Source organism: Burkholderia ubonensis subsp. mesacidophila, from assembly GCF_002097715.1.
Classification (GTDB): Bacteria; Pseudomonadota; Gammaproteobacteria; order Burkholderiales; family Burkholderiaceae; genus Burkholderia; species Burkholderia mesacidophila.
Genome location: NZ_CP020738.1, coordinates 57,672 through 173,014, shown reverse-complemented (window position 1 = coordinate 173,014; position 115,343 = coordinate 57,672). Strand labels below are relative to the sequence as shown.

Sequence of the window (115,343 nt, the reverse complement as noted above, 5' to 3'; positions counted from 1 at the left end):
GGCCGCCGCTGATGCGCATCACGCTGCTGCGCCGCGACGGCGCGCCGTGGCGACTCGTGTGGACCCATCATCACGCGCTGCTCGACGGCTGGTCGATGGCGATCCTGCTCGGCGAAGTCGCGCACTGCTATGCAGCGGACGCGGCCGGCCGCGCGCCTTCGCTGCCCGCCGCGCCGTCCTACGGACGCTTCGTCGCCGCACGGTTGCGCGCGCAGCAGGACCTGCGCGACGCCGAGGCATTCTGGCGCGCGACGCTCGGCCCGCGCCACGTGCCGCTCGATCTCGGCCTGACACCTGCCGCCGGCGCGGGCGCGCACGCGGCGGCGCCGGGCACGGTGCGCCGCCGTCTGCCGCCCGAGCTGACGGCCGCGCTGAACGCCGTCGCCGCGCGCGAGCGCGTGACGCTCAACACCGTCATCGAAGGTGCGTATGCGCTGCTGCTGTCGCGCGTCGCGCGCACCCGCGACGTCACGTTCGGCGTCACGTTCGCCGGGCGCGGGGCCGAGATTGCCGACGTCGAGCGCATGGTCGGCGCGCTGATCTCGACGCTGCCCGTGCGCGTCGACTGCCGGCCCGCGCTGCCCGTCGGCACGTTCCTGCGCCAGCTGTTCGCCGCGCAGTCGGCCATCGCGCGGCACGAGCATTGCAGCCTCGTCGACGTGCAGCGGTGGAGCGGCGCGAGCGCGCAGCAGCCGCTGTTCGACAGCGTGTTCGTCTACGAGAACTATCCGCTCGACCGAGACGCGGGCGCGCACGCGGACGGCCTGCGGATCGGCGCGATCGAAGCGAACGAGGCGCCGAACTATCCGCTGATGCTGTACGTGAAGCCGAACGCGGACGGCCTCGTCATCGACGCGGTGCACGACGCGGCGCGGCTGCCGGCAGCGCGCGCGAACGCGCTGGTCGACGCGCTCGTCGAGCTTGCGGCCGGCATCGCGCATGAGCGCGGCGACACGATCGGAGCGCTCGCGTCTTGCGCCGCGCCTGAAGTCGCGCCGTCCGCGCCGCTCGCGAATGCAGGCGCCGACACGCTGATCGACCTGTTCGCCCGCGCGCTCGACGCCACGCCGACCAGCGAGATTCGCGGCCCGGACCGCACGATCACGCGAGCCGCGCTGTTCGCCGAAGCGGGCGAGCTCGCCGACCGGCTCGCGGCGGCCGGCGCGGGCCCCGGCGCGACGGTCGCCGTCTGCCTGCCGCGCGGCGTCGATCTGCTCGCCGCGCTCGCCGGCGCGCTGCTCGCGGGCGCCGCCTACGTGCCGATCGACCCGCTGCTGCCCGCCGAGCGCCGCGCGATGATGCTCGCCGACGCGAAGCCGGTCGCGATCGTCGCGCATCCCGACGTCGAGGTCGGCGATGCGGGCGTGCCGGTCATCACGCCGGCGCGTACCGGCGCGTCCGCCTGCGGCGAAACCCTGGACGCCGCGCAAACCGCGCTCGCCCGCGCCCGACGCCTGCACCCGGACGCGCTCGCGTACACGATCTTCACGTCGGGCAGCACGGGCCGCCCGAAGGGCGTCGACGTGCGCCGCGGCGGCCTCGCCAACCTGCTGCGCAGCTTCGCCGCGCGCTTCCCGCTCGGCGCGGACGACGTGCTGACGAGCGTGACGACGGTGTCGTTCGACATCGCCGCGCTGGAACTCTTCCTGCCGCTCGTGACCCGCGCGCACCTCGCGATCGCGTCCGCCGAGACGGCCGCGAACGGCGTCGCGCTCGCGCGCGCGCTCGCCGACCAGCGGACCACCGTGCTGCAGGCGACGCCGCTCACGTGGCGCCTGCTGCTGTCGGCCGACTGGCGTCCGCAGCCGGGCTTCCATGCGTGGTGCGGCGGCGAGGCGCTGCCGGCCGACCTGGCCGGCGCGCTGCTCGCGCGCGGCGTCGCGCTGCTGAACGTCTACGGGCCGACCGAGACGACGATCTGGTCGGCCGCGCAGCCCGTCGCCGACGCGGCCGTCGCCGGCCGGATCGGCGGCGCGCTCGACGCGACGCGCCTGCGCGTCGTCGATGCGGACGGCCACGAGACGCCGCCCGGCGTCGTCGGCGAACTGACGATCGCCGGCGCGGGTCTCGCGCAAGGCTATACGCGCGCGCCCGGCCGCACCGCGCGCAGCTTCCGCCCCGATCCGCTGTCGCCCGAGCCGGGCGCGCGCCTGTATGCGACCGGCGACCTCGCGGTGCGCAACGAGGACGGCACGCTGCTGCTGCTCGGCCGCGCGGACGATCAGGTAAAGATCAACGGCTACCGGATCGAGCTCGGCGACGTCGAAGCCCACCTGCGCGCGCTCGACAACATCGCCGACGCGGCCGCGACGGTGCGGCGCGGGCTCGACGGCCGCGCGTGGGGGCTCGAGGCGCACCTGGTGCTGCGCGACCCGGCGCGGCCGTTCGACGACGCGCCGCTGCGCGACGCGCTCGCGCGCCAGCTGCCCGCGTACATGGTGCCGCAGATGTTCGCGCTGCACGACGCGCTGCCGCGCACCGCGAACGGCAAGCTCGACCGCCGCGCGCTCGCGGCGGCAGCGGCGCCCGCGCGCCCGCGCGCCGCCACACCGGCGCGCACGGCCGCGAACGCGCTCGAGGACATGGTGTGCGCGCTGTGGCGCCGCGTGTTCGACGACGCGTCGATCGCGCCCGACAGCGACTTCTTCGAGCTCGGCGGCAATTCGCTGCTGCTCACGCGGATTCACGCGCGCGTGATCCAGCTGTTCGGCGTCGAGCCGCCGCTCGGCGAGATGCTCGCGAGCCGCACGCCGGCCGACATGGCCGCGCTGATCGAGCGCCACGAAACGTCGCCGGGCGCGGCGGCGAAAGTCGCGGCCGCGTGGCTGCGGCTGCGCGACATGACGCCCGCCGAACGCGACGCGCTGCGCCGGCAGCAGGCGGCGCAAACCGCAGCAAAATCGGCAACACAACCGGCGGCGCAATCGGAAACCGACGTCGTCAACGAGGAGATCGGCGATGCGAATTGAAGGAACCACGGCGCTCGTGACGGGCGCGGCAAGCGGCATCGGCAAGCGCTTCTGCGAGGCGCTGCTCGCGGCGGGCGCGGCGCGCGTGATCGCGCTCGACCACCACGCGGCCGGCCTGCGCGCGCTCGCCGACGCGCTCGCCACACCCGCGCGGCTGCGCACGATGGCGGTCGACGTGAGCCAGGAGCGCGCGGTCGCGGCCGCGATGGCCGAGCTGGTCGACGACGACGCGGTGCCCGACCTGCTCGTCAACAACGCGGGCGTGCTGCGCGACGGCCGGCTCGCGACGCTCGACGCGCACCGCTACGCGCGCAAGCTGCCCACCGCGCAATGGGGCAGCGTGATCGGCATCAACCTGACGGGGCCGTTCCTGCTCGCGCGCGAGTTCGTCGCGGCGCGGCTCGAAGCCGGCGCGACGCATGACGGCCTGATCGTCAACATCTCGTCGGTCAGCAGCGCCGGCAACGCGGGGCAGTCGAACTACGCGGCCGCGAAGGCGGGCCTCGACGCGCTGACCCGCACCTGGGCGCTCGAGCTCGCCGAGCACCGCGTGCGCGTCGCGGGCCTCGCGCCCGGCCTCACCGACACGCCGATGGCGGCCACGCTCGACGCCGCGACCCGCGCGCGGCTGATCGACGAGATGCCGCTCAAGCGAATGGTGTCGACCGACGAGATCTGGCTCGGGCTGCGCTTCATCATCGAATGCGACGCGTATGTCGGCCGCACGCTCGCGATCGACGGCGGCGCCGCGTTCGGTTGAGCGCCGCGCTTTTTTGATTCGGATGACGGATTTTTCGATTTACAGCACTTTCACCAGGAGAACGCTCATGGCAGACATCGATCACGACACCGTCTACACGGTCGTCATCAACGACGAAGAACAGTATTCGATCTGGCCGACCTACCGGCCCGTGCCCGCCGGCTGGCGCGAAGCCGGCAAGACCGGCACCGAGGACGAATGCATCGCGTACGTCGACGAGGTGTGGACCGACATGCGCCCGCTCAGCCTGCGGCGCTTCCTCGAACAAGCGCAGCCGCAGTCGTAAGCACGGCTCTGCCGATCCCGATGCCGAACCGACGGAGCCGTACATGACCCACGATACCGGTCTTGATCTCGATTTCGATCTCGATCTCGCGTTGCTGAAATCCCTTGCAGGCGACGACGTCGCCGCGCTCGCCCCCGACCGCGCGATTCCGCGCAGGCCGCCCGGCGCGGCCGCGCCGCTGTCGTTCGCGCAGCAGCGCCTGTGGTTCCTGCACGAGCTGAACGAAAGCGGCAGCGGCTACACGATCGGCAGCGCGTTCCGGCTGCGCGGCGCGCTCGACGAGACGCTGTTCGTCGACTGCGTCGACGAACTGGTGCGCCGCCACGACGCGCTGCGCACCGCGATCCGCGTGCGCGACGGCGTGCCCGAGCAGCAGGTGGGCGCGCCCGGCGGCGCCGACATCGCGGTCGAGGACTGGACCGGCCGCCCCGACGCCGCGCAGCACGCGACGCTCGTCGACGCCGCGCGCGCGCTGTTCGCGACGCCGTTCGATCTCGCGGCCGGACGCCCGTTCCGGCTGCGCATCGTGCGGCTGTCGGCCGCAGAGCATGCGGTGCTGATGCATCTCGATCACCTGTTCGGCGACGCGACGTCGATGAGCATCCTGCTGCGCGAGCTGATCGGCCTGTACGACGCGCGGCGCGCGGGCCGGCCGCACGCGCTGCCGCCGCTCGGCATCACCTATGGCGATTTCGCCGCGTGGCAGCGCGCGGGCGGCGAGGACTGGGCGCGCGAGCGCGCGTACTGGCGCACCCAGCTCGCGGGCGCGACGCCGCTGGAGCTGCCGCTCGACGGCGTGCGCGGCATCCGCAACAACAAGCGGCGCCACGCGGCGCCGGCCGAGCGCCTGCTGTCGGCCGCGATTCCCTCCGGCACCGTGACGGCGCTCGAACGCATCGCGCGCGACGAGCGCACGACGCTGTTTACCGTGCTCGTCGCCGGCCTGATGGCGCTGCTCGCGCGCCACGCGCGACAGGACGACGTCGTGATCGGCACGTCGGTGTCCGGCCGCGATCGCGTCGAGACGCAGGCGCTGGTCGGCTTCTTCGCGAACATGGTGGTGCTGCGCGGCGACCTGTCCGGCGACCCGGGCCTGCGCGAGCTGACGCGCCGGCAAACCACCGTGATCCGCGACGCGATGAGCCACGCGGCGCTGCCGTACGACAAGCTCGTCGACGAGCTGCGCGTGCCGCGCGAAGCGGGCCGCAATCCGCTGTTCCAGGTCGCGGTCACGATGCTCGACCAGGCGCCCGACGCGACGTTCGCGCTCGGCGGCCTGACGGTCGAGCCGATCGTCGCGCAGGAGGCGTCGCGCTTCGATCTCGAACTGTTCTTCGCGCGCGACGGCGACGGGCTTGCGCTCGCGTTGTCGTTCGACGCGGACCTGTTCGAGCGCGCGTCGGTCGAGCGGCTTGCCGCGCAGTTCGGCGCGCTGCTCGAACACGCGGCGCGCGCGCCGGACCTGCCGGTGTCAAAGCTCGCCTTATCGAACGATTCCGCGATCGACGCCACGGCGCCCGGTGCCGCATCGCCCGACACGCGCTTCGCGCCCGTCTGCGAGCGCGTGCGCGCACACGCGCGCGCCCGGCCCGACGCGGTCGCGCTGCGTTTCGGCGATGCGACGCTCCATTACGGCGCGCTCGACGCGCGCGCCGATGCGCTCGCGCACCGGCTCGTCGCCGCCGGCCTCGGCCCGGGCGCGCGCGTCGGCCTGTGGTTCCGGCCCGGCTTCGACACGATCGTCGCGATGCTCGCCGTGCTGCGCGCGGGCGCCGCGTACATTCCGCTCGACCCCGGCTATCCGGAAGCGCGCGTGCTGACGGTGCTGGAAGACGCGCGGCCCGCCGTCGTGCTCACCGAGCGCGCGCTCGCGGCGACGCTGCCCGCCGCCGCGCACGCGACGTCGGCGGTCTGGTCGGTCGACGACGACGCGCCGCCCGTCGCGCCGCAGCCGCTCCCCGCGCCCGACCCCGGCGCGCTCGCGTACGTGATCTTCACGTCGGGCTCGACGGGCCGCCCGAAGGGCGTGTGCGTGACGGCCGGCAACCTCGCGCGGCTGTTCACGTCGACGGAGCCGCTGTTCGGCTTCGACGAGACCGACGTGTGGACGCTGTTCCACTCGAGCGCGTTCGACTTCTCGGTGTGGGAAATCTGGGGCGCGCTCGCGCACGGCGGCGAGCTCGTGATCGTGCCCGAGGCGGTGCGCCGCACGGCCGACGCGTTCTACGACCTGCTCTGCGACGCGCGCGTGACCGTGCTGAACCAGACGCCGTCGGCGTTCCGCCAGCTGATCGCCGAGGAGGAGCGCAACGGCCGCGAGGCGGAGCTCGCGCTGCGCCACGTGATCTTCGGCGGCGAGGCGCTGGAGCTGTCGAGCCTGCGCGGCTGGATCGACCGCCACGGCGACGACGCGCCGGTGCTCGTCAACATGTACGGCATCACCGAGACGACCGTGCACGTCACCTACCGGCGCATCACGCTCGCCGACGTGCGCGGCCGCAACGGCAGCCTGATCGGCGAGCCGCTGCCCGACATGACGATCCGGCTCGTCGACCCGCACCTGCAGCCGGTGCCGCCCGGCATGGTCGGCGAGATCCTGGTCGGCGGCGCGGGCGTCGCGCGCGGCTACCTTGGCCGCGACGCGCTGACGGCCGAGCGCTTCATCGTCGACGCCGCCGGCAGCCGGCTCTACCGCAGCGGCGACCTCGGCCGCCTCGACGCGCACGGCCGGCTCGAATACCGGGGCCGCGCGGATCAGCAGGTCAAGCTGCGCGGGTTCCGGATCGAGCTCGGCGACATCGAGGCGGCGCTGCGCGAGCATCCGGCCGTCGCCGACTGCGCGATCGTCGTGACGGGCGCGGGCGACGCCGCGCAACTCGCCGCGTATGCGGTGCCGCGCACCGACGACGCCGGCGCACCTGCGGCGTCGGCCGGGTCCGACGCCGGGTCCGACGCCGCGCCCGGCTGGCGCGACAGCTTCGACATGATCTACAGCGCCGACGCGGCCGACGACGAGCTGCTCGACATCGTCGGCTGGACCGACAGCTACGACGGCGAGCCGATCCCGCGCGACGAGATGCGGATGTGGCGCGACGAAATGCTCGCGCGCATCCGCGAGCGGCCGACGCGCCGCGTGCTCGAGATCGGCTGCGGCAGCGGCATGCTGCTGCTGCCGCTCGCCGCGTCGTGCGAACGCTACGTCGGGCTCGACTTCTCCGCGCAGGCGATCGCGCGGCTCGGCAGCGTCGTCGAGCGGCGCGGGCTGCGCACGGTGACGCTCGTCGAGCGTGAAGCCGCCGCGCTCGACGGTCTCGATCGCGATTTCGACACGATCGTCGTCAACTCGGTCGCGCAGTACTTTCCCGACGCCGCGTATGCGCTGCGCGTCATCGAACGCGCGCTCGACCATCTCGCGCCGGGTGGCCGGCTGATCGTCGGCGACCTGCGCAGCCTGCCGCTGCTGCGCCAGTTCCACGCGACGAAGCTGCTGCGCCGGCCCGACAGCGCGCGCGACCGCGCGACGCTGCGCGCGCAATTGCAGCGGCTCGTCGCGCACGAGCCCGAGCTGCTGTTCGATCCGGCGTTCTTCGATGCGCTCGCCAGCCGGCGCGACGATGTGGCCGACGTCGACGTGCGGCTGAAGCACTTCGCGTGCGGCAACGAGCTTGCGGCGTACCGCTACGACGCGGTCATCACGAAGACAGGCGGCGACGCAAGCGCGGGCGCTGCGCCGCGCGATGTCGAGACAGCAGCCACGGCCGACCTCCGCGCGCTGTGCGACGACGCGCTGCGCGCGGAAGCGGGCATCGTCGTCCGGCGGATTCCGAATGCCCGCGTCGCGCAGGCGAATGCGTTCCTCGCGTGGCTCGACGCCGATGACGACGGCGCGCTGCTGCCCGAGGGGTTCGCGACGACCGCGCACGACGATGCGGTCGATCCTGCCGCCGTCGATGCGGCTGCGTCGGCGGCGGGTGCTGCGTGCCGGCTGCGCTGGTCGGAGGGCGACGCACGCGGCGCGTTCGATGCGTTCGTCGGACCCACTGAGGCTGCGCACGCCGCGCTGCACGTGACGACGGCGAATGCGCCCGGTGTATCGCGTGTGTCCGGCCCCCATACCGTCCCGCTGTCCGCCGACGCCGACCTGCTGCGCTTCTTCAACGTGCCGTTCCGCCAGACCGACGACCTGCCGCGCACGTTGCGCGCGCATCTGCAAAAGCGCCTGCCCGCGCACATGGTGCCGTCGACCGTGCTGCTGCTCGACCGCCTGCCGCTCACGCCGAACGGCAAGCTCGACCGTGCCGCGCTGCCGTCCGCGCAGCAGGCGGCCGCCGTCGCGGAGCCGGCAGGCGGCGACACGCGCGACGCGGTGAGCGCGACCGAGCACCTGGTCGCATCGGTCTATGCGGAAGTGCTCGGTATCGCGCGCGTGGGCCGCGCCGGCCACTTCTTCGAGCTCGGCGGCCATTCGCTGCTCGCGACGCAGGTGGCTGCGCGGCTGCGCGACGAACACGGGATCGACCTGCGGCTGCGGACGATCTTCGACCATCCGACCGTGCAGGGCCTCGCGGCGGAAATCGACGCGGCCGCCCCGATCGGCGAGCCGGCCGGCGAACAGCCGAGCGCGCAACCGCCGGGCGATCGCGACGACGCACACGCCGCCCCGGCCTCGCAGACGCACGCGACTGCGCAAACGCCCGCCATCGGCCCCGCCGCCCCGCTGTCGTTCGCGCAGCAACGCTTCTGGTTCCTCGACCGCCTCGCGGGCGGCGACAGCGCGCTCTATCACATCGCGTCCGCGCTGCGCCTGCGCGGGCCGCTCGACGTCGCCGCCGCGCGGCGCGCGATCGACGCGATCGTCGCGCGGCACGACAGCCTGCGCACGACGTTCGCGCTCGAAGGCGACGCGCCGCGCCAGCGCGTGCACGCCGGCTGGCGCCCCGAACTGCGCATCGTCGATCTCGCGGGCGCGGACGACGCGGCCGTGCGCGACGCCGCCCGCCGCTTCGCGCTCGAGCGCTTCGATCTCGCCGCCGAGCCGCCGCTGCGCGTCGGCCTGCTGACGCTCGGCGCGCACGACGCGCTGCTGGTCGTCGCGATGCATCACATCGTCTGCGACGGCTGGTCGCTCGGCCTGTTCGCGCGCGAGTTCGCGCATGGCTATGCGAACGGCGCGCCGCTCGAACCGCTGCCGTTCGGCTATGCCGACTACGCGTCGCGCCAGCGCGCGGCGGCGTCCGGCGCGCGCCTCGACGCGGCGCTCGAGCGCTGGCGGCAGCGGCTCGCGGGCGCGCCCGACGCCCTCGCGCTCGCGACCGATCGGCCGCGGCGCGCACAGCGCAGCCATGCGGGCGGCAAGGTGTCGTTCACGCTGGACGCCGCCGAAACGGCCGCGCTGCGCGCGCTCGCGCGGCAGGCCGACACGACGCTGTTCGTCGTGCTGCTCGCGGGCTACGCATGGCTCCTCGCGCGCGACGCCGCCCAGGACGAAGTCGTGATCGGCAGCCCGATCGCGCAGCGGCCGTCGCGCGACGCCGAGCGCATGATCGGCTGCTTCCTGAACACGCTGCCGCTGCGCTGCGACTTCCGCGGCGAGCCGAGCGCGCGCGACGCGCTCGCCCGCCTGCGCGACGTCGTGCTCGACGCGTTCGAATGGCAGGACGTGCCGTTCGAGACGATCGTCGCCGCGTCGGGCCACGCGCGCACGCTCGACCGCACGCCGCTGTTCCAGGCGATGCTCGTGCTGCAGAGCGCGCCGCAGCATGCGCTGCGGCTGCCGGGGCTCGAGATCGACGCGTTCGACGACGACGAGACGGCCGCGCAGTTCGAGCTGACGCTGTTCGCGCACGAGGACACGGCGTCCGGCCGGCTGCGGCTCGACTGGCAATACGATGCGGACCTGTTCGACCGCGAGACGATCGACGCGCTGAGCGGGCGGCTGCGGCGGCTGTACGCCGACATCGCGCGCCTGCCGGACGCGCCGCTCGCCCGGCTCGACGGCCTCGACGACGCGGCGCGCACGCAGCTGCTCGCGTTCGGCGACCGTCGCGCGGCGCGGCTCGATGCGCCGCTCGTGCACGACGCGATCGCACGACACGCGCTCGCCGCGCCCGAGCATCCGGCGCTCGTCGCCGCCGATCGCACGCTCGGCTACGCCGAACTCGACGCCGCCGCGAACCGGCTCGCGCGCCAGTTGCGCGCGCTGGGCGTCGGCCCCGAGACCGTCGTCGCCGTCGCGCTCGAACGCTCGATCGACGCCGTGGTCGCGCTCGTCGCGATCCTGCGCGCGGGCGGCGTGTACGTGCCGGTCGATCCGGAGCAGCCGCCCGCGCGCGCGGCGACGATCCTCGCCGAGGCGCAGCCCGCGCTCGTGATCTCGCGCACCGGGCTCGCGCCGCGCTTCGCCGACGCGGCCCGCGCCATGCTGCTCGTCGATCGCGACGCAGCCGACATCGCCGCGCGCGACGCGTCGCCGGTCGATTCGCCCGTGCATCCGGACGCGCTGGCATACGCGATCTTCACGTCCGGCTCGACCGGCGTGCCGAAGGGCGTCGCGATCAGCCATCGCAGCCTCGCCGCGTCGACCGCCGCGCGCGTCGCCGCGTACCCGCCGGTCCCGAGCATGCTGCTCGTGCCGTCGCTCGCGTTCGACAGCTCGATCGCGACGCTGTTCTGGATGCTCGCGAGCGGCGGCACGCTGCACATCCCCGATGCGCAAGGCGCGCGCGACCCGCGTGCGCTCGCCGCCGTGGTCGAGCGCGGCCGCGTCGCGGGCTGGCTCGGCGTGCCGTCGCTGTACAAGCTCGCGGTGGACCTGTGCGCGGCGTCGCTCGCGCCGCTCGAAGTCGTCGTGCTCGCGGGCGAGACGCTGACCGCGAACGTCGTCGATGCGCACTACCGGCACGGCCCCGCGTGCACGCTCGCGAACGAATACGGCCCGACCGAGGCGACCGTCTGGGCCAGCCTGCAGTTCGTCGGCCGCGCGCCGGCCGCCGCCATGCCCGCATCTGCGCCCGCATCTGTCCCCGCCTCTGTCCCGATCGGCGCGCCGATCGCGGGCAGCCGCCTCGTCGTGCTCGACGCCCGTGGCGCGCTCGCGCCCGTCGGCGTCGAAGGCGAGCTGTACATCGGCGGCGCCGGCGTCGCGCGCGGCTACCTGGGCCGCGCCGGGCTCACCGCCGCGCGCTTCGTGCCGGACCCGTTCGCACACGGCGAACGGCTGTACCGAACCGGCGACCGGGTCCGCTGGCGACGCGACGGCACGCTCGACTTCCTCGGCCGGCGCGACGCGCAGGTCAAGCTGCGCGGCATCCGGATCGAGCTGACCGAGATCGACGCGTGCCTCGCGGCGCATCCGTGGGTTCGACAGGCGGCCGCGCGCGTCGTCACGCATGGGGACGACCGGCAGGAGCTGATCGCCTACGCGGTGCTGACCGACGACGTCGGCGCGCATGACGCGAGCGACGTACTGCGCGCGCATCTCGCCGCGCACCTGCCCGCCGCCGTCGTGCCGGCACGCGTGCTCGCGATCGACGCGCTGCCCGTCAACGCGAACGGCAAGCTCGACCGCGACCGCCTGCCCGCGCCCGAGCAGGCCCGCGCCGTCGCGCGCGACGCCGCGGGCAGCCCGACCGAAGCCGCGATGCGCGCGCTGTGGGAGGACCTGCTCGGCCATCCGGTCGACTCGCTGCACGCGGACTTCTTCACGCTCGGCGGCGATTCGCTGCTCGCAGTCAAGCTGGTCGCGCAGATCGAGCGCCGCTTCGGCGTCGCGCTGCCGCTCGCCACGCTGTTCTCGCACGCGGGCATCGCAGCGCTCGCCGCGGCCGTCGATCGCGCCGCAACCGCGGCGAGCACGCCCGACGCGACGCCCGTGCGCGCGGACATCGCGTCCGGCGCCGCGGTGATCCCGCTCGGCGGCGACGCGCATGCGCACCGCGCGACGATCGCGCTGCTGCCCGACATCTCCGGGCTCGTCGTGTCGCTCGTGCCGCTCGCCACGGCCCTCGGCGCGCGCTATCGCGTGCTCGGGCTGCAGGCGGCCGGGCTCGACGAACACGCGACGCCGCTCACCGACGTCGAGGCGATCGCCGCCGCGCATGCGCGCGCGCTCGCCGACGCGGGCGCGGCGGGTGCAACCAACGCGCCGCTCATTCTCGTCGGGTATTCGTGGGGCGCGAGCGTCGCGGCGTGGGTCGCGCGCGCGCTCGAACGCGACGGCGCGACGCCGCGCCTCGTCGTCGCGCTCGACGCGCCGCCGGTCAGCGATGCCGGGTTCGCCGCGCAACTGCCCGCCGACGAGCCGGGCCTGCTCGAATACATGACGACCGCGCTCGCCGAATCGCTCGGCCGCGACCTGCGGATCGACGCGGCGACACTCGCGCCGCTCACGCACGCGCAGCGGATCGACGCGTTCGCCGCGCGGCTCAGGGCAAGCGGCGTCGTGCCGCCCGACGTGCCCGCGAGCCGGATCGCGCGGATGGTCGACGTGTACCGCGCGAACCTCGCGGCCGACAAGACGCTCGCCGGCCGGCCGGCGCCCGCGCCGATCGGCACGCCCGTCGCCGTCTGGATCAGCGACGCCGGCGCGCATCCGGCCGGCGGCGGCGCGGATCTCGGCTGGTCGGCGCACACGTCGGCGGGCGTCTCGCTCCATCGCGCGGCGGGCGACCACCTGAGCATGGCGCGCGGCGCGCACCTGGCCCCGCTCGCCAACGCGATCGCCGCACGCATCGACGCGGTGCTCGATGCCGCGCCGCGCGCCGATGCAAGCTGATCCTTTCATGCATTTTTTCAACGCCGAGGAGCAACGCCCATGTTCTTTCCGCCCGAGCAGTTCCCTGCGCTCCACGCTGTCGCGCAGGGCTGGGAAACCATCCTGCGCGAGCTCGACGAGCTCGCGCAGGCCGCCTTCGTCAAGTGGCCCGAGACGAACATCTACGACGGCAACTGGACGGTCTTTCCGCTCATCAAGGCCGAACAGCGCGTCGAGCAGAACTGCCTGCTGTGCCCGGAGACGACGCGCCTGCTGGAGACGGTGCCGGGCCTCGTGAACGCCGGCTTCTCGTCGCTCGCGCCGGGCACCTACATCGGCCCGCACTACGGCTACACGAACGAAGTGCTGCGCTGCCATATCGGCCTGAAGCCGTCCGAGAACTGCGCGATCCGCGTCGGCCCGGACGTGCGCAGCTGGAGCGCCGGCTCGTGCCTCGTGTTCGACGACACCACCGAGCACGAAGCATGGAATCGCGGCACGAAGACGCGGGTCGTGCTGCTGTTCGATTTCAAGCGCGATCCGTCGCGCGCCGTCACGTTCCCCGCCGAGTTCTATACCTACTGAGCGAGCCGGCGCCCGCGGGCGCCGGCTTCACAGGCCGCGCCCGCGCGTTCAGCGGCGCGCGCCGCGCATCCTGGCCTGCGCCGCGAACACCGCGCGCGTGAACCGCGACAGCAGCCGCACGTGCGGCGGCTGCCAGTTCAGATCCATGTCGTGACGGCCGTACGCGCCCGCGTCGGCCGCCGCCTGCGCGGATGCAGCCTCCGGCTCGAAATAGTCGCCGGGGCAGCACAGCGTCGTCGGCCACGCGGCCACGCCGCTGCGTTCGATGCACATCGTGAAGAAGCGCGGCCCCGTCGTCGCCGCGATCTGCACCGCCGCGCTCGCGCGCATGCGCGCCGGCAGGTCGTCGAGCTGCGCGGTCGCGCCGTCGCGCAGCGCGTCGTGCACGGCATGCCACAGCGGATGGCCGGGTGCGCTGCCGATCAGCGCATTGTTGTAGCCGCGCGTGGCCGACAGCACGAGCTCGCGGCCGTCGAGCAGCGCGTCGACCGGCCGCAGGCTTTCGATGTCCATGTCGGCATACAGGCCGCCTAACGTATCGAGCACGCAGTAGCGCGCGCTGTCGATGCGCTGGATGTCGTGCGCGAACGCGTCGTAGCGCGGCAGGAACCAGCGCTGGTGCGTGGCCACGTGCTCGCGCAGCGTGTGCGCATCCCACACGCGCAGCGTCCAGTCGGGATGATGGCGCCGCCACGACGCGTGGTAGCGCCGGTACTTGTCGGGCAGCGCATGCTCGCCCTGATACCAGATCTGATGAAGCGTCTTCGGGATGGGCCGGTTCACGATGTCCTCGCGGATGGGTTCGATCCGATCCATCGTAGAGCGCGCGCCGGCGCGCGTCTGCCACCGAATGACGGGACATGCGCGACACCGGCCGCGACCGCGCCTAGCGATTCATCCCGATATCGGCCACGTAATTTGCAATGCTGAAAAAGCGATAGTCGCTCAGCAAATCCGGCCCCGGGAACCCCTCCGGATGAATCCGCCCGTAGATCGGGCTGTCGGGACGCAGGCCGGCCAGCGTCAGCGCGAGCATGAATTCATTGAACGGCGCCATGAACTGGCGCGACACGAAATGCATGCCCCAGTTGAACACCGACGGCAGCTGCTCGGTGCGCAACCACGTGTCCGGTCCGCCCTGCGCGTTCGCGCAGAGGTTTTCCGCCCACGGGCTATGGCCTTCGACGATGAGAAAGCCGTGCTTCGCATGGCGCTTCCAGCGGGTCAGGAAATCGATCAGGTCCGCCGCCGCCACGTAGCCGGGCACGAGCCCTTCCGCATCGCTGTACGCGACCTTGAACGCACGCTTGATCTCGTCGGGCGCAATCGGGTATTCGGCCTGGTCCGACACCGTCAGGCGGCCCGGATAGTACTGGTCGACGACCATGCGCAGGCGGGACCGATCGACGGTGCGCAGGTGGCGCTCGAGTATCGCTTCGGCGGCGTCCTCGCGCCGGATGCTCAGCCGGCGGTTGTGGACCAGGAACATGAAGGTATGCAACAGGTCGCTCAGCCGCACCGGGCGCACGCTGCCGTCCGGCTGCCGGACGGTCAGGCCGCTTTCGGCCACCGCTTCGTCGTAGCGGTCGGGCTGGGAAATGTCGGCGGCGATCACGCGCACCTGGACGCCGGGTATGTCCTTCAGCGCGGACAGGGTGGCGGCGGCCCGGCCTCGCGCGGATTCGTTGTAGTCCGCGCCGATCACGAGCAGCGGATAGTCCGCGAGGTGCCGGCCGCGCCGCGTCGAGTGGATGACGTACTCGGCCAGGCGCTTCACCGCGCTGCCGTCGCCGCAGCCCATGTCGGCGATGCCGGCCGGCTGGCGATCGAGCGGCGTGTCGTCGAACAGCTTGTGCAGGATTTTCGTCGTGATTTCCTGCGACGCCGGCCCCGACCCGGCGCCGCTCGACGCATACACGTTCATCACGCGATCGATGTGGCCGTCGCTGTCGATGTCGAGCGGATCGGGATTGCCGAACAGGAGTTCGTCGAGGAGCGCGTACGAACGCAGGTAGGACGCGGGCAGCCCCGCGTAAGGGGCGGCGATCGGCCGGTGAATCCGGCCCGACTCGGTGAGGCGCACCTTTTCCCGATCGATTTCCGCCATGCCGAACTTGCACATCAGCGACCACGCCGCGTGCAGGACGACCGGGTCCGCATGCGACCACGCGCCGACCGCGACCCCGCCGGGCTGCTCGTCGAGCTTCTCGAAGATGCCGGGCGCCGACTGCGAATACTGGCCATCCGGCTGCTTGTCGAACACCGGCATATCGAGCGCGACCCAGGTCGGACCGAGCAGCAGGCCGTCCATCGCCGTGCGCAGCTGTCCATTCACCTGGCGCTCCAGATCGCTCGCCGGGGCCGGCAGCTCCGGCCACCCCGCGACGCAGATCCGCGCGAGCTGCGCATACAGCACGCTGTCGTCGGCCGCCGCGCGTTTTCGATGGCACAGCGCGTGCAGATGCTGGAGCACCGACGTGGCATTCGCCAGCTGCTCGAACAGCGGCCGGGTGCGCTCGACGCACGCGACGACATATTCGCCGGCCGGGGTGAGCGCATATTCGGCGTCTTCGTCGCCGCGATCGAGGGTCAGCCAGCCGGCCAGGCTCAACAGGTTGAAGGCGCCCCACAGCACCCCCAGGTTGCGGGTCGGGTCGGACCGGCGGGACATCGCGAACGCGCGCATCGCACGCGGCGTCCCGGCCCGCAGGCCGCGGAACGCGCCGGCAAATACCAGACGCGCCAGCGTCGGCACCAGCACGATGCCGTTCGCCCAGTTGCAGCTGCGCGTATAGGCCATCACGCGCTGCGCGTCGCGGCGGCCGATGCGCAGCGTTGCCGCATGCGTGTGCTGCTCGAGCTTGACCGGCAACTCCTTGTCGAGCACCTCGACGCCGATCGCGGTGCCGGCCGACAGGCCGAGCAACGAGCGCGTTTCGTTGGGATACGCGTCGAGATAATGTTCGAGCTGCCTGGCCAGCGCGGTGGGGGATTCACCAAAGTCGAAGCGGGTGTGCATGTTGGACGGTCTCACAAGGTCGAAGGTTGGGCTGCAATGGGCGAAGGGGCATCCGAATCGGCGTGCGCAACGGCCGCCGCCGGCGCAGCGCCGCGAATGCGGGGCGCGACATGGGCGGCCAACGTGCAGATGGACGGGTAATCCCAGACCGCCGACGGATCGACGGTCACGCTGAACGTTTCACTGACCACCATCGTCATTTCGACGGCGAGGATCGAGTCGAGGCCGATCTCGGCGAACGTCGTCTCACGCGTCAAACGAAGCTTGCGCTGCTTGAGGCGCTCGCCCAGCCACGCGATGAGCCATTGTTCGACGGAGTCGGCCCGCTCGCGATCGATCCGGCTCGCCGGCTCGGTCACGATCGGTTCCGCCACTGGACCGGCGTCTTCGCCGGCGGGTTCGTCAGGCGCGCCGGCCTCGGCGCCCAGCAGCGGATCGACGGGTTGGCTTGCAGCCGGGACTGTCTGGTCGATCGAGCCGATCTCGAAGCCGTTGCGCTCGGCCCAGTCGTTCAATTCCGCCGTCGTGGACAGCGCGGCGCGCAGGCCGACCTGCCGCTGGGCCGCCTCGATCGCGCGTTCGTACTGGCTCTGCACCCAGCGCAGCGCCCCGTCGTCGATGCGCTGCTGCGCAGCCGCGCGCTCGATCACCGCCAGCAGCAATCCCCATTGCGCGACCGAGCCGAGCCAGTAATTGACCCAGACGGCGGCGTGCGCGGCGCCGTCGAGTTTCGACGCATTGGCGAGCCCGTCTTCCGCCAGCTGCTCGCCCAGCTGGCGCAGCTCCCTGGCCAGCACGCCGGCGCCCAGCGCACGCTCCAGATAGCGCGGCAAGTCGTCGCTGCCGTTGAGCAGACGGCTGCCCAGGTGCACCAGCAGCGTTTCGGTCGGCCCCTCGAAGATGCGGGTCAGGCGCGCGTCCCGGAAGATCTGCGGCGCCAGGTTGGTTTCGATATAGCCCCGGCCGCCGAGAAACTGCATCATCTCGTCGGCCGATTGCGACAGCAGCTCGGAGCCGAGAATCTTCGAAACCAGCAGGCAGTCCTCCGGCACCTCGACGCCGAGGTCCAGCTCGGCGGCCAGGTGCTCGACCAGCGCGTTGAGTCCGTCGATGCGGTGCCGCAGCTCGCCCAGGCGCAGGCGGCTCAGCGGATTGTCCAGCAGCAGGCCGGTGCCGATCTGGCGCCGCGCCCCGTAGCGATGCATCAGCTGCGCACAGCGTTTCATTCCGCCCAGGCAGACGGCCGCGATCGCGAGGCGCGCAATGTTCATGGCCTGCTGCGCGACGGGCATGCCCTGTCCGATGCCGCCGAGCCGGTACGCGTCGCTGATCCGTGCGCGGTCCAGGTGCAGCGAATTCTGGATCATGCCGCGCACGCCCATCGTCAGCTCCTCGGCGCCGATCCGCACGCCCGGCGTGCCGGGGCGCACCGCCAGTCCGACCATCCCGGTGCCGTCGGCCTGCTTGGCGAACACGTTGATGATCCCCGCCCACGCGGATGAGCCGCTCCAGCGCTTGTTTCCGGAGACCAGCCAGTCACCGGTGTCGATGCGCTGCGCGCGCGAGGTGATCGCGCGCGGATGGGAGCCCGCTGCCGATTCGCTCATCGCGAAGGCGGCGAGCATCCGGCCGCTCGCGAGGCTCGGCAACAATTCGTCGCGCAGCGGCGCCTGCGCATGCTGCATGATCGGCAGGATCCCGAGCGTGTTGTTCAGGCCGACGAAGAAAGCCAGTGTCGAATCGATCGCGGCCAGTTGCGAGATCACGCGCAACGTGTCGCGATGCGTGAGGCCAAGGCCGCCATACGAACGGTCGATCGGCATGCCGAGGAGGCCCTGGTTGCCGAAATCGAGCACGACGTGCGGCGGAATGGTCCGACGCTCGTCGATGGTGCGCGAATCGATCCGTGTGCGTGCGTAGTGCCTGAGCCAGTCGTTCAGTTCGTCGACGGTGGCAGCGTCATGCCGCCGGTGACCGCCGGCCGGCGACACGTCGATGGCGGCGGCCGGGCGCGCGGGTTGCCGGCGCTCCGGCTCCGGCGTTTGCGCGCCCGCATCGACGTCCCACTGCGCGAGGATCGTCAGCTCGCCGTCGCGCAGCTGCGTGCGGCACGTGCTGCGGCGCACCTTGCCGCTCGACGTTTTCGGCACGCTGCCGGGCGACACCAGCACGATCGCGCTCGGGCCGATGTCGAGGCGATTCCAGATCGCCTTGCGAATCGCGTCGATGAAGCCGTCGAGATTGCCCTTGCGCTGCGTGCGCTCGACTTCCGCCACGACGATCAGGCGCTCCGCACCGACCTGGTCGTCCATGAAGGCCGCGCAGCCGTTCGGCACCAGTTCCGGCACGCCGACGATCAGCGCGTACTCGATGTCTTCCGAGTAGTAGTTGCGGCCGGCCAGGATGACCATGTCCTTGAGCCGGCCGGTGACGTAGAGCTCGCCGCCCAGCATGAAGCCGAGATCGCCGGTCCGCATGAACGCCTGATCCGGATTGCCCGCCAGCGTGTGCCGGAAGGTCGATTGCGTCTGCTCGTCCAGCTGCCAGTATCCGGCGGCGACGCTTGGGCCGGCCACGCAGATTTCGCCGATGGCCCCGTCGACGCAATGCGCGTTCGCCTGCAGATCGCGCACGACCACGCGCTGGTCGCCCGCGGGACGGCCCACGCTGACCAGCACACGTTCGCCCGGGCGATCCAGGGACGCCGGCGAGACCCCCGCGAACTCGCCGCAGATCACCACGGATTGCCGCTGGAGCGCGGCCTGGTCGACGCACACCGTCCGGATCGGCTGCTGCGCCGTGCGGCCGGCGACGAACAGCGTCCCCTCCGCCAGCCCGTAACACGGTCGAAAACTCCCGGCGGAGAAGCCCGCGGCGGCGAAGCGTTTTGCAAAATCCGACAAGGTACTGGCGCGTACGGATTCGGCACCGTTATAGGCGGTCCGGATACACGACAGGTCGAGCGTCGCCAGTTGTTCGTCGGAGACTCGCCGGCAGGCCATCCGGTAAGCAAAATCCGGCGCGCCCGTCAGATCCGCGCGATATTGGCTGATGGCGCGCAACCACAGGTACGGATGCTGGATGAAACGCTCCGGGGCCATCAGGACGCACCGGAAGCCACCGTAGAGCGACGTCAGGATCACGCCGATCAGGCCCATGTCGTGGTACGGCGGCAGCCAGCTGACCATCGTGCTCCGCTCGTCATAGCCGAACCATTCGCGCAGCATCCCCAGGTTATGCATCAGGTTGCCGTGCGACACCATCACGCCCTTGGGCGTGCCGGTGGTCCCCGACGTGTATTGCAGGAAGGCGACGTGGGACGGCGGCACGCTGGCGGGCGCGGGCAGGAACGCAATCGCCTCGGCGGCCCCGACATCGAGCAGCGTGCTGCCGGATGCTTCGGTATCGGCGATCCATGTCGTGCAACGCTCCAGGTCTTCGGGCGAGCACAGAATCGTGTTCGCGCCTGCGTTCCTGACGATGCCGGCGATCCGCACCATATGTTGCTTGTTGCGCGGCGGGTATGCCGGCACCGCGACGGCGCCCGCATACAGGCACCCCATGAAGGCGCTGACGTAGTCGAGCCCCGGCCGGCACAGCAGCAGGACCCGGTCGCCGATGTCGACCGCATTCTGCTGCAGCAGCGCGGCGACCCGGCGGGCGCGGGCGTCGAGCTCCGCGAAGGTCATCGAGTCGGCCTGTTCCTGTTCGGGCGGGCCGCTCAGGAACACGTAGGCGGTTTGGTCGCCGAGCGTGGCGGCTCGGGTCTGGAGCAATTCGCTCAGCGTGGTCGGCAAGGTCGCAGTGGTCATGATGTCGTCGGAAGAGGAATGAAAACAGCGAGCAGCGGCCCGGCGCCGGCCGGCGCCCATGCCTTGCTGCGGCGGGAATCCCGATACGGCTATTCGGCGCGATGGAACAGATCGATCATGCGCATCATGCTTTTGAGATGCAGCGCGCGCGGCACCACGCGTTCACTCCTTGCCGCGTATCGCGCAGTCCATTCATGGGCCAGCTCATGCGCGGCGGTGGCATTGCCGCGCACGGCGCGCGCGTCGGTCTCGCGCGCATCGAGACAAGCGCGCGCCTGCCGCACGGCCGACCGCGCGAGCTCGCCCGTGAGGATGCCGTGGTGGCCCAACGCGAGCCGCGGCGCCTCCAGTTGCTCGATGACGTCCAGCGAGTGCCGATACGCGAACAGATCCTGAAAGACCAGCGGCAACCAGGTGGTGGGGCCGTGAAACTCGCCGAGGGCATCCGACACGAAGCCGATGTCCAGTTGCGGGCAGTAGTAGCCGAACTGGCAGCGGCTGTGGCCCGGGAGCGCGATCGCCCGAATCTCCATGCCGTCGCCGATGTCGAGCCGCGTGCCCGGATTGACGGGGTAGAACAGCAGCTCGGGCAACTCGGTGAGATCGATGCCGACGGGCGGGTCCCAGGACTGCGATGCGTGCGCGTCGAGCTGGCGGATGGTCCGGCAGGCCGACGGACTCTGGAACGCATCGTAGGTGTCGGGAGACCCGGATACATGAACCCACGGCATGCGCGACTTGAGCGTCGTCAGCAAGCTGCAGTGGTCATAGTGCGAGTGGGTGACGAACCAGTAGCGCAAATGCCGGATGCCGCCGAAGTCCCGCAGCAGGTCGTGAAGCTGCCGCCATACGAGCTCCGTCATCCCGCTCAGGCCGCCCTCGATCAGCGTCGCGGCCTCGTCGTTGACGATCACGTACAGCGGCACGTCCGCCGTGCCGATGAGCGCCAGCCGCGAATCGATCCACCCCGGGGAATCGTTCAGCATGTCGTTCAGCTCCGATAGAGGGCACAGGCCCAGGTCGCGCCCGCGCCGTAGGTCACCAGGAGATTGAGCTGTCCGGCCGGCATGCGGCCTTGCTCGCGCGCGAGGGCCAGCGCGACCGGAAACGCCGCGCTCGCCATGTTGCCCAGCTGGTCGACGGAAATCATGCAGCGCTCGCGGGGCAGCCCGAGTTGCCCGATGACCGCGTCGAGGATGCGCAGGTTCGGCTGGTGCGGCACGACCAGGCCTATATCCCCGGTCGTCAGCCGGTGCTTGTCGAGCATCTGCCGGCACGCGTCGACGATCCGCCGCGTCGCGTCCTCGAACATCGGCCCGCCCTTCATCCGGAAATGATGCCGGCCGGCCGCGATGTCGTCGCCGTCGATGAAGCGCGGGCGGCGCGCGCCGGGCGCCTCGGTGATGAGCAGGTCGAACTGGGTGCCGTCGGCGCCGAGCGACAGGTCGATCAGGCCGCGCGCCGGGTCGTCCGTCGCCTGCAGCAGCAGCGCGGCGGCGCCGTCGCTCAGCAGGATCGACAGGTTGCGGCCGGCGTTGCTGGTGTCGATCCGACGCGACAACGCCTCGGCGCAAATCAGCAGCACGTTGCGATACAGGCCGCTCGCGAGGAAATGGCGCGCGATCTCGATCCCGTAGAGCCCGCCGCTGCATTGCGCGCGGATGTCGAAGCACGGCACCTCGCGCAAGCCGAGCCGGGGCTGGATGTAGCACGCTTGCGACGGGTCGTGATGATCCGGCGACAGCGTATTGACGATCAGCAGGTCGACGTCGTGCGGCGTCACGCCGGCGTCGGCCATCGCCCGTTCGGCGGCCGGGCACGCGAGATCCGCCAGATGCTGGTCGGGGGCGAGATAGCGTCGCGCCACGACGCCGGTGCGTTCGCGAATGAACGCGTCGCTGGTGTCGATCATGCCGGCGACCTCGTCGTTGCTGACGATCCGTTCCGGCAGCGCGTGGCCCATCCCGGCGATGACGAGTCTGGCGCTCATGCCCGGACCTCCTGTTCGGTCACGGCGGCGACGGCGTCGTCCGCATCGGTCACGACGGTTTCGCCCCAGCGCCACAATTGCGCGCCGAAGCCCCAGCCGGCGCCCGCACCGGCAAGCACCACCAGCGATCCCGGCCGGATCACGCCCTGCCGGATCGACTCATACAGCGCGAACGGCACGGCGGCCGACACGAGGCACGCGCAATCGGCCACGCGTATCACGAATTGATCCGGCTTGAGCCCGAGCCGCTGCGCCCATGAACGCACGAGCAGCGCCGACGGCTGGTGGAACACCATCGCGTCGATGTCGGCGATGGCGATCCCGCTCCGGTGCAACAGCCGCTCGACGATATCGGGAATGGCCAGGGGCATGAAACGCGAGATCGCCTCCTGCGCTTCGGGCTTGAGCGTGAAATACGCACCGAACGGGTTGTCGGCGTCGCTCGCCGCATCGTCGTCTGCCGGGGCCCGGGCGTTGCGCCACTGTATCGTCGCAAGGTCGTAGCGCGTTCCATCGCTGTGATACGCGGCATCCAGCCAATTCGCACCTTGGGGATTGGCCGGCTCGGCGACGAGCACGGCCGCGGCCGCGCCGTCGCCGAAGTTCGTCGACGACTTGGTGGTGTAGTCGACCACCGCCGACATGCGCTCCGACGAGCACACCAGCGCCCGCTTCACCCGTCCCTGCTTGATGAGGTTGGTGGCGATCTGCAGTTGCAGCACGAAGCTCGCGCATTCCATCTCGACGTCGGCGTCGAGCGCGCGCGTGGCGCCGAGCCGGTCGCGCAGCGCACGGGCCAGCCGCGGCGCGAAACGGCGCCGGCCGTCGGCGTGCGTGACGAACGGCGACGTCATGTTGAACAGCACCAGATCGAGTTCGGCGGGCTCCACGCCGGCGCGGGCGAGCGCGTCGCGCGCCGTGCGCTCGGCCAGCGCAAGCTCGGATTCGCCGGCATCGGGATCGATCATGTAGCGCGATTCGATGCCCCAGAATTGCCACCACTCCGCCGGAATGGGCTCGACGCCCGCGAACACGGGATCGTCGTTGGGGACCTGGCGTGCCGGCAAGCGGCACGCGAGACTTGCGATTCGGACGTTGTGCACCATCAGACCTCCATCGTGCTGCAGGCGATGCGCGGCCTGAACGGATCCAGCGTCATGGCGACCACCGTATGTTCATCGTCACGCAACGACATCGAAGCTGCGACGCGGGACGCGAGCCACGCGGGCAGCTGGAACGGGTTCGGGATGTCAGCCGACCCGGCGACGACCTCGACGCGGCAATCGCCCCCCGCGCCGGCGGCGATCGACGGCCATCCGCTCATCCACGATTCGCAAAACAGCCTGGCGACGGGCCGGTCGATGCGGCTTTGCACGTCGTCGACCATCGCGCGCACCGCGGCGGCCGCATTGACCGGTTCAACGTCGAATCGGCCGGTGGCGTGATCGAACCGGCTCTCGAACCGGGCCAGCGACAGGGCGCCGTTCACGCGCCGCGCGGGAATCGCGTCGAGCGTCGCGAACGGGGGCGACTCGAGGTCCGCGTAGCTGCTGGCATGGCCGCGGTCATGGGCGGAAGGCGTCAGGACGATCGCCCCCGCGCCGTCGGCGAAGCCGCTCGTGGCGACCTGCTCGACATCCGCGAGCGCTTCCGCGCGAACCACGAGCGCGCGTCGATAGCCGAGCTGCCGGCAATGGCTCTGCGCGAGATCGAGCGCGAGCGTCCAGTCCGCGTCGAGCAGGTCGAACACGGCCGCATGGCGCGCACGCAGGTCGCGCTGCACGGGGTGCGCCAGCCGCGGCCCGGCGATCGCCGGCGCGTCCGCCATCCGGCTGGGCGAAATCGACAGGCTGACGATCAGATCCAGTTCCGACGGCAGGCAACCGGCTTGCAGCAGCGCCTGCCGGGCTGCCTTGACGGCGTAATCGTTGGCATAGGGTTGCGCAGCGGTCGCTGCACCCGGCAGGGCCACCGCGGCTCCAAGAATTTTCATAGGGTGACGAGCTCGTTTCGGACGGAGTGATTCGGAGAACGCATCGCGCCATTGGCCTCCTGCCTGAGCGCGGCGCGGCGCAACTTGCCCGATTCGTTGCGCGGCAAACCGCCGGTGTGGTACGCGACCCGATGCGGACATTTGTACGACGCGATCACGCCCTTGACGTGCTGCTGCAGCTGCGTCGTCAACGCCTCCGAGCCGTCGATTCCCGGCTGCAGCACGACGTGCGCGCAGATGAGCGTGCCGCCCCATTCGTCGATCTGTCCGACGACCGCGCATTCGGCGACATCGGGATGGCGCAGCAGCGCTTGCTCCACTTCGCCGGGCGACACCGTGTAGCCGGACGTGATGATCATGTCGTCCGCGCGCGCCTGATAGAACAGATAGCCTTCGTCGTCCAGGTAGGCGGCGTCCCCCGTCAGGTTCCAGCCGTGCTTGACGTAGTCGCGTTGCCGCGCGTCGTTCAGGTAGCGGCACCCGGTCGGCCCCTGCACGGCCAGAAAGCCGATCTGATTGGGCGGCAGGCATCGGCCCTGCTCGTCCAGGATGGCCAGGCGGTAGCCGGGCACCGCCTTGCCGAGCGTGCCTGCCCTGGATTCGGTGTCGCCCGTCGACGCAAAGATATGCAGCATCTCGGTCGCCCCGATCCCGTCGATCAGGTGCATCCCGGTCCGCTCGCGCCAAGCCTCGCGCGTCCAGGGCGGCAGCGCTTCACCGGCCGCCACGCATTTGCGCAGCGACGAGAGGTCGTGATCGTCGAGATGGTCGAGCATGACCCGATAGGCCGCCGGCGCCGTAAACAGGATGCTGACCCGATGCCGGGCGACGGCCGCCAGCAGACGTTCCGGGTTGGCTTTCGGCAACAGCACGACGCTCGCGCCGACGCTGACCGGAAACAGCAGCAGCGCGCCGAGGCCGAACGTGAACGCGAGCGGCGGCGATCCGCAGAAGACGTCGTCGGCGGTGGGCTTGAGCACGTGCTGCGGAAAGCAGTGGCAGGCCGCCATCACGTCGCGATGAAAATGGACGGTCGCCTTCGGTTCCCCGGTCGTCCCCGACGTGAACGCGATGAGGCAAGGATCGTCCGCGCGCGTCTCGGCGGCCGTGAATGCAGCGGAATAGTCGTTGAGCCAGCCCGCGTGCGGACCGGCGTCCTCCGTCTCGTAGCGCCGGACATCGCCGCGCCATTGCATGCGCGTCATCGCCGCGTCGAGTTCGGCCGACAGCGCGCCTTCGCAGATCGCGTGCGTGACCTTGGCCCGGTCGATGACGGTCGACAGTTCGCCCGCGCGCAGCTTCGGCATCGTCGTGACGACCACGCCGCCCGCCTTGACCACGCCGAACCACGCCGCGGCGAGGAACGGGTGGTTGGTGCCGTGCAACAGCACCCGGTTGCCGGCCACCAGGCCGGCATCGTGGACCAGCATGCTGGCGATCCGGTTGCTCGTATCGCGCAATTCGCGATACGACCACGTCACGCCCGACTCGGTCCTGATCGCAACGCGATCCGCCCAGCCCCGGTCCTCGACTGCGGCATCCAGCAGCGCGGCGGCGCAATTGAGAAATTGCGGAAACTGCAGCCCCGGCAAATCAAGGACGAATTTCGGCCAATCCTCGATCGGGGGCAAGTTCGCGCGGCAAAAGTCGTCCATTGTCAGCGCTCGCAAGAGTGTGAGTTCAAAGTCCGCGATAACGGCATGGCACCGGCCGGGCACGATGCGCGCGCCCGTCCCGTGCAGCCTGAATCGCGATGGCAAAAAGGTGTTGTCGAAGCGGCAGGCGTGTGTCATCGCCGAGCGACGCAGTGCGCGCCCGGTCGATCACATGACAACCCGTTGATTCACTTGCAGGTATTCCGTCGCACTTTTCTTGAAAAACAAACGAGCACGACGAAAGCAATTCAATCAATTCATTTCAACGCAACAAACTCAGGATTCCGAATTCTAAAGTAAACAATTTCGAATTCGAAGTAATGATCTTGCAAGCTTAGCGGCATTTTAAATGCATGGCGCATGTGAAGCTAGATGGATCATTCAAATCTTTGCGCGGAACCGATATCATTAAAATCAAAAAAATTACGGATCGCACTACTGAATTAAATTATTTCTCAAAGCCGGAACAATGATTGATCGATCGGCCGTTTCGCAGGATTTTTCTCATCTACTGCACGTGGTCTTGTGACACGGCAAGACCACGTGCGCGCTCGCCGTGAGCGTCGCGATCGTCCAGATGATCCGCGCCTTCACGAACCCCGCCATGCGCCGCTTCGCCAGCACGCGACGCGAGCCGCCTCGCGAGCCCCGCCTGCAACGCGTCGAGCAGCACGAACGCAACGGGCACGAGCAGCAGGCTCAGCGCGGTCGACGTGACGAGGCCGCCGATCACGGTGATCGCCATCGCCGAGCGGAACACGTCGCCCTGCGCATCGAACGCGAGCGGCAGCAGCCCACCCATCATCGCGAACGTCGTCATCGCGATCGGCCGCGCGCGCTTGCGGCACGCGTCGACGATCGCGTCGACGCGCGACAGCCGCTGCCGCTCGCGCGCGACGAGCACGTACTGCACCAGCAGGATCGAGTTCTTCGTGCACAGGCCCATCAGCATCAGCAGGCCGACGAGCGACGCGAGCGACAGGCTGAGCCCGCACAGCGCGAGCATCGCGGCCGCGCCGCCGAGCGACAGCGGCAGCGCGACCAGCACCGTCGCCGGCAGCACGAAGCCGCCGAACAGCAGCACGAGGATCGCGTACACGCTGGCGAGACCGAACAGCATCGCGTAATAGAAGCCGCCGAACAGCTCGTCGAGCGATTCCGCGTCGCCGCTCGCGCTGCGGCGCACGCCGGCCGGCAGGTCGCGCAGCGCCGGCAGCCGGTCGACCTGCGCGATCACGTCGCCGAGCGGGCGGCCCGCGAGCCCGACGTCGAGCGTCACGTAGCGCTCGCCTTCGCGACGGTCGATCTGCGCGGGCTCGCTGTCTTCGACGAGCCGCGCGACGCTCGACAGCGGCACGCTGCCGTCGCGCCCCGGCACGGGCAGCCGGGACAGCCAGTCGCCGGCGTCGAGCCCCCCGTTCGCCCTGTCCGCCACATGCACGCGCACCGGCACCTGCCTGCCGCCGACGTCGAGCCGCGGCAGGCGTTCGGGCGCGTCGCCCGCGGTCGCGACCCGCAGCGCGTCGGCCGCCGCTTCGCGCGTGACGCCGAGCGCGGCGGCGCGCGGCCCGTCGAGCACGACGCCAAGCGCCGGCCGGCGCGCGGCCGCCGTCGACGCGACCGCGCCGAGCCCGGGCGCCGCGCGCAGCGCCCGCTCGACGCGGCGCGCGGTCTCGTCGAGCAGGCCGCCGTCGCGGCTCGACAGCACGATCGACATCACCTTGTCCGTCTGCTTGTCGCCGACCGTGAAGCGCACGCCCGGCACCGCGGCGAAGCGGCCCGCGAGCGCCGCCTCGACCTGCGCCTGCGAGCGCGCGCGCGAGCCGGCCGGCGTCAGCGCGAACGTCAGCACGGCCGAATCGGTCGCGTCGCCCGCCGCGCCGCGCTCGCCGATCGTCGCGTACACCGACGCGATCTCGGTCATGCCCGCCGCCGCGCGCCGCGCCGCATCGACCGCCGCGCGCGTCGCGTCGAGATCGCTGCCGGGCGGCGCCTGCACGCCGACGACGATTTCCGCACGATCCTGCGCAGGCAGGAACGCCTTCGGCAGCGCCGCGAGCGCCACGACCGACGCGCAGACGAACGCCGCGCCGACCAGCAGGCAGCGCCACGGCCGCGCGACGCACCAGCGCACGCAGGCGAGATAGCCGCGCATCGCCCGGCTGTCGTCGTGTGGCGGCGGCGCGCGGCGCAGCCCGTACGCGGCCATCATCGGCGTGAGCATCCGCGCGACCGCGAGCGACGCGAGCACGGCGGCCGCCGCGGTCCAGCCGAACTGCTTGAAGTAGCGTCCGATCGCGCCGTTCATGAACGCGGTCGGCAGGAACACCGCGACGAGCGTGAGCGACGTCGCGATCACCGCGACGCCGATCTCGCGCGCGCCGTCGAGCGCGGCAACGCGCGGCGGCTTGCCGTCGCCGAGGTGGCGCGCGATGTTCTCGACTTCGACGATCGCGTCGTCGACGAGCACGCCGATCACGAGAATCAGCGAGAGCATCGTCAACTGGTTGAGCGAGAAGCCGAGCCACGCCATCGCGAGAAACGCCGGCAGGATCGACAGCGGCAGCGCCGACGCCGACACGAGCGTCGCGCGCCAGTCTCGCAGGAACAGCCACACGATCACGACGGCGAGCACGCAGCCTTCGTACAGCGCGGACATCGCGCCGTCGAACACGCGCTGGATCGGCTCGACGTAGTCCGCGACGCCGCGCACGTCGACGCCCGGGTGCGCGCGCCGCAGCCGCTCGATCGCGTCGCGCACGCCCTGCGCGACGCGCACCTCGTCCGCGCCCGGCGCCTGCATCACCTGCACGCCGACCACCGGCCGGCCGTCGAGAAGCGTGATCTGCGTCGGGTTCGCGATCGCGTCGCGGATCGTCGCGAGGTCGGCGAGCGTCGCGCGCCGGCTGTCGCCCAGCGGCAGGTCGAGCGCGCCGAGCGCCGCGACGCCGCCGCCCGCCTGCGCCATCCGCACCGATTGCGCGCGGCCGTCGATGTCGACGCGCGCGGCGGGCGTATCCGCGAGCCGCGCGCGCACCTGCTTCGCGACGTCGCCCGCATCGATGCGCAGCCCCTGCAGCGCGACGGGATTCAACGCGACGTCGATCTGCCGGTCCACGCCGCCCTGCCGCACGACCCGCGCGACGCCCGGCACCGCGAGCAGCGCCTTGCTGAGCGTCGAGTCGACGAACCACGACAGGTCCACCGGATCGAGCCGCGCCGACGACACCGCGTAGACGAGCAGCACGCGCTCGATGCGCTCCTGCGCGACGACGGGCTCCGGCATGTCCGGCGGCAGGCGGCCGCGCATGCGGCCGACCGCGGCGCGCACGCGCTCGAGCGCGTCGCGCGGGTCGGCTTCGAGCGCGAACTGGACCGTCGTGTGCGACCGGCCGTCCGTTACGCGCGACAGCACGCGCTTGACCGCGCCGAGCCCCGCGACGCCCTGCTCGATCGGCCGCGTCACGTCGCGCTCGAGCTGCGACGGCGTCGCGCCGGGCAGGCTCGCGTCGATCGCGATGACGGGCGCATCGACGCTCGGCAGCTCGGCGACCGGCAGCGCGCGAAAGCCGAGCGCGCCGCCGATGCACAGCAGCGCGAACAGCAGGATCGTCGGCAGCGGCCGGCGCACCGACCATTCGAGAAAGTTCACGGCGCGCTCCCGTTCCCGGCGACGCGCACGGGTGCGGACGCAGGCGCGCTTGCGGCGATGGGCGCGCCGTGCGCGACGATCGTCACCACGTCGCCTTCGTCGAGCAGGCCCGCGCCCGACGCGACGACGCGCTCGTCCGGCCGCAAGCCCGCGAGCACCTCGACGCGCCCACCCTGCGCGCGGCCGCGCACGAGCTTGACCGCGTGCACGCGATGGCGCGCGTCGACCGTCCATGCGTAATGAAAGCCGTCGCGCGCGACCACCGCCGAATCGGGCAGCGTGAGCGCTTGCGTGCGCCCCGTCACGATCGCGCCGGACACGAAGCCGCCCGCCTGCAAGCCGGCGTCCGCCGGCAGGTCGACGTAGACGATGCCCGCGAGCGTCGCCTTGTCGAGCACGGGCGACACCTGGCGGACGATGCCGCGCGCGGCGCCGCCGTCCGCGCGCGCGAGTTCGGCGGGCTGCCCCGGGCGCACCGCGGCGAGCGCGTTCGCGCCCAGCTGCGCGCGCCATTCGAGCCGGCCGCCGCGGATCAGCTTGAACAGCGTCGCGCCGGCGGCGGGCACCGCGCCTTCGATCGCCTTGCTGGCCGCGACCACGCCGTCGTCGGGCGCCCGCACCGTCGCGCGGCGCAACTGCAGCTCGATGCCCGCGAGACGCGCCCGCGCGCCCGCCAGCTGGGCGATGCTCACCTTCTCCTGCGTTTGCGCCTTGATCAGCTCCTGCCGGCTGATCGAGCCGGTTGCGTCGAGCGCCCTGGCGCCTTCGAGCTGCGCGCTCGCCTGCGCGAGCCGCGCATTCGCCTCGGCGACGGCCGCATCGGCATCGGCGCGCTTCACCGCGAGGCCGGCCGTGTCGAAGCGCGCGAGCGCCTGCCCTTTGCGGACCCGGTCGCCGACGCGCGCGTCGACGGCCGCGAGCGGCAAGTCGCCGGGCGCCGTCAACTCGATCTCGTCGTACGCGGCGACGGCGCCGCTCGCCTGCTCGCGCGTCTCCCAGTCCCGCACGTCGGGCGCGACGACGGTCACGCCAAGCGCGGCGTGGACGGCGGTTGCGGAATCGGTCGGATCGCCGGTTCGGGCAGCGGCCTGGTTTGCTGCCGGGTTCGCGGTTTGCTTCGCGGCCGGATCGGCACGCGGCGCGGACGGCTGCGACGGTCCGCACCCGCCCGCGAGCACCGCGGCGACAACGGCGAGCGCTGCCGCGCACCGGAGAACACACGTAAAGTGCCCGCCGCTCATCGCACCGCCTCGCTCACGATCCGCGCGCCACTCGCCGCATGCGCATCGCCCGCCGCATGCGCGTCGCCCGCAGCGTGCGCATCCCGCGTCGCATGCACATCCCGCGCCGCGGGCGCACCCTTTGCCGTATCCGCATCCGTCGCCGCCTGCCCATCGCCCGTCGCATCCCCCGCCTGCCAGCCGCCGCCGACCGCGCGATACAGCGCGACCCACGCCTGCGCGCGCTCGAGCCGCGCGGACGCGACCGACTGCCGGCTCGTCACGTACTGCCGGCGCGCGGTCTCGACTTCGAGCACGTCGCTCGTACCCACGCGAAACCGCCGCTCGACGGTCTGCGCGTAGCGCTTGTAGTTCTCCTGCGCGACGAGCGCGGCGCGTTCCCGCCCGACCGACGCATCGACCCGCACCAACGCGTTTTCGACTTCCATCACTGCCTGCCTGACCTTTCGTTTGTAGTTCGCGAGCGCCTCGTCATAACGCCCGCGCGCACCTTCGACGCGGGCCGCGCCGCTGCCGCCGTCGAACACCGGCACGGTGAGCGTCGGGCCGAACATCCACGGCCGCAGCGTCAAGCCCTGCCCGCTCACCTGGTAGCGGTCGATCTCGATCGATCCGGACAGCGACACCGACGGCAAGCGCGCCGCAATCGCCGCGCCGATTTCCGCATTGGCCGCGGCGAGCGCGCGCTCCGACGCGCGCACGTCGGGGCGCTGCTCGATCGTGCGCGCCGGCAGCGCGGCGAGCACGCCGCCGCGCGGCTCGGGCACCGTTGCGTAGCCCGCTGCGAGCCGCGCGTCGAGCGCGTCGCGCGACAGGCCGGTCAATGCGACGAGCTCGTTGCGATCGACTTCGCACTCGGCGCGCTGGCGCGCGAGCAGGTCTTCGCCTTCCGCGATCGACGCCTTCGGCAGCGCCGCATCCGACGGCGACAGGAACCCGGCCGTGACGCGCTGGCGCGTCACCTCATCCGTCGCGATCCGCGAGCGCTGCTCGTCCTCCTGCGCGGTGACGAGCGATTCGCACGCACGGGTGCGGAAGTACGCATCGGCCACGTCGGATGCGACGCTCACGCGCGCGTCATGCCACTCGTCGATGCGCGATTCGACGCGCGCGGTGTCGGCCTGCAGCCCGCGCCGCGCCTTGCCGAACAGATCGAGTTCCCACGACGCCTGCAGGCCGGCGCGCGACGTATCCAGCTCGCCGCTCTGCACCGATGTCGACTGGCTCACGTCGTTCGACGTCACCGCCTGCGTGTTCGCGTTCGACCGGTTGAACGACGCGATGCCGTCGAGTTTCGGCAGCAGGCCGGCCACGCTGGTCGCGCGGCTTGCCCGCGCCTGCCGCATCCGCGCGACCGCCGCGTCGATCGTCGGGCTGTCCGCCTGCGCCGCGTCGATCAGCGCCGACAGCGCCGGATCGTCGAACTGTTGCCACCAGTGCGCGAGCGCGACGACGCTGCCGTCGTGCGGCAGCGTCGCGTGCCACGCGGCGGGGATCTTCAGCGACGCCGCGTCGGGCGGCCGGTAGGTCGGCCCGAGCATGCAGCCGGACAGCACGGCGAGCAGCGCGCACGACACCGCGCGCGCGTGACGGCGGCGGCGCGTCGCGCGCGCATCCGTCAGCAAGCCTGAACCGGCGCATCGACGCGCCGCGACCGGATGAAGCCCGCGAGCGCCGCCGCCGTCGCGCCGCTCGCGAGCGCGCCGAGTTCGAACTCGACGCGATAGCGCGATTTCAGTTCGACGAACGAACGAATCAGCGCGAGCGACGTGCCGCCGAACGCGAAGAAATCGTCGTCCGGCCCGATGCCCTTGAGCCCGAGCCGCTCGCGCCACACCTGCAGCACGGCGGCGAGCTCGTCGGAGCGCGCCGCGCCCTCGTCCGCTTCCGCGGCGGGCGCCCACGCGGCCGTTTCCGGCGCGGGCAACGCGCGCTTGTCGATCTTGCCGTGCGCGGTCAGCGGCAGCGCGGCGAGCACGATGTAGGCCGACGGCCGCATGTGATCCGACAGATGCGCGGCCGCGCGCGCCTTCAGGCCGGCGATCGCCGCGTCGGTCGGGCGCTGCGCGTCGTGCGCCGGCACCACGTACGCGACGAGCCGGCAATCGCCTTCGCCATAGTCGTGGCCGCGCACGTGACACGCGTCCAGCCCGCCGCCCTGCATCAGCGCCGCCTCGATCTCGCCGGGCTCGATCCGGAAGCCGCGGATCTTCAGCTGCTCGTCGGCGCGGCCGACGTACACGTATTCGCCGTTCTCGCCGCGCGTCGCGAGATCGCCGGTCCGGTACGCGCGCACCGGCTCGCCCGTCTGCGGGCAGCGCAGCCGCACGAAGCGTTCCGCGGTGAGCTCGGGCCGGTTCAGGTAACCGCGTGCGACGCCCTTGCCCTCGACGTAGATCTCGCCCGTCGCGCCGTCGGCCACGTGCCGCCCATGCTCGTCGAGCAGGTGCAGCCGCAGGTGCGGCAGCGGCACGCCGATCGGGCTCGCCGCCGCCTGCGCGTCGCGCCGCGTGATCCGCCTGAACGACACGTGCACGGTCGTCTCGGTGATGCCATACATGTTGATGAGGCGCGTGCGCTCGTCGCCGTGGCGCGCGATCCACGGCGCGACCAGCGACGGCGGCAGCGCTTCGCCGCCGAAGATCACGTAGCGCAGCGCGAGCGGCTGCGACGCGCCGCGATCGGCCGCGTCGAGTTGCCGAAATGCGGAAGGCGTCTGGTTGACGATCGTCACGCGGTGGCGCGCGAGCCAGCGGTGGAACGCGGCCGGCTCCCGCGACACCGGATACGGCACGACCGCGACCTGCGCACCGGTCAGCCATGCGCCCCACACTTCCCACACCGAGAAGTCGAAGCCGATCGAATGGAACAGCGACCACACGTCGGATGCGTCGAATTCGAACCACGCGCGCGATTGCTCGATCAGGTGCAGCACGTTGCGATGCTCGACCATCACGCCCTTCGGCTTGCCGGTCGAACCCGATGTGTAGATCACATAGGCGAGATCGTCCGGACTCGATGCCGGTTCGACGTAGCCGTCCTCGACCGCCGTCTCCGCGAGCGCGGGCAGCAGCGCATCGGCCGCGAGCACGCGCACGTTCGCGTCGTCCACGTCGGGCAGCCGCTCGATCGTATCGGACGTGCAGACGATGACCCCGACGCCGCTGTCCGCGACGACGTGCGCGATGCGTTCGCGCGGATAGGTCGGATCGATCGGCAAATAGGCGCCGCCCGCCTTCAGGATGCCGAGCAGCGCGACGAGCATGTCGACGCCGCGCGTCATGTAGAGGCCGACGAGCGCGCCGCGCACGACGCCCCGGTCGCGCAGCTCGCGCGCGAACGCCGACGACAGGCGGTCCAGCTCCGCGTAGGTCAGCCGCCGCGTTTCGTCGGACGCCGCGATGCGATCCGGGAATTCGCGCGCGCGCATGCCGAACGCGTGATGCAGCGAGCGCACGTCAGGACGATGACGCTCCGGAACGCGATGGTCATCTCGGGTCGATTCGGAAACTTGCACTGCGATCCCCCAGGGTCTGTTTACATATGGAACGCACATGCGTTGCCACGAGAACGGCCGCTCGCGAGGCGTGCGACGCCGCGAATACTGGACTATCGCCAAGGAGCACAACGCGGCGAGCGGCCGTTCTCGTGGCAACCCCAAACTTGAAATTCATTCCACGGGAATGCCCGAAATCGCCCGTATGGCGGCGTCGCGCGTCGCTTGTTTGGCTCGGCCAAACGGCGCTCCTCACTTCTTGCCCTACGCGCGATTTCGGGCATTCGCATGTGCGTTCCATATGTAAACAGACCCTTGGCACCGGATGCATCGATTGGAACATCGAAGCATCGCGCTGTCTGTCGCAGAAAAGTGGGACAGTCGCTCGCGCGCCGGAATCGTCGCCGCCGCGCCGGCGCACCGGTGATTCACCGGCTGTCCCGGCTATCCGTTACAGACGCGTCCGCGGGCGGGTGTTTAAATCATGCCGGCAGCCCGCGTGCGAGCGCGGGTTCAACGTCACCAGGAATGCTTTCATGGAGTTCAGCAGACTGTTCGCACATGTCGGCGAAGCGATCTCGAGCAGCGGCAGCCGACGTTTTCCCCGGATGATGTACAGCTTGATCTTCGCGGCGGTCCCCGTGGACGAGGTCCGCATTTCGGAGCTCGCGGTCGACGGCATGCACGACGGCGACCTCAAGGTGCGCAGCATCGGCGCCGTCGGCGAGGCGCTCGCGCGATCCGGCCAGGCGGGCGACGCCGGCTATCGGCCGCCGGTTCCGCCGGCGGCTTCCGGCGAAAGCCATCTGCATGTCGACGACACGCTCAGCGGTCACGGCCAGACCCACGCGCTGCTCGACCGCTTCTTCGACACCCATGCGGCAAGCGCGCCGCCGCGCTGCGCGCAATTCCATCTCGCGACCCGCAAGCAGGGCCACTGCTACCTGATCTCGCTATATCGCGCGAATGCGTTCGACGATTTCTCGCCGCAGGAGCGCACCTTCCTGAAGGATTTCGCACACGTGCTGTTCCCGATCGTCACGAGCCATGTCGCGGCGCTCGATTCGGACGCGCCCACCGGCCGTCCCGCCGCAGCCGCATCCGCGGCGACGCAATCCGGCAGGGAGCGCCTCGCGCGACGGTTCGCCGAGCGCCTGCGGCAAGCCGGCGTCAAGCTGTCGACGCGAGAGATCGAGGCATGCACGGCGCTGCTCGCCGGCGACACGGTGCCCGCCATCGCCGGGCGCTTCGCGCTGCGCGAAAGCACCGTCGAGACCTATCTGAAGCGGGCGGCGGTCAAGCTCGGCTTCGGCGGACGTCACGGGCTCACCCGCTGGATGCTCGACGAAACCGGCGACGGCGCGGCGCCCCTTGTCGGAACCTGAGGAACCCGAACGCTCGCGCCCGGCCGCGCTCCGCGCGTCACGCGTGGCCCGCCAGGAACTGCAGCGCGCGCGCCGCCGACACGGGCGACGCGCGAAACAGCTTCGGATGACTGCCGCCCACCTCCACTTCGAGCCGCGCGCCGGGAATCCGCCCGGCGACGAACACCGACCCGCCGCAATGCGCGACCTCGTCGTCGTCGCCCGCGACGACGAGCGTCGGCACGCTGACGCGCGGCAGCAGCGCAAGCGCATCGACCTTGTTGAGCGCATCGCTCAGCTTCGCATACCGGTACATCAGTTCCGCATTCGCATACGGGTAGAGCGCCGCGTGCGCGATCTCGGCGGGCACGGTCACGAGCGTCGACGGATCGGCGAACATGCGCTGCAGATCCTGCGCGACGTCGCGCCCTTGCGCCGCGGCTTCCATCAGCCACGCGTAGTTGCGCTGGTGCTTCGTCCGCAGCGCGTCGTCCGACAGGTTGTAGTCGCCGTACCACAGGTTCAGCGACGCCGCCCGCGCCGGCTGCGCGAGCGCCGCCTGCAGCGCGACGACGGCGCCGCCGCAGATGCCCATCAGGTGCGCGCGATCGACGCCGAAGCGGTCCATCACGGCGAACAGGTCGTCGACTTGCGCGTCGATGTCGGTCCGCGCCGCGTCGAACGCGTCGCACGTGCCGAACAGCGCGCGCGTCTCCCAGGTCAGCACGAAGTGGCGCTCGGCGAGCGCGTCGAACCAGCGCTGGCACAGGTCGAGCGGCATCCCGCACGGCAGCGCGAGCACGACCGCCGGCAGATCGCGCCGCGAGCCCGCATACGCGGACAGCGCAATGCCCGCTTCGCGCGCGATCCGTACCCGCTCGACGCCGTCGCTCAGCGCATCGAAATCGAAGTCTTCCGCCTCGCGCTGCGCGCAGGCCAGGCGCTGCGGCGTGTCGAAGTGATCGTAGCGGTAGTCGAACGCCGCGCTGATGCGCCGGCTCATCAACAGTTCGAACGACGACAGGCCTGCCGCGCCGTCCGGCTCGAACCGCACGTCGCGCGCGCCGATGCGCGCGAACGCGGTCGCGACGACGCGCTGCGCGTCGCGCGCGCCGGACGCCGGGCGATCGGAGGCATCGTCGAACAGGCAAAGGCGAACCGGGCCCGGCAGGCTCGCGGCGAGATGCCGGAACGCGCGGATCGTGCTCGGCACGCGCAAGTCGAGGGTCGAGTCGGATTCGTCCAGTACGGCGGCGGTCGATTCGTGCATGAAGGGATTCCAGGCGATCGATGACGGAAGAGACGCGCCGGGCGCTCCGCCCGGCACGTCGATTGAAGCACCCGTGCGCCGGAATGTCTGCAACGGAAAGCCGGGACAAATGCGGCCGTCGCGATCGGCCGCGCCCGCGTCACGGCGCCGGCAGGCGCGCGTGCGCGCCGCCGCCGTCCGTCACGCGGCCGACGCGCATGGCGCGCAGTCGTCGATCATCCATTTCGTGAGCCCGTGCCGCCCGCTGATGCCGAGCTTGACCGCCGCGCGCTTGATGTAGGTCTCGACCGTGCTCTCCTTCAGGCCGAGCTCGCCCGCCATCTCGCGCAGCATCTTGCCCGCGAGCAGGCCGAGGCACACTTCGCGTTCGCGCGCCGACAGCACGACCGCCGCGCGCGCGAGCCGCGATTCGAAGTCGCGGCGCAGCGCCTCGACACCCGGCGCGCCGGCCGCCGGATCGCGCGGCGCCACGCTTGCGAGCGCGCCGTGCCGCCACGTCGACGCGTGCCACTCGACGAGCGGCAGCAGCGTATCGGCGAAGTTCTTCAGGAACGACATCTCCTGCAACGAGAAGTCGCAATGCGACGACGTGCGATGCAGCGAGATCACGTAGCGGCGATTCGCCTTGCGCGACACGAGATGACACTGGAATCCCGCGCCCGTCCCGCGCAGCGGCATCACGTCGCCGCCGTCGCCGCGCCGCGCGGGCGGGTTGATGTGAATCAGTTGCCGGTCGCTGGCGCTCACGATCCAGTTCACCAGCGGATGCCCGGCCGGGTCCCGCTCGGCCTGCGCCGCGGGCGGCACCATCCGCGGATCGTCGCGGGGTGCGCCGGACGCGCCGAGCGATTGCACGTCGACGACCTTGCCGGCCGGTTCGTTGAGCGTCCATTCGCTGATCCCGGTGATCGCGAGCGGAATCGACTCGGCCAGCAGCGCGTGCATGTCGGATGCGAACCGCTCGCTGCCCGCGCTCGAAATCACCTTTCCGAGCTTCGCGAAGATCTCGACCATCTGACTCTCCTTGTATTGCGTGCCTGAAGGCAGCGGCGCGACGCCGGCGCAATCGCGCCCGGCGCGGATCGCGATGCGCCACCGCTGCCATCGCGCGCCGTCCGGCTTGCACCGGGCCGCGCGCCCTTTCTTCGTGTCAGTTCAGTTCGATGCCTGCCCGAGCGCGGGCCCGGCGGCGACGGCAAGCTCGCCGTCGCCGCGCACCGCCTGCTGCCACCATTGCGCGAAGCGCGCGACGTGCGGCGGCCGGATCATCGTGTAGTGATTGCCGGGACAGCGCCACATGGCCATCCGCGGCGCGAAGCGCCGCCAGCCGGACAGCACGTCGTCCGGCACGAAGCCGCGCGCTGCGTCGTCGCCGTCGGCGGCGACCACGAGCGTCGCGCGCCCCGCATAGACATCGGCCGGCCGGTACGCGGTGCGCAGCGCCGTCCCGTAGGTACGCACGATGCCCTGCACGTCGCGCGGCCCGGAGCCGCCGCGGATGATGCGGGCGTCGACCATCCCGCGATGGAGCATCGCCCATTGCCCGCGCCGGTCCGCGCGAAACAGCGCGTCGCGCTCGATGCCGAGCGCGCGGCCCGTCGCCTGTTCGAGCGCGCGGACGAGATTCCACACGACGCTCGCGAACGTGTACTGGCGACCCAGCCGGCCCGCCGACGCCGGCGCCTCGGTGTCGACGATCGTCAGCGACGCGGGCGGGCGGCCGCTCGCCTGCAGCCGGCACGCGATTTCCATCGCGACCCAGCCGCCGAACGAATGGCCGATCAGATGCACCGGCTCGCGCGCGTCGGCCGCCAGCCGTTCGACGACGCTCAGGTATGCCGTCGCCGCCGCGTCGACGCTCACATGCGGCGCGAGCACGCCGTCGAGGCCGCGCGGCTGCAGGCCGTGCATCGGCCAGCCCGGCTCCGCCGCGATCGTGAACGGCAGGAACGTCGCGACGTTGTCGCCCGCGCCCGGAATCAGCACGACGGGCTGGCGGCCCGGCGCACCGCGCTGGATCGGCAGGTGCGACGGATAGCCCGCCTCCGGCGGGGGCGCCTTCCGCTCGCCGCCGCCGGCGGCCGCGCGGCGCTCGTCCTGCAGCGCATGCGCGATCGCGCGGCCGAGCGCCGGCGCGGCGCCGCCCGACGACGCGTGCCGCGCCGGCACGTCGACGACGCAAATCTCGCCGGGCTCGAGCCGCGCCGCCCAGCCGTCCGCGCGATCCGGCAGCGCGGCGGCGTCCGCGCCGGCACTGCGCAGCTCGAACCAGTGAACGGGCATCGACAGCGAAAACGGCTCGTAGTGCGCGAACGCGTGATCGAGCGCCGCCCAGCGGTCGAGCCATCGCTGCAGCTGCGCGTCGCTCAGGCCGCGCAACCCGGGCGGCAGCAGCCCCGCGTCGCGACACCGGGACGCGATCTCGGCGAAATCCGGCGTTGCCGCGTCCGCGAACAGGTCGCGCGGATCGATCGCGCGCGCGCCGCCGCCATTCGCTTCGCCGCCGTCCGCTTCACCGTCGAACAGCCGCAGCCATTCGGCCCGCCGCATGTCGTGCGAACGGGCGGCCACGCCGCCATTCGCGACCATCGCGACCAGTTCGACGAGACGCTCTCCGGCCGGCGCATCGGCGGCATGCCCGGGCCGGGCGGCCGCGTGGGCCGTCGACAGCAACGCATCCGCGATGCCGAGAAACGCGACGGTCTCGTCCCGCCCGGCCAGCTGGGTCGCCACTTCGTAGGCGAGCACGCCGCCGGACGCCCAGCCCGCGAGCCGGTACGGCCCGCGCGGCTGGAGCGCGACGATGCGTTCGAGCAGGCGTGCGGCGAGCCATTCGACGGTCGGCGGCCCATCGCACGACGGATCGGCGTCCAGTTCGCATACGCGCCAGCCCGCGCCGAGATGCTCGGACACGCGCCGCGCGCCGTCGCTCAAGCGCGCATAGCCCGCGATCCAGAAGACGCAGTGCTCGTGGGATCGATCTTCAGGCGCGGCGACCGCGGCCCCGTCATCGACGATCGACAAGCCCGATGACAAGCGTGAAGCAGGCACGATGTTTCCTCCGTGTTCGACGGCGCCATGCCGGCGGCGTCGCATTGATCGACGATCGTTACTGGCAAATGCTGCGAAAAACCGACGAGGTGACTTCCGTCATTGAGCTTTGCTGATTGGCCGCCTGCCCGGAAGGCCAGGCGGAAAATCGTTTCCGCAAAACGAAACGATTATTCCGATTGAATTTTTACTCGGGCAGACGCTCAGGTATACCCTAGGCGAACATGATAGCGACGAATTTAAGATTTTGCATTTAGCAAATCATTTATTTTTATTTAACTAAACAACTCGCCCGCCGGATCCCGAGAATCCACAAGCGATTCACGCATTCAACCGAGGCCGCACCGGGCAAACTTTCTTCTGCACGTGATGAATATCGGTAGAAAACGCTCGTGCAATCGTAAAAACATCCATTTCAGAGACGTCTTATTCGACAAGATAACAATCGGATGTGATCCACATAAGACACGCATCGGCACGCACCAGGCCGTCTCTTTCCGGCCGACAGTTTCGACTCACTCAATGATCGATTCAATCTGCCATGCAATCCGACATGAATATTCGCCCGCCGCCCGCCGCCGGCACGATTGCTCCACGAGCCCCAAGGGACGCCCCGGATAGAATTTCCGATGAATATGACATTGACGTTGCAGAACACGCATAAATCAGGTGATCGTTTCTTGACACAAAACGCCGAACGGAAACGGTCGTTTTGAGCGTTCTCCAAACCGCAACAATCATGGCGAAAATCGACAGGATTTACCAACGGCAACCCGATTTCACTCGATCACGCCGTGACTTGCCGCAACGAATACAAGTTGCTAACCTTGACCAACTGAAAAAATCGAATTATTGAATGATCTAAAACTGCCAAGGATTTTATTTAAAAACCCGAAAACATGAAAACAGGCATTCGCGGACCATCATTATTCGACGACCGCCGGAAATAGGTCTGCGAGATATTCCAGAGCACATCGTTTTTTCAAATCCTGGCCAGCCATCGCGCGAATCTGCGCGCGCATCCGTTCCGCTGAAACAGCACCATCCGCGGTCTCTACGCGTTGTCTTTTGCCTTTCCATCCGCAAAACAATTCCAGGAGCTGGAGTACTCATGAATCACGACTTCCAAGACGAATCCAAGCCGCGTCGCGCGTTCCTCGCCGACATGGCCAAGCTCGCGGCCGCCGGTGTCGTTGCCGGCTGGACGCCGATCTATCAGGTTGCCGCGAACGCTGCGACGGCCGGCGCGACGCCGCCCGGCTTCCCGGCCGACATCCCGCTCTACAAGCAGGCGTTCCAGAACTGGAGCGGCGAGATCGTCGTGCAGGACGTGTGGACCGCCGCGCCGCGCTCCGCCGACGACGTCGTCGCGACGGTCAACTGGGCGCGCGCGAACGGCTACCGGGTGCGCCCGCGCGGCTACATGCACAACTGGTCGCCGCTGACGCTCGAACCCGGCGCCGCTCCCGCGAACATCGTGCTGCTCGACACGACGAAGTCGCTGACCGCGGTGTCCGTCGACACGTCGACGCGGCCGGCGCGCGTCACCGCGCAAACGGGCGTCTCGCTGGAGACGTTGCTCGCGAAGCTCGAGGATTACGGCCTCGGCGTCGTCGCCGCGCCCGCGCCGGGCGACATTACGCTCGGCGGCGCGCTCGCGATCGACGCGCACGGCACCGCCGTGCCCGCGGTCGGCGAAGCCTTGCAACCGGGCCACACCTACGGTTCATTGAGCAACCTGGTGATCGCGCTGACCGCGGTCGTGTTCGATCCCGCCAGCCGGCAATACGCGCTGCGCACGTTCCAGCGCAACGATCCCGATATCGGCGCGTTCCTCGCGCACATCGGCCGGGCGCTCGTCGTCGAAGTCACGCTCGCGGCAGGGCCGAACCAGCGGCTGCGCTGCCAGAGCTTCATCGACATTCCGGCCTCCGAACTGTTCTCGGCCAACGCCGCGCAGGGCCGCACCGTCGCGTCGTTTCTCGATCAGTCGGGCCGGCTGGAAGCGATCTGGTTCCCGTTCACGACCTGCCCGTGGCTCAAGGTCTGGTCCCTGAAGCCCAGCAAGCCGCTGCTGTCGCGCCCCGTCACGCAGCCGTACAACTACCCGTTCTCCGATTCGATCCCGCAATCGCTGTCGGATCTCGTCAAGCGGATCATCATCGGCGGCGAGGGCGCGCTCACGCCGCTGTTCGGCCAGACGCAATACGCGATCACGACCGCCGGTCTCGCGCTCACGCTCAGCGCGGACATCTGGGGCTGGTCGCGCACCGTGCTGCAGTACATTCGCCCGACGACGCTGCGCGTCACCGCGAACGGCTACGCGGTGCTCGCGCGGCGCGCGGACGTGCAGCGCGTGGTCAGCGAGTTCGTCCAGTACTATCAGAACCGCGTCGACGCGTACAAGGCGCGCGGCGAATACCCGATGAACGGCCCCGTCGAAATCCGCATCACCGGCCTCGACAAGCCCGCCGAGGCCGGCGCCGGCGCGGTGGTCCCCACGCTGTCCGCGCTCAAGCCGCGGCCTGATCATCCGGAATGGGACGTCGCCGTCTGGTTCGACATCCTGACGCTGCCGGGCACGCCGGCCGCCGATCGCTTCTATCGCGAGATCGAGCAGTGGATGCTCTCGAACTACAGCGGCGCGTACGCGACGGTGCGTCCCGAATGGTCGAAGGGCTGGGCCTACACCGACACGGCCGCATGGCAGGACGACACGATGCTCGCCACCACGATCCCGAATCTGCAGAGCGCGGGCCAGCCCGCCGCGAGCAACTGGGAGGCGGCGCGTGCGACCCTCGAGCGCTACGACCCGCAGCGGATCTTCCGCTCGCCGCTGCTGGACCGGCTGATGCCGTAGCGGTATCGGCGGGTGTCGGCGCTGCGCATTGGCTTGCGCGCAGCGCCGACGACGTCAGGCCGGATATTTGCGATCGAACGCATCGTTGTTCGCCTCGATCGTGTGCAGCGCATCCTCCGCCCAGGCCTTCAGCGCGACGACGAGCGGCACGAGCGTGAGCGCCAGCTCGCTCAGCATGTACTCGACGCGCAACGGCAGTTCGTCATAGACGTTCCGCTCGATCAGGCCGTCGCGCTCCATCGCGCGCAGCGTCTGGGTCAGCATCTTTTGCGACACGCCCTCGAGGCGGCGCCGGATATCGCCGAAACGCATCGGCCCGTTCTGCAGCGCGACCATGGTCAGCACGGTCCATTTCTGCCCGATGCGCGACAGCACCGCGCGGGACGGGCAAACCTTCAGGAACGCATCCGGCGGCAATTCGATCTTCTTCGACATGGTTACCTTCAGGTACCTAATTGATTGCGGAAGCCGTCATTGAAAGAATGATGCCACTGACGTAATCGTGAGGAACATGACCATGAAGATCGCATTTCTCGGTGGCGGAAATTTCGGCGGGAATCTGGCCGAGCTGCTCGTCGCGGCCGGACATGACGTGGTGGTCGGGCTGCGCGACCCCGGACGGGCGCGGCCTCGGGCGCGTTACCGTGTTGCGTCGCTGGAGGAAGCGGCGGTGCACGGAGACGTCGTCGTCATCGCGGTCCTCTATCAGGCATGCGCCGAGGTGCTGCCGCCGCTGGCCCGGCAGTTGGCCGGCAAGATCGTTGTCGACGCAACGAATGCGCTACGCGACGACTGGTCGCCTCTCCCGCTGGGCGCGAACGGCTCCGCCGCGCAGCAGATCGGCCGCTGGTTGCCGGGCGCTCGCCTGGTGAAGTGTTTCAACACGGTGTTCGCCGACATCATGACGCCGGAGCGCATCGATCGAGACGGACATGCGGTGACCGCTTTCATCGCGGGCGACGATGCCGAGGCCAATGCGGCGGTCGCGGAGATCGCCGCGAGCGCGGGGTTTGCGCCGCTCGTTACCGGAGCGTTGAACAACGCCCGTTATCTCGAGGCGATGGCGCATCTCAACATTCAGATCGCGGTGGTTCGGGGTGGCGGAACGAATGCGGGCTTCGTGTATCACCGGGTCGGCGGCTAGGGGATCCAGTCAAAACCAAAAGGGCTGAGTCCCGTGCAACACTGAACTCAGCCCCGGCCGTCAGCGGAATCGGATCAGACCGCCGGGGCTTGCTCCATCTACGGTCGTCAGCCGATGTTCACGCCATGGGCTTCGGCCAGCGGCTTCAGACCGCCGGCGAAACCCTGGCCGATCGCCTTGAACTTGAACTCGTCGTTGTGACGATACAGCTCGCCGAAGATCATCGCGGTCTCGGTCGACGCATCTTCGGACAGGTCGTAGCGCGCGATTTCCTTGCCGTCGGCCTTGTTCACCACGCGGATGTAGGCATTGGAGACCTGGCCGAAGGACTGCTTGCGGCTTTCGGCGTCGTGGATGGTCACGGCGAAGACCAGCTTCTTCACGTCGGCCGCCAGGCCGGTCAGCTTGACGACGACTTGTTCGTCATCGCCTTCGCCCTGGCCGGAACGGTTGTCGCCGAGGTGCTCGACGGAGCCGTCGGCGGACTTCTTGTTGTTGTAGAAGATGAAGCCGGCGTCGCTCAGGACCTTGCCGCTCTCCCCGGTGACGAAGACGGACGCGTCGAGGTCGAACTCGGTGCCGTCGGTGACGCGCGGGTCCCAGCCCAGGCCGACCAGCACTTCGCTCAGGCCCGGGGCCTCTTTCGACAGGGAGACGTTACCGCCTTTGGACAGACTCACAGCCATGGTGCAATTCCTTGTTCAGTTCAGTTGAGTCGAGCGATCAGAAGCTCATGCCATAGCCGTTGGCCACGGCGCGCAGGCCGCCGGCGTAGCCTTGGCCCACGGCGCGGAACTTCCACTCGTTGTTGTGGCGGTACAGCTCGGCGAAGATCATCGCGGTTTCGACCGACGCGTCTTCGGCGAGGTCGTAGCGGACGATCTCGGCGCTGTTGGTCTCGTTGACGATGCGGATGAACGAGTTGCTGACCTGGCCGAAGTTCTGCTTGCGCGCGTCGGCGTCGTGGATGGTGACGGTGAAGGCCACTTTTTCGACGTCGGCCGGAACGCGGCTCAGGTCGACCTTGATCACCTCGTCGTCGCCGTCGCCGGCGCCGGTGCGGTTGTCGCCGGTGTGCTCGACGGAGCCGTCCGCGCTCTTCAGCTGGTTGTAGAAGATGAAGTCGGCGTCGCCGCGGACCTTGCCGTTGGCGCCCAGCAGGAAGGCGCTGGCGTCCAGGTCGAACTCGGTGCCGTCGGTGGCGCGCGGGTCCCAGCCGAGGCCGACCAGGATTTTGGTCAAGCCAGGGGCCTCTTTGGACAGGGAGAGGTTGCCGCCTTTTTGAAGAGTCAGTGCCATGAGTACAGCTCCTTGTGGTTGCTACGGGTTACGTGCGGGTTGTCGGCCGATGCTTCCGCATGGCCAGGTGGACAGTGCGTCAGAGTTCGAAGTCCGCCGGGTTCAGGCCCAGCTCCTGGCAGATCAGGCGACAGGCGGCCTTCTCCTTGTCGTCGAAGTTGCCGTCCGAGCCGCCGATGGCGATGCACACCCGCACCAGCAGGCGCGCTTCGCCGTCCTTGCCCTTGATCTTGCTGATGGCCTTCAGCGCCTCGGCCTGACCGATCTGGAAGTCGAACTCGAACTTCGCGCAGGCGTCGGTGAAGACCTTGATCACATCGGTCAGGTTGAAGACCTTGAGCTCCGGGGAGTGGTTGATGAAGCCGACCATCTTCATCTTCTCCTCGGACTGGATCACGCCGTCGGCCGCGGCGATGAGCGCGCAGCCGTTGGCCACCGCTTCCATGAAGGTCCGGTTCTTGAACTTGGCGACTTCCGTCGTCAAGGTTTCGCGCGCTTTCGCCGCGTTGGTTTTCAGCCACTCGAGCATGGTTTCCTCGTCGTTGGGAACGGGTCGTTACTTGGAGCCGGCGCGCCAGTTCATCCCCCATCCGTAGGCACGGTCCATGTCGTCATGCCCACGGTGGAAGTCGACTCGGCGGGTGACCTTGACGGCGCCGCCCACGTTTTCAAGCATCGCGATCGCGCACATGCCGTAGCGGCCGCCCTCCTCGTTCAGCCGCACCTCGATCTCGGGCTGGCCGGGAACGAACACGGTCACCACGCCGTCGGTCGCCTTCCAGTTGGGGGCGCCTTCGTAGATGAACGCGAAGACCAGGATCCGCTTGATCTCGCTCCACTGCTTGCCGTTGATGTGCAGCCATTCGCCGCCCGCGACGGAGCCGGTGCGGTCGTCGCCCATGAGCTGGATGTAGGGCTCGTCATTCAGGTCGCCGAAGCAGTTGCCGAGCGCCTGGACGACGCCCTTGTAGCCGTCCTGCAGCTCGAACAGGCAGCCGACGTCGAGGTCGACGGCGTTGCTCTTGCCGAAGAGGCCGCCCAGCAGCCCGCCGCCGCCGCCACTGCCGCGGTTCCAGTTCAGGTTCACCTTGATCTCGCCGAAGCCGGCTGCAGGCTTGTCCAGGCTGATGCTGGCGCGCGTCTTGTCCAGCGTGACCTTGCTCAGGCTGACCGTCGATTTCGGCGGTGCCGGCGGAACAGGCGCCGGGGCCGGCGCAGCGGCAGGGGCCGGCGTCGGCGCGGCAATGTCGACACCGAAGTGCTTCGCCAGCGGCTCCAGGCCACCTGCGAAGCCTTGACCGACGCAGCGGAACTTCCAGGCGCCCTGGCGGAGGTAGAACTCGCCGAGGATCAGCGCCGTCTCGTTCATGCCGCCGGTCGGGATCTGGGCCTCGATGCCGCCGGTGACGCCCAGCGCCAGGGTCGACACGCGGTCGAACGACGCCTTGTTCTCGTAGATGGTTGCGGTCAACGCAACCTTCTCGACCGCAGGGTCGAGACGACCGAGGTCCAGCGTGAACTCGGCACGACCTGCGGCGCTGGCGGTCAGCTGGACAGCACCACCGAGGATGCTGGTCTGGCCGTAGAAGCACATGTCGCCGTCACCACGGACCTTGCCCGTGGTGGTCAGCGCGAATGCGGAGATGTCGATATCGGCGCCCGGGATCGGCGCGTAGTTGATGTCGACGCGAAGTGGGCCGGTGGCGACCGGCGCATTGCCGCCAGGAAGCAGCGTGGTCATGCACGCACCGCCTGAATGGCCAGGTTGACGAGGTCTTCGGCGGTGCGGCCGTGGGTGGACTGTCCGATCGCCTTGAACTCCCAGCCGCCGCTCCCACGGCTCAGGCTGGCCATCACCACGCCGGTGTGGCGGCCTTTCTCGGCCAGATTGAAGCGCGCGAGCTCGCTGTCGTTGGCTTCGTTCAGGATGCGGCAGTACGCGTTCTCGACCTGATCGAAGGTCTGGCCGCGGAAGCTGTTCACGGTGAAGACCAGATGCGTCGCGTTGGCCGGCAGGCGCTGCAGGTCCACGTAGATGGTTTCGTCATCGCCGTCGCCTTCGCCGGTCAGGTTGTCGCCGGAGTGTTCGATCGAGCCGTCCTTCGATTCCAGCTGGCGGAACCAGACGACATCGATGGGCGCGTAGTCGCCATCCAGGACGATGCACGAAGCATCGAGGTCGATCGAGTCGTTGCCGCTGCCCATCAGCCTGGAGAGGAAGCCGCTGGGCTTCACCGGGTCCCAGCCCAGACCCAGGCTGACGTTGCTCAGGCCGGTGCCGGCCGTTTTCTCCAGCGAGATGCTCTGATTCTTGCTCAGGGTGAGTGCCATGATTACGCTCCTTGTTGATCTTCGGTGTTCGGTTGGAATTCAGAGGCAAAGGCGCTCCCCTGGCGCCCGCTTTTTTGAGCCGTGGGTGGGCTCGCCGCCCCCCGGGATGACAACGTCGCCGGCATCAGTTGGCCTCCGCCAGGCGGATGTTGGGTTCGCCGCCGCCGGCCTCGACAGGCTTGACCCCAAGCCATTTGGCGCGCTCGAGGATGTGGGTCGCCCACTTGTGATGGGTGGCCGGTTCGCACATCGCGTTGTTGTGCTTGAACACGGCCTGCGCCCCCTGATCGACGATCAGCCTGGCGGCGTTGAGATCCTCCAGGCTGACGCGCAGCGTGTCCTGGATGAGACTGACCTGGCGGGGATGAATGGCCGTCTTGCCCACCAGGCCGTGACAGATATCCAGCTCCAGTTCCGCTTTCAGGAGTTCCGGCGTGGCCAGTTGTTCGAACACCGGCGCGGTCAGCGAAAAACCTTGAGCGCCCATGACGCCGGCCAGCATCGGGATGACGTAACTCATCGGGGTGTCGTAGAGCGTCCGGGTCGGGTTGCGGCGCAGCCCGAGGCATCCCATCAGGTCGTTGCCGCCGATCCGCAGCGCGATGATGCGTTCGTTCAGGCTGGCTTTCAGCGCCTGGCCCAGCTCCACCATGGCGCCCGGGTTGTAGACGTCGGCAGTCTCGAGCGTGGGCATGAGGAGAAGGTCCGGGTTGCTGACCGCGCTCTCCCAGAAACGCAAGCGCTTCAAGGTCAGCTTCGGCACCACGAAACCGTCCACGTGCCTCATCAACGGCCAGTCGTTCAGCACGGCTGCCATTCCCGCGTCGCGGGGCCGGACGAACAGGAGCGGGCCTTCCGCGGGACGTCCGCCGCGCGTGTCGATCTGCGTGAGCAGCGCCTGCAGGTTCGCCAGCGCGCGCTCGACGTCGATCTGGGCCACGGCATCTTCCAGGCAAACCACGAGCGAGCGGAGCTCGGGAAGCTTGCTGCCGAAGACCACTTCCAGGATGTCGCTGCGGGTGGCCGGCATGTACAGGGTCGCCCCGAGGGCGAACGGCGAAATGGCTTTCATCCGTGCACACCCCGGATCAGGGTCACGGCACGGTACGGGCCCAGGGCCGCCCCCGCCTCGTCGACGGTCACGCCGGCGCGCTCGGCAAGGTGCAACAGCAACTGCACGTCGCTGTCGCCGCGATCGCGGACCAGCACATGGTCGGGCACGCGGCGCAGGACGGCGCGCGTCGCCTCGGCGATGCCGGGCTTCACGCGGTTCAGGTTGGCGATCTCGAAGCGCGCCGCGAGCGCATGCACCACGCGGTCCGCTTCCGCTTGAAGCTTCAGGCGCTGGTCGGCCGTCCACGGAGCGGCCTGCGGCACCTCGCCCAATGCGCGGCGCGCGGTCTCGATCTGCTCGATGAAGTCGCGGGTGACGTCGTGCTCATGCAGGTGGTCGTAGACCACGCAGCCATGCAGACCGCCTTGTGCCGGCCAGATGGAACGCGATACCAGGCCGGATACGGTGGCGCCCAGAATGCCGGACGGAATCACCCAGTCCTCGGCCGAGGCCGCCAGCCAGGCGCGGCCGCACGGGTCGGCCAGCACGACGAGGCGCGGATCGTCCGGGAAGCGCTTGTCGGCGCTGAGCGTGCGCGCGAGTTCGCCGGAAATCGCGCCCTTGCCGGTCCAGCCATCCACGAAAACGATGTGCGCCGCACCGTGGAGTCGGATGATCGCGTCGAGGGCAACCGTGTCGATGCCGCGGTCGCGGATGATGCTGACGCCGTAGTGGTGCGCGTCGCGCCCCATCGCAACCAGAGCGCGGCGCAGCAGGACGCCCAGCGGCAGTCCGGCGCGCACGAACGAGACGAGCGCAATGCTCGCGCCGGTGCAGGCGGCATTCAAAGCCAGCGCAAGCGACTGCACGTCGGTGGCCATGCGCTTGCCGTTCTGCGCCAGCGCACGCGCGTAGAGGCGCTGGTGCAGCTCGGTCGGCGCATGCTCCGTGCCGATCATCTCGGAGTAGTGCTTGCGGCTCGTCTGGATCAGGCGTTCCTTCTCCCGAACGTCCGTCACCTGCATCTGCATGCGCTGCAGGAGGACATGCACGTCGTCCGGGGCGTAGCTGCCGCTGCCGACGGTCTGGAGGGAGGCGAACGGATCACGCATGGATCAGGCCCTCCGCTGCCTTCGCCAGCTGGCTCCGGGCCGGCGTGGCCCACATGTGGCAGAGATCCATGAAACCGAGGTCGGTGATGCTGTCGCCAAAGCCCAGCACCGGGCGTTCGCCGTTGAGCGCGCGGTCGCGGCGCAGCCATTCCCGAGCGGCCAGGCGCTTGGCCAGCCCGTCGGGCAGGAAGGCCAGATTGTTGCCGTTGGCGTGGATGTGCATGCCGTCCAGCAGCCCACGGGCCTGAACTTCGGCAAGCACCCGGGCGAGCACCGCGTCGTCCGATTCGTTGTGCTTGGTCACCACGTAGTGGCGCAGCCCCGCCTCCTCCACGACCCAACCGCGCAGGGCATAGCCGAGCTCCCGACCGATCTGCAGCGTGGTTTCGCTCAGCGCCGGCAGACGATCCTGGAAGTTCCGGAGGGCTTCCGCCATCCGGCCGTGCCAATCCTGGTCGAGCGTGCCGTCGGCGTGCAGGATCACGCCCCCGTGGGAGCAGATTGCGCCATGCGTGAACGGCAGCTTCACGCGGCTGTACGCCTCGACGCTGCGCGCGGTGACCGGCACGACGTCGGCCGATGCCAGCAGCCAGCTGATGAAGGCCTGTTGCACCGGGGTCATGTAGCCGTTGGGCTGGCCGTGCACATCCACGGTTGCCGGGGTGCGCGGTGCGCCTTCCGGCATCTTGCGTGCGGTCTGGAACAGGGTGTCGTCGAGATCGACGAGCACCAGCGGACGATTACTGCTCATCGACAATGACCTCCGCGCCCAGGGCCTCGACCAGCTCTGCGGGCAGCGCCTGCGCGGGGGTTTCGGTGCAGATCAGCACCCGGTCGAACTGGCCGGGTTTCACGTTGTAGAGGAAGTTCGGGATGCCGAGGCCATAGTTGTCCGGGAACGCGAGCGCGTGCTCGATGGCGTGGCCCACGGCGATGGGGGAACGGGTGGTGGAGCTGAAGTGGACGTCGGCGCCAGCGCGCTTCAGGCGTTCCGCCAACAGGAAGGGCCGCCACACGAATTCACCGGTGCCGATCACGATGATCTTCTCGCCCGGCGCGACCCGAAGGTCCGGCGCGAGCGTGTCCTCCACCTTGCGCACACCCAGGCGTCCCCAGTCGTTCCGAGCGGAGAGCCGCCATTCGCCGACGCGGACCGCGCCCACATCCGGCATGTCCGGCAGCGGCGCGGACGCGTCCTCATGGAATCGGTAAGAGCCCTTCATCAGCGAAACCGACGTGGCCGAATCGCCGATGGCTTTTCCGACGGCCCCGGCGGACCAGTCGGTCAGCACGCAGGTGACGACCCGCTCGATCTTCGTCAGGCCGGCATCCACCAGCGCGCGATGCAGGTTGACGAAGGTCTTGCCGGTGGAGGCTTCGTCGTCCACCAGCACCAGCGATCTGGCCTGCAGCATCAGCTCCCGGACTTCGGGCTCGACCGGCATGTGGATCAGGTGGGCGCTGGCGTGGCTATGCTCTTCCTCGAATCGAGCGAAGAGTTCGGTGCCGAGCGGATGGCGGGTGCTGACCAGGTAAACGGTATCGGGCCGGGTTGCGCTCAATGCGCGGTGCACGCCGGCACCGAGCCCGACGGCGGTTTCCGCCATGCCGATCACGAGCACCGGGCCGGGCAGGTCCGCCGGGATCTCTGCCGCCAGGCTGTCGAAGCTGGCGGACATGACCGACGGGCGAACCGGTATGTGCCGGCCCAGCACCTTGGACACGAACAGGAAGGCCCGCTTCGGGTTACGGCGCTCGGCGAAGCCGAACAGTGCAGACGGAGGCAGGACGGCGTCGTCGACTTTGACTTCGAGCAGTCCCCGCATCAGCTGTGCGCGGAGGGACACGGGTGCTACATGGCTTTCCATAGCTGCTTCCTAGATTGGCGCGCGGTGGCAGACCTCACGCCGCTTCCTTGGGATTCAAGTCAACGTGCTTCTATGGGTTCCGTGCCTCGATTCGCCATAGAGATTGCTGGGCCTCACGGGATATCTGGGCTGTGGTGAAGGTCTGGCCCGAAGGGGTTCTGGAGGCGACAACGCCGCAGGCGTCGAGGAAGGCCAGCGTGAGGCCGGCCTTCACCGCGAAATTCATGTTCTGGGCATCCGGAACGGTCGACGTGACCATCCCCACGACCGCACTGGACGTATCGAACAAAGGGCTGCCGCTCGATCCGGGCTGGATCGGGGCTGTGAACTGCAGCAGGCTGGCGTCGTTGTGCAGGCCGAACAGCGCGGAGACGCCGCCCTGGGTGACGTGCACGCCTCCGCCAGCCAGACCGGCCAGCGGGTAGCCCATTGCGACGACCTGCTCACCCAGGTCGCAGCCCGTGCCGTCCCTGAAGGAGACTTGCCGGAAGGCGGGCGCCCCCTGGACGCGCAGTAGCGCCAGGTCGTTCCGGCGATCCACCACCACGGGCTCGGCACGGTGCCGGCCCTCGAAGGAAGCGATGTGGATTTCCTGCATGTCCTCGATGACATGCGCGCAGGTGAGGATGTGCGTCGGGCTGACGGCGAAGCCGGTGCCGGTGGCGGATCGGCATGAATCGGGCGAGCCTGGACGCCGATCGGGATGCGCGTCGTCGATCGCCAGCCCGATCCTGCGGCCGAGGGCGGAGAGTCCGTAGGCAGAGCCTTCTGCCAGCGCGCGGAACTTCCACTGCTGGTTACGGCAGTAGAACTCGCCGATGATGATCGCGGATTCGCCATTCTCGGCGAGGTTCAGGCTGAACTCGATCTGGTCGTCGACCTGCAGGCGAAGGGAACGGAGCTCGCGCACCGGGCCGATGGCCGAGAAGGTGTACACGACAGCGAGCACACGGTCTGCGCCGGCCGGAAGCGCCGAAAGGTTCAGTCGGCAGCCGATTCGCTCCTGGCTGCCGCTCCACGCCATCCAGTCCTGTTCGACCTGGAACAGCGCTGCATCCCCCTTGGGCTGACGCTTGTCGTCAACCGGGAGCAGAGCGACTGCGGCATATTCCCCGAAGGCCGAGGTGTTCGCGCATTCCAGCGTCCAGGAACATTGAGGTGCCCCTAAAGCGGTGTTTGCGCCAGGCGCCAGCACCATCATTCCTGCTTCGCTCCTTGAGTCCGAACCCATACAGAACCAATACAGAATCCATGCAACTATCATACGAATGTGGGCGCCATGGTATCAAACTTAAGGCTTTATGTAAGGAAGACGCGCGGCGAACTCGTCTTGACGGTTCGGGTTATATGGGGGGCCGGTCTGCGGCCGGCGAAGAGGCATTAACGCCGCGGGCCCTGTGAGTCGGCAGGCGTGTGAGGAGGTCCTTCGGAGACGCGTGCGGGTCGTACCCGTTGCGTTGCGCCGAGCGTGTCGGACTCGTGACGGCTGGTGCGCGTTGTCCCGCTCGCAACGCCCTCGTTGCCGGTTCCGACAGCAGAGGTGCAAGCGTGTGGCCAGTAGCGCTTTGAGATCGCCAGCCGTTATGCCGACGTAGCCATCATGGGTCGATGGCGTACGTCATTGCGTGTCGTTGGTCGAAGCCTTGGCGGGTGTCTCGGGTTGCCAGCAATGGAGGAATGGGCCCCGGCGCAGCTGCACTTCACGATAAGTTGCCTGCAACGACTCGAGGCCCATTCCGGGGATGCTATCGAAGCGCGCCCTGACTGCCGGCGCGGTCCATTTCATTCAGGCTCACGATATCCCGGTGCATAGGCGGTCAGCTTGCGCAGCGTCGTGATGGTCGGCACCGGCCGGTCAAACACACCCTCGCGATCCAGATGCAATGCACGTATGCCGGATTTTCGGGCGCCTTCGTAGTCTGCGTCGAAAGTATCGCCAACCATCACGACTTCTTCCGGCGACAAATCGAGCATTTTCAATGCCGCGGTGAATATTGCCGAATCCGGCTTCAGGGAGCCAACCGAAAACGACCATGCATAGGCGTCAAAGTCGAACGGCATTAATCGTAGCAGCGGCTCTGCATAAGGCTGAGCCAGGTTGGAAACAACACCGAGCCGAAGGCCGCTGGCACGCAGATGCTCGAGCACTTCGGGAACCTCCTCGAAGAGCTCGATACTGGCCAGTTCGGCAGCCAGATCGTCTTCCAGCACATCAAGATCCAGACCATCCACCTCGAATTCACGTGCGGCTTCACGCAGGTTGAACGGTCGCGTCATGACGAGATCGCGCGCGCGCTGGCGATCCGGGCTCGCCTGGACCAGCTTCGCAAACGGCCGCCGCTTGTCGCGAATTTCGCAAAGCGTGCCGTATGCATCGAACAGAATTCCCTTAGCTTCCACTCAGTTTTCCCCCACGGCGATTGACCTGCCTTCGTTCTTGCACCACTCCGATAAATAACTCGGGCGCTCATTTCGGGATTCTCTTGGCGTGCACTCTGCGCGGGTGCAGCCAGGAATGAGGCGCCGACGTTTTCAAATCAGACACGGAGCGCTGGCGGCAAGAGAAGATAAGCACAAAAGGTCGATCAATGTATCAGCCAGAGCCCTCCGTGGAGAAGAGATTCACGAACCGGCGATATCGCGTTGGATGAATGGTGGAGTCGCTACAACCTGCCCCCCTACAGAAAACCCGCAGCCCCCAGCCCTCCCCAATCCCGCCTTGACTTCCTATCTTTCGATATATATCTTTAGATATGTTTTTCGACATATAGGACTCGATCATGCGACACAGCCACTTCCGCGGCCACGCCCGTTGCGACGGGTACGGTGCGCATTCCGCCCCCGCCTGGTTCACCGGTTTCTGGCACGCGATCGGCCGCCATCGCCGCGGCCGCGATCCGTTCGGCGGCGGGCCTTTCGGCGGCGGCCCCGGCGGATTCGGGGGATTCGGCGGTGACGACGCGATGCCGCGCGGCCGCCAGTTCAGCTCCGACGATCTGCAATTGCTGCTGCTGGCGCTCGTCGCCGACCAGCCGAGCCACGGATACGAGTTGATCAAGGCGCTCGACACTCGCTCGAACGGCTTCTACAGCCCGAGCCCCGGCATGGTCTACCCGGCGCTGACCTACCTGGAGGAAGTCGGCTTCGTCGCGTCGCAGGCGGAGGGCAACCGCAAGCGCTACGCGCTCACCGACGCCGGCCGCGCGCACCTCGAAGCACAGCGCGAACGCGTCGACATGCTGTTCGCGCGCCTCACCCATCTCGCGCGAAAGATGGAATTCATGCGCCGCGCGTTCGCCGGCGAAACGGCAGGCGAAACCGCGGACGAGTCGCACGGCGGCTGGCTGCCGGAATTCGTCGAAGCGCGCGTCGCGCTAAAGCATGCGCTGCTGCACAAGAGCGGCGCGTCCGCCGACGAGCAGCGCCGCATCGCCGCGATCCTGCGGCGCGCGACCGCCGACATCGAAGGCCGCACCGGCGAGTGACCGGAGCCACCTCAATCAGGAGAACAGATTGAATCGACACACCCCCGAACGCACCGTGACGCGCGTGCGTCACACACTCAAGTTCCGCCTCTTGCAGGTCGTCCGCATTCACGCGGTGACGCCGCACCTGCTGCGCGTCACGCTGAGCGGCCCCGATCTCGCCGATTTCGAATCGGCGTCGTTCGACGATCACGTGAAGGTGTTCCTGCCGCCGCCCGGCGCCGAGCGCCCCGCGCTGCCGTCGCTGGGGCCGGACGGCCCGGTGTTTCCCGACGGCGAGCCGAGGCCCGTCGCGCGCGACTTCACGCCGCGGCGCTTCGATCGTACGAAGTGCGAACTGGATCTGGAATTCGTGCTGAACCACGCGGGCTCGGCGTCGCAGTGGGCCGCGCAGGCGTGCGTCGGCCAATGGCTCGGCATCGGCGGCCCGCGCGGTTCGTTCGTCGTGCCGACCGGTTTCGACTGGCATCTGCTGATCGGCGACGACACCGCGCTGCCGGCCATCGCCCGGCGTCTGGAAGAACTGCCCGCCGGCTCGCGCGCGGCGGTCGTGCTGGAAGTCGCGGACCGCCGCGCGCAGATCGCGTTCGATACGCGCGCGGAAGTGCATGAGATCTGGCGTTTCCGCGACGAAGCGCAGGCCGGCGACGGCGACGCGCTGCTGGACGCCGTCCGCGACCTGCCTTTGCCGAGTGGTGATGGCTACGTGTGGGCGGCCGGCGAAGCGCTCGCGATGCGCGCGGTAAGGCAGCATCTGACCGGCGAGCGGGGTGTCGACAAGGCGCGGATTCGTGCGGCGGCCTACTGGAAGCGCGGCGCGAGCGCGGTGCACGAATCGCTCGACGACTGACGTGACTGGCATCCGGCGACGGGCTCCGGGGATTCGGACTCCCGACAGAGGGGGTTCCGGCGCGCGGACGGCTTGGCATTGGCGCGGCGGCTGGTATATACCTACGTCTGCGATGCCGCTGTCAGGCAGTCGACGCTGTCCGCCCCAGGAGCGCCCGGTCATGACAAAAGAAAGCCACGCTGCGCCTTTCCTTCGCCACCTGAAGATCGCCGGCTACTGCGGCCTCGCGGCCGTCGTGCTGGCGCTGTTCGTCGCGATGTGCGCGATCCTCAAGGAGAGCGCGCTCGAGCGCGACGCCGCGCGGCAGCCGGCAGACACGGCCGAGCTGCACGGCGGCGCCGCCCCGGCGGCGGCGGCCGAATCGGCCAGAACGCCGGGCTGACCGCCCCGGCCCGATCCTTCCTCGTTACGGCGTGTGCAGACGCCCCATCACGACCGCATGCACCGACTCGCCGATGCGCTCGAGCATCGCCGTGACGGGCCGCGCATACAGGTGCGCGGCCAGCGCGCCGGCGGTGCCGACCAGCACGCCGCCCGCCATGTCGAACGGCCAGTGCACACCCGCATAGATCCGTCCCCACGCGATCGCGGCGGCCATCGCCGCCATCACGAGGCCCGTCATGCGCGTCGCGCCGCCGAGCAGCATGCCGACCGCCACGCTCCAGACGAACGTCATGTGATCGCTCGGAAACGAGCCGTCCGGCGCATGCGGGATCAACTGCGTGCCGACGCCCGCCATGAACGGCCGCGGCGAGAACCAGAAGTGCGACAGCACCTGGGCGAGCACGAGCGCCACGCACGCGCCGACGCCGGCCTCGATGGCCTGGCGCCGCGTCGTGCGCACGCCGAACAGCCAGGTCAGCAGCAGCATTGCCGGAATCGCATAGACGAGCCAGTCGGCGGCAAGGATCGCGAGCGTCGCGACGCCCGGTTGCGGCGTCGCGCCGGCGTTGATCGCGGAAAACAGGGTGAGGTTGAGATTCTGCATGTATCGGGATACGTGGGGCGGGAATGCGCGACCGGTCCTCCGGTCACGTCTGATGCTAAGTGCAGCTCGCTTAAGCAATGCTTAACGACGTCCGGCACCGCGATGGCCGGCCGTCCGGCCGCAAGGACGCTTTTAGAGTGCGTGTCGCAACAAAAGTTCACACAGTTGAAATATTTCGGGTGGAGCGTTTCCCGTAAAACCTCACCATGAATCCCGAAAAAGCTCACCCTCGACCACATCGCGACGTCATCGACACCTGCGACGATCGGTGCGCTGAGCGTCCATCGGGCCATTGACGCCGTTCGAATCAACATTTGCGTTGTCAATTCATCGGATTCTGCAACAATTTATTCCAGTTGTGGCATCGCACAACGACGGCGCGCAGGCATAGGATTACGAGCACTCATCAACGAAGCCGATCAACAACAAGGAGTCCGCATGAAACCCAGCGATGTCCGATCGAAAGCCTTTGCGATGCCGTTGACCAGCCCTGCCTTCCCGATGGGCCCTTACCGTTTCGTCGATCGTGAGTTCCTGATCATCACGTATCGCACCGATCCGGATCGTCTGCGCGAAATCGTGCCTGAACCCCTGCAGGTCACCGAGCCGCTCGTGCATTACGAATTCATTCGCATGGCCGACTCCACCGGCTTCGGCGACTACACCGAAAGCGGCCAGGTGATCCCCGTCGAATACAACGGCCAGCCGGGCAGCTACACGCTCGCGATGTACCTCGACGACCATCCGCCGATCGCCGGCGGCCGCGAGCTGTGGGGATTCCCGAAGAAGCTCGCGTCGCCCACGCTGCACGTGAACACCGATCACCTCCTCGGCACGCTCGACTACGGCAAGGTGCGCGTCGCGACCGGCACGATGGGCTACAAGCACCGCGAGCTGGACATCGCCGAGCAGGCCAAGCGCCTCGCCAGCCCCAATTTCCTGCTGAAGATCATTCCTCATGTCGATGGCTCGGCGCGCGTCTGCGAGCTGGTGCGCTACTACATGGAGGATATCCAGATGAAAGGCGCATGGACCGGCCCGGCCTCGCTCGAGCTGTCGCCGCATGCGCTCGCGCCGGTCGCCGACCTGCCGGTGCTCGAGATCGTCGAGGCCCGGCATATCGTCGCGGATTTGACGCTCGGGCTCGGCGAAGTCGTCTACGATTACCTGGCGCAGTAACGCCCGCCGTCCTTTTCCCCTTTTTCCACCCTTGATTACGGAAACTCGAACATGAGCAATCTGAATGGCAAGACCGCAGTCGTCACCGGCGCCGCGAGCGGCATCGGCAAGGAAATCGCGCTGGAACTGGCAAAGGCGGGCTCGGCGGTGGCGATCGCCGACCTGAACCAGGACGGCGCGAACGCCGTCGCCGAGGAAATCAAGCAGGCGGGCGGCAAGGCGATCGGCGTCGCGATGGACGTGACGAACGAGGACGCCGTCAACAGCGGCATCGACAAGGTGGCCGAAACGTTCGGCTCGATCGACATCCTCGTGTCGAACGCGGGCATCCAGATCGTCAACCCGATCGAGAACTACGCGTTCGCCGACTGGAAGAAGATGCAGGCGATCCACGTCGACGGCGCGTTCCTGACCACCAAGGCGGCGCTCAAGCACATGTACAAGGACGACCGCGGCGGCGTCGTGATCTACATGGGCTCGGTGCACTCGCACGAGGCGTCGCCGCTGAAGTCGGCGTACGTGACCGCGAAGCACGGGCTGCTGGGTCTCGCGCGCGTGCTGGCGAAGGAAGGCGCGAAGCACAACGTGCGCTCGCACGTCGTGTGCCCGGGCTTCGTGCGCACGCCGCTCGTCGACAAGCAGATTCCGGAGCAGGCCAAGGAGCTCGGGATCAGCGAAGACGAAGTGGTGAAGAAGGTGATGCTCGGCAACACGGTCGACGGCGTGTTCACGACGGTGCAGGACGTCGCGCAGACGGTGCTGTTCCTGTCGGCGTTCCCGAGCGCCGCGCTGACCGGCCAGTCGTTCATCGTCAGCCACGGCTGGTTCATGCAGTAACGTCCTCGCCTCCCTAAAGGGAGGCGATTCCCACACCTGGCGATGCACGTCCGCATCGGAGAATGTTCAACGCAGCGTTGATATCGCGATCATGCACGACACCGCAGTCACTGCAGGTCCACTCTCTTATTCGCAGTCCCGCGATACCTTTCGGCCGCGTCGTGCTGTCTCTCGACCCGCACGCCGAACAGGACTGGGTAGAACCGCTTTCGTCCACTTCCTCGAACGTGGCTCCGTGCGCGATCGCCTTGTAACGGAGCTTGTTCCGGAAGGACGACCAGGATGCGTCGTAGACGCTCTTCGCCATCCTGGTTCTGGCGAGACTGGCGGCCGACACGTTGCCGACCGCGATGTAATCGAAGCGTCGCACCAGATCGAGCGCGAGCTTGTGCTGGAAATCGGCACGGACATTCGCCACCTTGGCATGCAGCTTCGCGATATGCCGTTTGTGCTTTCGCGCCCGCTGCGCCTTCGCCAGCTTGTCGGCCGCGCGCCGGCCGAACCGGTCATTCGGCAGTTTTTCGCCGGTCGAAAGTGTGGCGAAGTCTTTCAGGCCCAGATCGATGCCGACACCGGAACGGATCGGACGGGCCGGAACATCGGGCATCTCGATCACGATGTTGAGAAACCAGTTGCCGCGCGCATCCTGCGCGAAGTTGGTGCCGTCCTTGATCTTGCCTTCGGGAAGCAGGCGGCTATTGAATACGCGGAAGGTGTTGCCGGCAAAGCGAAACGCGTCGCCCTCGCGCTTCAGGTCGCGGCCCTTCAGCGGCACCCAGCCAAGCGACTTTCTGCCGCGATAGCGCAGATAAGGGCGACGGCGCTGGCTGCGCGATTTCGCGTATTGCTCGCACGTCGCGTTGACCGTGCCGGAGTGGATGCCGAGTGCCTTGCTGCTGCCGGTCGTCAGCACGTTCAGGTCGAACCCCGTCGGCCACTTCTTGCGCCACTTGAGCGCGTGCTTCTGCGTGTCATTGCAGAAGTTCCAGACTTAGGTCACCGCTCGGCTCTGTTTGTTAAGGAGTCCGTTGAGCGACTTCACCCGGTAGCGGTAGACAAGAATCATGCCGGCCATCCTAACCCGTGGGAGAAGCTGCCTGTCAAGCGCACTCCTTTCCTCCCCGCCATCAATGGCGGGATTTCTCGGAGCAATTGATGAAACCGCACGCCCGTACAGAAAAGCAGGCCGTCGATGCGGCGGACCTGCATCATGAGGCCGGCGCGCCGGCCGCCGCCCGCACGCTTCCCTACGAGACGATCGCACTCGTGCTGCAGGGCGGCGGCGCGCTCGGCGCCTATCAGGCAGGCGTGTTCGAAGGCTTGCACGAAGCGGGCATTCCGCTCGACTGGATCGCGGGCATCTCGATCGGCGCGCTCAACACCGCGCTGATCGCGGGCAACGCGCCCGAGCATCGCGTCGAGCGGCTGCGTCAGTTCTGGGAAACGATCTGCCAGCCGGCGTTCTTTCCGGCGGTTCCGGCGGCTTTCGAGTTCGCGCTGTTCAACAGCATCGATCAGGTCCGCACGTTCTTCACCGCATCGCAGGCCGCGAGCGCGATGATGCAGGGCCAACGGGGCTTCTTCGCGCCGCGCGTCCCGCCGCCGCTGCCGGGCGTGTCCGATCATCCGGACAAGGTCAGCTGGTACGACACGTCGGCGTTGCGCTCGACGCTGCTCAAGCTGTGCGATTTCGACCGCATCAACTCGGGCGAGACCCGCGTGTCGGTCGGCGCGGTCAACGTCGGCACCGGCAACTTCGTCTACTTCGACAACGCGCGCATCCGCCTCGAGCCGGAGCACTTCATGGCGTCCGGCGCGCTGCCGCCCGCGTTCCCGCCGGTCGAGATCGAAGGCGAGTACTACTGGGACGGCGGCGTCGTGTCGAACACGCCGCTGATGGAAGTGCTGCGCGCGCGGCCGCGCCGCGACACGCTCGCGTTCCAGGTCGACCTGTGGAGCGCGCGCGGGCCGCTGCCGCGTTCGCTGGCCGACGTCGCCGAGCGCACGAAGGACGTCCAGTACTCGAGCCGCACGCGTTTCGTCACCGATACGCTGCAGCGCGAACAGCGCTATCGCAACGTGCTGCGCCAGGTGCTCGACAGGGTGCCGGAGGAGCAGCGCAAGACCGATCCGTGGTGCATCGAGGCGGAAGCGATGTCGTGCGGGAAGAAATACAACATCCAGCACCTGATCTACCAGCAGAAGGCGTACGAGCATCACTACAAGGACTATCAGTTCGGTCTGTCGACGATGCGCGACCACTGGGCCGCGGGTCTCGACGACATCCGCAAGACGCTCGCCGTCAAGGACGGCCTCGCGTTGCCCGTCAACGACGCGGGCTTCGTGACGCACGACATTCACCGCAAGCGGTGACGTCGTGCACGATGGACCGGCGCGCTGCCTGCGCCGGTCCGTTCCTCTTTCCGAATCCGACATGCCGATTTTCATTGCGCTGTTCGCGCTCATCGCGCTCGCGTGGGGCGCGGTTCATACTTTTCACGTGATCGCCGCGCAGTTCGGCGAGCCGGTCGCGGTGACCGCCGCGGTGCTTGCCGCCGCGCTGCTGATTGCGCTGGTCGCGTGGTGGATCAAGCGCCGCCGCGACATCGCGCCGAACACGAGGGAAGAAGGCTGGACCCACATCGTGCATCGCGCGTGGGGCGAGTTGCGCGTGTCCGCGACGCAGGGGCTGCTATGGCTGTCGCACGATGGCGCGGACGGCCGCTATACGCTGTCGCAGCTCGACGGCTGCCTGGCCGCACCGATCGGGGGGCGCTGGCATCTCGTCGTGCAGGTCCGCGATGCCGCGCGCAGCGAATGGAAGCTGCCGATGACGGACAAGCGCGACGCGCAACGCTGGGCGCGCGTGCTCACGCTGGCGAAGGACAACCGGCTGTGAAGTAACGCGGGCCGGCACTGAATCACGTCCCCGTAAAAGCTCACCTTTGGCGCGCATCACGCGACGTCATCGCTCGCCGTGTCGTTCAGATGCGCGAACTCATCCGTGAGAAAGTCGACGCACACGCGCACCTTCGCGGACGTCGCGACCCGTTCCGGATAGACGGCCCAGACGTTCGCGGGCTGGGTCGCGTCCGGCAACACGCGGCATAGCGCGCCGCGCGCGATCAGCGGCCCGGCCTCCCAGATCGACCGCAGCACGATCCCGCGCCCCGCGAGCGCCCATTGCACGGCGACTTCGCCATGATTCGTCGACAGCGCGCCGCCGACCTTCACGGTCTGCGTCTCGCCGCGCACATTCATGCGCCACACGCCAAGCGGATGATCGCGCTCCTTGATCGCGAGGCATTCATGCGACGAAAGCTCCGCGAGCGTGCGCGGCGTGCCGCGCCGCGCGAGATAGGCGGGCGACGCGCACAGCACGCGGTAATTCGACGCGAGCCGGCGCGCGATCAGGTGCTCGGCGATCTCGTCGCCGATCCGGATGTCGAGGTCGAACCCTTCGCCCGCGACGTCGACGAGCCGGTCGAACAGATCGAGCCGCACGTTCAGCTGCGGAAAACGCTCGGTGAACGCGAGCAGCGCCGGCGCGACGACGTGCCGGCCGAAGCCGAAACTGCTCGAGATGCGCAGCGTGCCGCGCGGCACCGTGCGCGTGGTCGACACGTCCTCGACGAGGTGATCGACGTCGTCGAGAATCTTCTCGGCGCGCGCGAGCACGCGTTCGCCGGCTTCCGTCACCGCGACGCGGCGCGTCGAGCGGTGCAGCAGCCGCGTGCCGAGCTGCGCTTCCAGTTGCGCAATGCGCTTGCTGACATACGCGGGCGACACGCCGAGCTGCTCGGCCGCCGCACTGAAGCTCGTCAGGCGGACGACGACGCTGAACACGCGCAGGTCGTCGAGGTTCGGCGATTTGTTCACGATTCGTGGAAAGTCGATTAACCCTTTCGGCGATTTTAATCCGGATGGAAATAAATAGAATGAGGTCGTCCGCCGCTGCGCGCGTTACCCGCGGCGGCCCGAATCGATCTGGAGGAGCATTCGCATGAGCGACAGGATTTACCAAATCGCCGTCATCCCCGGCGACGGCATCGGCCGTGAAGTGATGCCCGAAGGCTTGCGCGCGCTCGACGCGGTGACGGCCCGCTTCGGCATCCGCTTCGACTTCACGCACATCGAATGGGCGAGCTGCGACTACTACGCGCAGCATGGCCGGATGATGCCGGAGGACTGGAAAGCGCAGCTGTCCGGCATGGACGCGATCCTGTTCGGCGCGGTCGGCTGGCCCGCGACGGTGCCGGACCACATCTCGCTGTGGGGTTCGCTGCTGAAGTTCCGCCGCGAGTTCGACCAGTACATCAACCTGCGTCCCGCACGCCTGTTCGACGGCGTGCCGTCGCCGCTCGCCGGCCGCCGCGCCGGCGACATCGACTTCATGATCGTGCGCGAGAACACCGAAGGCGAATACTCGTCGGTCGGCGGCACGATGTTCGAAGGCACCGACCGCGAGGTGGTCGTGCAGCAATCGATCTTCACGCGGCACGGCACCGAGCGCGTGCTGAAGTTCGCGTTCGAGCTCGCGCAGCGGCGCGCGAAACGCCTGACGGTTGCGACGAAGAGCAACGGCATTGCGATCAGCATGCCGTGGTGGGACGCGCGCGCGGCCGAGATGGCCGAGCGCTATCCGGACATCGTGTGGGACAAGCAGCACATCGACATCCTGTGCGCCCGCTTCGTGCTGCAGCCGGACCGCTTCGACGTCGTCGTCGCATCGAACCTGTTCGGCGACATCCTGTCGGATCTCGGCCCCGCGTGCACCGGCACGATCGGCATCGCGCCGTCCGCGAACCTCAACCCCGAGCGCACGTTTCCGTCGCTGTTCGAGCCCGTGCACGGTTCGGCGCCCGACATCGCGGGGCAATACATCGCGAACCCGATCGCGATGATCTGGTCGGCGGCAATGATGCTCGACTTCCTCGGCAACGGCGCCGGCCGCGAGCGCGACGCGCACGACGCGATCGTCGCAGCGATCGAGGACGTGCTGCGCACGGGGCCGCATACGCGCGATCTCGCGGGCAGCGCCGGCACGCAGGCAGTCGGGGAAGCAATCGCGGCGCGGATTGCGGGATGACGGGTGACGGGCTGGGCGATGCTGCGCCGTATGCATGTGAGGTGAGGTGATCGGCACGTCGCGTCGCAGGCTTGGCGCAGCGACGTGCCCATCTCGCACATAGGTGAGATGCACGGCGTATCGACGCGCACCGATGCAAGCTTCGGCGCGGTCGGAATTCGGGCTGCGTTGAGACACACGACATGCCGATACGCACCACCATGCGCTTCAGCCGCGTCGAATCGCGCGTTTGTTCGTTCTGGTTGCGACCGGTGAGCAGCACATCGTGTCACTGCGTCACCGAAGAGACTGACGCGATGGCGTTTTCACCTGTTCCCGAAAACGCTCACCTTGAACGCACCGACTCCCGCATTCCCTCACCATTCCATCGATACGGCGTTATTCTCGACGCGCTTACAGACCGAGATCGGACAGGCCCGGATGATCGTCCGGACGGCGGCCGAGCGGCCAGTGAAAGAGTCGGTCCGCTTCGCGGATCGGCATGTCGTTGATGCTCGCGTGGCGATGCGCCATCAGGCCGTTGTCGTCGAACTCCCAGTTCTCGTTGCCGTACGAGCGGAACCAATTGCCGGCATCGTCATGCCATTCATACGCGAACCGCACCGCAATGCGGTTCCCGTCGAACGCCCACAACTCCTTGATCAGCCGGTAGTCGAGCTCGCGCGTCCATTTCCGCTGCAACAGTCCGACGATTGCGTCGCGACCGGTCACGAACTCCGCGCGGTTGCGCCAGCGGCTTTGCGGCGTATAAGCGAGCGACACGCGTTGCGGATCGCGCGTGTTCCATCCGTCCTCGGCGGCGCGGACTTTCTGTCGCGCCGTCTCGAGCGAAAAGGGCGGAACGGGCGGGCGGACTTCGGCTGATTCAGACATCGTTTTCTCCAGTCAGGGTTCGGCCGCGCAAAGCCGCGGCCAGCTTGTTACCTCGACGGCCGCGACACGGCGTCGAGCAACAGTTCGGCAGTGGCGCGCGCATCCCGGGCGGCCGTCGCGTCGCCGCTCACGAGCGCCACGCCGATCGCGCCGTCGATCAGCACGAGCCACTGGCGCGCGACGCGCGCGAGCACGCGGCGCTCGATCCCCGCGTCGTCGGCCAGCGCGTCGAGCCGTTCGCGCACGAATGCGAGCAATCGCGCCTTGTGCGCCCGCGCGACGATCCGCACCGGATCGTCGGCGTCCGCGATCTCGCCCGACGCGTTCAGGAACGCGCATCCGTGAAAGTCGGGCTGCATGAACCAGTCGCGCAATACGTCGAACATGCCGAGCAGCTGCGTGCGCGGCGTCTTGCCGCGCGCGAGCGTCGCATCGACGAACCAGCGCATCCAGCGTTCGTCGCGGCGTTCGAGCGCCGCGACGACCAGCGCTTCCTTCGATTCGAAGTGCGAATAAAAACTCTTGCGCGCCGCGCCGGACCGCTTCACGATCGCGTCGACGCCGGTTGCATGGATACCGCCCGAATAGATCAGCGCTTCGGCCGCATCGAGCAGGCGGTCGCGTGCGCCCGGTTCCCCGGGCTGAGGTTCGTATGAGGTCATGGTCGGTCAAACGGAACTGACAGGGTTCGAGTTGATGGGTTTACAGTAGAACGATCATTCTCTCGTGTCAAGAAAAATGCAGAACGATCGTTCCACCACAACGGATGTTTCGATCGCCGCCGGATGCGTGGGCGTATGCGTGCGCCAGCGGAAATGCGGCGATGTCGGTCCGTAATCTTTACGACATTTTTTCTTGATGCCGGCATTCTCGACTCACTACACTGCGTGCACCTTGTTGGGCCTGAGGATGTCATGCCGCATTCCGAACCCGCACGTCGCGCTCGTTCCTACGCCGCTTACGCGAAGCAGCTCGACGAGCGCGTCGTGTTGAGACGTTTCGATCCGCGCATCGACTCGTACGAGTCGCTGGCCGCGCTGCAGCAGCGTGCGTTCGCGCCCCTCGGCGCGCTGGGCTTTCCATACCCGGCCGCCGACCGTTCCGCCGCCGGAACGCGCGAGCGCACGCTCGCCGGCGCGTGCTTCGTCGCGCTCAGCAAAGGTCATCTGGTCGCGACGCTGACGATGCGCCTGTCCGATCCCGATTCGCCGTGCGATCCGTATCGCAGCCGCCGGGTCGCGACGATCCGCGAGCTTGCGGTCGATCCGGTCTGGCAGGCGCGCGGCATCGGCCGGTCGCTGCTCGCGTTCGCCGAGCAGTGGAGCGCGTCGCACCGGGCCAGCCATCTCGCGCTCGATGTGCCGCAGGAGGCCGGTCGGCTCGTCGCGTTCTGCGTCGGCGAAGGCTTCCAGCCGATCGACGTCATGCGCTTCGCGGGCCGCGGCTATGACAGCGCCGTTCTCTGCAAGCCGATCGGTGCGACGAACCGCAATGCCGCGGTGCACGGCGCCGTCGCGATCCGGCCCGTTCGCCGGCAAGCGGCTTCGTCATGAAGCGTGACCCGCTTCCGGGCCGCGATTCGTCCATCCCGCCCGACCCACCTGCCTCGCCGGACGAAGCCTCGCGGCTCGCGCTGCGCAACGCGCGCCTTCGCGCCGCGATCCGGTTGCGCGGCCTCGCGAAGCTGGCGCTCGTCACGATCGCCGTCGCGCACCTGCTGACGCTCGCGTTCGAATTCGCGCTCGTCTCGGCGGGGTTCGTGCCGGAAGCCGCGACGCTGCTGCTGTTCCGCTTCATATCGTGCGCGCTCGTCAGCTACTGGCTGCAGGCCGACGCGCTGCGTGCGTGCCGCGATGCGCTCGAACTCGGCTTCATCGCGTTCGGCGGGCCTGACGAAGAGCCGGTCCGCGTCGCGCCGCGCTGTCCGAGGCGCTGGCTCGTGCTCCTCAACCTGCAGCTCGATCCGAAGTGGATCGAGAACAAGCCGCTTCGATAGCAGCACGCGCGGCGTTATTTCACAGATTGTTTACACGGCCATCGCGTTTCTTGCCGGCGAATTGACCCGGCATGCGATGAACTGAAACTATCCACTCGATGCAGGCCGGCGGCGCCGGCCTGGGAGGCAGCGTGATCGGCAATGCCTGGACACAGGTTGGCGTGTTCCTGTTTGTTCTCACCTTTCTGGTCAAGCCGCTCGGGACATACATCGCCCGTATCGCGCTCGGCGACCTGCCGGGGCCGCTGCGGCGCCTCGCCGGCGTCGAACACGCGATTTACCGGCTGGCCGGCGTCGCCCCCGACGCGGAAATGGACTGGAAGCGCTATGCGGTCGCGCTCGTCGCGTTCAATGCGCTCGGCGCGGTTGCGCTCTACCTGCTGCAGCGCATCCAGGTCTGGCTGCCGCTCAATCCGCAGCACTTGCCGAACGTCGAGCCGGGGCTCGCGTTCAACACGGCCGTCAGCTTCGCGACGAATACGAGCTGGCAGGCGTATGCGGGCGAGACGACGCTCAGCCACCTGACGCAGATGCTCGGCATCGGCGTGCAGGCGTTCCTGTCGGCCGCGAGCGGGATGGTCGTCATGCTGGCGCTGATTCGCGGGCTCGTGCGCCGGGGCAGTCAAACGATCGGCAACGTCTGGGTCGACCTGACGCGCATGACGCTCTACGTGCTGGTTCCGCTGGCGGCCTTGTTCGCGGCGGCGTTCATCGGGCAAGGTGTGCTGCAGAATTTCGCGCCGAATCGCGACATCGCGATCGTGCAGCCGCACCCGTCGATGCCGGCTGCGTCCGCGCAGTCGGCGCAGCCCTCTTCCACGACCGTGCAAACGCTGCCGATGGGGCCCGTCGCATCGCAGGAGTCGATCAAGCTGATGAGCGGCGACGGCGGCGGATTCTTCAACGCGAATTCCGCGCATCCGTACGAGAACCCGACACCGATCGCGAATTTCCTGCAGATGCTTGCAATGCTGGTGCTTCCTGCCGCGCTTTGCTACACGTTCGGCACGATGATTCAGGACCGTCGGCAAGGCTGGACGATCTACGCCGCGATGCTGACGCTGTTCGTCGCGGCCGCCGCGATGGCGATCCGGGCGGAGCAGGCTGTCGGTCCGGCACTGAATGTGCCCGGCATCGACGCGGTCGCGTCGGCGAGCCAGCCGGGCGGCAACATGGAAGGGAAGGAAACACGCTTCGGCATCGTGTCGTCGGCCCTGTACGCAACGGTGTCGACGAGCAGCGGCGACGGCGCGGTCGATTCGATGCACGATTCGTTCACGCCGCTCGGCGGCCTCGTGCCGATGGTGCTGATGCAGACCGGCGAAGTCGTGTTCGGCGGCCCCGGCTCAGGCCTGTACAGCATGCTGATGGTGGTGCTGCTCGCGGTGTTCGTCGCCGGACTGATGATCGGGCGCGCGCCCGAATACGTCGGCAAGAAGATCGACGCGTACGAAATGAAGATGGTGTCGATCGCGATTCTCGCGACGCCGGCGATCGTGCTGGTCGGCACCGCGATCGCGGCCGTGACGCCGGCCGGCGTCGCGGGGCTCGGCAATCCGGGCGCGCATGGCTTCAGCGAAATGCTCTACGCGTTCTCGTCGGCCGCGAACAACAACGGCAGCGCGTTCGCGGGCCTGTCGGCAAACACGACGTTCTACAACACGGCGCTGGCCGCCGCGATGTGGTTCGGCCGGTTCACGGTCATCGTGCCGGTGCTGGCGATCGCGGGCTCCCTCGCGGCCAAGCAGCGACGCGCGGCCGGCGCCGGCACGCTGCCGACGCACGGACCGCTGTTCCTCTGCATGCTGCTTTCGACCGTGGTGCTGGTCACGCTGGTAACGTTCCTGCCGGCGCTCGCGCTCGGCCCGATCGCCGAGCATCTGGCGATGACGGTCGGCCGCTGACACTTCCGTGCCCCCGGCCGACGCCGCGCTGCGAGGCGCGGCAACACAAGGAACGCGTTCAGACCGTCCAGTCGAGAATCACCTTGCCGCTTTCGCCGGACAGCATCGCCGCGAAGCCCTTCTCGTAATCGTCGACGGCGAAGCGGTGGGTGATGATCGGCGACAGGTCGAGACCGCTTTGCAGCATCGCGACCATCTTGTACCAGGTCTCGAACATTTCGCGGCCGTAGATGCCCTTGATCTCCAGCCCCTTGAAGATCACCTGGTTCCAGTCGATCGCCGTCTGCGCGGGCGGAATGCCGAGCAACGCGACCTTGCCGCCGTGGTTCATCGCCTCGAGCATGCTCGTGAACGCGCTGGGGACGCCGGACATCTCGAGCCCGACGTCGAACCCCTCGGTCATGTGCAGGTCGGTCATCACGTCGCGCAGCGACTCCCGTGCGACGTTGACCGCGCGCGTCGCGCCCATCTTGCGCGCAAGCTCGAGCCGATAGTCGTTGATATCGGTGATCACGACGTTGCGCGCGCCGACGTGCTTCGCGATCGCGACGGCCATGATGCCGATCGGGCCGGCGCCGGTGATCAGCACGTCCTCGCCGACGAGGTTGAACGACAGCGCCGTGTGCGTCGCGTTGCCGAACGGGTCGAAGATCGACGCGAGATCGTCGGAAATCTCCGGCGGGATCTTGAACGCGTTGAACGCGGGAATCGCCAGGTATTCAGCGAACGCGCCCTCGCGATTGACGCCGACGCCGACCGTGTTGCGGCACAAATGCCGGCGCCCCGCGCGGCAGTTCCGGCAGAAGCCGCACGTGATGTGGCCTTCGCCGGACACGCGATCGCCGATCGCGAAGCCGCGCACTTCCTGCCCCATCTCGACGATCTCGCCGACGTATTCGTGACCGACGTGCATCGGCACGGGAATCGTCTTCTGCGCCCAGTCGTCCCACTTCCAGATGTGGATGTCGGTGCCGCAAATCGCCGTGCGGTGGATCTTGATCAGCACGTCGTTGTGCCCGACCTCAGGGCGCTTCACGCGCGTGAGCGACAGGCCGGGACCGCGTTCGAGCTTTGCCAGTGCTTTCATGGGCGGTCTCCGTCAGACGATGCCGAGCGACTTGCCGACGCGCACGAACGCGGCGACGGTCTGGTCGATCTGTTCGGGCGTATGCGCGGCGCTCATCTGCGTGCGGATGCGCGCACGCCCGCGCGGCACGACCGGGAACGAGAAGCCGATCACGTAGACGCCTTCGGCGAGCAGCGCATCGGCCATGTTCGTCGCGAGCTGCGCATCACCGAGCATCACCGGGATGATCGGATGCGCACCCGGCACCAGCGTGAAGCCGGCTTCGGTCATCTGCTGGCGAAAGCGCGCGCCGTTCTCGCGCACGCGCTCGCGCAGTGCCGCGCCCTCGTCGCTGCCGAGCAGTTCGAGCACCTTGAGCGACGCCGCGGCGATGCTCGGCGTGAGCGTATTCGAGAACAGGTACGGGCGCGAGCGCTGGCGCAGCAGCTCGACGATCTCCCGCCGCGCGGCGACGTAGCCGCCCGATGCGCCGCCCAGCGCCTTGCCGAGCGTGCCGGTGATGATGTCGATGCGCCCCTCGACGCCGCAGTATTCGGGCGTGCCGCGCCCGTGCGTGCCGATGAAGCCGACCGCATGCGAATCGTCGACCATCACGAGCGCGCCGTAGCGGTCAGCCAGATCGCAGATGCCTTTCAGGTCGGCGATGATGCCGTCCATCGAGAACACGCCGTCGGTCGCGATCAGCTTGTGGCGCACGCCCGCCGCGTCGGCCTCCTTGAGCTTCGCTTCGAGATCCGCGAGGTCGTTGTTCTTGTAGCGATACCGCTGCGCCTTGCAGAGGCGGATGCCGTCGATGATGCTCGCGTGATTCAGTTCGTCGCTGATCACGGCATCTTTCTCGTCGAGCAGCGTTTCGAACAGACCGCCGTTCGCGTCGAAGCAGCTCGAATAGAGGATGCTGTCGTCGGTGCCGAGGAATGTGGCGAGCGCGCTTTCCAGCTGCTTGTGCACGGTCTGCGTGCCGCAGATGAAGCGCACCGACGCCATCCCGAACCCGTCCTGGTCGAGACCGGCCTTCGCCGCGGCGATCAGGCGCGGATCGTTCGCCAGACCGAGATAGTTGTTCGCGCAGAAATTCAGCACGCCGGCGCCACCGGCGAGCCGCACGGCCGCCGCCTGCGGGCTCGCGATCTCGCGCTCGGTCTTGTAGAAACCGTCCGCGCGAATCTGGTCGAGCGTCCCGCGCACCTGGGCGAGAAAGGCATCACGCATCGCAAAGCTCCTGACATGAATCGCAACCCGCCGGGCCGCCGCTCGTGGCGGCGGCCCGGCGGCCTGCTACTGTTATAGTCGGTCGTTCGGTTGACCGCTCTTTTCCGTTATTCCGAACTAAAATTCGGAATATCGAACAACTCTAAGCGAACGGAATTCAAATGGCAAGCTCCTCCGGTTCGCGGCGCACACCCGTCGACGCCGCACCGCCGCCGGCCGCCGCGACGCCGCCGCGCGTCGGCGAACAGATCCAGCGCCTGCGCAACGAACGCAAGCTCACGCTCGACGACCTGTCGCGCGCGGCCGGCGTGTCGAAGTCGATGCTCTCCGAGATCGAGCGCGACAAGGCAAACCCGACTATCGCCGTTGCGTGGCGGCTGACGAACGCGCTCGGCATCACGCTCGACGAACTGTTCTCGCAACCGAAGTCGCAGGAGACGATCCGCGTCGACGGCCCGCACGACATCCCGACGCTCGCCGGCCACGACGGCCGGTACCAGCTGCGCGTGTGGGGCCCGATCGATCTCGCCGGCCGGTTCGAGTGGTATGAACTCACGCTGCCGGGCGGGGGCGCGCTCGTCTCGAACGCGCACGAGCCGGGCACACGCGAGCATCTGACCGTGCTGCAGGGCACGATGGAAATCGAGGCCGCGGCGGCCGTCCGCCGCCTGAAGAGCGGCGATACCGCCCGCTACCCGGCCGACGCGCCGCACGCGATCCGCAATCCCGGCAAGGCCGAAGCAAGAGCATTGCTGATCGTGATTCATCGCTGACGGGCCGTCGAGTCATCCAAAAGGCCAGTTGCGGAAAACACTGTATGTTTGTACAGTATACGGACATTCCGATATGCGTCGGCCTGAGTGCGAAGCATGGGGGCGCCCCACGCGCTTCGGCGCCAACTCTGGCCGACCGCAAAGCATGGGGCCAGAGTAAGGCACTAAAGCCCCAACTTTGGCCGACAGGAGCCTGCGATGACCGAAGAACAAGATTTGGCCGCGCTCAGCTTCAAGGCTGCTGCGCATGACCTCGAACAGATCGTTCGCCATATTGCCGAGCGCTACATCCGCCAGCAGGTGCCACTGACCTGGCGCCTGCTGCATGCGATCGAAGCCGAGGCGCTGGCGGATCTCGGGTTTGCCAGCCGGCACGAGGCCGGCATGCGTCAACTGTTCGAACGACCGTCGGACATGACGTTTCCCGAAACGGACGACCCCACCGACTTCGGCAAGTCCAACGCGCTGCCAGCGGTATTCTCGTTCGCGGTCATTGCGTACGAGGCCGCGGCACGCAAGCGCGACGTGCAACCACCGTCCGTCAAAACCGCGCGTGTAGCCAAGGGCTGGCGCGGCTGATTGCGGGTCAGGCGCGGCTTGCCTTGGCCGATCCAAAATCAATTCATGCAGTGCGGGGACGGATGCACGTCCCGCGTATCAAGCCTTTCCGTTCATCCCGCCCTGGGTATTGCAAAAAGGGCTACCATGTACGCAACTAACGGAACAAATGACATGTCCCTTCCTGCACCCACGCACGCGCCATTGCCAACGGAAGAGAAGGATTTGTTCGACCGCGGCGCATCGGACTGGATCGCGTCACCCGAAGCCGCGTTCGACGCATGGCTTGCCATGCAGGACTACCGCCAGTCGTCCGCCGACGTCTATCGCGCGCAGTGGGGGGCATTTCTGACCTGGCTGCGCACGCATCAGAAAAATCTCGCGACAGTCGACACGGCTTCGATCGCACACTTCGTCGGCGAGTTGCCGATCAAGAAAACGCAACGAATGCGCTATTTGCGGCTGATCGAGCGCGTGCTCGATCATATCCGGCGCAGCGAATTCGGATCGACCAACCCGGCACGCTTCATTGCTCAGGATGGCGAAGCGACATGGCGCAAGGCGCGCGACAACGAGCCGACCGGTTTTCTTGCGCCGGCCGAGCGCGCAAAGCTGCTTGCCTATCTGTTTTCGCCGATCGGCGTAACCGGCGCCGCGCACTGGAAAGAGCGTCGCGACCGAGCGCTCGTTGCCGCATTTCTCGGCGCCGGCGTGAAGACCGGCGAAGCCCGCGTGCTTTCGATTAGTTGCATCAATCCGGGCGGCACATCGCTGCAGATTCCGTCGACGCATCCCGATTTCGCACGGGAAACGCACCTGGCGTCATTCGCGATCGCGCTGTTCGATGCGTGGCTCGCGGAACGCAAGCGGCAGGATATTCCGGGCGATCTGGTCTTTCCGGCATCGCACGCGGGTCGCCCAATGCACAAGGCGACGATGTTGCGCGCGGTCGACGCGATCGTCGAAGCAGCCGACATCGCGACGGCGCGCACCGCGCGCGCAAGCCCGCAGACCTTGCGCAACACCTATGCCGCGGAATTGTTCGAGAACGACGTCCCGCCCGAACGGGTTGGCACGTGGCTGGGCTTCATGCAGCCGATCTCGTCGAATCGTCTGCACCGCGCGTGGAAAAACTGGCGTGACAGCGTGATCGAAGGTGAGGTGCCATCCGAGCCCGAATCTCACTGATCCGGATCTTGCCGCATGCAGCCGGCGATGTGTGAGTGCCTTGCGCTGCAGGGCCTCACCCTTTCAATGATCCCGAAAAACCTCACCTCAAGCTTCCCGGAAAATCTCACCTTTGACTGTGCGTCCCGATTGGGCGCCGTCAATTGCTTCCAAAACGGGTGACCGCTTCGAAGCGCGAGGGCCACGCGCCCGACGCGTATTCGCATTCAGGGCACGACACCTCGAAACCCTCATTTGTGTGCGACAGTTCCGGTTCACCGTCGCAGTGCGGACACTGGTTCGGCACCGGAATATCGAAATCCAGCGCCGTGCCGATCACGGCGAATGCGTCGGCGTCGAGCTTGCCGGCATCGGCCAGGCGCCGGATCAACCCGGCAATTTCCGGATTCATCTCGCGATTCGCGCGCAGCGTGTTCATTTCGCGCGTCGCCGCGGCCAATTCGTCGCTCTGGCTGCGCACCTGTTCCTCGAGGCGATCCGCACGAGTCTTCGCCGCACTCAATTGCTGCAGAAAATCGAATTCCTTGCGCTGCACGTCGCGCAGCCCGGCCTGATACGTCGACGCCATGCTGCGCAACGAGTCCAGTTCGACCAGCATCGGCTTGACGCGGCGTTCGGCCTCGGCCACCGCATCCTTGATCTGCTGCGCGTAGTGCTCGGTTCGCTGCTGCAACTCGGCTTGCAGCGCATCGATGCGGTCGCGTAACGCAGCGTTCTGCGTCTGTTCCGCATCGACGCGGCCGGTAGTCGCGGCCAGATCCCTTTCCAAGCGGGTGACTGTGGTGAGCAGCGTGGCCTCGTTTGCCGAACCGTGGGTATTTTGGGACGCCAGCTGAACTTCGAGCTCGGTCAACCGCGTCTGAAGCTGTTCGTTGCGGGTTTCGCTGCGTGCGATGGCTGCCTCGAGCGTTTCCTGACGAACAGCCGCGTCGCGAAGTTGCTGTTCGGCCTGTGCGACGTCGGTACGCACCTGTTCCCGGTCGGCATCGAGACTGTCGCGCGCAACTTTCAGCGCTTCTTCATAGAGGGCGCCGAGCAGGGCGCCGGCTTTTTCCTCGACGACCTTCGGAATCGCGGCACCTTCCAGACGAACTTTCGATGCCGAACGAATCCGCTCCCAGAAATGGTCGATGTCCTTCGGAATGTCGCTGGCGCTGCCGGTCTGGGTGAGATCGCGCACGTTGGCGGCTGACGGCCGGATACCGAGATCGAAAAACAGCCGTTTGCACGCATGCAGCGACAACTCCTGGCGTCGTGCGCCGGCAGCGCGCAACGATTCCAGCTCTTTTCGGATGACTTGACGCATCTCGTCCAGGGTCATGACGTCTCTCACAAACATTGAGTGTCGCAATCATAACGAAATACGTACTGATCGATACTGTTTTTTGGCAGACGTTGCGAATTTACGTCGGCGCGCACAGGAAGCGCTGCTGTGGTCGTCTGTGACTGATGGAAGGTGCGAATTCCGTGAAACAAAGCGAAGAAAACGAGCTAAGCAATTGTATCGAAAGCGTTTTTAAGCCAAGACGGAAAATTCGGGGTTGTTTCACATGACGGCAGGTACCCAGGGTCGATGGGTGTTGGGGTAAGGGGTGTCTGTGGAAAACTCCATGGCCGATGTATTGAGAGTAATAGAAGTAAACACCTTTGAACCCTTAGTTAAAAACGTTAACGCCACGGCACAGCCTTATGTACCAAGGGTTTCCGGCTGGCAAGGTGAAGCTTTACGGGAATCAAGGTGACCTTCTCCGGGAGCCGACGTGATGGGGTTCGGGGAGCTGCGTGAGCCCTTGCAGGAAAGGTCGTGAGCGGATTCGGGACCACAGTGAATCACAGGATTTTCCAAAGGTGAGGGTTTTCAGGGCGTCACAGCCGTGAAACGCGCGCTGTGCCTGAATGCACAGTTTTTTGCCTGTGAGGGTGTCGGTGAGGCTTTTCGGGACCTTCGTTTGCTGCGGATTCTGCCCTTCTTTTAGGCAATCTGGACGAAAGGTGAGATTCCACGGGATTCCACACAGTTTTGCTGTGAGGATATCCGGGACGCGAACGCGATTTTGCACCGCAAACGACCCTTTGCGGGCCTGTGAACCTTAAAAGGTGAGGGTTTTCGGGAGGAAAACGGCAGGTTTCCCGGCCGGATCGGCTTGAGGTGAGCTTTTTCGGGGCCTTGCCGGAGGTCGACCTGTGGCCCTAAAGGTGAGCATTTTCGGGAGAGGTATTTGCTCGAAAAAATGGTCAAGGGTGAGGCTTTTCGGGGGCTGTGAGCGTCCACTTCCGCTGAAAACCCCGCCGGTACTGGATGGTGAGCCCGTTTTCACAGGCGTTTTTTCGGCAAAGGTGAGATTTTTCGGGATTCGTCACGCAGTTGTCGTGCGGATGGGTGCTGTGGACAGGTGAGACTTTTCGGGGGCTGGCAGCTTTGGGCTGGGTATCCGCGAATCGCGCTAAGTATCGGAGGACATTGGGTTTTTTGAAACTGCGGAGGTTACGGTGAGACTTTTCGGGAGTCGTCCGGACGTCTGCTTTCGCGGCGTTTTTATCGGTAAGGTGAGGGTTTGCAGGAGGTGGAAACGGTCGATCCCGCGCGCGACGGGCGTCCGCCACAGGTCAGTCGCCAAGGCTGTGCGAAGCGAAGGTGAGATTTTTCGGGGCCTGTGACGATGGTGCACTGTACAATGCGCGCCCGGGCTGTTGAGGCAAGGGGCGACGCGCATCGAGGCATGCACAGGCCATGCCGGATCTGGTCGTTCATGCGCTGATAACACGCGTCTTTCCAGACTTCCGACACAGTGCCGATCGCCTGGCCGGCTTCGCCTGTACATGCATACAGGCGGTTGTGCACAGGTGGGCGGCGATCGATCAGGTGCAGTGAAAACACTGTGCAGCGCACACGGAATGCAGTCGCAAATTTGCGACAAAGTCACAGGTGAGCCGATACGGGAGAACGCAGCGCACGTATCGTGCACAGGCGAAAAACTGTGATTCCGCGTCTCCCGCGACGCGTAAAGGTGAGTCCCGCACAGGCCAATTCCGGACCGGTGAGCCTTTACAGGAACCGATTGGGGTGAGTGCCGTTTCACCGGGCTGCTTCACCCGCTATGGTGAGCATGCCGTTCTGGACGCGCATCACCACAGGCGCTATCCTTCCGGGAAACTTCTCCTCCGACCCGACGCATGGCCACGAAGCGCGCCAAGAAAACCGATGTCGATGTGGTGAGTGCCAGTTCAGCCGAATTGCGAAAGGCCGTCGAGGCGATCGCCATTCAGCCGAAAAGCGGCAAGATCACCCTCCTGACTCGCAAGCTGTTCAATGTCCTGCTGGCCGTGGCCCAGCAGGCCGACGACTCGGGCGATACTTATCGCGCGCTGTTGTCGGATATCGTCGCCAACTCCGCATTCGATTCGAACGATACCGCGCTCGTGAAGGAACACCTGCGCCGCATGGTGTCGGTGCAGGTCGAATGGAGCACCGGCACGTCGAGCCAGAAGCCTGGCCGCAAGTGGGGGATCTCGACGCTGATCGCGGATGCGGAAATTCTCGAAGACCCGGCTACACGCCGCGTGTGGGTCGAATTCTCGTTCGCGCCGAAGATCAAGAAGAAGCTGCTCGACCCGGTCCAGTACGCGCGCCTGAGCCTGCAATTCCAGAGCCAGCTGCGCAGCAGCGCAGGCCTCGCGCTGTACGAGATCTGCGTGCGCTACCTGACGAACCCGAGCCACCTGACGATGCGCGAGCCGTGGGAGTGGTGGCGACCGATCCTGTCGGGCACGCCGGACACCGAAGCCGGCGACGAAGCGAAACGCGAATACAAGTACTTCAAGCGCGACTACCTGCGCCCCGCGATCGCGGAGGTCAACGCGGTCACGAATATCTTCGTCGAGCTGATCGAGCATCGCGAAGGGCGGCGGGTCGCGGAGATCCAGTTCCGCGTCACCGAACGCAAGCAGCCGATGCTGGCGCTCGACGAGCATCCGAACGTGTTCGACAGCACGCTGGTCGACCGGATGGTGAAGCTCGGCATTCCGTTGAAGGAAGCGCAGACGCTGTACGCGGATAGCGAAGAAAACCGCATCCGTGCGGCGCTGCAGATGACGGAGCAGCGGATGCGCAGCACGACGCTGCCGCCGGTGCGCAGCGCCGCGGCGCTGTTCAAGGATGCGCTGAAGAAGGGCTATGCGCCGCCGGTGGAGGCCGTCGAGGCGCTGCCGGCCGGCACGGCGCCGGGCAAGGCTGCCGCGGCGCAGCCGGACGATCTGAAGGCGCGGCTGCTGAGCGAATATTCGGCGTATCGGCGCAAGGAAGCCAAGGCGCTGTACGACGAGCAGGGTGAAGCGGAGCGCGAGGTGGCGCGCGAGTCGTTCGAATCGGAAGCACTGCCGACGATGGGCTCGCATCTGCGCGAAGATTGGCGCAAGCGCGGTCTCGACTCGAAGCTGACCGAGACGGCCTTCTTCGACTGGCTGGCCCGGAAGACCTGGGGCGAGCCGACCGACGGCGACCTGCTTTCCTTTACGCTGAATCAATCCCGGGCGGCCTGAGCCGCCTGTCCTGCCTGCGGCGGCCCCGGCATCGCCGGGCGCCCGCCGCGTCTGATCAGTCCGACAACAGCATCCGCTCGAGCTGCTCGAGGATCGCGTCGCGCTTTTCCTTCGGCAGCCCGCGCAGCCGCAATTCGATGCGGTCTTCCCCATACGACTTCAGGTCGCCGACCGACTTGCCGCCGAGCTTGATCTCGAGCCGTTGCGCATAGCGCTGACGGCTGGCGGGCTTTGGCGTCTCCTGGGCGGCCGCTCTGCCTTTCACGATGTCGGACACCTGGCGCGTGCTCAGGTCGTCCGACACGATCTTGTTGATCAGCCGCAGCGTTGCATCCGTGCCGCGCGCGTTGTGATAGCGCCCGACCTGATACGCCATGTTCGAACCGAAGCGGTCAGGGCGCGCGACCATTTCCTGCATGATCGATTCCGGCAGCTTGCCGATCGACAACGCGACGGCGACCGTCGACTCGTCGAGCCCGAGGTGTTCGGCCAGTTCCTTTTGACTCTGGAAATGCTTGTCGTCGAGGAATCGCCGCCACACGACCGCGTTGTCGAACACGGTCTGCGAATCGCGCTGGACGTTCAGGTCGTAGCCGAGCTTGTAGCTCTGGATGCCGATCGGCAGGTCGATCACGATCGCCTTGACCGATTCCTTGTTCGCTTCCTTTAGCGCGCGCACGCGACGGCCGCCGTCGCTGACGAAATACAGGCCCGGATTGTCGTAGTCGGGAATCACGTGAATCGCCTGCTGCTGCCCCTGCTTCGCGAGGTTGACCGCGAGTTCGGCAATCGACGATTTCAGATAGAAGTGCCGCGGGTTGAACGGGCTGTGCTTGATTGCCTTCAGCGAAAGCTCGATCACCTGTCCGGGCGCATAGCGGTTCTCGAGACGCCACGCACGGTATTGGGACGATTCGTCCGTCGACGCATCGATGGTGATGTCCGGCGCAAGCGGAGCGACGTTGTCTTTCTTGGCTGATTTCGTTGGCGCAGATGCGGGCGTTTCCGATTTGACGAGACCGTCGATCGCATTCAGCCGATCGAGGGCCGTGCGCTTTTCACTCGTCGTCATATCCGGTCGCGCCTGGAATCCTTTGGCGAATTGGGAAGGTTTCATGCGAGTCCTTTATGCGCATAAAGTCAGGGCAGCATCGCGACGATCTCGTCGGCGCATGCACGAATTTCCGCGGCGGCGAGCTTCGCACCGCGATCGTTCATCTGCAGGACGGTCTGACCGAGCGCCATCGCCTGCTTGTACGCTTCCCGTGTCGGGATCTGCGTCTTGAGCAACGGGAAGCCGAGTTCCTCGAGCGCCCGCTTGAGCTCGCGGGTCAGCATGCGCTTCTCTTCGGTCTTGTTCAGCAGAAATACGGCGCGCAGATCTTCGTTCATGACCTGCGCCTGCTGGATCAGCTTGACCAGGCCAACGCTCGACCAGTAATCGGCCGGCGACGACGAAGTCGGGATGACCGCGATCGATGCAGCGAGCAGGACGACGCCGGAGACCTTCTCGGTGATCGACGGCGGGCAATCCACGACGATGACGTCGTAGTCGTTGATGAACTTCTTGATCTCGCGGTGGATCTGGCCGCCAGCTTCGGCAAGATTCACGACAGGGAAAGGGATGCCGGTTTCGCTGTCGCCCGATGCGCTGGACCAGTGGACCAGTGTGTTTTGACCGTCGGCGTCGACGACGAGGACGCGCTTCCCTTTTTCGTGAAATGCGGCGCCGAGGTGCATGGCGATCGTGCTTTTGCCGACTCCGCCTTTTTGTTGAGTGACTGCAATGATTTCCGCGGCCAATTTTCACTCCTGTTTTTGGTCGTTGGAATTCTACAGGACGATATTCATATTTCAATGAAATTGTTGTTCGTCAACTACGCGTTGGCCGTTCGGGCGAGTGATTTATGCGCATAAACCGATGACCCGATGGAGGTCGGGGATGGGGCGCGTGCCAGGCAGGGGCATGATGATGTCCGCACGGCCCTACCGCTCGGAGGCATGCGAATGGCGGGACGAACGGGGATCGGGTCATTGCCTGGCCGTGCCGTGCACCGCCGTGTAACGGAACCACCATGCGGCAAAAGCCGGTGGGGTTTATGCGCATAAATTGAAGGCGCCCTTCCGATCATGCATGGGGAGTCGCGACGGGCGGCGGTGGAGCGACCTCGCGAGCGAACGACTGGCTGGTGAACGGCTCTCACGGATGACTTGACCAACGCGCATCAGGCCTTGTGTGGTTTATGCGCATAAACTGCCCACTGATCAGCGTCCACCCACGCATCGTGTGACAGACAGTCCGGGGCGCGCCGAACGATCCGTGGGTCGCGTCCGCGATTGCGATGAGCCACCGTGCCCGGCTCGCGGCCATCGCACGATGCCAGACGTGCACTCCCCTGCCGGGCACGGTCGCGCGCGAAGCAGGCCTTCGACTGCGATAAAGGACATGGCGCATCATCGGATTTATGCGCATAAAGCGGCCGGCACTTATTGAACGTCCCGACGTTGCACGGACCGATGTTGGAGCCGCGAACAGGCACCCGCACACATGCGGAGTACGACACCCCACTCCCCTGCTTCGAGCACCCCGCGCGGACTGGCTACAATACGAGGCCTTACCACCCAGGTCCGAATGATGATCACGATCTACCACAACCCCCGATGCTCGAAATCGCGAGAAACGCTGGCGCTTGTCGAGGCGCTGAATCCGAGCGGCGCACCCGTGAATGTCATCGAGTATCTGAAGACGCCGCCGACGGTCGAGGAACTGGAAGCGCTGCATCGTCAGCTCGCGCGTCCGGTTCGCGACTTGCTGCGTGACAACGAGGAGCCGTACAAAACGCTCGATCTCGGTCGCGCGGATTTGACCGATGCGCAAGCGTATGAGGCGATCGCCGCCCATCCGATCCTGCTGCAGCGGCCGATCGTCGTGTACCAGGGCAAGGCCGCGATCGGCCGCCCGCCCGAATCGGTGCGCGAACTGTTCGAATAATTTTTATTTCGCGTATTTTTCTAGTTGCGCTGATCCGGCGCGGGTGCCCCGCCCGGATGATCGATGCATATTCACCGCGCGGCCGGTCCGGCCACTTCGGCACCTCAGTGTGTCGGCGTGATACGCAACGATCGCAATCGTGGGCGCGACCGACGGATCGTTCGGCGCGTCCCGCAGCGGCGGATGTTGCGCCGGCAAGCTTCAATGGCAGAAATGGCCCCCTGCCCCGCCGGCAGCGTCGCTCGACGACGAACGCCGATGCGCGCGTCGCGTTTCTCGATTGCCTGCATCAGCCCGAAGCCAGCGAAGCCGTCACCCCTCCCCGCCCCCCTGCCCCGCCGCGGCCTTCGCCGCCGCGCGCAGCAGCGCGATCTGCTCGCGGTATTGCCGGCAGCCGCTGCAAGTCGGCAAATGCACGCGCACCTGCACGCGCTCGTGGACCGTCAAATGCCGGTCGAGCGCATCCGACAACAGGCGCGTCACATCCTTACATTTCCCCGGTAGCATCTTCGGTCGTCAGCCCCTTTTCGCTCAGGCAGGTGCGCAAGCGCGTGCGCGCGCGGTACAGCAGCACGCTGCAATGATTGGTCGTCAACGTCAACTCGGTGCAGATGTCGTCGATCTCGACATCGAGAAACTCGCGCATCATGAATACGCGTCCGATCTGCTCCGGGAGATGGTTCAGGCAGATCTCGAACAGCATCCAGAACTGCTGTTGCTGCAGCAGCGTTTCCGGTCGCGGCCACGGCCGCGGTTTCGCATGCGCGGCCCAGTGCCCGTTGTCCTTGAAGAGTTCGCGGTCAAGCAAGGATTCGCCGTCGAGCTCGGCGTCGAGCGCGGACAGGTTCACCGTCCGCTGCCGCGCGCGCAGCACGTCGATCAGCTTGTTGCGCAGGATGCCGAACACCCAGGTCTTGTGCGCGGACAGGCCGGCGAAATCCGCTACGTGCGTCCATGCGGCGGTCAGCGCTTCCTGCACCGCGTCCTCGGCCGCATCGGCGTCGCGCAGTTGCAGGCGCGCGAAACGCAGCAGGTCGTGCCGCAGTTGTTCAAGATAGGCGGGGTCGTCGTACGCGGACGGCATCGTCGGGAATCTCTCGGGAGGAAGCCGCGCGCGCCACAGGTCGCCGCGCCGCGCGGTGCGAGCAGCTTACTGGGCGCCGCGCCGGCCCGCAATGTGTGTTCGGTCGCAGCCATTGTTCATGAATGCGGCAGGCGGGCTGCGCTATGCTTGCCGACAGGCTGGCGTCGCGCAAACGTTGGTGCGCGGCCGGCGATGTGTAACAGCCGGGCATATCGACAAAGTTATCCACAGTTTCTGTGGAAAACCTTGTGGAAAGTCTGCCGGATGGGCCCGTGGGGCGGCTCGCGGGCTGGCCTGCCTATAAACAGACCTTTGCCGCCTATCCTGAAGCAATCGATTCGATTCCCCACCTATCAGAAGGAGACAGTCATGGCACATCGCATTGCGGTCATCGTCGGCAGCCTGCGGCGCGGATCCTGGAACCGCGCGCTTGCACGCGCAGTGATCTCGCTCGCGCCGGCCGAGCTTGCGTTCGAATTTGTCGAAATCGGCGAGTTGCCGCTGTACAGCCAGGACTACGACGCGGACTTCCCGGAAGTCGCCAAGCGCTTCAAGCAGGTGATCGAGGCGGCCGACGGCCTGCTGTTCGTCACGCCGGAATACAACCGGTCGATTCCCGGCGTGCTGAAGAATGCGCTCGACTGGGGCTCGCGCCCGTGGGGCGCGAACTCGTGGGCGGGCAAGCCGGGCGCGGTGCTTGGCACGTCGCCGGGCGCGACCGGCACGGCCTTGTCGCAGCAGCATCTGCGCAACGTGCTCGCGTATCTCGACGTCGCGACGCTCGGGCAGCCGGAGATGTTCATCAAGCACGACCCGACGCGCATCGACGACGAGGGCAGGATCGTCAACGACGATACCCGCAAGTTCCTGCAGGGCTTCGTCGATCGCTATGCCGCGTGGGTGCGCCTGAACAAGGCGGCCTGAGGTGAAGGAGGCGCCGGCCGCGGCCGGCGCGCTCCGCTAGATGCCGGCCGTGTGCCGCGCATCGCGCGCGTTGCGGATGCCCTGCAGGATCTCGTCGAGCAGCGCGATGTCGAACGGCTTCGACAGCACGCGCACGTTCACGCCGCGCGTGCGGTCGAGCTCCTCCGCATAGCCCGTCACGAGGATCACGGCCAGCTTCTCCGGCCGCCGCCCGATCGCTTCGGCGAGATCGATGCCGTTCAGGCGGCCGGGCATGTGGATGTCCGAAATCACGAGGTCGAAGCCGTCGTTCGCCGGCGCCGCTTCGACGAGACGCAGCGCGTCGTCGGCGGTCGCCGCGTAGGTCACGCGGTGCCCCAGCAGCGTGAGCAGCGCCTCCGTTCCGGCGGCGACTTCGCTGTTGTCCTCGACGAGCAGCACGTGCAGGCCCGCCGGCGGGCTCGCGCTCTGCATCGGCGCAACGGGGATCGGCGGTCGTGCGACGGTCGCTTCCAGCGGGTTCGCGCGCGGCAGATAGAGCCGCACCGACGTGCCCGCGCCCACCGCGCTGTCGATCGTCGCGAGTCCGCCCGAACGCTCGCAGAACGCGAACACCTGCGGCAGCCCGAGCCCCGTGCCCATCCCGTGCGGCTTCGTCGTGAACAGCGGCTCGAACGCGCGCGCGAGCACGTCGGGCGCCATGCCCGAGCCCGTATCGTCGAGCGAGATCTGCACGAAATCGCCGGTCAGCGGAAAACCGTCCTCGCGGCGCAGCGTCACGTTGCGCGCGCTGACGGTGAAGCGGCCGCCGATCTGCATCGCGTCGCGCGCGTTGACGGCGAGGTTGATGACCGCGAGCTCGAGTTCCGCCACGTCCACGCGGATCGGCCAGACGCCGGGTTCGATCGCGACGCTCAGCGACGACTTCGAGCCGAGCGACGTCTTCAGCAGTTCGCGGCAGGTGCCGACCCACTGCCCCATGTCGATCGTCTCGTTGTGCAGCGGCTGCTTGCGCGCGACGCCGAGCAGCTGGCGCGTCAGCGACTGCCCGTTCTTCAGCGCCCGCTCGATCGCGCCGAGTTCCGTGTCGAGCTGCTGGACGCCGCGGTGCCGCGCGATCTGCACGTTGGTCGAGATGATCGTCAGCAGGTTGTTGAAGTCGTGCGCGACGCTGCCGACGAGGTTGCCGAGCGCCTGCATCTTGCGCGACTGCCGGTATGCGGATTCGATCGACCGTCGCATCGACGCTTCCGCCTGCCAGCGGTCCCAGGCTGCCTCTTCCGCCTTGAGCCGCTTGAGCGACAGCCAGATCACGCTCCACAGCGCGAACGACGGCGCGAACATCGACACGAACAGCACGGTGAGATGCTCGTACCACTCGCGCCAGATAGCCGACGTGCGATACGCGCACGATACGTATACCGGATAGCTGCCGACCTGCCGGTACGCGACGATCTCGCTGCCGGCATCGTGGCGCACGCGCACGACGCCTCCGCGCGGGTCACCGTGTTCGTCGCCGAACGACAGCGCGCGATAGGCTTCGGCCGCGGCGGGCGGCGGCGGATACGACGCGAGCACCGCGCCGTCGGCGCGTGCGAGCGCCATCGTCATCGGCGTCTTCGCGCCGCCGAGCAGGTCGCGGTAGAACGCATTGAAATACGACGACTTCAGCGCGATCGACACCATCCCGGCGAACGAGCCGTCGCTGTGCCGCCGCGCGACGCCGGTGTTGAACACGGGCGTGTCCGCGAGCCGCCTCGGCCCCTGCATCACGCGCGAGATGTGCTCGATGACCTTGCCGTCGCGGATGCCAAGGAAATCGTCGCGATTCGCGATCGACGTGTGCGGCGCGGGAAAGTAGAGGCTGTTCGCGAGCAGCCTGCCGCTCGCGCCGAAGATCGACACGGCCGCGACCTGCGGGTAGCCGCCGCCGATCTCGTTGAGCGCGTCGTGGATGTCGGATTCGTCCTTGCGCACCGCCGCGTCGTCCATGTCCTGCACGAGATCGGCGATGCGCGCGTCGAGCGTCTCGCTCAGGTCGAACACCTTGAGCGCGTGCTCCTCGGCGACGCGCACGGTGCGCATCGTCACGTCGCTCGCGGCGGCTTCGCGCGATTTCAGGTCGTTGTACGCCATCACCGCGACGTAGATGCACGGCAGCACGATCGCGGCGATCAGCAGCACGATCAGCGTCACGCGGCGAACCGCGAAATCGTGTTCGGGCGCGCCGGACGGATAGGCCCCTTCGTCCTGCCAGTCATCGGCGGAAGCGTGGTGGCGGGAATCGGCGGGCCGGTCGGACGTCATGAATGGGAACGGGTGAAGCTCGGGCGGAGGTGCCTGCCATCATAAACGAGTTGCGCCCGGGCCCGCGCCGGGTGGCACGCTCGGTCCTGGCGTTTCCGACAGGCGGAATTTGTCAGATTGAAAACGCGACGAATCCGGAAGCGCAAACGTACACAAAGAAAAATTTTGCGTCGTTGGCGTAAAAATGGTCGCAACTGTTTTCGGAATGGCGCGCGATCGGATCGATTCTGTCTGAATCCGCAAAAATGGCGAGTTGCACCGCCCCGGTTTTACCCAGAGAATCGCGCCTTGCTTTCCATGACAGATAGATACGCGCCTGCCGATGTCAGCGCGCAGCCCGTCGCGGGCGAGATTGCCGCGGCATCCGGCGCAGGGGTGTCCGGCGGCTGCCCGCGTTCGTTCGCACGGCGCCTAAAGAAACGCGGCGCACGGTCGTTAACGCGAGAGAGACCATTCCGTATCCGTTCCGCCCGCCATGCCTTTGCCGATTGTGATTGCCGACGATTCGCTACTCGCTCGCAAGTTGCTGACAAAGGCGTTACCGGGGGACTGGGACGTGGACATCGCGTATGCGGCGAACGGCCGCGAGGCACTTGCGCTCTATCGTGACGGCAAAGCTTCCGTGATGTTTCTCGACCTGACGATGCCGGACATGAACGGCTACCAGGTTCTCGAAACACTGCGACACGAAGACCTGAATACATTCGTGATCGTGGTATCGGCTGACATCCAGCCGCAGGCGCGCGAGCGCGTGCGTGAACTGGGTGCGATCGCGTTCGTCGCGAAGCCCGTGACGTCGGAGGCGTTGCTGCCCATTCTCAAGGAGTATGGGTTGTATGCCTGACTCGGTGTTCACGGCGGAGCAACGCGACGCGTTGCAGGAAATCGCCAATCTTGCGATGGGCCGCGCCGCTGCCCGGCTCGCGGCGCTGCTCGGCCGCTTCATCGAGCTGTCGGTGCCGCGCGTGCGTGTCGTGCAGGCGTCCGATGCGGGCAAGGCGCTGCGCGAGATGACGGGCATTCACGACAACGTGACCGCCGTGCGCCAGGGGTTCCGCTCCGACATCAAGGGCGAGGCGCTCGTGCTGTGCCGCACCGCGAACGTCACCGGGCTCGCGGCGCTCGTCGACCACACGTTCGGCGACGCCGCGGCGGGCGAGCGCACACGCGACGACGACGAAGTTGACGAAGCCGGCGTCGAGACGGCCGCCGCGCGCGGCGAGACGTCGTCCCAGGACGAACTCGTGTTCGACGTCGCGAACGTGCTGATGGGCGCATGCGTGTCGTCGATTCTCGACGAGCTCGGCCGCACGCCGGTGTTCTTTCCGCCCGGGCTGCTGGGCGCGAACGTGTCATTCGACGACGTGTTCCAGCCCACCGTGCTCGCCTGGAGCGTCGCGCTGCTGCTCGAAGTGAACCTCGGCCTCGAGGACGATGCCTTCCGCGCCCATTTCGTGATGCTGATGGCCGAGGATTCGATCCGCCTGATGGGCGACGCGCTCGACGCGTTGCTTTCCGCACTATGACCGACCCGACCGCTTCGACCGCTTCGCTGAGCGACCTCGTGATCGAACGGGTCGGCTTCGGCCTGTTCGTGCTCGACCGCGCGATGAACGTGCTGATGTGGAACCGCTTCATGCAGGACCACAGCGGCGTGCCCGCCGACGACGTGATCGGCCGCAACCTGTTCGACTGCTTCCCGGACCTGCCGCGCGCGTGGCTCGCGCGCAAGCTCGAGAGCGTGTTCCAGCTCGGCAGCTTCGCGTTCAGCTCGTGGGAGCAGCGGCCGTACCTGTTCCGTTTCGAGCATGACCGGCCGATCACGGGCGGCGTCGACTTCATGCAGCAGGACTGCACGTTCATGCCGCTCACGCGCGGCCGCGAGGTCGAAGCGGTGTGCGTGACGATATCGGACGTCACGCACGTGAGCGTGATGCAGCGCGAACGCGAGGAAGCGGTGGCGAAGCTGCGCGAGCACGCGAATTGCGACGGGCTCACCGGCATCGCGAACCGGCGCTTCTTCGAGGCGCGGCTGCGCGACGAATTCGCGCGCTGGCAGCGCTACGGCGGCAACCTGTCGGTGCTGCTGTTCGATCTCGATCACTTCAAGACGATCAACGACCGGTTCGGCCACGCGGTCGGCGACGCCGTGCTGCGCGAGATGGCGTTGCGCGTCGCGGGGATCGTGCGTGCGCAGGATACGTTCTGCCGCTTCGGCGGCGAGGAATTCGCGCTGCTGCTGCCATGCACCGATCTCGCCGAAGCGATGCTGGTGGCGGAGAAGGTGCGATGCGCGATCGGCGCCACGCCGGTCGACGCCGAGGGCGTGCGCGTGCCGGTGACGGCGAGCGTCGGCGGCGCGAGCGCGCATGCGGGCGCGCAGACCTGCGAGGTGCTCGTCAACGAGGCCGACGCCGCGCTGTATCGCGCGAAGCGGCTCGGCCGCGACCGCTCCGTCGCCTACGCGTAGGCCTCCTCGTTTACGTTCAACTCTTCGCGATGTCCGCCAGCACGCCGGCCAGCACCGCCGGCTGCGACACGAACGGCGAATGGCTGCTGTCGAGCTGATGCACGTGCGTCGGGTTGTCCGGCGTGAACGCATCGGCTTCGTCGATGAAGCGCTGCTGCAGCGCGGGCAGGATCACGTAGTCCTGCAGACACTTGATGTAGTGGCGGTCGATCGCGCCCCAGCGCGCGGCAGTCGTCGGGATCGCCGTCGCGAACGGCGCGGCCGGCACGTCGCAGCTCATCAGGTTCGCGACCGCCTCGTATTCGGCCTGCGGGACGTCGTCGCACAGCGCGCGCCTGGCCGTCGCGCGATACGCGGCGTCGTCGCTGCGCGGATCGATGCGCAGCGCGCCGGTCGTGCGCGGGCTCGCGAGCATCAGCTGGCCGAGCAGCTCGCCCTGGTTCTCCGGCGCGCGCACGTAGTCGAGGCCGGGCACGCCCGACGCGGGCATGAACGCCGCGAGGTAGACGATCTTCGCGATCTTCTCGGGCATCCGTTCGGCGGCCGCCGTGATCGCGATGCCGCCCATGCTGTGCCCGACGAGGACGACCTTGCCGTGGCCGAGCGCATACGCGTCGTCGACCGCCTGCATCACCTGCGACGCGTAGTCGTCGAGCGTCGTGTTCGCAACCGGCGACGGCTCTGCGCCGAACGCTTCGCGATCGAGCGGACGCTGGAAGTACGATGCGGGAAAGCGGGCGTTGATCCCGTGCGCGGGCAGGTCGCGCGCGATCGACAGATGACCGCGCGCGGCCAGCGCGGCTATCACGTGCGTGTAGCACCACGCGCCGTGCCATGCGCCGTGCACGAACACGAAAACCGGGTGGGCGGACTGCGGGGATGCGGAGGGCACGGCGGTCACGGTCGTCTCCATGAGTTCGGAATGCGTTGTTCGGATAAAGCGCCATCTTAGACGAATGGGCGCAGGCCGAAGCGGCGGCGGCCGGTCGCACCGGATCGGCGGCACATTGGCGACCAACGATGTGTCCCCGAATGTGTCGCGGAGACGACATTTCAGTCATATCTGATTTAAATTCGCAGCGGATCGCGCTACTTTGATGCTTTACCCTGATCGCTCCCCATGAACGTCGACTATCTCTTCTACCGGAAGCCGGACAAGCCCGGCCCCTATTCCCTCGACGACCTGGGCGACGTCGCGCCGCCGATCGGCCCGAGCGACGTGGTGCGCGCGGGCATCGCGCGCGTCTTCGAGCAGATCGACTGGTGTGAATCGCCCGACGTGCCGGGCGCGTGGTTCGGCACGGGCGGCCCGGTGTTCCAGTTCACCACCGAGCCGGACGGCCGGGTGACCAGCTTCATGGGCTCGCGGCTCGAGCGGCGCGCGATGCTTCAACTGACGCGCGAAATGGGGCTCATTGCGCTCGATCTGCAGCGCGACATCGTTTACGGTTAGGCGCATCCGCTGCCTGAAGCGCTTGTAGAGGCCCTCGACCAGACATCCCGGCCCGCAGGGGCCGTCCGGCCGAGGGCGGACAGCCGCGCAGGGCGGGCCGCGGCGCCCGGCGCCGGGCATCCGGGCACCGTCACGCCGCGCGCGGGCCGCACCGCCATCGATGTTCAAAGATTGCTATACTTTCGCCCAATTCCGGCTTCCGGCCGGCAATTCATGCTTGTCTGCGTCGATCGTTCGCACATCTCGCACGCATTTGACGCCCTTACCATCCCAGCCGGGCATGGCTTCTTCAATCGCCCCGCGTGGGCGTCTCCGTGGAGCTCGTCTTGGCCGCTTCCAATCTCGTCGTGGACGAACAAGAAATCGACGCCGCTGCCGCCACATCGGGCAGTTCTTTTTATCTTGCGATGCGCATCCTGCCGGCGACGCAGCGCGATGCGATGTTCCAGGTGTATGCGTTCTGCCGCGCGGTCGACGACATCGCCGACAGCGACCTGCCGCGCGCCGAGCGCGCCGCCGGCCTCGAGCGCTGGCGCGCGGACATCGACGCGTGCTTCGCGGGCCGGCCGCCGCGCCATCTCGCGGCGCTTACCCGCGAGATTCACGCGTTCAACCTGCAGCGCGACGATTTCCACGCGATGATCGACGGCATGGCGATGGACGCCGCCGAAGACATCTGCGCGCCCGACGAGCCGACGCTCGACCTGTATTGCGATCGCGTCGCGAGCGCGGCCGGCCGCCTGTCGGTGAGGATATTCGGGATGCCGGAAGCGGAAGGCATCGCGCTGTCGCACCATCTCGGCCGCGCGCTGCAGCTGACCAACATCTTGCGCGACATCGACGACGACGCGGCGATCAACCGCTGCTACCTGCCGCGCGAGCTGCTCGCGCGCGAAGGGATCGCGATCACCGATCCGGCGACGATCGCGCGCGCGCCGGCCTTGCCGCGCGTCTGCACGACGCTCGTCGAGCGTGCGATCGAGCATTTCCGGCAGGCGGACGCGGTGATGGACAAGTGCGCGCGGGCGCAGGTGAAGGCGCCGCGCATCATGTCGGGCGCGTACCGCTGCATCCTCGATGCGGCGGTCGCGCGCGGCTTCGACGCCCCTCGCCTGCCGATCCGCAAGCCGAAGGCGCGCATGCTGATGATCGCCGCGCGCTACGCACTGTTCTGAGGCGATGCCCAGAACTGTCCACGTGATCGGGGCAGGACTCGCGGGGCTGTCGGCTGCCGTCGAGCTGCAACGCCGTGGGCGCCGCATCGTGCTGCACGATGCGCACGCGCAGGCGGGCGGGCGTTGCCGTTCGTGGTTCGACGCCACGCTGAACGCGACGCTCGACAGTGGGCTGCATCTGGTGTTCGCGGGACAGCCCGCGACGCAACGCTACCTGCGCACGATCGGCGCGACCGATCAGCTGGCCGGGCCGGCGCTGCCGGAATTCCCGGTCGTCGACGTCGGCGCGCAGCAGCGCTGGACGCTGCGTTTCGGCACCGGCCGCTGGCCGTCGTGGCTGTTCGACGCCGCGTCGCGGGCGCCGGGCACGACGGCGCTGGATTACCTGTCGCTCGTGCCGCTCGCGTTCGCGCGCACCGGCCGCTCGCTCGCGCAGACGATGCGTTGCGACGGCGTACTGTGGGATCGCTGGCTGCGGCCGTATTTCCTCGGCGCGCTGAACGTCGAGCCGCGTCATGCGACGGCGGAACTCGCGCGGGCGGTCGTGTTCGGCACGCTCGCGGCCGGCGGGCCGGCGTGCCGCCCGCTCGTCGCGCGCCACGGGCTCGGCAGCGCGTTCGTCGATCCCGCGCTGCGGATGCTGCAGCACGGCGGCGCGTCGATCCGGCTGCGCTCGCAGCTCGATGCGCTCGAATTCGGTGCGAACGGCCATGCGGTCGATGCACTGGTGATCGACGGCGCCCGGGTCGATCTCGAGCCGGGCGACGCGGTCGTGCTGGCGGTGCCGCCGGACGTCGCGCAGCCGCTCGTGCCCGACCTGACCGCGCCGGATACGTATAGCGCGGTCGTCACCGCGTATTTCGCGGCCGAACCGCCGCCGGGCTGCGCGGTGCACACCACTGTCGTCAACGGCGTCGCCGTCGACGCGGTGCGGGCCGGCGAAGGCCAGCTCGCGGCGACGATCCGCGACGCGGGCCGCTGGCTCGACACGCCGCGCGAGACGCTCGCGCGGACCATCTGGCAGGACGTCGCACGCGTGACGGGCGCGTCCGCGGATGCCATGCCCGCGTGGCAGCTCGTCATCGAGCCGCGCGCGGGGTTTGCGGCGGTGCCGTCGCAGGAAATGAAACGTCCGGCTGCGCGTACGCGCTGGACCAATCTCGTGCTGGCGGGCGACTGGATTGCCACCGGCCTGCCCGCCACGATCGAGGGCGCGATCCGCTCCGGCCAGAAGGCCGCGGACGTGCTCCAGCAACAATAAGAGAGGGACCGATGAACGATCTCACTGATATGCCAACCCTGGCCACCGCCACCGCGGCGGCCGACCTCGACGCTGCCGTCGCACGCGCGACCGACGCGCTGCTCGACGCGCAGCAAGCCGACGGGCACTGGGTCTACGAACTCGAAGCGGATTCGACGATTCCGGCCGAGTACATCCTGCTCGTCCACTATCTCGGCGAAACGCCGAACCTCGAGCTCGAACAGAAGATCGGCCGCTATCTGCGCCGCATCCAGCAGCCGGACGGCGGCTGGCCGCTGTTCACCGACGGCGCGCCGAACATCAGCGCGAGCGTGAAGGCGTACTTCGCGCTGAAGGTGATCGGCGACGACGAGAACGCCGAGCACATGCAGCGTGCGCGCCGCGCGATCCACGCGATGGGCGGCGCCGAGATGTCGAACGTGTTCACGCGCATCCAGCTTGCGCTATACGGCGCGATTCCGTGGCGCGCGGTGCCGATGATGCCGGTCGAGATCATGCTGCTGCCGCAGTGGTTCCCGTTCCACCTGTCGAAGGTGTCGTACTGGGCGCGCACGGTGATCGTGCCGCTGCTCGTGCTGAACGCGAAGCGGCCGATCGCGAAGAACCCGCGCGGCGTGCGCATCGACGAGCTGTTCATCGATCCGCCCGTCAACGCGGGGCTGCTGCCGCGCCAGGGCCACCAGAGCGCCGGCTGGTTCGCGTTCTTCCGCGTCGTCGATCACGCGCTGCGCGCGGTCGACGGCCTGTTCCCGAGCTACACGCGCGAACGCGCGATCCGCCAGGCGGTTGCGTTCGTCGACGAGCGCCTGAACGGCGAGGACGGCCTCGGCGCGATCTATCCGGCGATGGCCAACTCGGTGATGATGTACGACGCGCTCGGCTATCCGGAAGACCATCCGAACCGCGCGATCGCACGCAAGTCGGTCGAGAAGCTGCTCGTCGTGCACGACGACGAAGCGTACTGCCAGCCATGCCTGTCGCCGGTGTGGGATACGTCGCTCGCGGCGCACGCGCTGCTCGAGACGGGCGACCCGCGCGCGGAAGACGCCGTGGTGCGCGGTCTCGAATGGCTGCGTCCGCTGCAGATCCTCGACGTGCGCGGCGACTGGATCTCGCGCCGCCCGAACGTGCGGCCCGGCGGCTGGGCGTTCCAGTACGCGAACCCGCATTACCCGGACGTCGACGATACGGCCGTGGTCGTGATGGCGATGGACCGCGTCGAGAAGCTCCGGCACTCGGACGCGTACCGCGAGTCGATCTCGCGCGCGCGCGAGTGGGTCGTCGGCATGCAGAGCAGCGATGGCGGCTGGGGCGCGTTCGAGCCGGAAAACACGCAGTACTACCTGAACAATATCCCGTTCTCCGATCACGGCGCCCTGCTCGATCCGCCGACGGCGGACGTGTCGGGCCGCTGCCTGTCGATGCTGTCGCAGCTCGGCGAGACGGCCGCGAACAGCGAGGCGGCGCGCCGCTCGCTCGACTACATGCTGAAGGAGCAGGAGCCGGACGGCAGCTGGTACGGCCGCTGGGGGATGAACTTCGTGTACGGCACGTGGACCGCGCTGTGCTCGCTGAACGCGGCCGGCCTCGGCCCGGACGATCCGCGCATGAAGCGCGGCGCGCAGTGGCTGCTGTCGGTCCAGAACAAGGACGGCGGCTGGGGCGAGGACGGCGACAGCTACAAGCTCAACTACCGCGGCTACGAGCAGGCGCCGAGCACGTCGTCGCAGACGGCCTGGGCGCTGCTCGGCCTGATGGCGGCCGGCGAGGTGAACCATCCGGCGGTCGCGCGCGGGATCGACTACCTGATCGCCGAGCAGAAGGAACACGGGCTGTGGGACGAGACGCGCTTCACGGCGACCGGCTTCCCGCGCGTGTTCTACCTGCGCTACCACGGCTACCGCAAGTTCTTCCCGCTGTGGGCGCTCGCGCGCTACCGCAACCTGAAGCGCGCCAACGCGACGCGCGTGACGGTCGGGATGTAACGCGTGACGGCGTCGAAGCACACCGGCACGCTGCCCGTCATCGCGGTGACGGGGATGGCGTTCGAGGCGCGCATCGCGGGCGGCGACGGCGTCGAGGCGGTGTTCGCCGCGCGCGCCGATCGGCTCGAGCGTGCGCTGACCGAAGCGACCGCGCGCGGCTGCGCGGGCATCATCAGCTTCGGCACGGCGGGCGGGCTCGCGCCCGACCTCGCGCCGGGCGCGCTCGTGATCGCCGACGCGATCGACGGGCCGTTCGGCCGCGTGCAGACGGACGTCGCGTGGAGCGCGCGGCTCGTCGGCGCGCTGCATGACACGCCGGTCTGGCCGCGCGTCACGCGCGGCGTGATGGCGGCCGTCGGCGCGCCGGTCATCAGCGAGCAGGACAAGGCGTCGCTGTATCGCGCGAAAGGCGCGCTGGCCGTCGACATGGAGTCGCACATCGCCGCGGCCTTCGCGGCGGCGCGCGGCGTGCCGTTCGCGGTGTGCCGCGCGATCGTCGACCCGGCGTGGCGCACGTTGCCGAGCGCCGCGACGGCCGGGCTGCGCGATGACGGCAGCACCGCGATCCTGCCGATCCTGCGCGAACTCATCAAGCAACCTTCCCAGCTCGGCCCGCTGCTGCAGGTCGCGGGCGATGCGCGCGCGGCGCGCACGACGCTGATCCAGGCGCGGCATGCGTTCGGCCGCGCGGGGGCGCTGCGGGTCGGTTGAGCGGACGTTTCCGTTTCCCTACTTTTCTCTTCGAATGAACGGCATCCGTCGCGACGGCGATGCGTGCCGTCGCGCGCGCCTTCATGCAAAAGGTTTTCTCATGCGCCAATCCATCACGTTGAATGTCTCGCCCTACTTGTCGGAAGAAGACTGGCAGAGGGTGGCCGCCGTCTATAAGACACTGGACGGCTGGATGGGGGATCCGAACGACGCATGCTGGTACGGCCGTGAGGGCGATGCCCGGTGTATCACGGTATCGGCGGAGCCCAGCGGGCTCTGTTTCTCTGGCCAGGTCGAGTCGGGGTTATGGACGGGTTGGATGACGGTAATTTGCGCGAGGTTGAGCCTTGCGCTGGGCTGTGAGGTGCGTGACGCCGATATGTAGGAAGCGAGCCGCGATCAACTCGATTTGCAACTTTATTGACGATAGTCCGAGGGCGCAGCAATGAGCAAGCTTGGTTGTCAGTGCGGAAACGTAATCTGCGATAACACGAATTCCCTGCCCTACAAGGCCGCCCTGTTGAAGGATTCCTTTAGCGAGCCGTTCTCGGATTGGCTGGTGAGCGAACTGCAGAGCTATGTCGTTGCCGCTGAGCAAGGAAGCGTTCGTTCGTGGTTGTTGAGTCGCGGCTACACGGAAGACTACCTATCCCTTCAACTCGATCACGGAAACGTGCTTCACGACCATCTGCTGTGCAGGCTCATCGATTTGAGACGCACCGCATATGAGTGTTCCGAATGCGGTCGGCTGCACGTCGAGACGGTGGACGACAACGCGTTCGTCTCATACTCGCCTGATTCGAAGAAGAACAACGGCGTTTTGTCCGAATAGGTTGAATTCGGTCACGACCCGGAGCAGCCAGCCGGGGCCGTGATCGGGACGCGATTGCGACGTCCACCATGAAAAAGAGCGCTGCATCGAGCAGCGCTCCTGATCGCCTTCCGGCCGTCGCGGCGTTACTGTGCCGCGGGAATGCTCGCAGGCACCGCAGGCGCCGCTGTCGCGCCGCTCGCCGGCATCGCGTTGTCCGCGCCCGGATCGGCGTATTGCGGCAACCCTGCCGTGGCCGGTGCATTGGCCGGCGCCCCGCCCGACTCGCCCGGATCCTCATAGCTCGGCAACCCGGGCGCAGCCGGCGTGTTCGCGGGCTTGCCGCCCGGCGCCGCCTCGCCGCTCGATTCATCCGGCTCGTTATATTGCGGCAGCGCGCTCGGCGCGGACTCGCCCTTGTAGGTCAGCGACTTGCGCTGCTGCAGGTATGCATCGCGCACGAACGAATACGGATCGAGCGCGGCCTGCTTCAGCAGGTCGGTCGCGCCGAGCAGGTCCGAACGCGCGCTGATGAACTGCATCACGTACATCGGATTGCGCGCGGCCGGCTCGATGTAGTTGAGCAGGTTGAAGCGCACGTCGACCGCGCGGCCGACGCCGTCGCGGATCGTGCTCGGCCCGAACACCGGCAGCACCAGGTACGGGCCGGACGGCACGCCCCAGCGCGCGAGCGTCAGGCCGAAATCCTGGTGATGCTTCGGCAGCCCCGCGGGCGTCGCGATGTCGATCAGGCCGCCGACGCCGAACAGCGAATTCATCGCGACGCGCATCAAATCCTGCGTCGCATCGGTGATCCGCAACTGCAGCAGGTTGTTCGCGATGTTGCCGAGGTCGCCGAGGTTCGAGAAGAAGTTGCTGATCGCCGTGCGCACCGGCGTCGGCGTGACCTTCTGGTAGCCCTTCGCGATCGGCACCGCGATGTTCCGGTCGACGGTGTCGTTGAACGTGTACACCGCGCGGTTCATCGGCTCGAGCGGATCGGACGGATTGCGGTTGGGGCCGGTCGCGCAGCCGCTCAGCAGCGCGCCAGCGGCGACGGTGGCCGCAATGGTTCTGTTATTCATTGATTCCCTGCGATTGGTTCTTCGCGCGCTTCACGCGCGGTTTGCCCATGAGTACCGGCTGGAACACCACGGCGCCGATCAGCGTACACGTCAGCGCGAGTGCGAGCAGCTTGCCCATGCTGGACGTGCCGGGGTGATGCGACAGCCACAGACTGCCGAATGCGGTGGCCGTTGTCGCGGCGCTGAACAGCACCGCGTGCGTGAGGCTCGAATGCAGCAGGCCGGTCTGCCCGGCGCGCCACGCCATCACGAAATACACCTTGAACGCGACGCCGACGCCGAGCATCAGCGGCAGCGCGATGATGTTGGCGAAGTTGAGCGACATGCCGAACACGACGCACAGCTCGAGCGTCACGACGCCCGACACGAGCAGCGGCACCAGCGTGCGCAGCACGTCGCCGAAGCGGCGCAGCGTGATCCACAGCAGGATCGTGATCGACACGATCGACCACAGCGCCGCATGCAGGAACGCGTTGATGATCGTGTCGGCCGAATGCAGGATCGAGATCGGCCCGCCGATCGCGCCCGGCTCGGCGGCCTTCACGGCCGTCGCGAAGCGGCGCAGCATCGTGTCGTCGCCCGGGTCGACGCCCTTCGGCACCTTCGGCGAGATCTGCACGAGCGCATGGCCGTCCGGCGCGATCCAGTCGCGCACGAGCTGCGGCGGCAGCGAATCGCGCGTGATCTCCTGCGGCTGGAGCAGCGTCGCGAGCTGGCCGAGCGCGGTGCGCAGCGTATCGGAGAACGCGCGCTCGGCGCGGTCGCGCGTCGCGGCGTCGGCGGCCGCGAGCTTCGCGAGCGACGCCGACAGGTGTTGCGCGGCGGCCGCGCCCGGGCCCGGATGATCCTCGGCCGCGTAGCCCAGCAGGTCCGACACGCGCTTGAGCGCGGCGACGCGCTGCGCGTCGGTCGCCGGCGGCGCGGCGGGCTGGGTCAGCGCGGGCAGCAGCTCGCTCGCGGCGGCGGCGATCGACGCGCGCTTGGCCGGCTGGTCGGCGGGGATGAAGGTCGACAGCGTCGTCGTGCGGCCGACTTCGGGCAGCGCGTCGAGGCGCTTCGCGGCCGCGTCGGCTTCGGCGAGCGACGGCGCGAGCAGCGTGACGTCGTTGACCGACGCCTCCGGCGAATCCTTCAGCGCGAGCAGCGTCGCCATCGATTCGCTGTTCGGGTCCTTCAGGTGCAGCGGGTTGAAATCGAAGTGCAGGAACTTGAGCAGCGGCAGCGCGCCGATCACGACCGCGAGCGTGCCGATCAGGATCGGCTTGCGGTGCACGTCGAGGAACTCGTCGATCGGCGCGAGAGCCGGAAAGCCCGGCGTCTTCGATTCGCCCGGCGGCGCGAACAGGCGCAGCAGCGCGGGCAGCAGCGTGACGGTGGTGGCCAGCGCGACGAACATGCCGACGCCCGCGATCAGGCCGAGCTCGGACACGCCGCGATACGCGGTCGGGATGAACGAGAAGAAGCTGGCCGCGACCGCCGCGGTCGCGAGCGCGAGCGGCATGCCCATCGAGTGCGCGGCGCCGATCAGCGCGTGGTCGATGCGCGGGTCGCGGAAGCGCTCCTCGCGGTACTTCACGCCGTACTGGATCGAGAAATCGACGCCAAGGCCGACGAACAGCACCATGAACGCGACCGAGATCATGTTCAGCGAGCCGACCAGCATCAGGCCGAGCGCGGCGGTCACGACGAGGCCGACGAACAGCGTGACGATCACCGAGCCGATCATCCGCTTCGAGCGCAGCGCGAGCCACAGGATGCCGAGCACGACGAGCAGCGTGACGGCGCCGTTGAGCGCCGCGCCGTCCTGCACCGACGCGAATTCGTCGTCGGCGAGCGGCTGCTCGCCGGTCAGCCGCACGACCGCGCCGAAGCGCTTCTCGAGGTCGAGCGTGCGCGCGGTGTCGCGGATCGTCCGGCTCGTTTCCTCGCCGGCCTTCAGCGCGCCGTAGTTGACGACCGGCTGCACGGTGACGAACGCGCGCGCGGGCTGCTTCGCGGCGTCGTTGTCGACGAGCGCGCGCCACGAGAACGCGGCGGGCTTGCCGGCCAGCACGTCGTCGACGGTCGCGGCGCTGCGCGACAGCAGCTTGGCCATCGCCGGCAGCTTCACCTGGCCGGTCAGCAGCGGCTGGCCGAGCGTCGTCGACAGCGTGGTCGCGAGCCCGGTCAGGCTCGGGTTCTTCGCGAGCTCGTTGACGAGCGGGCGGGCGCGCGCGAGTTGCGACGTGGTGTCCGCCACTTCCTGCGGCGGCAGGAACAGCAGCCCGTTGTGCTCGAAGAACGGGCCGCCGCCGGGCTCGGCGACCTGGCCGATGCGGCCGGCTTCGGCCTGCTTCTGGAGCGCGGCCGTCAGCGCATGCGCGGCGGCGGTCGCGAATTCGGGCGCGGGCGCCTCGACGACCGCGAGGATCGTGCCGTCGCGTTGCGGGAACGCGCGGTCGATGCCCTTGCCGAGCGCCGCCCATTGGGGCTCCGCGTCGACGAGCTTGCTGATGTCCGTGTTGATCTTGAAGTGACGCGCGACGTAGACGCCGCTCAGGGCGGCGATGATCAGCGACAGCGCGACGACCCAGACCGGGCGTCGGACCGACCACGCGACGAGTCGAATGATGAGAGAGGTCACCATGAGGCGGTGGGGTGTGGCTCTAAAAGGCAAAGTGTCCAAGTATACCGGCGCAGCGGGGCGTCGGTCGTGACGTTGGGCGCTGTGGGGCCGGAAGAATCTTTTCGCGGTGGAGGGGGAATCGGCGCCGGGCCGTATTCCCGTCATAAGTAAGCGTTTGTTTACTTTCCTCGGACCCGCGCCCGGGCGCTGCTTTCGGCTGCGCCTGTGACAATCCGGCGCAAAGGTAACAGTCGGTCACCGCGCGGCAGGCGTGCGTCAGGCCCGGTATACTTGCGTCGACTGGACGGCGCGCCGCGCCGTCCGTCTTTCCTTAGCGAGTGCGATATCCGTATGAAACGTCATCTGTTTGCTTTTCTCGCCGCGGCCACCGTGTCGATTTCCGCTTTCGCGCAGAGTGCGCCGGTCGACGTGGTTCGCAATGCGGTCGAGGGCACCGTCAATGCGATGAAGGCCGATCCGGTCGCGCGCGGCGGCGACATGACGAAGGTCACGCAGGTGGTCGAGGCGCGCTTCCTGCCGGCGACGAACTTCGAGCGCACGACCCGCATCGCGGTCGGCGACGCGTGGAAGCAGGCGACGCCGCAACAGCAGCAGGAGCTGTACAAGCAGTTCAAGCTGCTGATGACGCGCACCTACGCCGCGTCGCTCGCGCAGCTCGGCAACCAGGACGCGAAGTTCTCGTTCAAGGCGGGCGGCGCGTCGGGCGCCGACGCGCTCGTGCAGTCGACGGTGACGACGCCGGGCGACAGCCAGTCGGTCGGCTACCGGCTCGGCAAGATCGGCAACGACTGGAAGATCTACGACATCGACATGTCGGGCGCGTGGCTGATCCAGGTCTACCAGGGGCAGTTCAAGAGCCAGCTCGCGCAGGGCGGCATCGACGGCCTGATCGCGTTCCTGCAGAAGCACAACGCACGGACGAACTGACGGTCGGGCGCGATTCGCGACTGGAATGCGGCCCTTCGGCGGCCGGCTCGCTTAGCTTAGTCTTTTGCTGTCGAGACGCCAACCAGCGGAACGTGAACACTGAAACCATGACGCCCCGGTCGCGAATGCGGCCGGGGCGTTTCACATTGAGCGGTGTCCGGCGACCTCGACGCGAGGAAATCAATGCCGGGCGGGATGGCGGCGGATCTGCTACGAAAATCTGTTCGGCAAAGCGCTGAAGGGCATTTTGCCTTCGGCCAGCATGTTGCGTTTGCAATGGCATGGAGGTTGGCCATACGCGAAGCCGCGCTTATGGTTCGCGTCGACGATTTTCCTCGGTGGCTTGCCGCAGCGCCTTGCGAAGCCTGCGGTTCTCGATGAGCAATGCGGCGATGGTAATCGCCAGGATAATCGTCGGCGCCTCTTTCCCCGAAATACGAACGAACACGCTCGCCAACCCGGCACACAAAAGCGCAACCAGCAACAGCAGTAACCGGTCCTTCCACCACGCACGCGAAGCCTGTTTCACGTCGCAACCTCAGCTATATCTGCGGCGAGTGGACGCCGCCCTTCCATCGCCGACAACTGCGATACGGAACATCGCGATTTCACTGCTCGATTCAGATTGCCGATACCTGCCTGCGATGCCGATTGCCGCATGACGAGTTCGTGCACGCGTCATGCGAATCACGATCGCGTCGCTTGTTGTGGAAAGCGAAAGAATTCCATCGACCTTGGGAAAGGTCGATTGGACAAGTATGAAATTGGAAGGCGAATTGCGCGTTGCGCAGGGCAATCGCACGAAATGTGTAAATCGTTAAAGAAGGTTTTCGTCTGCTAGAAAGCCTGTCCGAAGCCGGATGTAGTAACGGTTCCCCCCCTGAGAGAACACCACGCCGCCGAGTATCAGGACATCGACAAGGACTGCGACCGTATCGAAACGCGCTGGTGTATCGCCTGCGATGTCCTTGCGTGCTGGGAGCCTGATTCGGACTTATGGCCCGGTTTGCCTGGGCATGGCCTTCGGCGAAGACCAATGCAGGGGTCGTGTCGACAACGCCACCCAGAACTTTGCGATCCTGCGCCGCATTTGCCTGAACCTGCCCAAAGCGGGTGCCAGCGACGTCTGCTGCACCGCTGTTCTCCGTCGGTGACATTTCGTGCGATTGCCCTGCGTTGCAATACATCGGATTCTGCTTTTCGGTTTTGTCTGATTGACGCGTCAAACTTCATCTTTCATTGTTTGGTTGGTTTGATTTTCTGTTTTCTAATTGAGAGGGGGGATGGCGCAGGATATTTTCTTGAGGCTAACGGGCATAGCGGGCGAATCGATGGATGCCAACCATTCGAACGAAATCGAGGTGCTGACGTGGTATTGGTCGGTGAGCCAGCAATCTAATATGCATATGGGGAGTGGCGGCGGTGCAGGCAAATGCACCGTTGACGATCTGACCTTCGAGCACTACATCGACCGTGCCACGCCGAATCTGGTTCAGTATTGTCTGACGGGAAAGCATATTGAACGCGCTGTACTGGTAATGCGTAAGGCTGGTGATGCGCCGCTCGAATATCTCGCAATCACGATGGAGGACGTGCTCATTACCCAGGTCAAGCCTGTTAGCAACACTAACATGCGGGTTCCGCGCGAAGAAGTTCGATTGTCCTTTGCTCGTGTGAGGCAGGAATATGTGATTCAGAATTTCCGGGGTGGTAATGCCGGGGCTGTGAGCATGGGCTACGACATCAAGGCCAATAAGGCTATTTAACGATGGGGGTGTGCAGTGTTGTTTATTTCAAAGCAAGGTCATGTCGACGCCGAGCGCATCAAGGTTAAGATTTTTTCAACAATTGAGCGAGGTCAGATGAGTAAGGTGAATGGAATCGTTGTTCACCAAACAGATGGAACCACGGCAAGTAGCTCGTTTAATAGCTATGCGGAAAGTGGGGCGAACGGAGCGCACTTCCTGATAGACAAGAATGGAGCCATTTATCAAACCGCCTCGGTGTACAAGCGAACCAATCATGTTGGATTGCTAAAATCTCGATGCCTTGTGGAAAAGAAGTGTAGCCCATCCGAGTTTAAGAGGATGTCTCATATGGCGGGAAAATATAAAAAATTGTCAGGGGTGGAGTATAGGAGGGGTTTTCCAGATAGGTATCCGGGAAATGCGGACTCTATTGGGATAGAGATTGTTGGTCGCATGGATAGGGAAACGGAAATCTATGAGGTTGTAAATGATAAGCAAAATGAATCTTTGCGGTGGCTTGTGAAAGAACTCTGCGAAACATTGGGGGTATCTGTTGCTGAGATATACAAACATCCTGAGGTGTCGTACAAGAAGGAAACCGAGGCGAGTACTGAAAAATGGGAATGAGATCTAAATCGTTATTATTTTCGTGTATTTTTTTGTTTTGCTGTGCCTCTCAAGCTAGAGGGGTGAAATCTATCGAGATACACGAATACGGGAAGAGTAGAGATGCTGAGATGGCGGGTGCCTGTAAAAAATTTCGACCCACTGTCAAACAGGTTAGAAATTTCTTCTTAAGGGCTTATCCGGTAGAGGGATATATGCTTTCTCACGAGCGCTATTCTTCGTGTTATGCAACGGGAGCTTTGAAATTCGATGATGGCAGTTCGGGGACGTGGAAGCTATCTTCGAGCGGCGTTGCGACATTTATTTTCACAAGAGGGGATGTTGTGACGCTTTATTATAAAAATAATAAATGGTACGACCCGTTTGCGTGCACTTATGGGCTTGGCGACGTTGGGGAATGCTAGATTGCCGGGCCGTGTGGGCTGGAAGTTGGACATGGCCTTCGGTGAAGACCCATGCAGGGTTCGCGTCAACAACGCGGCCCAGAACTTTGCGATCCCGCACCGAATCCGTCTGAACCTGCACAAAGCAGATACGGCTACGAACACCGGCATCAAGAATCGGCAGCTCAAAGCGCGCGTCAGCGACGGTTATCGCGCCGCCGTTTTCCGTTTGTGGCCGTTCGTGCGATGGCCCTGGCGCGTGGCGTGAGCTACCCGGGTTTCGCCCCTACCGCCGCCGGTGCTCGACCGCGAACTTGATCAGCTCGGCCTGCCCTTCGATGTCGAGCTTGCGCTTCAGGTTGAGCCGGTGCGTCTCGACGGTGCGTACCGACAGCCCGGTCTGCTGCGCGATCTGCTTGCTCGACAGGCCTTCGGCGAGCGCGTCGAGGATGTCGCGTTCGCGCGGCGTCAGGCGATCGAGCGGCGACGCCGCCGCGCTGGCGTGGATCATCCGCGCGGCGAGCCCCTCGCTGAAGAACGTGTGGCCGGCGAGCACCGCGCCGATCGCTCGGACGATCTCGCTCGCCGGCGAATCCTTCAGCAGGTAGCCGCTCGCGCCGGCACGCACGGCCTGCGTCACGTATTCGACGTTGTCGTGCATCGACAGCATCAGCACGCGGATGCCGGGAAAGCGCTCGTGGAACACGCCGGCGAGCGCGATGCCGTTCATGCCGTTCATCCCGACGTCCATCAGCGCGAGATCGGGTTCAAGCGATCCGGCGAGCGCCAGCGCCTCGTCGGCGTTGCCGGCCTCGCCGACGACCGACAGGTCGGCCGCTTCGAGCCGCATCCGCAGGCCGTCGCGCACGAGCGGATGATCGTCGACGAGCAGCAGCCGGGCGACCGGCTGGGCGACGGGTTCGGCGGGGAGCCTGGCGGGGGTGTCCGGGGCGCTCATGGGCGATGGGTCTCCTTGGATCGAGTGGCGGGATGCGCGGTCAGGCCGGTGACGTCAGCGGCACGCGCGCGGCCACCACGGTATGGCCGACCTGCGACGTGATCGTCAGCGCGCCGCCGAGCGCGTCGAGGCGTTCGCGCATGTTGCGCAGGCCGATGCCGCCGCGCGCGTCAGCCTGCGAGCGCTCGGCGTCGAACCCGCAGCCGTTGTCGGCGATGCTCAGCGTGACCGCGTGCGACGCGACGTCGAGCGTCACCGCGGCGCGCGACGCCTGCGCATGATGCACGATGTTGCTGAGCGCTTCCTGCGCGATCCGGAACAACGCGGTATTGACCGCGGCGGGCAGCGGCCGCGCGCCGCTGTGCGCGACCTGCGTGTAGCCGATGTCGACGCCGCTTTCCGCGCCGAGCTCGCGCACCAGCTGGTCGAGCGCGGCCGCGAGCCCGAGGTCGTCGAGCATCGCCGGGCGCAGCGCGTGCGAGATGCGCCGCACTTCGCGCAGCGTGTCGCCGAGCCTGACGACGCCGGACGCGAGCGCCTGCTCGGCCTCGGGCACGCGCGCCGCGCCGCGCTCGAAGCGCGCGAGCGCCGATTCGAGCATCAGCTTCGCCGACACCATCATCTGGCTGATGCCGTCGTGCAGTTCGCGCGACAGCCGCGCGCGCTCCTGTTCCTGCGATTCGACGACGCGCTGCGCCAGCTGCTTGAGCTTCGCATCCGCGCTGCGCGATTCGCTGACGTTCAGCACCAGCGCGCAGACGGCGATCACCGCCGCGCCGGCCAGCGCGATCACGGTCAGCCAGCTCATCGTGCGCTCGATGTTCGCGGACGCGCGCGCGTCGATCCGCTGCAGCGCGTTGTCGACGTCGTCGAGGTAGATGCCCGTGCCGACCATCCAGCCCCAGCGCTCGAGTGCGACCACGTAGCCGAGCTTCGGCGCGGCCCGCCCGGTCGACGGGCGCTGCCAGATGTAGCGGACGTAGCCGCCGCCGTGCGACGCGGCGTTGATCAACTGCTGGATCGTCAGGCTGCCCTGCGGGTCGCGCATCGTCCAGAAATTGTGGCCGACCCGCTCGGGCTCGCGCGGATGCATCAGCGAATTGCCGTGCAGGTCGTACACGAAGAAATAGCCGTCGGGGCCGAAATCCATTTTCTGCAGCATCGCGAGCGCCTGCGTGCGCAGCAGCGCGTCGTCGCGCGCGTTGCTGCCGCTCGCGTCGTAGAGCGGCATGATCGCGCTCGTCGCCAGGTCGACGTAATGCTTGAGCTCGACTTCCTTGCTCGACAGGTACGCCGACTGGATCGTCGCATGCTGGGTGTGCGCGAGCGACGTCGCCTGGTGGCGCACACCGAAGCCGATGCCGGCGATCGCGACGAGAAACGGCACGATGGCCAGAAGGAAGATCTTTGCCTTGAGTCTCATGATGGTGTGGGCCGGCGCGCGGCCGCGCAGGCGCCGTGCGGCGGGCGCATCGAGCCGGTATTGTCGGCGATTTCGCGGGTGCGTGGCGGCCCGGGGCCGCCGCGTCAGGCCCGCTGGCGCTGGAAGCGCACGGCAGCCTGCACGAACACCTGGTTGCGGCCGCGCGCCTTCGCGCGATACAGCGCGTCGTCGGCGCGCTTCAGCGCCGTGTGGACGTTGCCGTCCCATTCGGGGAAGCAGGTCGTCACGCCGATGCTGGCGGTCAGCCGGCCGAACTCGCTGGCGCCGTGCCGGATGCCGAGCTCGTGGATGCTCGCGCGGATCGTTTCGGCGACCGCCGCCGCGCCGCCCGCATCGACGTCCGGCAGGATCACGACGAATTCCTCGCCGCCGTAGCGCGCCGCGTAGTCGGCCGGGCGGCGCAGGCAGCCGGCGAGGCAGCGTCCGACCGCGGCGAGCGCGTCGTCGCCGGCCTGATGGCCTTGCGTGTCGTTGTAGCTCTTGAAGTAGTCGACGTCGATGAACAGCAGCGACAGCGCATGCTGCGAGCGCGCGGCGCGGCGCCATTCGCGCTCGAGCGTGAGGTCGAGCATGCGGCGGTTGTCGAGGCCGGTGAGGCCGTCGGTGCGCGCGAGCGCGCGCAGCTCGGCTTCCGCGCGATGGCGCCTGCGCAGCTGCACGTCGAGCAGCAGCGACAGGCCGACGAAGCCGAGCGCAAGCAGCACCATCGCGGACCCGATCGGAATCGCGCGGTCGTACCACGCGGCGTAGATGTCCGATTCGGCCTCGGCCACCATGATGATCAGCGGCAGGTTGTCGAGGTGCCGGAACACGTACAGGCGCCGCACGCCGTCGATCGACGCGGTGTCGGCGAAGCTGCCGTCGTGGGCGGTCATGAAATGCTTGAAGGTGCTGGCTTTGCTGATGTCGCGGCCGATGATCTTCGGATCGAACGGCTTGCGCATCAGCATCCGGCCGTTGGTCGCGATCAGCGACATCGAGCCGCGCTTGCCCAGCGTGAGGCGCGCGAACAGATCCTGGAAATATTCGAGCCGGATCGACATCACGGCGATGCCGCCGAACGAGCCGTCGGGCCGCGAGACGCGGCGGCTGAGCGCGATGCTCGGCGAGCCGTTGCGCAGCCGCGACCGATACGGATCGCTGATGTACAGGCCGACGTCCGGGTGGTCGCGATGCACGGTGAAGTAGGGTTCGTTGCCGAAATTGGCGACGCGCGGCACGTCGCTCGCGCCGTCGACGACGATGTTGCCCTGCGCGTCCATCGCATAGATGCCGCCGAGGTAGCGGGCCGCCGTCGCGCGGTCGAACAGCACCTGGCGGCGCAGCGCCATCGGCAGGCGCGCGACGTCGGGCTGGTTCTGCCCGTCGACGACCGCCTGCAGCGACAGCGAATAGATCTCGATGTTGCGCTCGATGTCCCATGCGGCCATCAGCGCGATGTTCTGCATCGTGGTGCGCGCGCGCTCGCGCGCATCGACCCGGCCTTCGTAGAGCAGGATGCCGCACAGCAGCAGCAGGAGCAGCGCGATCAGCAGCCCCGAGTAGAAAATCAGGTGCGGAAGCAACAACCGGCGCAGGTGCGCGGCGGCGCGGCTCGTCAGGCCGGGTTCGCTGGGCGCTGCGTAGTCGGTGTCTGCCATGGTCCGAAGATCGGTGGGCATCGCCGGTGCGCACGACGGGCGTTCCGGGCCGATGCGGTTGTTCGTATGTTGTTGATGGCGGCGATCCGGTACGGCTCTGTTCATGCCGGATGGCGGCGGGCCCCGGGCGGGCACCGAAACCATCCGGATGTCTGTCCCCTGTTGCTGGAGAAACGACCAAGCTGATCATCGGCGGCAGGCGGCTGACCCTCGCGCAGTGCCGTCGGCGTCCGTTGCAAGGCACATTGCACGGCGCGCATCGGACGCAGTATAACTGCGCGCTTTTGCAGGCGCGATAAATGTTGAGAATCGTTGTGACGATTTGAATTACGTCGGGTTTCAACGGACGTGAACAGCGGTTCGAGCCTTGTCCGGCAACGGTTTTCAGGCGCGAAGCAAGATCCGTTCCGGTGCACCGGAAGATTGAATCGAACGGCCGTTTGTGACCGGATATGAAAAAAACGGGCGGCCTTGATGGCCGCCCGTTTCGGCGCGCAAGCACGCGGGCGCGACCCGCGTGCGGTGATCAGCCGGCGCGCTGATGCTGCTTGAACGCGAGCCGGAACTGGTGCAGCAGCGGCTCGGTGTAGCCGCTCGGTTGCGCGGTGCCCTGCAGTGCGAGCGCGCACGCGGCCTTGAACGCATACGACGCATCGAAATCGGGCGCCATCGGCCGGTAGTTCGCGTCGCCGGCGTTCTGCTGGTCGACCACGCGCGCCATCCGCTTGAACACGCCGAGCACGAAGTCCTCGGTGATCACGCCGTGGCGCAGCCAGTTCGCGATGTGCTGGCTCGAGATGCGCAGCGTCGCGCGGTCTTCCATCAGGCCGACGTTGTTGATGTCGGGCACCTTCGAGCAGCCGACGCCCTGTTCGACCCAGCGCACGACGTAGCCGAGGATGCCCTGCGCGTTGTTCTCGACTTCGCGCAGGATCTCGGCTTCGCTCCATTCGGCGCGCTCGACGACCGGGATCGTCAGCAGCCCTTCGAGCAGCGCGTCGCGCTCGCTCGCGTACGGGATCTGCTCGAGTTCCTGCTGGACGGCCTGCACGTCGACCAGGTGATAGTGCAGCGCATGCAGCGTCGCGGCGGTCGGCGACGGCACCCACGCGGTGTTCGCGCCCGCGCGCGGATGCGCGATCTTCTGCTCGAGCATCGCGTGCATCAGGTCCGGCATCGCCCACATGCCCTTGCCGATCTGCGCGCGGCCGCGCAGCCCCGCGGCCAGGCCGGCGAGCACGTTGTTGCGTTCGTACGCGGTGATCCACGCCGACGACTTCATGTCGCCCTTGCGGATCATCGGGCCCGCTTCCATCGACGAGTGCATCTCGTCGCCGGTGCGGTCGAGGAAGCCCGTGTTGATGAACGCGACGCGCGCGGCGGTGGCCGCGATGCACGCCGACAGGTTCACGCTGGTGCGGCGCTCCTCGTCCATGATGCCCATCTTCAGCGTGTTGCGCGGCAGGCCGTACAGGTCCTCGATGCGCGCGAACAGCGTGTCGGAGAACGCGACTTCCACGGGGCCGTGCATCTTCGGCTTCACGATGTAGATCGAGCCCGTGCGCGAGTTGCGCTTCGATTTCAGGTCGTGCAGCGCGCACAGCGTCGTGACGACGCCGTCGAGGATGCCTTCCGGAATCTCGTTGCCGTCGCGGTCGAGCACCGCGCCGTTGGTCATCAGGTGGCCGACGTTGCGGATGAACAGCAGCGAGCGGCCGTGCAGCGTCAGCGTGCCGCCGGCGGGCGTCGTGTAGTCGCGGTCGGCGTTCAGGCGGCGCGTGAAGGTCTTGCCGCCCTTCGACATTTCCTCGGCGAGCGTGCCCTGCATCAAGCCGAGCCAGTTGCGGTAGAGCTGCACCTTGTCGTCCGCGTCGACGGCGGCGACCGAATCCTCGCAGTCGATGATCGTGCTGACCGCCGCCTCGAGCACGACGTCCTTCACGTTCGCGACGTCGGCGCGGCCGATCGGCGTCGACGCGTCGATCTGGATCTCGATGTGCAGGCCGTTGTGCTTCAGCAGGATCGCCGACGGCGCATCGGCCGCGCCCTGGTAGCCGGCGAACCGGTCGGGCTGCGCGAGCGGCGTGACGCCGTCGCGGGTGTCGACGGCGAGCTGGCCGTCCTGCACGCGGTAGCGCAGCGCATCGTGGTGCGAGCCGCGCGCGAGCGGCGCCGCGTTGTCGAGCACGCCGCGCGCATAGTCGATCACGTGCTGGCCGCGCGTCGGGTTGTAGGCCGCCGTGCGTTCCGCGCCGTTGTCCTCGGGCAGCGCATCGGTGCCGTACAGCGCGTCGTACAGGCTGCCCCAGCGCGCGTTCGCCGCGTTCAGCGCATAGCGCGGATTCGACAGCGGCACGACGAGCTGCGGGCCGGCCTGGCTCGCGATTTCGCTGTCGACGTTCGCGGTGGCCGCCGCGACGTTCGCGGGCGCGGGCACCAGGTAGCCGATCTGCTCGAGGAACGCGCGATACGCGGCATGGTCGCGCACCGGGCCGGGGTGCGCGCGGTGCCACGTGTCGAGTTCCTGCTGCAGGCGGTCGCGTTCCGCGAGCAGTTCGCGGTTGCGCGGCGCGAGGTCGTGCACCAGCGCGGAGAAGCCGCGCCAGAATGCCGCCTTGTCGATGCCGGTGCCCGGCAGCGCTTCGTTTTCGATGAACTGGCTCAGCGCTTGCGCGACTTGCAGTCCGTCATGGTCGATCATCGTGAGTCCTCCCGGGGAAAGATGGGGCGCGCGCGGCTTAGGGCCTGTTCACGCTAATAACGGGCTTGCGAACGTGCCTTGCCGGTCGTAGTGCAAGGAGCAAGGAGCGCCGTTTGGCCGAGCCAAACAAGCGACGCGCGACGCCGCAATACGGCCGGCAAGGCACGTTCCCGTAACTAAAAAAATTCATTCGTGGGGCTGGCCGCCAGAAGGGCCGATCGCCGCGTCATGCTCCTTGCGAATACGCTCGGTATTCGCTTCGTCCCATTCCTCGCGCTCGGCCCTTCTGGCGGCCAGCGCAAGCCCGTTATTAGCGTGAACAGGCCCTACGCCGCGACGCTTTGTAGGCCGGCGCGGGCGATCTGCGCGTCCTGTTCGGACTTTACGCCAGACACGCCGATCGCGCCCGCGACCTGGCCGTCGACCGTCACGGGCAGGCCGCCTTCGAGCAAGCCCGCGATCGGCACGCTCAGGAAAGCCGTGCGGCCGCCGTTGATCATATCCTCATACGCCTTCGTCTCGCGCCGGCCGAGCGCGGCGGCGCGCGCCTTTTCCTGCGCGACGTACGCGCTCGCGGGCGACGCGCCGTCGAGCCGCATCAGCGCGAGCGGGTGGCCGCCGTCGTCGACGACGGCGATCGTCACGGCCCAGCCGTGGCGTTCGGCTTCCGCGCGGGCGGCGGCCAGCATGCGGTCCGCGTCGGCGCGTTCGAGTACGGGTCGGGTTTGCATGGCGTATGCTCCGGAATCAGGTGACGTGGGCTGTCGATCAGTTCGATCCAGTGCGCACGGGCGGGCGCCCGCGCCATGCCGATCAGTCTGGCAGCCGATGCCGGCGGTTTCAATCGGGTCTCGCCGCACGGGCCGCTTGCGCGTTCCTTGACGGGCGTCACGGAACGCCGGTCGCACGTCGTCGGGCTGCATGCCGATATGTCACAATGTGATCTATTTTCGCGTGATCCGCCGACGACGAAGCGGGTCGCGAGACGCGCCGATGCGTCACCGTTTCTGCATGGAGGACATCGCATGCCACATCAGACCCGTGGCGAAGCCGGCCCGGCGCCGGCCGACGCGCAGCGCGATGCGCTGCTCGCGGTGCTGGACGAACTGCTGGAAGCGGAGCGCGCGGGCGCGCGCGTCGCGTCCGAGACGGCGGCCGAGATCCACGATCCCGATCTCCACCGGCTGGTCGCGGGCATCCGACTGGACGAGGCGCACTGGTGCAGCGTGCTCGTCGACGCGATCAAGTCGCTCAACGCGACGCCGACCCGCCAGACCGGCGCGTTCTACGAAAAGGCGATGGCGATCGACGACCTGGCCGAGCGGATGGCGTTCCTGAACCGCGGCCAGCGCTGGGTCGTGCGCAAGCTGCAGGCGCTGCTGCCGACGCTGGACCATCCCGAGATCCATCACGCGCTGACGTTGATGCTCGTGTCGCACGAGAAGAACATCGGGCATGTCGACGCGCGATTGCGCGACGGGCGTCAGGACCCCGCGCCGTAAACCTCCCGCGCCACCACGCGCAGCGCGTCGACCATCACCGTCGCCGCCGGCGAATACAGCCGGTCCGTGCGCGTGATGAGCCCGAAATCGTCCATCCGGCAATCCATCTCCAGCGGCAGCATCGCGACGATGCCGTGCGCCGCGTAGTAGCGCGCGACCTCGTCCGCGAGCACCGCGATCATGTCGCTCTGCTCGAGCACGCGGGTGATGAACAGCAGCGCGGCCGTTTCCACCACGTTCGCCGGCGGCGCGAGGCTCGCGCGCTGGAACATCAGCTCGAAGCGATGGCGCAGCACGCTGCCGGCGGGCGGCACGACCCAAGCGGCGCGCTGCACGTCGGCGAGCGCGAGCGGCGCGCGCGCGAGCAGCGGATGCCCGGACCGCACGACCGCGGCGACCGGCTCGCCGGTCAGCGGCTCGTAGCGCAGGTGCAGCTTGTCGTGTTCCGCGGACAGCCGGCCGAGCACGACGTCGAGCTTGTCCTGCGCGAGACGTTCGAGCAGCACGTTGCTCGTGTCGATCTCGACGGATACGTGAATGCCCGCATGCGTCCCCTTCACGGCGGCGACCGCCGGCGGCACGACGCGCAGGCCCGGCGACGTGATCGCGCCGACCGCGACGTGCCCGAGGTGCCCGGCCTTCAGCGCGGCGAGCTCCTCGCGGGCCTGGTCGAGGCTGCCGAGCGCCGCGCGCGCGTGGCGGATCAGCGCGTCGCCGTACAGCGTGGGCCGCATCCCGCGCGGCAGGCGCTCGAACAGCACCGCGCCGATCGAATCCTCGAGCTCGCGCAGCAGCTTCGACGCGGCCGGCTGCGTCATGTTCAGCGCGGCCGCCGCGCGATGGATGCCGCCTTCGTCGGCGAGCGCGACGACCAGCAGCAACTGGCGCGTCTTCAGGCGGGTGCGGATTTCCCAAGGGCTGGCGTCAGGCATCGTACGGGTTTATATCGATGTCGAAAGTGATATTGCAGGCGTTGAAAACGTCATTGGTAAGTTATCAGAATTCTTCCTAGACTGCGCCGATATCCCCGTCTCACACAGGACAGACGATGTCGGCAACCAAGCCCAAGCTGCGCTCCGCCCAATGGTTCGGCACGACGGACAAGAACGGCTTCATGTACCGGAGCTGGATGAAGAACCAGGGCATCCCCGATCACGCATTCGACGGCCGGCCGATCGTCGGCATCTGCAATACGTGGTCCGAACTGACGCCGTGCAACGCGCACTTCCGCAAGCTGGCGGAGCACGTGAAGCGCGGCGTCCACGAGGCGGGCGGCTTTCCGGTCGAGTTTCCGGTGTTCTCGAACGGCGAATCGAACCTGCGGCCGTCCGCGATGCTCACGCGCAATCTCGCGTCGATGGACGTCGAGGAGGCGATCCGCGGCAACCCGATCGACGCGGTCGTGCTGCTCGCCGGCTGCGACAAGACCACGCCCGCGCTGCTGATGGGCGCGGCGAGCTGCGACGTGCCGGCGCTCGTCGTGTCCGGCGGCCCGATGCTGAACGGCAAGCTCGACGGGAAGGACATCGGCTCCGGCACCGCCGTGTGGCAGCTGCACGAAGCGCTGAAGGCGGGCGAGATCGACCTGCATCGCTTCCTGTCAGCGGAGGCCGGCATGTCGCGCTCGGCCGGCACCTGCAACACGATGGGCACCGCGTCGACGATGGCGTGCCTGGCTGAAGCGCTCGGCGTCACGCTGCCGCACAACGCGGCGATTCCGGCCGTCGATGCGCGGCGCTACGTGCTCGCGCACATGTCGGGCATCCGCATCGTCGAGATGGCGCTCGAAGGGCTGACGCTGTCGAAGGTGCTAACGCGCGCCGCGTTCGAGAACGCGATCCGCGCGAACGCGGCGATCGGCGGCTCGACCAACGCGGTGATCCACCTGAAGGCGATCGCCGGGCGGCTCGGCGTGCCGCTCGAGCTCGAGGACTGGATGCGCATCGGCCGCGACACGCCGACGATCGTCGACCTGATGCCGTCGGGCCGCTTCCTGATGGAAGCGTTCTATTACGCAGGCGGGCTGCCCGCCGTGCTGCGCCGGCTCGGCGAAGGCGGGCTGCTGCCGCATCCCGGCGCGCTGACCGTCAACGGCCGGACGCTGTGGGACAACGTGCGCGACGCGCCGAACTACGACGACGAGGTGATCCGCCCGCTCGACCGGCCGCTGATCGCGGACGGCGGCATCCGCATCCTGCGCGGCAATCTCGCGCCGCGCGGCGCGGTGCTCAAGCCGTCTGCGGCGAGCCCCGAACTGCTGAAGCATCGCGGCCGCGCGGTCGTGTTCGAGAACTTCGACCACTACAAGGCCGCGATCAACGACGAAGCGCTCGACGTCGACGCGAGCTCGGTGCTGGTGCTGAAGAACTGCGGGCCGCGCGGCTATCCGGGGATGGCCGAGGTCGGCAACATGGGGCTGCCGCCGAAGCTGCTGCGGCAGGGCGTGAAGGACATGGTGCGGATCTCCGACGCGCGGATGAGCGGCACCGCGTACGGCACGGTCGTGCTGCACGTCGCGCCGGAGGCGGCGGCGGGCGGCCCGCTCGCGGCGGTGCGCAGCGGCGACTGGATCGAACTCGACTGCGACGCGGGCACGCTGCATCTCGACATCAGCGACGAGGAGCTGGCGCGCCGGCTGTCGGACGTCGACCCGGCCGCCGCGCCCGGCGTCGCCGGGCAGCTCGGCAAGGGCGGCTATGCGCGGCTGTACCTCGACCACGTGCTGCAGGCCGACGAAGGGTGCGACCTCGACTTCCTGGTCGGCCAGCGCGGCGCGGCGGTGCCGAGCCATTCGCATTGACCGTGCCTGCCTGACCGGAACCCGAACCATGACCTCCAGCCGTTCCCCGCGTTACCGCGGCATCTTCCCCGTCGTGCCGACGACGTTCACCGAGACCGGCGCGCTCGATCTCGCGAGCCAGCTGCGCGCGGTCGATTTCATGATCGACGCCGGCGCCGACGGGCTGTGCATTCTTGCGAACTTCTCCGAGCAGTTCGCGCTCGCCGACGACGAGCGCGACGTGCTCGCGCGCACGATCGTCGAGCACGTCGCCGGCCGCGTGCCGGTGATCGTGACGACGTCGCACTACAGCTCGGACGTGTGCGCCGCGCGCAGCCGGCATGCGCAGGCACTCGGCGCATCGATGGTGATGGCGATGCCGCCGTATCACGGCGCGACGTTCCGCGTGCCCGAGCCGCGGATCTTCGAGTTCTTCGCGCGCGTGTCGGACGCGCTCGACATCCCGATCATGATCCAGGACGCGCCGGCGAGCGGCACCGCGCTGCCTGCGCCGTTCCTCGCGCGGATGGCGCGCGAGATCGAGCAGGTCGCGTACTTCAAGATCGAGACGCCGGGCGCGGCGAACAAGCTGCGCGAGCTGATCCGGCTCGGCGGCGATGCGGTCGAGGGGCCGTGGGACGGCGAGGAGGCGATCACGCTGCTCGCCGACCTGAACGCGGGCGCGACCGGCGCGATGACGGGCGGCGCGTATCCGGACGGGCTGCGGCCGATCCTCGTCGCGCATCGCGAAGGGCGCGGCGACGACGCCTACGCGCGCTATGCGCAATGGCTGCCGCTGATCAATCACGAGAACCGCCAGGCGGGGCTGCTGGCCGCGAAGGCGCTGATGCGCGAAGGCGGCGTGATCGCGTGCGAGTGCGCGCGCCATCCGCTGCCGGAGCTGCATCCGGACACCCGCGCCGAACTGATTGCAATCGCGCGCCGGCTTGATCCGCTGGTGCTGCGCTGGGCGCGCTGAAGCGCTCCGGCCGCCGGTTGCCGCGAAAGCCGCGAACACTGAAGACGCTGCAGCGCCGTCACACACGACAACGACATCGACACCGCGGTCGCCAACGACCCGCACCCAGAGGAGACACGACATGACCCGCACGATCCGCCGACTGACCCTGCGTGCCGCGCTCGCGGCGCTGTGCCTCGCGCCGCTTGGCATGCCGGGCGCCGCCCGCGCCGATGCGCCGCTCAAGATCGGCTTCCTGGTGAAGATGCCCGAGCAGGCGTGGTTCATCAACGAGCAGGGCGCGGCGTCCGCGCTCGGCCAGAAGGCGGGCTTCACCGTCGTGAAGATCGGCACGCCCGACGGCGAGAAGACCCTCGCGGCGATCGACAACCTCGGCTCGCAGGGCGCGCAGGGCTTCGTGATCTGTGCGCCCGACGTGCGGCTCGGGCCGGCGATCGCGGCGCGCGCGAAGCGCTACAACATGAAGTTCGTGACCGTCGACGACCAGCTCGTCGATTCGTCGGGCAAGCCGCTCGCGAACGTCCCGCATCTCGGGATGTCGGCGATCAAGATCGGCAACCAGGTCGGCCAGGCGATCGCCGACGAGATGAAGCGGCGCGGCTGGAAGCCGGAAGAGGTCGGCGCGCTGCGCGTGACCAACTACGAGCTGCCGACCGCGAAGCTGCGCACCG

General features: G+C 67.8%; 90 protein-coding genes and 2 pseudogenes (2 of these 92 cut by a window edge). 42 read left to right on the top strand and 50 right to left on the bottom strand.

All coding sequences use genetic code 11. The features are described 5' to 3' along the window. From B7P44_RS18405 to B7P44_RS18385, 5 genes are all read left to right on the top strand, one after another. A protein-coding gene (locus tag B7P44_RS18405; RefSeq protein ID WP_084907046.1) for a non-ribosomal peptide synthetase crosses the window boundary here: on the top strand, window positions 1-2,969 show its 3' portion. The gene continues 8,161 nt to the left of window position 1, outside the view; only the last 2,969 of its 11,130 coding nucleotides appear in the window; its start codon lies beyond the left edge, outside the window; the stop codon is at window positions 2,967-2,969. Continuing rightward, window positions 2,959-3,729 carry an SDR family NAD(P)-dependent oxidoreductase gene (locus tag B7P44_RS18400; RefSeq protein ID WP_084907045.1) on the top strand — a complete coding sequence of 257 codons (771 nt, stop codon included), beginning with the start codon at window positions 2,959-2,961 and terminating at the stop codon, window positions 3,727-3,729. Before B7P44_RS18405 ends, B7P44_RS18400 begins: the two co-directional genes overlap by 11 nt. A gap of 67 nt (window positions 3,730-3,796) precedes the next feature. Further along, complete coding sequence (locus B7P44_RS18395) at window positions 3,797-4,015, top strand: MbtH family protein (RefSeq protein WP_084907043.1); 219 nt, start codon at window positions 3,797-3,799, stop codon at window positions 4,013-4,015. 43 nt (window positions 4,016-4,058) lie between these two features. Beyond that, the gene (locus B7P44_RS18390) at window positions 4,059-12,788 is read left to right on the top strand and encodes a non-ribosomal peptide synthetase (protein ID WP_084907041.1); all 8,730 of its coding nucleotides are present in this window, start codon (window positions 4,059-4,061) and stop codon (window positions 12,786-12,788) included. Window positions 12,789-12,827: 39 nt separating this feature from the next. Next, window positions 12,828-13,352 (top strand): aspartyl/asparaginyl beta-hydroxylase domain-containing protein, encoded by a 525-nt coding sequence (locus B7P44_RS18385; protein ID WP_084907039.1) that lies wholly within the window; start codon window positions 12,828-12,830, stop codon window positions 13,350-13,352. Between the two features lie 48 nt (window positions 13,353-13,400). Here B7P44_RS18385 and B7P44_RS18380 read toward each other — a convergent pair whose 3' ends face one another. The 12 genes from B7P44_RS18380 to B7P44_RS18325 form a co-directional block, all read right to left on the bottom strand. Further along, entirely contained in the window at window positions 13,401-14,168 is a 768-nt protein-coding gene (locus tag B7P44_RS18380) for a glycosyltransferase family 32 protein (protein WP_231716771.1), read from the bottom strand. Between the two features lie 70 nt (window positions 14,169-14,238). Further along, complete coding sequence (locus tag B7P44_RS18375) at window positions 14,239-16,371, bottom strand: class I SAM-dependent methyltransferase (protein WP_084907037.1); 2,133 nt, start codon at window positions 16,369-16,371, stop codon at window positions 14,239-14,241. A gap of 11 nt (window positions 16,372-16,382) precedes the next feature. Next, window positions 16,383-20,183, bottom strand: coding sequence for an AMP-binding protein (locus tag B7P44_RS18370; RefSeq protein WP_084907035.1), 3,801 nt, complete (start codon window positions 20,181-20,183; stop codon window positions 16,383-16,385). 89 nt (window positions 20,184-20,272) lie between these two features. Further along, on the bottom strand, window positions 20,273-21,169 hold the full coding sequence (locus B7P44_RS18365; RefSeq protein ID WP_084907032.1) for an MBL fold metallo-hydrolase: 897 nt from the start codon (window positions 21,167-21,169) through the stop codon (window positions 20,273-20,275). A 5-nt stretch (window positions 21,170-21,174) separates the two neighbouring features. Next, window positions 21,175-22,173 (bottom strand): ketoacyl-ACP synthase III, encoded by a 999-nt coding sequence (locus tag B7P44_RS18360; RefSeq protein WP_084907031.1) that lies wholly within the window; start codon window positions 22,171-22,173, stop codon window positions 21,175-21,177. After that, entirely contained in the window at window positions 22,170-23,279 is a 1,110-nt protein-coding gene (locus tag B7P44_RS18355; protein ID WP_084907029.1) for a 3-oxoacyl-ACP synthase III family protein, read from the bottom strand. Before B7P44_RS18355 ends, B7P44_RS18360 begins: the two co-directional genes overlap by 4 nt. Beyond that, window positions 23,279-24,166, bottom strand: coding sequence for a beta-ketoacyl-[acyl-carrier-protein] synthase family protein (locus B7P44_RS18350; RefSeq protein ID WP_084907027.1), 888 nt, complete (start codon window positions 24,164-24,166; stop codon window positions 23,279-23,281). Before B7P44_RS18350 ends, B7P44_RS18355 begins: the two co-directional genes overlap by 1 nt. After that, window positions 24,163-25,821, bottom strand: coding sequence for an AMP-binding protein (locus B7P44_RS18345; protein ID WP_084907025.1), 1,659 nt, complete (start codon window positions 25,819-25,821; stop codon window positions 24,163-24,165). The genes B7P44_RS18350 and B7P44_RS18345 overlap by 4 nt, the downstream gene beginning before the upstream one ends. A 508-nt stretch (window positions 25,822-26,329) precedes the next feature. Next, on the bottom strand, window positions 26,330-29,473 hold the full coding sequence (locus B7P44_RS18340) for an efflux RND transporter permease subunit (protein WP_084907023.1): 3,144 nt from the start codon (window positions 29,471-29,473) through the stop codon (window positions 26,330-26,332). Continuing rightward, window positions 29,470-30,714: an efflux RND transporter periplasmic adaptor subunit gene (locus tag B7P44_RS18335; protein ID WP_084907021.1), complete on the bottom strand. Its 1,245-nt coding sequence runs from the start codon at window positions 30,712-30,714 to the stop codon at window positions 29,470-29,472. Before B7P44_RS18335 ends, B7P44_RS18340 begins: the two co-directional genes overlap by 4 nt. Beyond that, window positions 30,711-32,339, bottom strand: coding sequence for an efflux transporter outer membrane subunit (locus B7P44_RS18330; protein WP_084907019.1), 1,629 nt, complete (start codon window positions 32,337-32,339; stop codon window positions 30,711-30,713). Before B7P44_RS18330 ends, B7P44_RS18335 begins: the two co-directional genes overlap by 4 nt. Continuing rightward, window positions 32,333-34,171 carry an amino acid adenylation domain-containing protein gene (locus B7P44_RS18325; RefSeq protein ID WP_231716770.1) on the bottom strand — a complete coding sequence of 613 codons (1,839 nt, stop codon included), beginning with the start codon at window positions 34,169-34,171 and terminating at the stop codon, window positions 32,333-32,335. The genes B7P44_RS18330 and B7P44_RS18325 overlap by 7 nt, the downstream gene beginning before the upstream one ends. Window positions 34,172-34,377: 206 nt before the next feature. Here B7P44_RS18325 and B7P44_RS18320 point away from each other — a divergent pair, with 206 nt between their 5' ends. Next, entirely contained in the window at window positions 34,378-35,595 is a 1,218-nt protein-coding gene (locus B7P44_RS18320; RefSeq protein ID WP_231716769.1) for a helix-turn-helix transcriptional regulator, read from the top strand. Window positions 35,596-35,632: 37 nt separating this feature from the next. Here the strand turns inward: B7P44_RS18320 and B7P44_RS18315 are convergent, their stop codons facing one another. The 3 genes from B7P44_RS18315 to B7P44_RS18305 form a co-directional block, all read right to left on the bottom strand. Then, complete coding sequence (locus B7P44_RS18315; RefSeq protein WP_084907015.1) at window positions 35,633-36,844, bottom strand: alpha/beta fold hydrolase; 1,212 nt, start codon at window positions 36,842-36,844, stop codon at window positions 35,633-35,635. Between the two features lie 180 nt (window positions 36,845-37,024). Further along, window positions 37,025-37,858, bottom strand: coding sequence for a LuxR family transcriptional regulator (locus B7P44_RS18310; RefSeq protein ID WP_084907013.1), 834 nt, complete (start codon window positions 37,856-37,858; stop codon window positions 37,025-37,027). A 141-nt stretch (window positions 37,859-37,999) separates the two neighbouring features. Then, the gene (locus B7P44_RS18305; protein ID WP_231716768.1) at window positions 38,000-39,895 is read right to left on the bottom strand and encodes a thioesterase domain-containing protein; all 1,896 of its coding nucleotides are present in this window, start codon (window positions 39,893-39,895) and stop codon (window positions 38,000-38,002) included. A 1,111-nt stretch (window positions 39,896-41,006) separates the two neighbouring features. On the opposite strand from B7P44_RS18305, the gene B7P44_RS18300 reads away from it, so the two are divergent. Further along, on the top strand, window positions 41,007-42,755 hold the full coding sequence (locus tag B7P44_RS18300) for a cholesterol oxidase substrate-binding domain-containing protein (protein ID WP_084907009.1): 1,749 nt from the start codon (window positions 41,007-41,009) through the stop codon (window positions 42,753-42,755). Window positions 42,756-42,809: 54 nt separating this feature from the next. Here the strand turns inward: B7P44_RS18300 and B7P44_RS18295 are convergent, their stop codons facing one another. Further along, entirely contained in the window at window positions 42,810-43,190 is a 381-nt protein-coding gene (locus B7P44_RS18295) for a winged helix-turn-helix transcriptional regulator (protein ID WP_084907007.1), read from the bottom strand. 76 nt (window positions 43,191-43,266) lie between these two features. Here B7P44_RS18295 and B7P44_RS18290 point away from each other — a divergent pair, with 76 nt between their 5' ends. Then, the gene (locus B7P44_RS18290; RefSeq protein ID WP_205128719.1) at window positions 43,267-43,899 is read left to right on the top strand and encodes an NADPH-dependent F420 reductase; all 633 of its coding nucleotides are present in this window, start codon (window positions 43,267-43,269) and stop codon (window positions 43,897-43,899) included. 107 nt (window positions 43,900-44,006) lie between these two features. Here the strand turns inward: B7P44_RS18290 and B7P44_RS18285 are convergent, their stop codons facing one another. The 11 genes from B7P44_RS18285 to B7P44_RS18235 form a co-directional block, all read right to left on the bottom strand. Continuing rightward, window positions 44,007-44,585 (bottom strand): TerD family protein, encoded by a 579-nt coding sequence (locus B7P44_RS18285; protein WP_084907003.1) that lies wholly within the window; start codon window positions 44,583-44,585, stop codon window positions 44,007-44,009. A gap of 37 nt (window positions 44,586-44,622) precedes the next feature. Then, the gene (locus B7P44_RS18280) at window positions 44,623-45,198 is read right to left on the bottom strand and encodes a TerD family protein (RefSeq protein ID WP_084907001.1); all 576 of its coding nucleotides are present in this window, start codon (window positions 45,196-45,198) and stop codon (window positions 44,623-44,625) included. Window positions 45,199-45,277: 79 nt separating this feature from the next. Further along, on the bottom strand, window positions 45,278-45,727 hold the full coding sequence (locus tag B7P44_RS18275) for a tellurite resistance TerB family protein (RefSeq protein WP_017330864.1): 450 nt from the start codon (window positions 45,725-45,727) through the stop codon (window positions 45,278-45,280). Window positions 45,728-45,754: 27 nt separating this feature from the next. Next, window positions 45,755-46,939 carry a TerD family protein gene (locus tag B7P44_RS18270; RefSeq protein WP_084906999.1) on the bottom strand — a complete coding sequence of 395 codons (1,185 nt, stop codon included), beginning with the start codon at window positions 46,937-46,939 and terminating at the stop codon, window positions 45,755-45,757. Further along, window positions 46,936-47,529 (bottom strand): TerD family protein, encoded by a 594-nt coding sequence (locus B7P44_RS18265; RefSeq protein WP_084906997.1) that lies wholly within the window; start codon window positions 47,527-47,529, stop codon window positions 46,936-46,938. The genes B7P44_RS18270 and B7P44_RS18265 overlap by 4 nt, the downstream gene beginning before the upstream one ends. 124 nt (window positions 47,530-47,653) lie before the next feature. Then, a complete protein-coding gene (locus B7P44_RS18260) occupies window positions 47,654-48,601 on the bottom strand; it encodes an HpcH/HpaI aldolase/citrate lyase family protein (protein ID WP_084906995.1) in 948 nt (315 codons plus the stop codon). Then, the gene (locus tag B7P44_RS18255) at window positions 48,598-49,695 is read right to left on the bottom strand and encodes a cysteine protease StiP domain-containing protein (protein ID WP_084906993.1); all 1,098 of its coding nucleotides are present in this window, start codon (window positions 49,693-49,695) and stop codon (window positions 48,598-48,600) included. The genes B7P44_RS18260 and B7P44_RS18255 overlap by 4 nt, the downstream gene beginning before the upstream one ends. Then, window positions 49,688-50,446 carry a trehalose phosphatase gene (locus tag B7P44_RS18250; protein WP_084906991.1) on the bottom strand — a complete coding sequence of 253 codons (759 nt, stop codon included), beginning with the start codon at window positions 50,444-50,446 and terminating at the stop codon, window positions 49,688-49,690. The genes B7P44_RS18255 and B7P44_RS18250 overlap by 8 nt, the downstream gene beginning before the upstream one ends. Beyond that, a complete protein-coding gene (locus B7P44_RS18245; RefSeq protein WP_084906989.1) occupies window positions 50,436-51,563 on the bottom strand; it encodes a phosphoribosyltransferase domain-containing protein in 1,128 nt (375 codons plus the stop codon). The genes B7P44_RS18250 and B7P44_RS18245 overlap by 11 nt, the downstream gene beginning before the upstream one ends. Window positions 51,564-51,633: 70 nt before the next feature. Then, entirely contained in the window at window positions 51,634-52,764 is a 1,131-nt protein-coding gene (locus B7P44_RS18240) for a trypsin-like peptidase domain-containing protein (protein WP_084909885.1), read from the bottom strand. A gap of 581 nt (window positions 52,765-53,345) precedes the next feature. After that, window positions 53,346-53,963, bottom strand: coding sequence for an HAD family hydrolase (locus B7P44_RS18235; protein ID WP_084906988.1), 618 nt, complete (start codon window positions 53,961-53,963; stop codon window positions 53,346-53,348). A 380-nt stretch (window positions 53,964-54,343) separates the two neighbouring features. Here B7P44_RS18235 and B7P44_RS18230 point away from each other — a divergent pair, with 380 nt between their 5' ends. From B7P44_RS18230 to B7P44_RS18220, 3 genes are all read left to right on the top strand, one after another. After that, window positions 54,344-55,048, top strand: coding sequence for a PadR family transcriptional regulator (locus B7P44_RS18230; RefSeq protein WP_084906986.1), 705 nt, complete (start codon window positions 54,344-54,346; stop codon window positions 55,046-55,048). Between the two features lie 28 nt (window positions 55,049-55,076). Continuing rightward, complete coding sequence (locus B7P44_RS18225; RefSeq protein ID WP_084906984.1) at window positions 55,077-55,898, top strand: siderophore-interacting protein; 822 nt, start codon at window positions 55,077-55,079, stop codon at window positions 55,896-55,898. Window positions 55,899-56,058: 160 nt separating this feature from the next. Beyond that, window positions 56,059-56,280: a hypothetical protein gene (locus B7P44_RS18220; protein ID WP_084906982.1), complete on the top strand. Its 222-nt coding sequence runs from the start codon at window positions 56,059-56,061 to the stop codon at window positions 56,278-56,280. 24 nt (window positions 56,281-56,304) lie between these two features. On the opposite strand, the gene B7P44_RS18215 is transcribed toward B7P44_RS18220, so the two are convergent. Continuing rightward, window positions 56,305-56,886, bottom strand: coding sequence for an undecaprenyl-diphosphatase (locus B7P44_RS18215; protein WP_084906980.1), 582 nt, complete (start codon window positions 56,884-56,886; stop codon window positions 56,305-56,307). A gap of 438 nt (window positions 56,887-57,324) precedes the next feature. On the opposite strand from B7P44_RS18215, the gene B7P44_RS18210 reads away from it, so the two are divergent. Beyond that, window positions 57,325-58,065: an acetoacetate decarboxylase gene (locus B7P44_RS18210; RefSeq protein WP_084906979.1), complete on the top strand. Its 741-nt coding sequence runs from the start codon at window positions 57,325-57,327 to the stop codon at window positions 58,063-58,065. Between the two features lie 51 nt (window positions 58,066-58,116). Continuing rightward, window positions 58,117-58,902 (top strand): 3-hydroxybutyrate dehydrogenase, encoded by a 786-nt coding sequence (locus B7P44_RS18205; protein WP_084906977.1) that lies wholly within the window; start codon window positions 58,117-58,119, stop codon window positions 58,900-58,902. Between the two features lie 13 nt (window positions 58,903-58,915). Here the strand turns inward: B7P44_RS18205 and B7P44_RS18200 are convergent. Continuing rightward, window positions 58,916-59,968, bottom strand: a pseudogene (locus B7P44_RS18200) (RNA-guided endonuclease InsQ/TnpB family protein). Window positions 59,969-60,057: 89 nt separating this feature from the next. Between B7P44_RS18200 and B7P44_RS18195 the strand changes: the two are divergent. Then, complete coding sequence (locus B7P44_RS18195; RefSeq protein ID WP_084906975.1) at window positions 60,058-61,275, top strand: DUF3734 domain-containing protein; 1,218 nt, start codon at window positions 60,058-60,060, stop codon at window positions 61,273-61,275. A 61-nt stretch (window positions 61,276-61,336) separates the two neighbouring features. Then, window positions 61,337-61,801 (top strand): hypothetical protein, encoded by a 465-nt coding sequence (locus tag B7P44_RS18190; protein WP_084906973.1) that lies wholly within the window; start codon window positions 61,337-61,339, stop codon window positions 61,799-61,801. A gap of 56 nt (window positions 61,802-61,857) precedes the next feature. Here the strand turns inward: B7P44_RS18190 and B7P44_RS18185 are convergent, their stop codons facing one another. After that, window positions 61,858-62,781: a LysR substrate-binding domain-containing protein gene (locus B7P44_RS18185; protein WP_167389808.1), complete on the bottom strand. Its 924-nt coding sequence runs from the start codon at window positions 62,779-62,781 to the stop codon at window positions 61,858-61,860. A 124-nt stretch (window positions 62,782-62,905) separates the two neighbouring features. On the opposite strand from B7P44_RS18185, the gene B7P44_RS18180 reads away from it, so the two are divergent. Further along, window positions 62,906-63,991, top strand: coding sequence for a tartrate dehydrogenase (locus B7P44_RS18180; RefSeq protein WP_084906970.1), 1,086 nt, complete (start codon window positions 62,906-62,908; stop codon window positions 63,989-63,991). Between the two features lie 393 nt (window positions 63,992-64,384). Here the strand turns inward: B7P44_RS18180 and B7P44_RS18175 are convergent, their stop codons facing one another. Next, window positions 64,385-64,864 (bottom strand): nuclear transport factor 2 family protein, encoded by a 480-nt coding sequence (locus tag B7P44_RS18175; RefSeq protein ID WP_010088946.1) that lies wholly within the window; start codon window positions 64,862-64,864, stop codon window positions 64,385-64,387. A 47-nt stretch (window positions 64,865-64,911) separates the two neighbouring features. Next, complete coding sequence (locus tag B7P44_RS18170) at window positions 64,912-65,526, bottom strand: TetR/AcrR family transcriptional regulator (RefSeq protein WP_084906968.1); 615 nt, start codon at window positions 65,524-65,526, stop codon at window positions 64,912-64,914. A 252-nt stretch (window positions 65,527-65,778) separates the two neighbouring features. On the opposite strand from B7P44_RS18170, the gene B7P44_RS18165 reads away from it, so the two are divergent. The 3 genes from B7P44_RS18165 to kdpA all read left to right on the top strand — a co-directional run bounded on the left by B7P44_RS18165 (window position 65,779) and on the right by kdpA (window position 68,764). Beyond that, window positions 65,779-66,417, top strand: a complete 639-nt coding sequence (locus tag B7P44_RS18165) for a GNAT family N-acetyltransferase (RefSeq protein ID WP_084906966.1) — start codon at window positions 65,779-65,781, stop codon at window positions 66,415-66,417. Then, window positions 66,414-66,860, top strand: a complete 447-nt coding sequence (locus B7P44_RS18160; protein ID WP_084906965.1) for a hypothetical protein — start codon at window positions 66,414-66,416, stop codon at window positions 66,858-66,860. Before B7P44_RS18165 ends, B7P44_RS18160 begins: the two co-directional genes overlap by 4 nt. 98 nt (window positions 66,861-66,958) lie before the next feature. Beyond that, a complete protein-coding gene (gene kdpA, locus B7P44_RS18155; protein WP_084906963.1) occupies window positions 66,959-68,764 on the top strand; it encodes a potassium-transporting ATPase subunit KdpA in 1,806 nt (601 codons plus the stop codon). 58 nt (window positions 68,765-68,822) lie between these two features. Here kdpA and tdh read toward each other — a convergent pair whose 3' ends face one another. Continuing rightward, complete coding sequence (tdh, locus tag B7P44_RS18150) at window positions 68,823-69,851, bottom strand: L-threonine 3-dehydrogenase (protein ID WP_084906961.1); 1,029 nt, start codon at window positions 69,849-69,851, stop codon at window positions 68,823-68,825. Between the two features lie 12 nt (window positions 69,852-69,863). Next, window positions 69,864-71,063 carry a glycine C-acetyltransferase gene (locus B7P44_RS18145; RefSeq protein WP_084906960.1) on the bottom strand — a complete coding sequence of 400 codons (1,200 nt, stop codon included), beginning with the start codon at window positions 71,061-71,063 and terminating at the stop codon, window positions 69,864-69,866. Between the two features lie 161 nt (window positions 71,064-71,224). Here B7P44_RS18145 and B7P44_RS18140 point away from each other — a divergent pair, with 161 nt between their 5' ends. The 3 genes from B7P44_RS18140 (at window position 71,225) to B7P44_RS18130 (ending at window position 73,582) form a co-directional block, all read left to right on the top strand. Then, entirely contained in the window at window positions 71,225-71,836 is a 612-nt protein-coding gene (locus tag B7P44_RS18140) for a helix-turn-helix domain-containing protein (protein ID WP_084906958.1), read from the top strand. A 198-nt stretch (window positions 71,837-72,034) separates the two neighbouring features. Continuing rightward, the gene (locus tag B7P44_RS18135; RefSeq protein WP_084906956.1) at window positions 72,035-72,415 is read left to right on the top strand and encodes a DUF2471 family protein; all 381 of its coding nucleotides are present in this window, start codon (window positions 72,035-72,037) and stop codon (window positions 72,413-72,415) included. 153 nt (window positions 72,416-72,568) lie between these two features. Then, complete coding sequence (locus B7P44_RS18130) at window positions 72,569-73,582, top strand: tyrosine-type recombinase/integrase (protein WP_084906955.1); 1,014 nt, start codon at window positions 72,569-72,571, stop codon at window positions 73,580-73,582. 139 nt (window positions 73,583-73,721) lie between these two features. Here B7P44_RS18130 and B7P44_RS18125 read toward each other — a convergent pair whose 3' ends face one another. Next, entirely contained in the window at window positions 73,722-74,903 is a 1,182-nt protein-coding gene (locus B7P44_RS18125) for a DNA-binding protein (protein ID WP_084906953.1), read from the bottom strand. Between the two features lie 1,853 nt (window positions 74,904-76,756). On the opposite strand from B7P44_RS18125, the gene B7P44_RS18120 reads away from it, so the two are divergent. Next, window positions 76,757-78,121 carry a replication initiation protein gene (locus B7P44_RS18120; protein ID WP_084906952.1) on the top strand — a complete coding sequence of 455 codons (1,365 nt, stop codon included), beginning with the start codon at window positions 76,757-76,759 and terminating at the stop codon, window positions 78,119-78,121. 55 nt (window positions 78,122-78,176) lie between these two features. On the opposite strand, the gene B7P44_RS18115 is transcribed toward B7P44_RS18120, so the two are convergent. Together B7P44_RS18115 and parA are read right to left on the bottom strand one after the other, a co-directional pair. Then, complete coding sequence (locus tag B7P44_RS18115; protein WP_084906950.1) at window positions 78,177-79,238, bottom strand: ParB/RepB/Spo0J family partition protein; 1,062 nt, start codon at window positions 79,236-79,238, stop codon at window positions 78,177-78,179. Window positions 79,239-79,261: 23 nt separating this feature from the next. Next, window positions 79,262-79,924, bottom strand: a complete 663-nt coding sequence (gene parA, locus B7P44_RS18110; protein WP_042584728.1) for a ParA family partition ATPase — start codon at window positions 79,922-79,924, stop codon at window positions 79,262-79,264. Window positions 79,925-80,756: 832 nt separating this feature from the next. Between parA and arsC the strand changes: the two genes are divergently transcribed. Then, complete coding sequence (gene arsC, locus B7P44_RS18105) at window positions 80,757-81,113, top strand: arsenate reductase (glutaredoxin) (protein WP_084909884.1); 357 nt, start codon at window positions 80,757-80,759, stop codon at window positions 81,111-81,113. Window positions 81,114-81,425: 312 nt separating this feature from the next. On the opposite strand, the gene B7P44_RS18100 is transcribed toward arsC, so the two are convergent. Together B7P44_RS18100 and B7P44_RS18095 are read right to left on the bottom strand one after the other, a co-directional pair. Further along, window positions 81,426-81,620, bottom strand: a complete 195-nt coding sequence (locus tag B7P44_RS18100) for an anti-sigma factor family protein (protein WP_084906949.1) — start codon at window positions 81,618-81,620, stop codon at window positions 81,426-81,428. Continuing rightward, on the bottom strand, window positions 81,601-82,197 hold the full coding sequence (locus B7P44_RS18095) for an RNA polymerase factor sigma-70 (protein WP_084906947.1): 597 nt from the start codon (window positions 82,195-82,197) through the stop codon (window positions 81,601-81,603). Before B7P44_RS18095 ends, B7P44_RS18100 begins: the two co-directional genes overlap by 20 nt. Window positions 82,198-82,566: 369 nt before the next feature. Here B7P44_RS18095 and B7P44_RS18090 point away from each other — a divergent pair, with 369 nt between their 5' ends. After that, window positions 82,567-83,121 carry an NADPH-dependent FMN reductase gene (locus tag B7P44_RS18090; protein WP_084906946.1) on the top strand — a complete coding sequence of 185 codons (555 nt, stop codon included), beginning with the start codon at window positions 82,567-82,569 and terminating at the stop codon, window positions 83,119-83,121. Between the two features lie 36 nt (window positions 83,122-83,157). Here B7P44_RS18090 and B7P44_RS18085 read toward each other — a convergent pair whose 3' ends face one another. Continuing rightward, complete coding sequence (locus B7P44_RS18085) at window positions 83,158-85,407, bottom strand: hybrid sensor histidine kinase/response regulator family protein (RefSeq protein WP_084906944.1); 2,250 nt, start codon at window positions 85,405-85,407, stop codon at window positions 83,158-83,160. Between the two features lie 475 nt (window positions 85,408-85,882). Here B7P44_RS18085 and B7P44_RS18075 point away from each other — a divergent pair, with 475 nt between their 5' ends. From B7P44_RS18075 to B7P44_RS18065, 3 genes are read left to right on the top strand one after another with little or no spacing between them, the layout of a single operon-like run. After that, window positions 85,883-86,251, top strand: a complete 369-nt coding sequence (locus tag B7P44_RS18075; RefSeq protein ID WP_026044369.1) for a response regulator — start codon at window positions 85,883-85,885, stop codon at window positions 86,249-86,251. Then, window positions 86,244-86,933, top strand: coding sequence for a chemotaxis protein CheC (locus tag B7P44_RS18070; RefSeq protein WP_084906940.1), 690 nt, complete (start codon window positions 86,244-86,246; stop codon window positions 86,931-86,933). Before B7P44_RS18075 ends, B7P44_RS18070 begins: the two co-directional genes overlap by 8 nt. Beyond that, window positions 86,930-87,877, top strand: coding sequence for a sensor domain-containing diguanylate cyclase (locus B7P44_RS18065; protein WP_084906938.1), 948 nt, complete (start codon window positions 86,930-86,932; stop codon window positions 87,875-87,877). Before B7P44_RS18070 ends, B7P44_RS18065 begins: the two co-directional genes overlap by 4 nt. A gap of 16 nt (window positions 87,878-87,893) precedes the next feature. Here the strand turns inward: B7P44_RS18065 and B7P44_RS18060 are convergent, their stop codons facing one another. Further along, window positions 87,894-88,790, bottom strand: coding sequence for an alpha/beta fold hydrolase (locus B7P44_RS18060; protein WP_084906936.1), 897 nt, complete (start codon window positions 88,788-88,790; stop codon window positions 87,894-87,896). A 207-nt stretch (window positions 88,791-88,997) separates the two neighbouring features. On the opposite strand from B7P44_RS18060, the gene B7P44_RS18055 reads away from it, so the two are divergent. The 6 genes from B7P44_RS18055 to B7P44_RS18020 all read left to right on the top strand — a co-directional run bounded on the left by B7P44_RS18055 (window position 88,998) and on the right by B7P44_RS18020 (window position 95,294). Next, window positions 88,998-89,330 carry a hypothetical protein gene (locus B7P44_RS18055; protein ID WP_084906934.1) on the top strand — a complete coding sequence of 111 codons (333 nt, stop codon included), beginning with the start codon at window positions 88,998-89,000 and terminating at the stop codon, window positions 89,328-89,330. 326 nt (window positions 89,331-89,656) lie between these two features. Then, window positions 89,657-90,505 (top strand): presqualene diphosphate synthase HpnD, encoded by an 849-nt coding sequence (hpnD, locus tag B7P44_RS18045; RefSeq protein ID WP_084909883.1) that lies wholly within the window; start codon window positions 89,657-89,659, stop codon window positions 90,503-90,505. 4 nt (window positions 90,506-90,509) lie between these two features. Beyond that, window positions 90,510-91,766 (top strand): hydroxysqualene dehydroxylase HpnE, encoded by a 1,257-nt coding sequence (hpnE, locus tag B7P44_RS18040; RefSeq protein WP_084906932.1) that lies wholly within the window; start codon window positions 90,510-90,512, stop codon window positions 91,764-91,766. 11 nt (window positions 91,767-91,777) lie between these two features. Further along, window positions 91,778-93,751 (top strand): squalene--hopene cyclase, encoded by a 1,974-nt coding sequence (gene shc / locus B7P44_RS18035; RefSeq protein ID WP_084906930.1) that lies wholly within the window; start codon window positions 91,778-91,780, stop codon window positions 93,749-93,751. 54 nt (window positions 93,752-93,805) lie between these two features. Next, window positions 93,806-94,462, top strand: coding sequence for a phosphorylase (locus B7P44_RS18030; protein WP_407924047.1), 657 nt, complete (start codon window positions 93,806-93,808; stop codon window positions 94,460-94,462). Window positions 94,463-94,907: 445 nt separating this feature from the next. Continuing rightward, window positions 94,908-95,294 carry a DUF8617 domain-containing protein gene (locus tag B7P44_RS18020; RefSeq protein WP_084906924.1) on the top strand — a complete coding sequence of 129 codons (387 nt, stop codon included), beginning with the start codon at window positions 94,908-94,910 and terminating at the stop codon, window positions 95,292-95,294. Between the two features lie 125 nt (window positions 95,295-95,419). Here B7P44_RS18020 and B7P44_RS18015 read toward each other — a convergent pair whose 3' ends face one another. Next, the gene (locus tag B7P44_RS18015) at window positions 95,420-96,358 is read right to left on the bottom strand and encodes an MlaA family lipoprotein (protein WP_084906922.1); all 939 of its coding nucleotides are present in this window, start codon (window positions 96,356-96,358) and stop codon (window positions 95,420-95,422) included. Further along, window positions 96,351-98,984 (bottom strand): hopanoid transporter HpnN, encoded by a 2,634-nt coding sequence (gene hpnN / locus B7P44_RS18010; protein WP_084906920.1) that lies wholly within the window; start codon window positions 98,982-98,984, stop codon window positions 96,351-96,353. The genes B7P44_RS18015 and hpnN overlap by 8 nt, the downstream gene beginning before the upstream one ends. Before the next feature lie 330 nt (window positions 98,985-99,314). On the opposite strand from hpnN, the gene B7P44_RS18005 reads away from it, so the two are divergent. Continuing rightward, on the top strand, window positions 99,315-99,911 hold the full coding sequence (locus B7P44_RS18005; protein WP_084906918.1) for an MlaC/ttg2D family ABC transporter substrate-binding protein: 597 nt from the start codon (window positions 99,315-99,317) through the stop codon (window positions 99,909-99,911). A 310-nt stretch (window positions 99,912-100,221) separates the two neighbouring features. Here the strand turns inward: B7P44_RS18005 and B7P44_RS36410 are convergent, their stop codons facing one another. Beyond that, the gene (locus tag B7P44_RS36410) at window positions 100,222-100,440 is read right to left on the bottom strand and encodes a hypothetical protein (protein ID WP_133118035.1); all 219 of its coding nucleotides are present in this window, start codon (window positions 100,438-100,440) and stop codon (window positions 100,222-100,224) included. A 754-nt stretch (window positions 100,441-101,194) separates the two neighbouring features. Here B7P44_RS36410 and B7P44_RS17995 point away from each other — a divergent pair. From B7P44_RS17995 to B7P44_RS17985, 3 genes are all read left to right on the top strand, one after another. Further along, on the top strand, window positions 101,195-101,677 hold the full coding sequence (locus B7P44_RS17995; RefSeq protein WP_084906914.1) for an Hcp family type VI secretion system effector: 483 nt from the start codon (window positions 101,195-101,197) through the stop codon (window positions 101,675-101,677). Between the two features lie 15 nt (window positions 101,678-101,692). Then, the gene (locus B7P44_RS17990; RefSeq protein WP_193834343.1) at window positions 101,693-102,286 is read left to right on the top strand and encodes a peptidoglycan recognition protein family protein; all 594 of its coding nucleotides are present in this window, start codon (window positions 101,693-101,695) and stop codon (window positions 102,284-102,286) included. Window positions 102,287-102,721: 435 nt separating this feature from the next. Then, window positions 102,722-102,937 (top strand): hypothetical protein, encoded by a 216-nt coding sequence (locus B7P44_RS17985; protein WP_084906912.1) that lies wholly within the window; start codon window positions 102,722-102,724, stop codon window positions 102,935-102,937. 18 nt (window positions 102,938-102,955) lie between these two features. On the opposite strand, the gene B7P44_RS17980 is transcribed toward B7P44_RS17985, so the two are convergent. From B7P44_RS17980 to B7P44_RS17955, 5 genes are all read right to left on the bottom strand, one after another. Next, a complete protein-coding gene (locus B7P44_RS17980; RefSeq protein ID WP_084906910.1) occupies window positions 102,956-103,627 on the bottom strand; it encodes a response regulator in 672 nt (223 codons plus the stop codon). Window positions 103,628-103,667: 40 nt separating this feature from the next. After that, window positions 103,668-105,050 carry a cache domain-containing protein gene (locus B7P44_RS17975; RefSeq protein WP_084906908.1) on the bottom strand — a complete coding sequence of 461 codons (1,383 nt, stop codon included), beginning with the start codon at window positions 105,048-105,050 and terminating at the stop codon, window positions 103,668-103,670. A 104-nt stretch (window positions 105,051-105,154) separates the two neighbouring features. Then, window positions 105,155-106,711: a sensor domain-containing diguanylate cyclase gene (locus B7P44_RS17970; RefSeq protein WP_084906906.1), complete on the bottom strand. Its 1,557-nt coding sequence runs from the start codon at window positions 106,709-106,711 to the stop codon at window positions 105,155-105,157. 526 nt (window positions 106,712-107,237) lie between these two features. After that, on the bottom strand, window positions 107,238-109,412 hold the full coding sequence (locus B7P44_RS17965) for a malate synthase G (RefSeq protein WP_084906904.1): 2,175 nt from the start codon (window positions 109,410-109,412) through the stop codon (window positions 107,238-107,240). A 326-nt stretch (window positions 109,413-109,738) separates the two neighbouring features. Beyond that, complete coding sequence (locus B7P44_RS17955) at window positions 109,739-110,143, bottom strand: GlcG/HbpS family heme-binding protein (protein WP_059610626.1); 405 nt, start codon at window positions 110,141-110,143, stop codon at window positions 109,739-109,741. 333 nt (window positions 110,144-110,476) lie between these two features. On the opposite strand from B7P44_RS17955, the pseudogene B7P44_RS17950 reads away from it, so the two are divergent. Next, window positions 110,477-110,914: pseudogene (locus B7P44_RS17950) on the top strand (DUF6306 domain-containing protein); the annotation flags it as partial. On the opposite strand, the gene B7P44_RS17945 reads toward B7P44_RS17950, so the two are convergent. After that, a complete protein-coding gene (locus tag B7P44_RS17945) occupies window positions 110,896-111,846 on the bottom strand; it encodes a LysR substrate-binding domain-containing protein (RefSeq protein ID WP_084906900.1) in 951 nt (316 codons plus the stop codon). The pseudogene B7P44_RS17950 and the gene B7P44_RS17945 sit on opposite strands and share 19 nt — an antisense overlap. Before the next feature lie 116 nt (window positions 111,847-111,962). On the opposite strand from B7P44_RS17945, the gene B7P44_RS17940 reads away from it, so the two are divergent. From B7P44_RS17940 to B7P44_RS17930, 3 genes are all read left to right on the top strand, one after another. Continuing rightward, on the top strand, window positions 111,963-113,714 hold the full coding sequence (locus B7P44_RS17940) for an IlvD/Edd family dehydratase (RefSeq protein ID WP_084906898.1): 1,752 nt from the start codon (window positions 111,963-111,965) through the stop codon (window positions 113,712-113,714). 28 nt (window positions 113,715-113,742) lie between these two features. Further along, window positions 113,743-114,672 carry a dihydrodipicolinate synthase family protein gene (locus B7P44_RS17935; RefSeq protein ID WP_084906896.1) on the top strand — a complete coding sequence of 310 codons (930 nt, stop codon included), beginning with the start codon at window positions 113,743-113,745 and terminating at the stop codon, window positions 114,670-114,672. A gap of 121 nt (window positions 114,673-114,793) precedes the next feature. Continuing rightward, window positions 114,794-115,343, top strand: the 5' portion of a protein-coding gene (locus B7P44_RS17930; protein ID WP_084906894.1) for an arabinose ABC transporter substrate-binding protein. 455 nt of this gene lie beyond the right edge of the window; the window shows 550 of its 1,005 coding nt (coding positions 1-550); its start codon is at window positions 114,794-114,796; the stop codon falls past the right edge of the window.

Excerpts from the sequence above, each read along its gene's own strand:
- B7P44_RS18400 (WP_084907045.1), top strand. The coding sequence starts at position 2,959 with ATGCGAATTGAAGGAACCACGGCGCTCGTGACGGGCGCGGCAAGCGGC.
- B7P44_RS18395 (WP_084907043.1), top strand. The coding sequence starts at position 3,797 with ATGGCAGACATCGATCACGACACCGTCTACACGGTCGTCATCAACGAC.
- B7P44_RS18390 (WP_084907041.1), top strand. The coding sequence starts at position 4,059 with ATGACCCACGATACCGGTCTTGATCTCGATTTCGATCTCGATCTCGCG.
- B7P44_RS18385 (WP_084907039.1), top strand. The coding sequence starts at position 12,828 with ATGTTCTTTCCGCCCGAGCAGTTCCCTGCGCTCCACGCTGTCGCGCAG.
- B7P44_RS18380 (WP_231716771.1), bottom strand. The coding sequence starts at position 14,168 with ATGGATCGGATCGAACCCATCCGCGAGGACATCGTGAACCGGCCCATC.
- B7P44_RS18375 (WP_084907037.1), bottom strand. The coding sequence starts at position 16,371 with ATGCACACCCGCTTCGACTTTGGTGAATCCCCCACCGCGCTGGCCAGG.
- B7P44_RS18370 (WP_084907035.1), bottom strand. The coding sequence starts at position 20,183 with ATGACCACTGCGACCTTGCCGACCACGCTGAGCGAATTGCTCCAGACC.
- B7P44_RS18365 (WP_084907032.1), bottom strand. The coding sequence starts at position 21,169 with ATGCTGAACGATTCCCCGGGGTGGATCGATTCGCGGCTGGCGCTCATC.
- B7P44_RS18360 (WP_084907031.1), bottom strand. The coding sequence starts at position 22,173 with ATGAGCGCCAGACTCGTCATCGCCGGGATGGGCCACGCGCTGCCGGAA.
- B7P44_RS18355 (WP_084907029.1), bottom strand. The coding sequence starts at position 23,279 with ATGGTGCACAACGTCCGAATCGCAAGTCTCGCGTGCCGCTTGCCGGCA.
- B7P44_RS18350 (WP_084907027.1), bottom strand. The coding sequence starts at position 24,166 with ATGAAAATTCTTGGAGCCGCGGTGGCCCTGCCGGGTGCAGCGACCGCT.
- B7P44_RS18345 (WP_084907025.1), bottom strand. The coding sequence starts at position 25,821 with ATGGACGACTTTTGCCGCGCGAACTTGCCCCCGATCGAGGATTGGCCG.
- B7P44_RS18335 (WP_084907021.1), bottom strand. The coding sequence starts at position 30,714 with ATGAGCGGCGGGCACTTTACGTGTGTTCTCCGGTGCGCGGCAGCGCTC.
- B7P44_RS18315 (WP_084907015.1), bottom strand. The coding sequence starts at position 36,844 with ATGCACGAATCGACCGCCGCCGTACTGGACGAATCCGACTCGACCCTC.
- B7P44_RS18310 (WP_084907013.1), bottom strand. The coding sequence starts at position 37,858 with ATGGTCGAGATCTTCGCGAAGCTCGGAAAGGTGATTTCGAGCGCGGGC.
- B7P44_RS18300 (WP_084907009.1), top strand. The coding sequence starts at position 41,007 with ATGAATCACGACTTCCAAGACGAATCCAAGCCGCGTCGCGCGTTCCTC.
- B7P44_RS18295 (WP_084907007.1), bottom strand. The coding sequence starts at position 43,190 with ATGTCGAAGAAGATCGAATTGCCGCCGGATGCGTTCCTGAAGGTTTGC.
- B7P44_RS18290 (WP_205128719.1), top strand. The coding sequence starts at position 43,267 with ATGACCATGAAGATCGCATTTCTCGGTGGCGGAAATTTCGGCGGGAAT.
- B7P44_RS18285 (WP_084907003.1), bottom strand. The coding sequence starts at position 44,585 with ATGGCTGTGAGTCTGTCCAAAGGCGGTAACGTCTCCCTGTCGAAAGAG.
- B7P44_RS18280 (WP_084907001.1), bottom strand. The coding sequence starts at position 45,198 with ATGGCACTGACTCTTCAAAAAGGCGGCAACCTCTCCCTGTCCAAAGAG.
- B7P44_RS18275 (WP_017330864.1), bottom strand. The coding sequence starts at position 45,727 with ATGCTCGAGTGGCTGAAAACCAACGCGGCGAAAGCGCGCGAAACCTTG.
- B7P44_RS18270 (WP_084906999.1), bottom strand. The coding sequence starts at position 46,939 with ATGACCACGCTGCTTCCTGGCGGCAATGCGCCGGTCGCCACCGGCCCA.
- B7P44_RS18265 (WP_084906997.1), bottom strand. The coding sequence starts at position 47,529 with ATGGCACTCACCCTGAGCAAGAATCAGAGCATCTCGCTGGAGAAAACG.
- B7P44_RS18260 (WP_084906995.1), bottom strand. The coding sequence starts at position 48,601 with ATGAAAGCCATTTCGCCGTTCGCCCTCGGGGCGACCCTGTACATGCCG.
- B7P44_RS18255 (WP_084906993.1), bottom strand. The coding sequence starts at position 49,695 with ATGCGTGATCCGTTCGCCTCCCTCCAGACCGTCGGCAGCGGCAGCTAC.
- B7P44_RS18250 (WP_084906991.1), bottom strand. The coding sequence starts at position 50,446 with ATGAGCAGTAATCGTCCGCTGGTGCTCGTCGATCTCGACGACACCCTG.
- B7P44_RS18245 (WP_084906989.1), bottom strand. The coding sequence starts at position 51,563 with ATGGAAAGCCATGTAGCACCCGTGTCCCTCCGCGCACAGCTGATGCGG.
- B7P44_RS18240 (WP_084909885.1), bottom strand. The coding sequence starts at position 52,764 with ATGATGGTGCTGGCGCCTGGCGCAAACACCGCTTTAGGGGCACCTCAA.
- B7P44_RS18230 (WP_084906986.1), top strand. The coding sequence starts at position 54,344 with ATGCGACACAGCCACTTCCGCGGCCACGCCCGTTGCGACGGGTACGGT.
- B7P44_RS18220 (WP_084906982.1), top strand. The coding sequence starts at position 56,059 with ATGACAAAAGAAAGCCACGCTGCGCCTTTCCTTCGCCACCTGAAGATC.
- B7P44_RS18215 (WP_084906980.1), bottom strand. The coding sequence starts at position 56,886 with ATGCAGAATCTCAACCTCACCCTGTTTTCCGCGATCAACGCCGGCGCG.
- B7P44_RS18210 (WP_084906979.1), top strand. The coding sequence starts at position 57,325 with ATGAAACCCAGCGATGTCCGATCGAAAGCCTTTGCGATGCCGTTGACC.
- B7P44_RS18205 (WP_084906977.1), top strand. The coding sequence starts at position 58,117 with ATGAGCAATCTGAATGGCAAGACCGCAGTCGTCACCGGCGCCGCGAGC.
- B7P44_RS18195 (WP_084906975.1), top strand. The coding sequence starts at position 60,058 with ATGAAACCGCACGCCCGTACAGAAAAGCAGGCCGTCGATGCGGCGGAC.
- B7P44_RS18190 (WP_084906973.1), top strand. The coding sequence starts at position 61,337 with ATGCCGATTTTCATTGCGCTGTTCGCGCTCATCGCGCTCGCGTGGGGC.
- B7P44_RS18180 (WP_084906970.1), top strand. The coding sequence starts at position 62,906 with ATGAGCGACAGGATTTACCAAATCGCCGTCATCCCCGGCGACGGCATC.
- B7P44_RS18175 (WP_010088946.1), bottom strand. The coding sequence starts at position 64,864 with ATGTCTGAATCAGCCGAAGTCCGCCCGCCCGTTCCGCCCTTTTCGCTC.
- B7P44_RS18170 (WP_084906968.1), bottom strand. The coding sequence starts at position 65,526 with ATGACCTCATACGAACCTCAGCCCGGGGAACCGGGCGCACGCGACCGC.
- B7P44_RS18165 (WP_084906966.1), top strand. The coding sequence starts at position 65,779 with ATGCCGCATTCCGAACCCGCACGTCGCGCTCGTTCCTACGCCGCTTAC.
- B7P44_RS18160 (WP_084906965.1), top strand. The coding sequence starts at position 66,414 with ATGAAGCGTGACCCGCTTCCGGGCCGCGATTCGTCCATCCCGCCCGAC.
- kdpA (WP_084906963.1), top strand. The coding sequence starts at position 66,959 with ATGCAGGCCGGCGGCGCCGGCCTGGGAGGCAGCGTGATCGGCAATGCC.
- tdh (WP_084906961.1), bottom strand. The coding sequence starts at position 69,851 with ATGAAAGCACTGGCAAAGCTCGAACGCGGTCCCGGCCTGTCGCTCACG.
- B7P44_RS18145 (WP_084906960.1), bottom strand. The coding sequence starts at position 71,063 with ATGCGTGATGCCTTTCTCGCCCAGGTGCGCGGGACGCTCGACCAGATT.
- B7P44_RS18140 (WP_084906958.1), top strand. The coding sequence starts at position 71,225 with ATGGCAAGCTCCTCCGGTTCGCGGCGCACACCCGTCGACGCCGCACCG.
- B7P44_RS18135 (WP_084906956.1), top strand. The coding sequence starts at position 72,035 with ATGACCGAAGAACAAGATTTGGCCGCGCTCAGCTTCAAGGCTGCTGCG.
- B7P44_RS18130 (WP_084906955.1), top strand. The coding sequence starts at position 72,569 with ATGTCCCTTCCTGCACCCACGCACGCGCCATTGCCAACGGAAGAGAAG.
- B7P44_RS18125 (WP_084906953.1), bottom strand. The coding sequence starts at position 74,903 with ATGACCCTGGACGAGATGCGTCAAGTCATCCGAAAAGAGCTGGAATCG.
- B7P44_RS18120 (WP_084906952.1), top strand. The coding sequence starts at position 76,757 with ATGGCCACGAAGCGCGCCAAGAAAACCGATGTCGATGTGGTGAGTGCC.
- B7P44_RS18115 (WP_084906950.1), bottom strand. The coding sequence starts at position 79,238 with ATGAAACCTTCCCAATTCGCCAAAGGATTCCAGGCGCGACCGGATATG.
- arsC (WP_084909884.1), top strand. The coding sequence starts at position 80,757 with ATGATCACGATCTACCACAACCCCCGATGCTCGAAATCGCGAGAAACG.
- B7P44_RS18100 (WP_084906949.1), bottom strand. The coding sequence starts at position 81,620 with ATGCTACCGGGGAAATGTAAGGATGTGACGCGCCTGTTGTCGGATGCG.
- B7P44_RS18095 (WP_084906947.1), bottom strand. The coding sequence starts at position 82,197 with ATGCCGTCCGCGTACGACGACCCCGCCTATCTTGAACAACTGCGGCAC.
- B7P44_RS18090 (WP_084906946.1), top strand. The coding sequence starts at position 82,567 with ATGGCACATCGCATTGCGGTCATCGTCGGCAGCCTGCGGCGCGGATCC.
- B7P44_RS18085 (WP_084906944.1), bottom strand. The coding sequence starts at position 85,407 with ATGACGTCCGACCGGCCCGCCGATTCCCGCCACCACGCTTCCGCCGAT.
- B7P44_RS18075 (WP_026044369.1), top strand. The coding sequence starts at position 85,883 with ATGCCTTTGCCGATTGTGATTGCCGACGATTCGCTACTCGCTCGCAAG.
- B7P44_RS18070 (WP_084906940.1), top strand. The coding sequence starts at position 86,244 with ATGCCTGACTCGGTGTTCACGGCGGAGCAACGCGACGCGTTGCAGGAA.
- B7P44_RS18065 (WP_084906938.1), top strand. The coding sequence starts at position 86,930 with ATGACCGACCCGACCGCTTCGACCGCTTCGCTGAGCGACCTCGTGATC.
- B7P44_RS18060 (WP_084906936.1), bottom strand. The coding sequence starts at position 88,790 with ATGGAGACGACCGTGACCGCCGTGCCCTCCGCATCCCCGCAGTCCGCC.
- B7P44_RS18055 (WP_084906934.1), top strand. The coding sequence starts at position 88,998 with ATGAACGTCGACTATCTCTTCTACCGGAAGCCGGACAAGCCCGGCCCC.
- hpnE (WP_084906932.1), top strand. The coding sequence starts at position 90,510 with ATGCCCAGAACTGTCCACGTGATCGGGGCAGGACTCGCGGGGCTGTCG.
- shc (WP_084906930.1), top strand. The coding sequence starts at position 91,778 with ATGAACGATCTCACTGATATGCCAACCCTGGCCACCGCCACCGCGGCG.
- B7P44_RS18030 (WP_407924047.1), top strand. The coding sequence starts at position 93,806 with ATGGCGTTCGAGGCGCGCATCGCGGGCGGCGACGGCGTCGAGGCGGTG.
- B7P44_RS18020 (WP_084906924.1), top strand. The coding sequence starts at position 94,908 with ATGAGCAAGCTTGGTTGTCAGTGCGGAAACGTAATCTGCGATAACACG.
- B7P44_RS18015 (WP_084906922.1), bottom strand. The coding sequence starts at position 96,358 with ATGAATAACAGAACCATTGCGGCCACCGTCGCCGCTGGCGCGCTGCTG.
- hpnN (WP_084906920.1), bottom strand. The coding sequence starts at position 98,984 with ATGGTGACCTCTCTCATCATTCGACTCGTCGCGTGGTCGGTCCGACGC.
- B7P44_RS18005 (WP_084906918.1), top strand. The coding sequence starts at position 99,315 with ATGAAACGTCATCTGTTTGCTTTTCTCGCCGCGGCCACCGTGTCGATT.
- B7P44_RS17995 (WP_084906914.1), top strand. The coding sequence starts at position 101,195 with ATGGCGCAGGATATTTTCTTGAGGCTAACGGGCATAGCGGGCGAATCG.
- B7P44_RS17985 (WP_084906912.1), top strand. The coding sequence starts at position 102,722 with ATGGCCTTCGGTGAAGACCCATGCAGGGTTCGCGTCAACAACGCGGCC.
- B7P44_RS17980 (WP_084906910.1), bottom strand. The coding sequence starts at position 103,627 with ATGAGCGCCCCGGACACCCCCGCCAGGCTCCCCGCCGAACCCGTCGCC.
- B7P44_RS17975 (WP_084906908.1), bottom strand. The coding sequence starts at position 105,050 with ATGAGACTCAAGGCAAAGATCTTCCTTCTGGCCATCGTGCCGTTTCTC.
- B7P44_RS17970 (WP_084906906.1), bottom strand. The coding sequence starts at position 106,711 with ATGGCAGACACCGACTACGCAGCGCCCAGCGAACCCGGCCTGACGAGC.
- B7P44_RS17965 (WP_084906904.1), bottom strand. The coding sequence starts at position 109,412 with ATGATCGACCATGACGGACTGCAAGTCGCGCAAGCGCTGAGCCAGTTC.
- B7P44_RS17955 (WP_059610626.1), bottom strand. The coding sequence starts at position 110,143 with ATGCAAACCCGACCCGTACTCGAACGCGCCGACGCGGACCGCATGCTG.
- B7P44_RS17945 (WP_084906900.1), bottom strand. The coding sequence starts at position 111,846 with ATGCCTGACGCCAGCCCTTGGGAAATCCGCACCCGCCTGAAGACGCGC.
- B7P44_RS17940 (WP_084906898.1), top strand. The coding sequence starts at position 111,963 with ATGTCGGCAACCAAGCCCAAGCTGCGCTCCGCCCAATGGTTCGGCACG.
- B7P44_RS17935 (WP_084906896.1), top strand. The coding sequence starts at position 113,743 with ATGACCTCCAGCCGTTCCCCGCGTTACCGCGGCATCTTCCCCGTCGTG.